General features: G+C 59.4%; 89 protein-coding genes, 1 tRNA gene and 1 pseudogene (1 of these 91 running past the window's edge). 59 read left to right on the plus strand and 32 right to left on the minus strand.

The window, feature by feature from the left end; translation table 11 throughout:
* Positions 1–204 precede the first annotated feature (204 nt).
* The gene (locus tag AC1RO5_RS14770) at positions 205–1,509 is read right to left on the minus strand and encodes a tyrosine-type recombinase/integrase (RefSeq protein WP_086946350.1); all 1,305 of its coding nucleotides are present in this window, start codon (positions 1,507–1,509) and stop codon (positions 205–207) included.
* Between the two features lie 163 nt (positions 1,510–1,672).
* A tRNA-Leu gene (locus AC1RO5_RS14775) sits at positions 1,673–1,757 on the minus strand.
* A gap of 107 nt (positions 1,758–1,864) precedes the next feature.
* On the opposite strand from AC1RO5_RS14775, the gene queA reads away from it, so the two are divergent.
* From queA to AC1RO5_RS14835, 12 genes are all read left to right on the plus strand, one after another.
* A complete protein-coding gene (gene queA, locus AC1RO5_RS14780) occupies positions 1,865–2,914 on the plus strand; it encodes a tRNA preQ1(34) S-adenosylmethionine ribosyltransferase-isomerase QueA (RefSeq protein WP_493175843.1) in 1,050 nt (349 codons plus the stop codon).
* 14 nt (positions 2,915–2,928) lie between these two features.
* The gene (gene tgt, locus AC1RO5_RS14785; protein WP_019651852.1) at positions 2,929–4,044 is read left to right on the plus strand and encodes a tRNA guanosine(34) transglycosylase Tgt; all 1,116 of its coding nucleotides are present in this window, start codon (positions 2,929–2,931) and stop codon (positions 4,042–4,044) included.
* A 43-nt stretch (positions 4,045–4,087) separates the two neighbouring features.
* The gene (yajC, locus tag AC1RO5_RS14790) at positions 4,088–4,423 is read left to right on the plus strand and encodes a preprotein translocase subunit YajC (RefSeq protein ID WP_007934009.1); all 336 of its coding nucleotides are present in this window, start codon (positions 4,088–4,090) and stop codon (positions 4,421–4,423) included.
* A 63-nt stretch (positions 4,424–4,486) separates the two neighbouring features.
* Positions 4,487–6,355, plus strand: a complete 1,869-nt coding sequence (secD, locus tag AC1RO5_RS14795) for a protein translocase subunit SecD (RefSeq protein WP_493175845.1) — start codon at positions 4,487–4,489, stop codon at positions 6,353–6,355.
* Positions 6,356–6,364: 9 nt separating this feature from the next.
* The gene (gene secF, locus AC1RO5_RS14800) at positions 6,365–7,279 is read left to right on the plus strand and encodes a protein translocase subunit SecF (RefSeq protein WP_493175846.1); all 915 of its coding nucleotides are present in this window, start codon (positions 6,365–6,367) and stop codon (positions 7,277–7,279) included.
* 119 nt (positions 7,280–7,398) lie between these two features.
* A complete protein-coding gene (locus AC1RO5_RS14805) occupies positions 7,399–7,947 on the plus strand; it encodes a glycine zipper 2TM domain-containing protein (RefSeq protein WP_019651850.1) in 549 nt (182 codons plus the stop codon).
* Positions 7,948–8,083: 136 nt separating this feature from the next.
* Entirely contained in the window at positions 8,084–8,980 is an 897-nt protein-coding gene (gene xerD / locus AC1RO5_RS14810) for a site-specific tyrosine recombinase XerD (RefSeq protein ID WP_493175848.1), read from the plus strand.
* Between the two features lie 276 nt (positions 8,981–9,256).
* Positions 9,257–9,988 carry a thioredoxin fold domain-containing protein gene (locus AC1RO5_RS14815; RefSeq protein WP_493175850.1) on the plus strand — a complete coding sequence of 244 codons (732 nt, stop codon included), beginning with the start codon at positions 9,257–9,259 and terminating at the stop codon, positions 9,986–9,988.
* Positions 9,989–10,122: 134 nt separating this feature from the next.
* Positions 10,123–11,427 carry a homoserine dehydrogenase gene (locus tag AC1RO5_RS14820; RefSeq protein ID WP_018926703.1) on the plus strand — a complete coding sequence of 435 codons (1,305 nt, stop codon included), beginning with the start codon at positions 10,123–10,125 and terminating at the stop codon, positions 11,425–11,427.
* 66 nt (positions 11,428–11,493) lie between these two features.
* Complete coding sequence (gene thrC, locus AC1RO5_RS14825) at positions 11,494–12,903, plus strand: threonine synthase (protein WP_493175852.1); 1,410 nt, start codon at positions 11,494–11,496, stop codon at positions 12,901–12,903.
* A gap of 133 nt (positions 12,904–13,036) precedes the next feature.
* Complete coding sequence (locus AC1RO5_RS14830) at positions 13,037–14,392, plus strand: transporter substrate-binding domain-containing protein (RefSeq protein ID WP_493175854.1); 1,356 nt, start codon at positions 13,037–13,039, stop codon at positions 14,390–14,392.
* A 176-nt stretch (positions 14,393–14,568) separates the two neighbouring features.
* Positions 14,569–14,856 carry a DUF3509 domain-containing protein gene (locus AC1RO5_RS14835; protein ID WP_019581629.1) on the plus strand — a complete coding sequence of 96 codons (288 nt, stop codon included), beginning with the start codon at positions 14,569–14,571 and terminating at the stop codon, positions 14,854–14,856.
* A gap of 171 nt (positions 14,857–15,027) precedes the next feature.
* Here the strand turns inward: AC1RO5_RS14835 and AC1RO5_RS14840 are convergent, their stop codons facing one another.
* Both AC1RO5_RS14840 and AC1RO5_RS14845 read right to left on the minus strand, forming a co-directional pair.
* Entirely contained in the window at positions 15,028–15,954 is a 927-nt protein-coding gene (locus AC1RO5_RS14840) for a TIGR02285 family protein (RefSeq protein WP_493175856.1), read from the minus strand.
* Positions 15,935–17,134, minus strand: a complete 1,200-nt coding sequence (locus tag AC1RO5_RS14845; protein ID WP_019651844.1) for a CaiB/BaiF CoA transferase family protein — start codon at positions 17,132–17,134, stop codon at positions 15,935–15,937. The genes AC1RO5_RS14840 and AC1RO5_RS14845 overlap by 20 nt, the downstream gene beginning before the upstream one ends.
* Positions 17,135–17,282: 148 nt before the next feature.
* Here AC1RO5_RS14845 and AC1RO5_RS14850 point away from each other — a divergent pair, with 148 nt between their 5' ends.
* The 3 genes from AC1RO5_RS14850 (at position 17,283) to AC1RO5_RS14860 (ending at position 21,061) form a co-directional block, all read left to right on the plus strand.
* Positions 17,283–17,825, plus strand: coding sequence for a YaeQ family protein (locus tag AC1RO5_RS14850; protein WP_007940622.1), 543 nt, complete (start codon positions 17,283–17,285; stop codon positions 17,823–17,825).
* 66 nt (positions 17,826–17,891) lie between these two features.
* On the plus strand, positions 17,892–19,601 hold the full coding sequence (recJ, locus tag AC1RO5_RS14855; RefSeq protein WP_493175858.1) for a single-stranded-DNA-specific exonuclease RecJ: 1,710 nt from the start codon (positions 17,892–17,894) through the stop codon (positions 19,599–19,601).
* Between the two features lie 353 nt (positions 19,602–19,954).
* Entirely contained in the window at positions 19,955–21,061 is a 1,107-nt protein-coding gene (locus AC1RO5_RS14860) for an NADH:flavin oxidoreductase/NADH oxidase (protein WP_007940618.1), read from the plus strand.
* Between the two features lie 144 nt (positions 21,062–21,205).
* Here AC1RO5_RS14860 and AC1RO5_RS14865 read toward each other — a convergent pair whose 3' ends face one another.
* The gene (locus tag AC1RO5_RS14865) at positions 21,206–22,831 is read right to left on the minus strand and encodes a glucan biosynthesis protein D (RefSeq protein ID WP_493175859.1); all 1,626 of its coding nucleotides are present in this window, start codon (positions 22,829–22,831) and stop codon (positions 21,206–21,208) included.
* Positions 22,832–23,243: 412 nt separating this feature from the next.
* On the opposite strand from AC1RO5_RS14865, the gene AC1RO5_RS14870 reads away from it, so the two are divergent.
* Positions 23,244–23,429: a hypothetical protein gene (locus AC1RO5_RS14870; protein WP_007940616.1), complete on the plus strand. Its 186-nt coding sequence runs from the start codon at positions 23,244–23,246 to the stop codon at positions 23,427–23,429.
* A 65-nt stretch (positions 23,430–23,494) separates the two neighbouring features.
* On the opposite strand, the gene AC1RO5_RS14875 is transcribed toward AC1RO5_RS14870, so the two are convergent.
* Positions 23,495–23,974, minus strand: coding sequence for a BRO-N domain-containing protein (locus AC1RO5_RS14875; protein ID WP_493175861.1), 480 nt, complete (start codon positions 23,972–23,974; stop codon positions 23,495–23,497).
* A gap of 376 nt (positions 23,975–24,350) precedes the next feature.
* On the opposite strand from AC1RO5_RS14875, the gene AC1RO5_RS14880 reads away from it, so the two are divergent.
* Together AC1RO5_RS14880 and AC1RO5_RS14885 are read left to right on the plus strand one after the other, a co-directional pair.
* Positions 24,351–25,604 carry an AAA family ATPase gene (locus tag AC1RO5_RS14880; protein WP_493175863.1) on the plus strand — a complete coding sequence of 418 codons (1,254 nt, stop codon included), beginning with the start codon at positions 24,351–24,353 and terminating at the stop codon, positions 25,602–25,604.
* A gap of 2 nt (positions 25,605–25,606) precedes the next feature.
* On the plus strand, positions 25,607–26,233 hold the full coding sequence (locus AC1RO5_RS14885; RefSeq protein WP_493175865.1) for an RloB family protein: 627 nt from the start codon (positions 25,607–25,609) through the stop codon (positions 26,231–26,233).
* Positions 26,234–26,303: 70 nt separating this feature from the next.
* Here AC1RO5_RS14885 and AC1RO5_RS14890 read toward each other — a convergent pair whose 3' ends face one another.
* The 5 genes from AC1RO5_RS14890 to ydcS form a co-directional block, all read right to left on the minus strand.
* Positions 26,304–27,728, minus strand: a complete 1,425-nt coding sequence (locus AC1RO5_RS14890) for a gamma-aminobutyraldehyde dehydrogenase (RefSeq protein ID WP_493175867.1) — start codon at positions 27,726–27,728, stop codon at positions 26,304–26,306.
* Positions 27,729–27,780: 52 nt separating this feature from the next.
* Positions 27,781–28,605: an ABC transporter permease gene (locus AC1RO5_RS14895; protein ID WP_493175868.1), complete on the minus strand. Its 825-nt coding sequence runs from the start codon at positions 28,603–28,605 to the stop codon at positions 27,781–27,783.
* On the minus strand, positions 28,595–29,539 hold the full coding sequence (locus AC1RO5_RS14900; protein ID WP_493175870.1) for an ABC transporter permease: 945 nt from the start codon (positions 29,537–29,539) through the stop codon (positions 28,595–28,597). The genes AC1RO5_RS14895 and AC1RO5_RS14900 overlap by 11 nt, the downstream gene beginning before the upstream one ends.
* 1 nt (position 29,540) lies before the next feature.
* A complete protein-coding gene (locus tag AC1RO5_RS14905; RefSeq protein WP_493175872.1) occupies positions 29,541–30,578 on the minus strand; it encodes an ABC transporter ATP-binding protein in 1,038 nt (345 codons plus the stop codon).
* A gap of 259 nt (positions 30,579–30,837) precedes the next feature.
* Entirely contained in the window at positions 30,838–31,989 is a 1,152-nt protein-coding gene (gene ydcS, locus AC1RO5_RS14910; RefSeq protein ID WP_493175877.1) for a putative ABC transporter substrate-binding protein YdcS, read from the minus strand.
* Positions 31,990–32,288: 299 nt separating this feature from the next.
* Here ydcS and AC1RO5_RS14915 point away from each other — a divergent pair, with 299 nt between their 5' ends.
* From AC1RO5_RS14915 to AC1RO5_RS14980, 14 genes are all read left to right on the plus strand, one after another.
* Positions 32,289–33,911, plus strand: a complete 1,623-nt coding sequence (locus tag AC1RO5_RS14915; RefSeq protein ID WP_493175880.1) for a methyl-accepting chemotaxis protein — start codon at positions 32,289–32,291, stop codon at positions 33,909–33,911.
* Complete coding sequence (locus tag AC1RO5_RS14920) at positions 33,911–34,447, plus strand: chemotaxis protein CheW (RefSeq protein WP_493175882.1); 537 nt, start codon at positions 33,911–33,913, stop codon at positions 34,445–34,447. The genes AC1RO5_RS14915 and AC1RO5_RS14920 overlap by 1 nt, the downstream gene beginning before the upstream one ends.
* A complete protein-coding gene (locus AC1RO5_RS14925) occupies positions 34,444–35,739 on the plus strand; it encodes a CheR family methyltransferase (RefSeq protein WP_493175884.1) in 1,296 nt (431 codons plus the stop codon). Before AC1RO5_RS14920 ends, AC1RO5_RS14925 begins: the two co-directional genes overlap by 4 nt.
* Complete coding sequence (locus AC1RO5_RS14930; protein ID WP_493175886.1) at positions 35,736–36,419, plus strand: chemotaxis protein CheW; 684 nt, start codon at positions 35,736–35,738, stop codon at positions 36,417–36,419. Before AC1RO5_RS14925 ends, AC1RO5_RS14930 begins: the two co-directional genes overlap by 4 nt.
* Positions 36,416–38,722 carry a hybrid sensor histidine kinase/response regulator gene (locus AC1RO5_RS14935; protein WP_493175888.1) on the plus strand — a complete coding sequence of 769 codons (2,307 nt, stop codon included), beginning with the start codon at positions 36,416–36,418 and terminating at the stop codon, positions 38,720–38,722. The genes AC1RO5_RS14930 and AC1RO5_RS14935 overlap by 4 nt, the downstream gene beginning before the upstream one ends.
* Positions 38,719–39,729, plus strand: a complete 1,011-nt coding sequence (locus tag AC1RO5_RS14940) for a chemotaxis response regulator protein-glutamate methylesterase (protein WP_493175890.1) — start codon at positions 38,719–38,721, stop codon at positions 39,727–39,729. Before AC1RO5_RS14935 ends, AC1RO5_RS14940 begins: the two co-directional genes overlap by 4 nt.
* Before the next feature lie 48 nt (positions 39,730–39,777).
* The gene (locus AC1RO5_RS14945; RefSeq protein WP_493175892.1) at positions 39,778–40,779 is read left to right on the plus strand and encodes a diguanylate cyclase domain-containing protein; all 1,002 of its coding nucleotides are present in this window, start codon (positions 39,778–39,780) and stop codon (positions 40,777–40,779) included.
* A 106-nt stretch (positions 40,780–40,885) separates the two neighbouring features.
* A protein-coding gene (prfB, locus tag AC1RO5_RS14950) for a peptide chain release factor 2 (protein ID WP_096481021.1) occupies positions 40,886–41,981 on the plus strand; the annotation gives its coding sequence in 2 pieces (ribosomal slippage) (positions 40,886–40,957 and positions 40,959–41,981; 1,095 coding nt in all).
* A gap of 103 nt (positions 41,982–42,084) precedes the next feature.
* Complete coding sequence (gene lysS / locus AC1RO5_RS14955; RefSeq protein WP_007940175.1) at positions 42,085–43,587, plus strand: lysine--tRNA ligase; 1,503 nt, start codon at positions 42,085–42,087, stop codon at positions 43,585–43,587.
* 102 nt (positions 43,588–43,689) lie between these two features.
* Positions 43,690–44,406 (plus strand): TetR/AcrR family transcriptional regulator, encoded by a 717-nt coding sequence (locus tag AC1RO5_RS14960; protein WP_019651827.1) that lies wholly within the window; start codon positions 43,690–43,692, stop codon positions 44,404–44,406.
* 89 nt (positions 44,407–44,495) lie between these two features.
* Complete coding sequence (locus AC1RO5_RS14965; RefSeq protein WP_493175894.1) at positions 44,496–45,050, plus strand: hypothetical protein; 555 nt, start codon at positions 44,496–44,498, stop codon at positions 45,048–45,050.
* A 63-nt stretch (positions 45,051–45,113) separates the two neighbouring features.
* The gene (locus AC1RO5_RS14970) at positions 45,114–46,364 is read left to right on the plus strand and encodes a flavohemoglobin expression-modulating QEGLA motif protein (RefSeq protein ID WP_172901247.1); all 1,251 of its coding nucleotides are present in this window, start codon (positions 45,114–45,116) and stop codon (positions 46,362–46,364) included.
* 57 nt (positions 46,365–46,421) lie between these two features.
* On the plus strand, positions 46,422–47,336 hold the full coding sequence (locus AC1RO5_RS14975; RefSeq protein ID WP_493175896.1) for an alpha/beta hydrolase: 915 nt from the start codon (positions 46,422–46,424) through the stop codon (positions 47,334–47,336).
* Positions 47,333–47,662 carry a PA3694 family proteiin gene (locus tag AC1RO5_RS14980; protein ID WP_019651824.1) on the plus strand — a complete coding sequence of 110 codons (330 nt, stop codon included), beginning with the start codon at positions 47,333–47,335 and terminating at the stop codon, positions 47,660–47,662. Before AC1RO5_RS14975 ends, AC1RO5_RS14980 begins: the two co-directional genes overlap by 4 nt.
* 109 nt (positions 47,663–47,771) lie before the next feature.
* Here the strand turns inward: AC1RO5_RS14980 and AC1RO5_RS14985 are convergent, their stop codons facing one another.
* Positions 47,772–48,116: a hypothetical protein gene (locus AC1RO5_RS14985; RefSeq protein WP_064616254.1), complete on the minus strand. Its 345-nt coding sequence runs from the start codon at positions 48,114–48,116 to the stop codon at positions 47,772–47,774.
* Between the two features lie 195 nt (positions 48,117–48,311).
* On the opposite strand from AC1RO5_RS14985, the gene ppc reads away from it, so the two are divergent.
* From ppc to AC1RO5_RS15015, 6 genes are all read left to right on the plus strand, one after another.
* Positions 48,312–50,942, plus strand: coding sequence for a phosphoenolpyruvate carboxylase (ppc, locus tag AC1RO5_RS14990; RefSeq protein ID WP_493175899.1), 2,631 nt, complete (start codon positions 48,312–48,314; stop codon positions 50,940–50,942).
* A 303-nt stretch (positions 50,943–51,245) separates the two neighbouring features.
* On the plus strand, positions 51,246–51,893 hold the full coding sequence (gene adk / locus AC1RO5_RS14995) for an adenylate kinase (protein ID WP_007940185.1): 648 nt from the start codon (positions 51,246–51,248) through the stop codon (positions 51,891–51,893).
* 93 nt (positions 51,894–51,986) lie between these two features.
* A complete protein-coding gene (tsaB, locus tag AC1RO5_RS15000; protein ID WP_493175901.1) occupies positions 51,987–52,661 on the plus strand; it encodes a tRNA (adenosine(37)-N6)-threonylcarbamoyltransferase complex dimerization subunit type 1 TsaB in 675 nt (224 codons plus the stop codon).
* Positions 52,662–52,939: 278 nt separating this feature from the next.
* Entirely contained in the window at positions 52,940–53,245 is a 306-nt protein-coding gene (locus AC1RO5_RS15005; RefSeq protein ID WP_493175902.1) for a hypothetical protein, read from the plus strand.
* Positions 53,242–54,102, plus strand: a complete 861-nt coding sequence (locus AC1RO5_RS15010) for a DUF72 domain-containing protein (RefSeq protein WP_493176053.1) — start codon at positions 53,242–53,244, stop codon at positions 54,100–54,102. The genes AC1RO5_RS15005 and AC1RO5_RS15010 overlap by 4 nt, the downstream gene beginning before the upstream one ends.
* A 31-nt stretch (positions 54,103–54,133) precedes the next feature.
* Entirely contained in the window at positions 54,134–54,955 is an 822-nt protein-coding gene (locus tag AC1RO5_RS15015; protein WP_493175904.1) for an isocitrate lyase/PEP mutase family protein, read from the plus strand.
* Positions 54,956–54,990: 35 nt separating this feature from the next.
* Here AC1RO5_RS15015 and AC1RO5_RS15020 read toward each other — a convergent pair whose 3' ends face one another.
* Positions 54,991–55,611 (minus strand): energy transducer TonB, encoded by a 621-nt coding sequence (locus AC1RO5_RS15020; RefSeq protein WP_493175906.1) that lies wholly within the window; start codon positions 55,609–55,611, stop codon positions 54,991–54,993.
* Between the two features lie 93 nt (positions 55,612–55,704).
* Between AC1RO5_RS15020 and AC1RO5_RS15025 the strand changes: the two genes are divergently transcribed.
* The gene (locus AC1RO5_RS15025) at positions 55,705–56,487 is read left to right on the plus strand and encodes a class I SAM-dependent methyltransferase (RefSeq protein WP_018926668.1); all 783 of its coding nucleotides are present in this window, start codon (positions 55,705–55,707) and stop codon (positions 56,485–56,487) included.
* A gap of 36 nt (positions 56,488–56,523) precedes the next feature.
* Here the strand turns inward: AC1RO5_RS15025 and AC1RO5_RS15030 are convergent, their stop codons facing one another.
* The gene (locus AC1RO5_RS15030; RefSeq protein WP_493175908.1) at positions 56,524–57,168 is read right to left on the minus strand and encodes a TetR/AcrR family transcriptional regulator; all 645 of its coding nucleotides are present in this window, start codon (positions 57,166–57,168) and stop codon (positions 56,524–56,526) included.
* A 93-nt stretch (positions 57,169–57,261) separates the two neighbouring features.
* Between AC1RO5_RS15030 and AC1RO5_RS15035 the strand changes: the two genes are divergently transcribed.
* The 3 genes from AC1RO5_RS15035 (at position 57,262) to AC1RO5_RS15045 (ending at position 62,943) form a co-directional block, all read left to right on the plus strand.
* Positions 57,262–58,362 carry an efflux RND transporter periplasmic adaptor subunit gene (locus AC1RO5_RS15035; protein WP_493175910.1) on the plus strand — a complete coding sequence of 367 codons (1,101 nt, stop codon included), beginning with the start codon at positions 57,262–57,264 and terminating at the stop codon, positions 58,360–58,362.
* Between the two features lie 6 nt (positions 58,363–58,368).
* Complete coding sequence (locus tag AC1RO5_RS15040) at positions 58,369–61,440, plus strand: efflux RND transporter permease subunit (protein ID WP_493175912.1); 3,072 nt, start codon at positions 58,369–58,371, stop codon at positions 61,438–61,440.
* Positions 61,441–61,599: 159 nt separating this feature from the next.
* A complete protein-coding gene (locus tag AC1RO5_RS15045; protein WP_493176055.1) occupies positions 61,600–62,943 on the plus strand; it encodes a Fic family protein in 1,344 nt (447 codons plus the stop codon).
* Between the two features lie 93 nt (positions 62,944–63,036).
* Here AC1RO5_RS15045 and lon read toward each other — a convergent pair whose 3' ends face one another.
* The 5 genes and pseudogenes from lon to AC1RO5_RS15070 all read right to left on the minus strand — a co-directional run bounded on the left by lon (position 63,037) and on the right by AC1RO5_RS15070 (position 72,558).
* On the minus strand, positions 63,037–65,454 hold the full coding sequence (gene lon, locus AC1RO5_RS15050; RefSeq protein WP_493175913.1) for an endopeptidase La: 2,418 nt from the start codon (positions 65,452–65,454) through the stop codon (positions 63,037–63,039).
* Between the two features lie 335 nt (positions 65,455–65,789).
* Positions 65,790–68,198 carry a glucose/quinate/shikimate family membrane-bound PQQ-dependent dehydrogenase gene (locus tag AC1RO5_RS15055; RefSeq protein WP_493175915.1) on the minus strand — a complete coding sequence of 803 codons (2,409 nt, stop codon included), beginning with the start codon at positions 68,196–68,198 and terminating at the stop codon, positions 65,790–65,792.
* 152 nt (positions 68,199–68,350) lie between these two features.
* A complete protein-coding gene (locus AC1RO5_RS15060; protein WP_493175916.1) occupies positions 68,351–69,733 on the minus strand; it encodes a carbohydrate porin in 1,383 nt (460 codons plus the stop codon).
* 241 nt (positions 69,734–69,974) lie between these two features.
* Positions 69,975–71,212, minus strand: a pseudogene (gene glyA, locus AC1RO5_RS15065) (serine hydroxymethyltransferase).
* Between the two features lie 140 nt (positions 71,213–71,352).
* Positions 71,353–72,558 carry a benzoate/H(+) symporter BenE family transporter gene (locus AC1RO5_RS15070; RefSeq protein WP_493175918.1) on the minus strand — a complete coding sequence of 402 codons (1,206 nt, stop codon included), beginning with the start codon at positions 72,556–72,558 and terminating at the stop codon, positions 71,353–71,355.
* Between the two features lie 349 nt (positions 72,559–72,907).
* Between AC1RO5_RS15070 and AC1RO5_RS15075 the strand changes: the two genes are divergently transcribed.
* From AC1RO5_RS15075 to AC1RO5_RS15085, 3 genes are all read left to right on the plus strand, one after another.
* Positions 72,908–74,296: an aminotransferase-like domain-containing protein gene (locus AC1RO5_RS15075; protein WP_493175921.1), complete on the plus strand. Its 1,389-nt coding sequence runs from the start codon at positions 72,908–72,910 to the stop codon at positions 74,294–74,296.
* A 161-nt stretch (positions 74,297–74,457) separates the two neighbouring features.
* The gene (locus AC1RO5_RS15080; protein ID WP_007941719.1) at positions 74,458–74,688 is read left to right on the plus strand and encodes a VF530 family protein; all 231 of its coding nucleotides are present in this window, start codon (positions 74,458–74,460) and stop codon (positions 74,686–74,688) included.
* Between the two features lie 2 nt (positions 74,689–74,690).
* Complete coding sequence (locus AC1RO5_RS15085; RefSeq protein ID WP_493175923.1) at positions 74,691–75,335, plus strand: Pr6Pr family membrane protein; 645 nt, start codon at positions 74,691–74,693, stop codon at positions 75,333–75,335.
* Between the two features lie 165 nt (positions 75,336–75,500).
* Here AC1RO5_RS15085 and AC1RO5_RS15090 read toward each other — a convergent pair whose 3' ends face one another.
* Positions 75,501–76,292 (minus strand): siderophore-interacting protein, encoded by a 792-nt coding sequence (locus AC1RO5_RS15090; RefSeq protein WP_493175925.1) that lies wholly within the window; start codon positions 76,290–76,292, stop codon positions 75,501–75,503.
* Positions 76,289–76,870 (minus strand): PadR family transcriptional regulator, encoded by a 582-nt coding sequence (locus AC1RO5_RS15095; RefSeq protein ID WP_019651322.1) that lies wholly within the window; start codon positions 76,868–76,870, stop codon positions 76,289–76,291. Before AC1RO5_RS15095 ends, AC1RO5_RS15090 begins: the two co-directional genes overlap by 4 nt.
* Positions 76,871–77,379: 509 nt before the next feature.
* Here AC1RO5_RS15095 and AC1RO5_RS15100 point away from each other — a divergent pair.
* From AC1RO5_RS15100 to AC1RO5_RS15125, 6 genes are all read left to right on the plus strand, one after another.
* Positions 77,380–77,865, plus strand: coding sequence for a CS1 type fimbrial major subunit (locus AC1RO5_RS15100; RefSeq protein ID WP_493175927.1), 486 nt, complete (start codon positions 77,380–77,382; stop codon positions 77,863–77,865).
* Between the two features lie 109 nt (positions 77,866–77,974).
* Positions 77,975–80,497 carry a TcfC E-set like domain-containing protein gene (locus AC1RO5_RS15105; RefSeq protein ID WP_493175928.1) on the plus strand — a complete coding sequence of 841 codons (2,523 nt, stop codon included), beginning with the start codon at positions 77,975–77,977 and terminating at the stop codon, positions 80,495–80,497.
* 34 nt (positions 80,498–80,531) lie between these two features.
* Positions 80,532–81,797: a hypothetical protein gene (locus AC1RO5_RS15110; RefSeq protein ID WP_493175930.1), complete on the plus strand. Its 1,266-nt coding sequence runs from the start codon at positions 80,532–80,534 to the stop codon at positions 81,795–81,797.
* A gap of 43 nt (positions 81,798–81,840) precedes the next feature.
* Complete coding sequence (locus AC1RO5_RS15115) at positions 81,841–82,581, plus strand: molecular chaperone (RefSeq protein WP_493175932.1); 741 nt, start codon at positions 81,841–81,843, stop codon at positions 82,579–82,581.
* A gap of 15 nt (positions 82,582–82,596) precedes the next feature.
* Complete coding sequence (locus AC1RO5_RS15120) at positions 82,597–83,097, plus strand: CS1 type fimbrial major subunit (RefSeq protein WP_493175934.1); 501 nt, start codon at positions 82,597–82,599, stop codon at positions 83,095–83,097.
* A 24-nt stretch (positions 83,098–83,121) separates the two neighbouring features.
* Positions 83,122–84,372, plus strand: a complete 1,251-nt coding sequence (locus tag AC1RO5_RS15125; RefSeq protein ID WP_493175936.1) for a hypothetical protein — start codon at positions 83,122–83,124, stop codon at positions 84,370–84,372.
* 46 nt (positions 84,373–84,418) lie between these two features.
* Here AC1RO5_RS15125 and AC1RO5_RS15130 read toward each other — a convergent pair whose 3' ends face one another.
* From AC1RO5_RS15130 to AC1RO5_RS15140, 3 genes are all read right to left on the minus strand, one after another.
* Complete coding sequence (locus AC1RO5_RS15130; RefSeq protein ID WP_493175938.1) at positions 84,419–89,236, minus strand: NEL-type E3 ubiquitin ligase domain-containing protein; 4,818 nt, start codon at positions 89,234–89,236, stop codon at positions 84,419–84,421.
* Positions 89,237–89,630: 394 nt separating this feature from the next.
* Positions 89,631–92,741, minus strand: a complete 3,111-nt coding sequence (locus tag AC1RO5_RS15135; RefSeq protein ID WP_493175940.1) for a transglycosylase domain-containing protein — start codon at positions 92,739–92,741, stop codon at positions 89,631–89,633.
* 282 nt (positions 92,742–93,023) lie between these two features.
* Positions 93,024–93,482: an REP-associated tyrosine transposase gene (locus tag AC1RO5_RS15140; protein ID WP_493175941.1), complete on the minus strand. Its 459-nt coding sequence runs from the start codon at positions 93,480–93,482 to the stop codon at positions 93,024–93,026.
* Positions 93,483–94,096: 614 nt separating this feature from the next.
* Between AC1RO5_RS15140 and AC1RO5_RS15145 the strand changes: the two genes are divergently transcribed.
* Positions 94,097–95,515 (plus strand): amino acid permease, encoded by a 1,419-nt coding sequence (locus AC1RO5_RS15145; RefSeq protein ID WP_493175943.1) that lies wholly within the window; start codon positions 94,097–94,099, stop codon positions 95,513–95,515.
* A 149-nt stretch (positions 95,516–95,664) separates the two neighbouring features.
* On the opposite strand, the gene AC1RO5_RS15150 is transcribed toward AC1RO5_RS15145, so the two are convergent.
* On the minus strand, positions 95,665–96,786 hold the full coding sequence (locus AC1RO5_RS15150) for an OpgC family protein (protein ID WP_493175945.1): 1,122 nt from the start codon (positions 96,784–96,786) through the stop codon (positions 95,665–95,667).
* 426 nt (positions 96,787–97,212) lie between these two features.
* On the opposite strand from AC1RO5_RS15150, the gene AC1RO5_RS15155 reads away from it, so the two are divergent.
* Genes AC1RO5_RS15155 through AC1RO5_RS15165 form a run of 3 tightly spaced genes read left to right on the plus strand, consistent with a single transcriptional unit; the run spans position 97,213 to position 101,250 of the window.
* On the plus strand, positions 97,213–98,154 hold the full coding sequence (locus AC1RO5_RS15155; RefSeq protein WP_493175947.1) for a glycosyltransferase family 2 protein: 942 nt from the start codon (positions 97,213–97,215) through the stop codon (positions 98,152–98,154).
* Position 98,155: 1 nt separating this feature from the next.
* A complete protein-coding gene (locus AC1RO5_RS15160) occupies positions 98,156–99,664 on the plus strand; it encodes a glucosyltransferase domain-containing protein (protein ID WP_493175948.1) in 1,509 nt (502 codons plus the stop codon).
* On the plus strand, positions 99,661–101,250 hold the full coding sequence (locus AC1RO5_RS15165; protein ID WP_493175950.1) for a glycosyltransferase family 39 protein: 1,590 nt from the start codon (positions 99,661–99,663) through the stop codon (positions 101,248–101,250). The genes AC1RO5_RS15160 and AC1RO5_RS15165 overlap by 4 nt, the downstream gene beginning before the upstream one ends.
* Here the strand turns inward: AC1RO5_RS15165 and AC1RO5_RS15170 are convergent.
* The 6 genes from AC1RO5_RS15170 to AC1RO5_RS15195 all read right to left on the minus strand — a co-directional run bounded on the left by AC1RO5_RS15170 (position 101,228) and on the right by AC1RO5_RS15195 (position 111,468).
* Entirely contained in the window at positions 101,228–102,847 is a 1,620-nt protein-coding gene (locus tag AC1RO5_RS15170) for an FMN-binding glutamate synthase family protein (protein WP_493175952.1), read from the minus strand. The genes AC1RO5_RS15165 and AC1RO5_RS15170 overlap by 23 nt on opposite strands.
* Positions 102,848–103,096: 249 nt before the next feature.
* On the minus strand, positions 103,097–104,494 hold the full coding sequence (locus tag AC1RO5_RS15175; RefSeq protein ID WP_493175953.1) for an ATP-binding protein: 1,398 nt from the start codon (positions 104,492–104,494) through the stop codon (positions 103,097–103,099).
* Positions 104,491–106,302 carry a DAHL domain-containing protein gene (locus AC1RO5_RS15180; RefSeq protein WP_493175954.1) on the minus strand — a complete coding sequence of 604 codons (1,812 nt, stop codon included), beginning with the start codon at positions 106,300–106,302 and terminating at the stop codon, positions 104,491–104,493. Before AC1RO5_RS15180 ends, AC1RO5_RS15175 begins: the two co-directional genes overlap by 4 nt.
* On the minus strand, positions 106,299–107,258 hold the full coding sequence (locus AC1RO5_RS15185) for a cytochrome-c peroxidase (protein WP_493175956.1): 960 nt from the start codon (positions 107,256–107,258) through the stop codon (positions 106,299–106,301). Before AC1RO5_RS15185 ends, AC1RO5_RS15180 begins: the two co-directional genes overlap by 4 nt.
* A 44-nt stretch (positions 107,259–107,302) precedes the next feature.
* Positions 107,303–109,165: a putative bifunctional diguanylate cyclase/phosphodiesterase gene (locus tag AC1RO5_RS15190; RefSeq protein WP_493175958.1), complete on the minus strand. Its 1,863-nt coding sequence runs from the start codon at positions 109,163–109,165 to the stop codon at positions 107,303–107,305.
* Positions 109,162–111,468 carry a GGDEF/EAL domain-containing response regulator gene (locus tag AC1RO5_RS15195; protein WP_493175960.1) on the minus strand — a complete coding sequence of 769 codons (2,307 nt, stop codon included), beginning with the start codon at positions 111,466–111,468 and terminating at the stop codon, positions 109,162–109,164. The genes AC1RO5_RS15190 and AC1RO5_RS15195 overlap by 4 nt, the downstream gene beginning before the upstream one ends.
* Positions 111,469–111,726: 258 nt before the next feature.
* On the opposite strand from AC1RO5_RS15195, the gene nosR reads away from it, so the two are divergent.
* The 4 genes from nosR to AC1RO5_RS15215 all read left to right on the plus strand — a co-directional run bounded on the left by nosR (position 111,727) and on the right by AC1RO5_RS15215 (position 115,098).
* Entirely contained in the window at positions 111,727–113,079 is a 1,353-nt protein-coding gene (gene nosR, locus AC1RO5_RS15200) for a response regulator c-di-GMP phosphodiesterase, NosR family (protein ID WP_493175962.1), read from the plus strand.
* Between the two features lie 397 nt (positions 113,080–113,476).
* Positions 113,477–113,911 carry an NUDIX hydrolase gene (locus AC1RO5_RS15205; RefSeq protein WP_493175963.1) on the plus strand — a complete coding sequence of 145 codons (435 nt, stop codon included), beginning with the start codon at positions 113,477–113,479 and terminating at the stop codon, positions 113,909–113,911.
* Between the two features lie 36 nt (positions 113,912–113,947).
* Positions 113,948–114,586 carry a LysE family translocator gene (locus AC1RO5_RS15210; RefSeq protein WP_019581569.1) on the plus strand — a complete coding sequence of 213 codons (639 nt, stop codon included), beginning with the start codon at positions 113,948–113,950 and terminating at the stop codon, positions 114,584–114,586.
* 2 nt (positions 114,587–114,588) lie between these two features.
* Positions 114,589–115,098 carry a GNAT family N-acetyltransferase gene (locus AC1RO5_RS15215; protein WP_493175965.1) on the plus strand — a complete coding sequence of 170 codons (510 nt, stop codon included), beginning with the start codon at positions 114,589–114,591 and terminating at the stop codon, positions 115,096–115,098.
* A 121-nt stretch (positions 115,099–115,219) separates the two neighbouring features.
* On the opposite strand, the gene metR is transcribed toward AC1RO5_RS15215, so the two are convergent.
* On the minus strand, positions 115,220–115,343 hold the 3' end of the coding sequence (gene metR, locus AC1RO5_RS15220) for a transcriptional regulator MetR (RefSeq protein WP_018926627.1). It continues 794 nt past the right edge of the window; only the last 124 of its 918 coding nucleotides appear in the window; its start codon lies beyond the right edge, outside the window; the stop codon is at positions 115,220–115,222.

Genomic DNA, 115,343 nt, shown 5'->3' on the forward strand with positions numbered 1-115,343 from the left:
TGGGCTTTAGATTTTTTAAGTGAGGTCCATCCAAGCAGGGCGGCTTTGCAGCCCTGCTTGGATGGACCCGCGTGGAAAGCTGGGCTACGGAGATCTAACAGGCTTAAGCAGTGTTGAAATGCGCCACGGTTGTTTTACAAGGCGATGATGTTGACGCCGACCGGGTCGAATTCGTGAGGCATCGCGTGATCGCGGTATCGCAGCTTAGTCTGTTTCGATAGAAAACTTATCATCTATGCGTGCGTGGGATGTTGTTAGAGGCGATGCAGAAGGGCGTGCGAGAAACTGATTAACGCGAGTATCAAATTGATCGCGAAGGCTGGCTGTAATGCCTAGTTTGAGGGCGTCGAGATAGTCCGCATACCACTGCATCATGATCCGACGTTGCGGCAAGTATAGGGCTTGATTGTACTCACCAGAGATGCCGCCCTCGACGTGAGCCAGCTGGCTTTCGACATGGTCCTTCAGCCAGCCATGTTCGCGCAGTAGCGTGCTTGCGGTATGACGAGTGCCATGGCTGACGAGTCGTCCTTTATAGCCGATCTTGGCGAACACCAGGTTGATCGTGTTTTCACTGATGACTGGCTGCTTTTCACCATTGCCTGGGAATAGATACCGACTGCGGCCAGTGCTTTGGTTCAGTTTGGTAAGCATGGCGATCAATTGATGAGGTAGAGGGCTAACGTAGTCTCTGCGCATCTTCATGCGGGCGGCCGGGATGGTCCAAATCCCTTCCTCAAAATCGATTTCCTCCCATTTTGCGTAGCGAACCATGCCGGGGCGGCTCGCCGTCAGAATTGTCATCCATGATGCAATCCTCGCTGGTAGCCGGCTGGTGGTCTTGCTTAAGGCCCGGAGAAACTCAGGTAGTTCGTGTTCGTGCAGATGTGGATAGTGTTGAGTGGGCGGTGGGGCTATCGCAATCGCGTGGAGTTCGGAGGCTGGATTGTGTTCGCACAGGCCGCGTGCAATGGCTTGACTGAAAATCTGTTTCAGCCAGGTCCGGGTCTTGTCCGCAACATTGAAGGCGCCTCGTTTTTCGATGCAGGCCTGCAGTTTTGCGCAGTCGCTTCGAGTGATGAGCTCCAGTTGCTTCTCGCCGAGAGCGGGCAGTAGATCCTTATCGAGATAGTCGCGGATCTTCTTCAGCGTCGCGCTGCTGCGGCCGGAGTCCGCTTTGAATTGGTACCAGTACTCCGCGGCTCGCCTGAAAGTGTTGAGCCCGGCCTCCTGCTGTCGCAGCTTGTCATCGCGACGTTTGGCGCCGGGGTTGGTGCCTTGCTTGAGTAGGTTGCGGCATTCTGCAGCTCGTTCACGGGCTTCCTGCAAGGAGATATGCGGATACACGCCCAGTGACATGCGCGCCGCCCGACCCTGATACGTGTACCGGAAGTGCCAATACTTGCTACCGTTGGGTTTCACCAGCAGGGCAAGACCCGAACTATCACTCAACGTGAACGGTCTGTCGGCAGGCTTGGACGCTTTGATTTGCAAGGCGGTCAATGGCATTGCTGTACACCTCCGGTTCTCGAACTGGAATATGTACAGAAAATGTACCAAAAAGAGGCTGGCTTGCAAGAGATGGGGGTGGAACCCCAGAGACCAAAAAGCCCGCAGTTAGCGGGCTCTAGGGGTGTTGCGTAGACGCTGGTAGTCGTCTATGTACTGCAAATGGTGCCCCGAGGGAGACTCGAACTCCCACTCCTTTCGAAAACGGATTTTGAATCCGCCGCGTCTACCAATTCCGCCATCAGGGCTCAATGGCGGCGAAGTATAGAGAGGTGAATACCGCTGGTCAATCAGGTACATGGAGAATTTTTGATATTTCCGCTAGACTTCCCGGCCCTGCTAGACGAACCCCATCATGCGCGTTGCTGACTTTACCTTCGAGCTCCCTGATTCGCTGATTGCTCGCCATCCTTTGGCCGAGCGTCGCGGTAGTCGCCTGTTGACCCTGGATGGGGTCAGCGGCGCCCTGGCACACCGTCAATTCACTGATTTGCTTGAGCATTTGCGCCCGGGCGATTTGATGGTGTTCAACAATACCCGGGTGATTCCGGCGCGGCTGTTTGGCCAGAAAGCTTCCGGCGGCAAGCTGGAAATTCTGGTGGAGCGGGTGCTCGACAGTCATCGCGTGCTGGCGCATGTGCGCTCCAGCAAGTCGCCAAAGCCTGGGTCGAAGATCCTTATCGACGGCGGTGGCGAGGCCGAGATGTTGGCGCGTCACGATGCGTTGTTCGAACTGGGGTTTGCCGAAGAGGTATTGCCGCTGCTCGACCGCGTCGGGCACATGCCGTTGCCTCCTTATATAGACCGCCCGGATGAAGGCTCGGACCGCGAGCGTTATCAGACGGTGTACGCCGAGCGCCTGGGCGCGGTGGCGGCGCCGACGGCGGGGCTGCATTTCGATCAGTCGCTGATGGAGGCGATTGCCGCCAAGGGCGTCGAGACCGCGTTCGTGACCTTGCATGTCGGCGCTGGCACTTTCCAGCCGGTGCGCGTCGAGAAGATTGAAGATCACCACATGCACAGCGAATGGCTGGAAGTCGGCCAGGACGTGGTCGATGCAGTCGAAGCCTGCCGCGCTCGCGGCGGCCGTGTGGTGGCCGTGGGGACCACCAGCGTGCGTTCCCTGGAAAGCGCCGCGCGCGATGGCGTGCTCAAGCCGTTCAGTGGCGACACCGATATCTTTATCTACCCGGGCCGGCCGTTTCATGTGGTCGATGCCCTGGTTACCAACTTCCATTTGCCCGAATCCACGCTGTTGATGCTGGTTTCGGCGTTCGCCGGTTATCCCGAGACCATGGCCGCCTATAAAGCCGCTGTCGACAACGAATACCGCTTTTTCAGCTACGGTGATGCGATGTTTATCACCCGTAATCCCGCACCACGTGGCCCCGAGGACAAAGAATGAGTCGCCAAAGTCGTATGTCGTTTGAGTTGCTTGCTACTGACGGCAAGGCGCGTCGTGGTCGCCTGACCTTCCCACGCGGTACCGTCGAGACCCCGGCCTTCATGCCGGTGGGCACGTACGGCACGGTCAAGGGCATGCTGCCGCGGGATATCGTCGCCACCGGCGCGGAAATCATTCTGGGCAACACCTTTCACTTGTGGCTGCGTCCTGGCACCGAAGTGATCAAGAAGCACGGCGACCTGCACGATTTCATGCAGTGGAAAGGCCCGATTCTGACCGACTCCGGCGGTTTCCAGGTGTTCAGCCTAGGCGCCATGCGCAAGATCAAGGAGGAGGGCGTGACCTTCGCCTCTCCGGTCGACGGCGCCAAAGTGTTCATGGGGCCGGAAGAGTCGATGCAGGTCCAGCGTGATCTGGGCTCGGACATCGTGATGATCTTCGACGAATGCACCCCGTACCCGGCCGACGAAGACGTCGCTCGCGTATCGATGGAGCTGTCGTTGCGCTGGGCTCAGCGTTCGAAAAACGCCCATGGCGACAACACTGCCGCGTTGTTCGGCATCGTCCAGGGCGGCATGCACCAGGATTTGCGCATGCGCTCCCTGGAAGGCCTCGACAAGATCGGCTTTGACGGCCTGGCCATCGGCGGTCTGTCGGTGGGCGAGCCCAAGCACGAGATGATCAAGGTGCTCGATTACCTGCCGGGCCAGATGCCGGCTGACAAACCTCGTTACCTTATGGGCGTTGGCAAACCGGAAGATCTGGTTGAGGGTGTGCGCCGCGGTGTGGACATGTTCGATTGCGTGATGCCAACCCGTAATGCCCGCAACGGGCATCTGTTCATTGATACAGGCGTGCTGAAGATCCGTAACGCGTTCCATCGCCATGATGATTCGCCGCTGGATCCGACCTGCGATTGCTACACCTGCCAGAACTTCTCCCGTGCTTATCTGCACCATCTGGACAAGTGCGGCGAAATGCTGGGTAGCATGTTGAATACCATCCACAATTTGCGCCATTACCAGGTGCTTATGGCTGGTTTGCGCGAGGCTATTCAACAGGGTACATTGGCCGCCTTTGTCGATGCCTTCTACGCCAAACGCGGGTTACCCGTTCCGCCTTTGGACTGAGTTTTCTGACCCCAAGATTCAACATTTGCAACTGGAGTGCTAAATGAGCTTTTTTATCTCTAATGCCATGGCTGACGCTGCTGCACCTGCGGCAGGCCCGATGGGCGGCGGCTTTGAGTGGATTTTCCTGGTCGGTTTCCTGGTCATCTTCTACCTGATGATCTGGCGTCCACAGGCCAAGCGCGCCAAAGAGCAGAAGAACCTGCTGAGCAGCCTGCAAAAAGGTGACGAAGTTGTGACCACCGGTGGTATCGCCGGCAAAATCACCAAAGTGTCCGACGACTTCGTGGTTCTGGAAGTTTCCGACACTGTTGAAATGAAGTTCCAGAAAGGCGCCATCGCCGCCACGCTGCCAAAAGGCACGCTCAAAGCGATCTAAGTTACAACTTCTACTCAATCGACGGGGCGCGCAAGGCGCCCCGCGTCATAAGCGGGCGGCGTGATGCTGAACAAATACCCTCTGTGGAAATACATTCTGATCCTGGCGGTGCTGGCGATCGGTCTGATTTATTCCGCTCCCAATCTATATCCTGACGACCCGGCCATTCAGGTCAGCGGTGCAAGCACTGCGCTGCAAGTCAATCAGGCTGATCTGGACCGTGTGAGCACCGCGCTCAAGGAATCCGGGATCAACGTCAAGGCGGCCACGCTGGCGGCAAACGGCAAGGGCGGTCTGATCCGTCTGGCCAAGGCTGAAGACCAGCTGCCAGCCAAAGACGTCGTGCGCAAGGCATTGGGTGATGACTACGTCGTTGCACTGAACCTGGCGCAAACCACCCCGCAATGGCTGCGCAGCCTGGGCGCGCACCCGATGAAGCTGGGCCTGGACTTGTCCGGTGGTGTGCACTTCCTGCTGGAAGTGGACATGGACAAAGCCCTCGACGCACGCCTGAAAGTATACGAAGGCGACGTCAAGAGCCTGTTGCGTAAAGAGAAACTGCGCTATCGCAGCCTGCCGCAACTGGGCGGTGCCATTCAGCTGGGCTTCACTGATGAAGACTCCCGCGAACAGGCCCGTGCGCTGATCCGCAAGAACTTCAACGATTTCGACATTGTTCCGGCCGACCTCAATGGCCAACCGGTACTGCGTCTGGCGATGACCCCGGCCAAGCTGGCGGAAATCCGCGAATACTCCATCAAGCAGAACTTGACCACGGTACGTAACCGCGTCAACGAGCTGGGTGTTGCCGAACCTATCGTTCAGCGCCAGGGCGCCAACCGCATCGTGGTTGAGCTGCCGGGTGTGCAAGACACCGCAGAAGCCAAGCGTATCCTCGGCAAGACGGCCAACCTGGAGTTCCGTCTGGCGGCTGAGCCTGGCGCTTCGAAAGCCACTTCCGAGGAGTTCGAGTTCCGTGAAGGCAAGCGTCCTCCAGCGCTCATCGAGCGTGGCCTGATCATCACCGGTGACCAGGTGACTGACGCCAAGGCGGGCTTCGGCGAGCACGGTACGCCAGAAGTGAACATCCGTCTGGATGGCCACGGTGGCGAGCTGATGAGTCGTGCGACTCGCAGCAACGTCGGCCGCAGCATGGCGGTGATCTTCATCGAACAGCGTCCAGTCACCACTTACGTCAAGCAAGTGGTCAACGGCGTCGAGAAAGACGTGCCGGTTCAGACGTTCAAGGAAGAGAAGAAGATCATCAGCCTGGCGACCATCCAGTCGCCGCTGGGTGCCCAGTTCCGCATCACTGGCCTGAACGGCCAGGGCGAATCGTCCGAGCTGGCGCTGTTGCTGCGTGCCGGTGGTCTGGCGGCGCCGATGTACTTCGCTGAAGAGCGCACCATTGGCCCAAGCCTGGGTGCCGACAACATCACCAAAGGTATCGATGCATCGTTGTGGGGCATGCTGTTTGTCTCGCTGTTCATCATGGCCATCTATCGCTTCTTCGGCCTCATCGCCACCGTTGCGCTGGCAGTGAACATGGTGATGCTGCTGGCCTTGATGTCGCTGCTGGGTGCAACGCTGACCCTGCCGGGTATCGCCGGTATCGTATTGACCATGGGTATGGCGGTCGACGCCAACGTCCTGATCTTCTCGCGGATACGTGAAGAGATCGCGGCCGGCATGACCGTACAGCGGGCAATCAACGAAGGCTTCGGCCGGGCATTCACCGCGATTCTCGACGCCAACCTGACAACCTTGTTGGTGGGCGGGATTCTCTTTGCCATGGGCACCGGCCCGGTCAAGGGTTTCGCCGTGACCATGTCCCTCGGGATCTTTACCTCGATGTTCACGGCCATCATGGTGACCCGCGCGATGGTCAACCTGATCTTCGGCGGTCGTGACTTCAAGAAGTTGTGGATTTAAGGGGCTGCCATGTTACGTACAATCAACTTCATGGGCGTTCGCAACTTTGCGTTCGGCGTCACATTGTTCCTTACCGCGCTGGCAATGTTCAGTGTCTTTCATAAGGGCATGAACTGGGGCCTGGACTTCACCGGTGGTACGCTCATCGAGCTGACCTACGAGCGTCCGGCCGATGTCACCAAGGTGCGTGAGCAACTGGTTACAGCCGGTTATCACGAAGCCATCGTGCAGAACTTCGGTGCGACTACCGATCTTCTGGTGCGCATGCCTGGCGAAGACCCGCAACTGGGTCACCAGGTGGCTGACGCACTGCAGAAAGTCGGCGGCGACAACCCGGCTCAGGTCAAGCGTGTCGAGTTCGTCGGCCCGCAGGTCGGTGAAGAGCTGCGCGACCAGGGCGGCCTCGGCATGCTGATGGCGCTGGGCGGCATCCTGATCTACCTGGCTTTCCGCTTTCAGTGGAAGTTTGCGGTCGGCGCGATCGTGTCCTTGATCCACGACGTGATCGTGACCATCGGTATCCTGTCGTTCTTCCAGATCACCTTCGACCTGACGGTACTGGCGGCGGTGCTGGCGATCATCGGTTACTCGCTCAACGACACCATCGTGGTATTCGACCGGGTTCGCGAGAACTTCCGCGTCCTGCGCAAGGCCAACCTGATCGAGAACATCAACATCTCGACCACGCAAACCCTGCTGCGGACCATGGCGACGTCGATCTCCACCTTGCTGGCGATCGCGGCCCTGCTGTTCTTCGGTGGCGACAACCTGTTCGGTTTCTCCATTGCCCTGTTTATCGGTGTTCTGGCGGGTACTTACTCCTCGATCTACATCGCGAACGTGGTGCTGATCTGGCTGAACCTGAACAGCGAAGACCTGATTCCTGTGGCGACGAGCGAGAAGGAAGTCGACGACCGTCCATAACGGTTATCTTTTCCTGCTGAAAGCCAAGAAGGCGCGAGTGTTGAACTCGCGCCTTTTTTTATGCTCCAAGGCTGGGAGAAGCGCGGGTTTGTCCCGTCTGTTATAGCCAGGAGGTTCATGTGAACAAGTCGTTGCTGGTTGGTGCGGTATTGGGTGCTGTCGGTGTGACTGCCGGTGGCGCTGTTGCCACCTACAAACTGGTTAAAAGCGGCCCTGAGTATGCGCAAGTGCTGGCCGTTGAACCGGTCAAGACACAAATCAAAACTCCACGTGAAGTGTGCAAGGACGTTACGGTGACCCGGCAAGCACCGGTGAAAGATCAACACCAGATCGCCGGTACGGTGGTCGGCGCCTTGGCTGGCGGCCTGTTGGGCAATCAGATCGGCGGCGGTACAGGCAAGAAAATCGCCACAGTGGCCGGTGCGGTCGGCGGCGGTTATGCGGGTAACAAGGTGCAGGAAGGCATGCAGGAGCGTGACACCTACACCACGACTCAGACTCGCTGCAACACGGTCAATGACATCAGCGACAAGGTCGTAGGCTACGACGTTCGTTATTCGCTGGACGGCAAGGAAGGCAAAGTGCGGATGGATCGCGATCCGGGCAACCAGATTCCGGTCGACAAGGAAGGCAGGCTGATCCTGGGGCAGAACGAACCGGCCAAATAGTGAGCTGAGCGTCCCACACAAAAAGAAGCATCCCGTAAGGGATGCTTTTTTTGTGCCTGAATTTTATGTTCACCATCAACGAGCTATGAAAGACTCTTCATTTTTGCGGCCTTTTGCCCGCCAGTCCTGAGCCCCCATGCCTGCCATCGATCATCCCCTGATAGACCAGTTCCTCGACGCCCTGTGGCTGGAGAAAGGCCTTTCCGATAACACCCGCGATGCCTATCGCAGCGACCTGGCCTTGTTCAACGGCTGGTTGCAGGAGAAGGGCCTGGAGCTGATCAACGCCGGGCGCGAGTTGATCCTCGATCACCTGGCCTGGCGCCTGGAGCAAAACTACAAACCCCGTTCTACGGCGCGATTTCTCTCCGGCGTGCGTGGTTTCTATCGCTATTTGTTGCGGGAAAAGCTGATTGCCGTGGATCCGACCCTGCGCGTGGATATGCCGCAGCTGGGTAGGCCATTGCCCAAATCCTTGTCGGAAGCCAATGTGGAAGCCTTGCTGGCCGCGCCGGACCTGAGCGAGGCCATCGGTCAGCGTGATCGCGCCATGCTTGAGGTGCTTTACGCGTGTGGCTTGCGGGTGACGGAGCTGATCAGCCTGACGCTGGAGCAGGTCAACCTGCGCCAAGGTGTGCTGCGGGTGATGGGCAAGGGCAGCAAGGAGCGGCTGGTGCCGATGGGCGAGGAGGCGATTGTCTGGGTCGAGCGCTACATGCGCGATGCCCGTGGCGAGCTGCTGGGTGGGCGTCCCAGCGATGTGCTGTTCCCCAGCCTGCGCGGTGAGCAAATGACCCGCCAGACCTTCTGGCATCGCATCAAGCACCAGGCCAAGGTCGCCGGGATCGGCAAATCGCTGTCGCCGCATACCTTGCGTCATGCCTTCGCCACGCACCTGCTCAACCACGGCGCCGACCTTCGGGTAGTGCAAATGCTGCTCGGCCACAGCGATCTCTCCACCACCCAGATCTATACTCACGTCGCCCGCGCGCGCTTGCAGGACCTGCATGCCAAGCATCACCCCAGAGGCTGACCGATGCGGGATAGGCCTTGGAGAACTATTACAACCCTGTGGCGAGGGGGCTTGCCCCCGTTCGGCTGCGCAGCAGTCGTCAAGCCTCACGCCTCGGTCCATATGTCGGATAGAGATCGCCAAAGAGGGGCTGCTTCGCAACCCAACGGGGGCAAGCCCCCTCGCCACAGGGGCCTTATGTGGTAGGCTTTGCCGGTTTGCACGATGGGCGGTTATGACCCGGTGTTTCGGCACGGGCGTTCTGATCGTCCCATTTGTCCGCCTTCAGGAGTTCTCATGCGTCTGACCCAGATTTTCGCCGCCGCAGCCATTGCGTTGGTCAGCACCTTTGCCGTCGCCGATGACACGGCCGACAAAGCCATTCGTAAAAGCCTGGAAAACCTCCAGCTCGACGTGCCGGTCGAAACCATCACCGCCAGCCCGCTGCCAGGTCTGTACGAAGTCAAGCTCAAGGGCAGCCGCGTGCTTTACGCCAGCGCCGACGGCCAATACGTCGTTCAGGGCTACCTGTTCCAGCTCAAGGACGGTAAACCGGTCAACCTGACCGAGAAGACCGAACGCCTGGGCATTGCCAAGCTGATCAACGACATTCCAGTGGCGGAAACCGTGGTCTATCCGGCCATCGGCGAAACCAAGTCGCACATCACCGTGTTCACCGACACCACTTGCCCGTATTGCCACAAGCTGCACGCCGAAGTGCCTGAGCTGAACAAACGCGGTATCGAAGTGCGTTATGTTGCCTTCCCGCGCCAGGGCCTGGGCTCGCCGGGTGACGAGCAACTGCAAGCCGTGTGGTGCTCGAAAGACAAGAAAGCCGCCATGGACAAAATGGTCGATGGCAAGGAAATCAAGGCCGCCAAGTGCGATAACCCGGTTTCCAGGCAGTTTGCCCTCGGTCAGTCGATTGGCGTGAACGGTACACCGGCCATCGTTTTGGCTGACGGTCAGGTCATTCCGGGCTACCAGCCTGCGCCACAAGTCGCCAAACTGGCACTGGGCGCGAAGTAAATTCGCATCGTCACGGCCAGCCTTTGACGAGCGTGGTCCGGCGGCAGCATTTGCCGGGCCATCAATAGAGAGCCGCGAACCTGCGGCTGTTTTCACGGCCGGCCTTGAGTCGGCCGTTTTATGGGGAGTTCACAGTGAAACCGGTCAAAGTAGGCATCTGTGGGTTAGGGACCGTCGGTGGCGGTACCTTCAACGTACTTCAGCGCAACGCCGAGGAAATTGCTCGTCGTGCCGGGCGTGGAATCGAAGTGGCACAAATTGCCATGCGCACGCCAAAGCCTCAGTTCCAGACGACCGGTATTGCGATTACCAACGATGTCTTCGAAGTGGCCACGAACCCTGAGATCGACATCGTTATAGAGCTGATGGGCGGCTATACCGTTGCCCGCGAGCTGGTACTCAAGGCCATCGAGAATGGCAAGCATGTGGTCACCGCGAACAAGGCACTGATTGCCGTTCACGGTAATGAAATTTTCGCCAAGGCTCGCGAGAAGGGCGTGATCGTTGCGTTCGAAGCGGCCGTGGCCGGCGGCATCCCGGTGATCAAGGCGATCCGTGAAGGCCTGTCCGCCAACCGTATCAACTGGGTGGCCGGCATCATCAACGGCACCGGTAACTTCATCCTTACCGAAATGCGTGAAAAAGGCCGGACCTTCGAAGACGTGCTGGCCGAAGCGCAAGCCCTGGGTTACGCCGAAGCCGACCCGACGTTCGACGTTGAAGGCATCGACGCAGCCCACAAGCTGACGATCCTGGCGTCCATCGCGTTCGGCATTCCGTTGCAATTCGACAAGGCCTACACCGAAGGCATCACCAAGCTGACCACCGCTGACGTGAACTACGCCGAAGCGCTGGGTTATCGCATCAAGCACCTGGGCGTGGCGCGCAGCACCGCGGCCGGTATCGAGTTGCGCGTGCACCCGACGCTGATCCCGGCCGATCGCCTGATCGCCAACGTCAACGGCGTGATGAACGCAGTGATGGTCAACGGTGACGCTGCCGGTTCGACCCTGTTCTACGGTGCTGGCGCCGGCATGGAGCCGACCGCTTCGTCGGTAATCGCCGACCTGGTGGACGTGGTGCGTGCCATGACCTCCGACCCGGAAAACCGTGTACCGCATCTGGCCTTCCAGCCGGATTCGCTGTCGGCCCACCCGATCCTGCCGATCGAAGCCTGCGAAAGCGCTTACTACCTGCGCATTCAGGCCAAGGACCATCCAGGCGTGTTGGCTCAGGTGGCGAGCATCCTGTCGGAGCGCGGCATCAACATCGAGTCGATCATGCAGAAGGAAGTCGAGGAACACGACGGCCTGGTGCCGATGATCCTGCTGACCCATCGCGTGCTGGAACAGCACATCAACGATGCGATCGCTGCCCTGGAAGCCCTGGCGGGCGTGGTCGGTCCGGTTGTACGGATCCGCGTCGAGCACCTGAACTAAGCCGTTATCGTTCACCGGGCCCGCGTGCGGGCCCGGGTTTGCGAACACTGTCTATTGGAGCCAGTCATGCGTTATATCAGTACCCGCGGCCAGGCACCGGCCCTGAATTTCGAAGACGTCCTGCTGGCCGGTCTAGCCACCGACGGCGGTCTGTACGTCCCGGAAAACCTGCCACGTTTCACTCAGGAAGAAATCGCTTCCTGGGCCGGCCTGCCGTATCACGAGCTGGCCTTCCGGGTGATGCGCCCGTTCGTCACCGGCAGCATTCCGGATGCCGATTTCAAAAAGATTCTTGAAGAAACGTACGGCGTGTTTTCCCACAACGCCGTGGCACCGTTGCGTCAACTGAACGGTAACGAATGGGTGCTGGAGCTGTTCCACGGCCCGACCCTGGCGTTCAAGGACTTCGCTCTGCAACTGCTCGGTCGCCTGCTCGACTACGTGCTGGAAAAACGCGGTGAGCGCGTGGTGATCGTCGGTGCTACCTCTGGCGACACCGGTTCGGCGGCCATCGAAGGCTGCAAGCACTGCGAAAACGTCGACATCTTCATCCTGCACCCGCACAACCGTGTGTCCGAAGTGCAGCGTCGCCAGATGACCACTATCTTCGGCGAGAACATCCATAACATCGCCATCGAAGGCAACTTCGATGACTGCCAGGAAATGGTCAAGGCGAGCTTCGCCGACCAGAGCTTCCTCAAGGGCACACGCCTGGTGGCGGTGAACTCGATCAACTGGGCGCGGATCATGGCCCAGATCGTTTACTACTTCCACGCAGCCCTGCAGTTGGGCGGCCCGGCGCGTTCGGTGTCGTTCTCGGTGCCGACCGGCAACTTTGGCGATATCTTCGCCGGTTACCTGGCGCGCAACATGGGTCTGCCGATCAATCAGTTGATCGTCGCCACCAACCGCAACGACATCCTGCACCGCTTCATGAGCGGCAATCAGTACGTCAAGGAAACCCTGCACGCCACGCTGTCGCCGTCGATGGACATCATGGTCTCGTCGAACTTCGAACGCCTGCTGTTCGACCTGCACAGTCGCAATGGCGCGGCGATTGCCGGTTTGATGGACACCTTCAAGCAGGGCGGCGGTTTCAGCGTCGAACAGGAACGCTGGACCGAAGCACGCAAACTGTTCGATTCGCTGGCCGTGGACGACGCCCAAACCTGCGAAACCATTGCCGAAGTCTTCGAGCAAACCGGCGAGCTGCTGGACCCGCACACCGCCATCGGCGTGAAGGCCGCGCGTGAATGCCGTCGCAGCCTGGATATCCCGATGGTGATCCTGGGCACGGCTCATCCGGTCAAATTCCCGGACGCGGTGGAAAAAGCTGGTGTAGGAAAAGCGCTCGAACTACCTGCACATCTTTCTGATTTGTTTGAGCGAGATGAGCGTTGCACCGTGTTGCCAAATGATCTGAAAGCCGTGCAGGCCTTTGTCAGTCAGCATGGCAACCGCGGCAAGCCACTGTAACCGGTAAAAGCTGTCACATTTTGAAGCCCGTCTCCTGACGGGCTTTCTCATTTCTGCATGCCACACTTGTCGGGTTTCGTAAATGAAGAGCCGCCCATGAAGGACGGGCGAGACGATTACCAAGGAAGTGGCAATGCTGTTTTTTAGAGGGTTTAAACCAGCCGCGTGCTGGATATTGTTGGTCGGCGCCATGAGCGTTGCTCAATGGGGGCTGGCGGCGCAATTGGCGGCTTATGAACCCCGGGAGTCAGTCGCCGGGGCCGCGATCGGGCTAGACGCTCAGGAGCTGCAATGGATTGCGGAACATCCGACGGTCATCGTCGCCTCGGCGCAGTACCCGTTGTACCTGTTCAAGGATGAGCATGGACAGTGGAGCGGTTTGAACAACGATGTGCTCAACCGCATCAGCGCCATGACAGGGCTGAAGTTTCTCCATAAAGAGACGTTTTCCACCGACCAATTACTGGAGCGTCTGGAAAACGGCGCGGCAGACATGAGCACCACATTGGCAATGAGCGAGGAGCGCAAGGAGTTTCTGGATTTCAGTCATGCGTTCGGTGGTGCGGGCTGGGTGTTCGTCGGGCGAGTGGGGGCGCCAGCGGTGCAATCCATGCAGCAGCTGTCGAAAAGAGTACTGGTGCTGCCAGCCCGGCATGCGCTGGAGGCCACCATTCGTCGCGACTACCCGGCCATCGAGCTGCATTCGGTCAAAACCTACGCCGAGGCCAGGGCGTTGGTCGAAAGCGGCGAAGCCTACGCCACCATCGAAAACGAAACCGGGGCGCAGCTCTATCCGTCCGGGCAGCTCAAGGTGGGCTCTACGGTAGAGGGTAAATGGGAGGCCGATCATCTGGCGGTACGCAAAGGACAGCCGCAATTGTTGAGCATCCTCAACAAGGCGCTCGAAGCGTTTCCGCCTGCCGAGTTACGCGCCATTCGCTTGAAGTGGCTCGATGGCATTGTTCCTGTACAGACGCCTTCGACCTGGCAGCGAATAACCGAATGGGGCTGTTGGGGCATTTTTTTCGCCAGTGTTTTTGTGCTGCTATCCCTGTTGTGGAACCGACGACTCACGATGTTGATCCAGCAACGTCGGGACGCCGAAAAAGACCTCAATGACCAGCTCGCCTTCCAGCACGCCTTGATAGACGCCATGCCCGATCCGATGTTCGTGCGTGATCTGGAAGGGCGTTTGATCATGTGCAACAAAAGTTATGAGGAGAGTTTGTCGACCCGTTTCGACCATATTCAGGGGCGCCGACTGATCGAACTCGATGTCTTGCCCAAAGAAACCGCCGAGCAACTGCACGCCGAGTTCATGGCCCAACTCGGCACGCGCAAGACCCGCTTCAGCGAACGTCAGTTGATGTTCAAGGACGGCGTCAGGGACATCTATCAGTGGACGGTGCCGTTTTACAGCGCGGACGGTCAATTGCGAGGACTGCTGGGTGGATGGACCGATCTGGCCAAGCGGACAAGGCAGGCGTGAAGCGCAATGCCTGAAGCGGCTGTTTTTTTACTGTCATCTTTTCCGGGCATGCTTTATCCACCAGAGGCGCCGGTGCGCCTGCCGTTGGAATCCAGAACTTTCTTCTCGGGCCTGGGGTCATTTACTGTGGATACGCCCCAGGCACTTTGTTTGCGGACTATTGAGTGGTGATCGAGATGGAAAGTATCAGTCTATTGCTCGGCGAGGCTCTGAGCCCGTACCAAGTCACGTTGACCCCATCGGGTGCCCATGGCGAATGCCTGGTGACGCTCAAGAGTGCGACCGGCGCTATCGTGGTCGAACGGCTGTTCAATCAGGCCCAGTTAACCGATAAACGTCTGCTGACGGATGTCGTCGACGGCTTGCACCGCGACGTGCTGATCGCTGAGGGACGCCTGGAGCCCTGTGTCATCGCGGCATTGCGCAATGCGGCTCAGGACAAGCGCCTGGCCAGCCGAAATTGAAGTGTTTTTTGTGGGAACCTTCCTGCACCAAGGTCAGTCAGACCATGTAACGGCAGGATCAAGCATTGTGCTCCGGTGCTTGTAGCTTGCTGCTACTGGTCTGTAATACAGGCCACGTTTAACCCCGAGTTGTCTCCCCACTTCTCGGGGTTTCTTTTTGCCCGCGATTTGTCATTGCGTGGCTTGATGCTCGAAAAAGGCCCTGGTTTCTTCCAGGTAATCCTTGCGTCTTTTTGGATCGAGCCAGTCGGCATACAGCGGGTCCATGTGATCGCGGGGCAGGGCGCGCAGTAGTCGGTTGATTTCACTGATCGCCTGTCGACCCTGGGGCGTATTCGAGCAACCGATGTACACGGGCATGTAGTTGCCCGTGCCTTTGACCGGGTAGAACTCCAGTTGCTCATCGGCCAGGTTTTCCCGATGGGCCTGATAGCGGATTTCTGGCCAGTAACCCAATACCACCTGCAAACGCCCCAGGCGCTGCATCTGCAACAGGCTGCCGAGGGCGTCATTGCCATAGTGGGGCGTCAGCGCGCCGGCCGGCGCCTGTTGCAGCAGCGTGTCGAGGAACTCACCGTAACGGCGCTCGGCAATTACCCCGATTTTCTGTCGACCGCTGGCCAACAGTGCCGCCAGATCGACTTCACCGTTGGAAAAAAACGGCTCCAGCACCGGCCGATCTTCACGTCGGATCACCAACCCATTGCTGACCACCCGGAAGGCCGGAATGGAATACGCGATCCATTGTTCGCGCTCCTTGCTCCAGACCAGCGAGGGATCGCAGGTGAAGGTTTCTTCGTGAAGCATTTGCATGCCGCGGGCGCGATTGACCCGCATCAGGGTGTGTTCGTATTGCGGCATACCGGCGATCAGCAGGGGCATCAATTGGTCGATAACGCCCTGGCCTTTTTTCGGACCTTCGAAGATTGTCAGTGGCGGCAGGTCGCGCAACAGCCAAAACAAATGCTCCTTAGGGTGCGCCAGGGCCGGGGATATCAGGCCCGACAACAGCCCGAGCGCCGCCAGCAGGCGCCCGATGCCGGCGTAACCGAGGACGGATGAAAGCAGGCGATTCAGCTTAGATGGCCCCGTCTTCACGCAGTCGTGCGATCTGTGCGGGGTCGTAGCCCAGATCGTGGAGGACTTGCGCATTGTGTTCACCCAACTGCGGCCCGACCCATTCCGAGGTGCCGGGTGTCTCAGAGAGTTTTGGCACAATGCCGGGCATCTTGAAGTCCTTGCCGTCGGGCAGCTTGGCTTGCAGGAACATTTCCCGGGCCAGGTACTGCGGATCGCTGAACATGTCTTCGGCGCTGAAGATCCGGCTGGCGGGAACGTCAGCCTGGTTCAATTGCTCGATCACTGCGTCCAGCGGCAGTGAGTTGACCCAGCGGTCGATCACCCCGTAAATCTCGTCGCGACGGCTGTCACGCCCGTCGTTGCTGGCCAGCACTGGGTCGTTGGCCAGGTCCTCGCGGCCGATGATCAGCATGAAACGCTTGAAGATCGCATCGCCGTTGGCGCCGATCTGCACGTGTTTGCCGTCGGCGCTGGTGTGGATGGAGGAGGGCGTGATGCCCGGCATGATGTTGCCGGTGCGTTCGCGGATGAAGCCGAACACGTCGAACTCCGGGACCATGCTTTCCATCATGGCGAAGATCGCTTCATACAGCGCCACGTCCACCACTTGGCCCAAGCCACCGTTGACCTCGCGATGACGCAAGGCCATCAGTGCACCGATCACGCCCCAGAGCGCGGCAATCGAGTCGCCGATGGAAATCCCGGTGCGCACCGGCGGCCGGTCCTCGAACCCGGTGATGTAGCGCAGGCCGCCCATGGACTCACCGACAGCACCGAAGCCCGGCTGATCTTTCATGGGGCCGGTCTGGCCAAAGCCCGAGAGCCGCACCATCACCAGTTTCGGGTTCAGTGCGTGCAGGACTTCCCAGCTCAGGCCGAGCTTTTCCAGCACGCCGGGGCGAAAATTCTCGATCAGGATGTCCGCTTCACTGAGCAGCTGTTTCAGGATCGCCAGGCCATCCGGGTGTTTCAGGTTCAGGGTCAGGGATTTTTTGTTGCGTGCCTGAACGAACCACCACAACGAGGTGCCTTCGTACAACTTGCGCCATTTGCGCAACGGATCACCGCCGTCCGGTGACTCGATCTTGATCACTTCGGCGCCGAATTCGCCGCAAATACGCGAGGCAAACGGCCCGGCAATCAACGTACCCAATTCGATGACTTTCAGACCCGAGAGCGGTTTATTGGAGAACGGCATGCGAAATCCTGTAGGACAAAGGCTGAGCGAATACAGAGTTTTATCATAGGCCGACATTCATCGCCCAAAGTTGATTCGCCTTCAATTCGTTGATTGCCTCTTGCATCGGTTAGACTTGCCGCCTTTCCCCGTATCAAGAAGCCCGTTCATGGCCCAGCCGTCCACGACCTACAAGTTTGAACTGAACCTCACCGACCTCGACCGCAGCGTCTACGAGAACGTGAAGCAGACCATCGCCCGTCACCCTTCGGAAACCGAAGAGCGTATGACCGTGCGGCTGCTGGCCTACGCCTTCTGGTACAACGAGCAGCTGTCTTTTGGCCGCGGTCTGTCAGACGTGGATGAGCCGGCGCTGTGGGAAAAGAGCCTGGACGACCGTGTCCTGCACTGGATCGAAGTCGGCCAGCCAGACGCCGATCGCCTGACCTGGTGCTCGCGCCGCACCGAACGCACCAGCCTGCTGGCCTACGGCAGCCTGCGTGTCTGGGAAGGCAAAGTGATCCCGGCGATCAAGACCCTGAAAAACGTCAACATCGCCGCCGTACCCCAGGAAGTGCTGGAAACCCTGGCCAAGGACATGCCGCGCGTTATCAAGTGGGACGTGATGATCAGCGAAGGAACGATTTTCGTCACCGACGACCGTGGTCAGCACGAAGTCCAGTTGCAATGGCTGGCCGGCGAACGCGGCTGATTATTCGCCGCTTGGCCGCGTCACCCGGTTTTACCCTACGTATTCAAGAGAAGCACCTGTCACCCCATGCGCATCGAACCTCGCCTGTTGCCCGACACCCTGCCATTTCTCGGTGATATTCCACCGCTGCTGACCCGCCTTTACGCGGCGCGGGGCGTGCAGTCCGAGGCTGAACTGGACAAGAGCCTGGCGCGGCTGATTCCGTTCCAGCAGCTCAAGGGCATCGAGGCGGCGGTGGATTTGCTGGTAACGGCGCTGGAGCAGCGTCAGCGGATTCTGATCGTTGGCGACTTCGACGCCGATGGCGCGACGGCCAGTACCGTGGGCATGTTGGGGTTACGCCTGTTGGGCGCGGCGCATGTCGACTATCTGGTGCCGAACCGCTTCGAGTACGGCTACGGCCTGACCCCGGAAATCGTCGAAGTGGCGCTGACCCGCGATCCGCAGTTGCTGATCACTGTGGACAACGGCATTTCCAGCGTCGAAGGCGTGGCGGCGGCGAAAAAGGCCGGGCTCAAGGTGCTGGTCACCGATCACCACTTGCCCGGCGACGAGCTGCCGTTGGCCGATGCCATCGTCAATCCGAATCAGCCGGGTTGCGAATTCCCGAGCAAAGCCCTGGCCGGTGTCGGGGTGATCTTCTATGTGCTGATGGCCCTGCGCGCGCGCCTGCGCAGCCTGGGCTGGTACGAGAGCACGCCGCAGCCGAACATTGGCGAATTGCTCGACCTGGTGGCGCTGGGCAGCGTCGCCGACGTGGTGCCGCTGGATGCCAACAACCGGATTCTGGTGCATCAGGGCCTGGAGCGGATTCGCGCCGGGCGCGCGCGGCCGGGGATCAAGGCGATCCTTGAAGTGGCCAAGCGTGATCATTCGCGCATCACCTCCACTGACTTGGGTTTTATCCTCGGCCCGCGTCTGAACGCGGCAGGACGGCTGGATGACATGAGCCTGGGCATCGAGTGCCTGCTCACCGAAGACGCTGGCGCCGCCCGTGAAATGGCTGCTCAGCTGGATGGCATGAACCAGGACCGTAAATCCATCGAGCAGGGCATGCAGCGCGAGGCGCTGGCCCAACTCAAGGATCTGCCGGTGGAATCGATGCCGTTCGGCCTGTGCCTGTTCGATCCCGAGTGGCACCAGGGCGTCATCGGTATCCTCGCGTCGCGTATGAAAGAGCGCTATTTCCGTCCGACCATTGCCTTTGCCGATGCCGGCGATGGTCTGCTCAAGGGCTCGGGGCGTTCGGTTCAAGGCTTTCACATTCGTGATGCCTTGAGCGTGGTCGCGGCGCAACATCCGAACCTGATCAGCAAATACGGCGGCCATGCCATGGCGGCCGGCCTGACCTTGCCGGAAGCGAATTTTCCGTTGTTCGCCGAAGCCTTCGATGCCGAAGTGCGCAGGCAAATGCGCGAAGAAGACCTGACCGGGCGGCTGCTGTCGGACGGCACTTTGGCGGTCGAGGAGTTTCACCTGGAGCTGGCCCGCGCCCTGCGCCACGCCGGACCTTGGGGGCAGCACTTTCCGGAGCCGCTGTTTCACGGGGTGTTCCAGTTGGTCGAGCAACGGGTGGTTGGCGAACGGCACCTCAAAGTGGTGCTGAAGAGTGAATGCGGCTCGGTGAAGCTGGATGGCATCGCCTTTGGTATTGACCGGGATATCTGGCCGAATCCAACCATCAAGTGGGTTGAATTGGCCTACAAGCTCGACCTCAACGAGTTTCGTGGAAACGAGACTGTGCAGTTGATGATTGCCCACATCGAACCGCGATAACGGCACGATGCTTTTGTGGCGAGGGAGCTTGCTCCCGCTGGGCTGCAAAGCGGCCCTAAACCTTTAAACGCTTTTTCCTGTGGTACCGCGTCGGTTGGTTGACGACTGCTGCGCAGCCGAGCGGGAGCAAGCTCCCTCGCCACAGGTATCGCCTGGACCTCAAATTGGCGGTGTTTCATTTCTTGAACCCTCCCTGATCCCGCGATGTCGACTAGGCTCTAAGCACTGCTTGATTATCCTTGTGACGTCTTGTCGAATTTTTTGCCCGCGGGGGCGGGTGCTGCACCTTCCTGTCACTCGTCGACTATTCAAACAGAACCCTGGAGCCTGCCCACTGATTTGAGAGGTGCCCCATGAGTCTGCTGCTTGAACCCTATACCCTTCGTCAATTGACCCTGCTTAACCGCATCGCGGTGTCACCGATGTGCCAGTACTCCAGCGTCGATGGGCTGGCCAATGACTGGCATCTGGTCCATCTCGGCAGCCGCGCGATCGGCGGCGCCGGTCTGGTATTCACCGAAGCCACGGCGGTCACCGCCGACGGGCGTATCACGGCCCAGGACCTTGGCCTCTGGAATGATCAACAGATCGAACCCTTGCAACGTATTACGCGCTTCATTGCCGCTCAGGGCGCCGTTGCCGGCATCCAGTTGGCCCATGCCGGGCGCAAGGCCAGCACGCATCGGCCGTGGCTGGGCAAGCATGGCAGCGTCAAGCCGGAAGACGGCGGCTGGATCCCGGTCGGCCCTTCGCCGATCGCATTCGACCCCCAGCACACACCACCCAAGCAGCTTAATGAAAGTGAGATCGCTGAGGTCGTCCAGGCTTTCGTCGATTCGGCCAAACGGGCGCTGACCGCCGGTTTCAAAGTGGTCGAAGTGCACGCCGCCCACGGTTACCTGCTGCATCAATTTCTTTCACCCTTGAGCAATCAGCGGCGCGATCAGTACGGCGGTTCGTTCGAGAATCGAATCCGGCTGGTGCTGCAAGTCACCGAAGCGGTGCGGGCCGTGTGGCCTGAAGAGTTACCGGTGTTTGTGCGGGTCTCGGCCACCGACTGGGTGGAAGACGGCTGGAACCCCGACGAAACCGTGGAGCTGGCGCGACGCCTGAAAGACCTGGGTGTGGACCTGATCGACGTTTCGTCGGGCGGTACAGCGGTAAACGCCGAGATTCCTACAGGCCCCGGTTATCAGACCCGTTTCGCCGAGCGGGTACGCAAGGAGTCGGGCATTGCCACCGGCACGGTAGGCATGATCACCGAGCCGGCCCAGGCCGAGCACATTCTGCGTACCTGTCAGGCCGACATCATCTTCCTCGCCCGGGAGTTGTTGCGTGATCCGTATTGGCCGCTGCATGCCGATGACGATCTGGGTGGGCACAAGGCTGTCTGGCCGGCGCAATACCAGCGGGCCACCCATCGTGACCAACCGATTCATGAATCGGATTTGCGTGACTGAAGGCCGCTGTAAAACCAAAAAGCCCCGGTCGGGTTGACGGGGGCTTTTTAACGTCAAAAGATCGCAGGCTTCGCCAGCTTCTACAGGGTGTTCACAATCTAATGTAGGAGCTGCCGGAGGCTGCGATCTTTTGATTTTGCTATATCAGGTGTACTTGCGCTTATCAGGTGCCGGCGGGAAATACTGATACAGCCAGGTTTCACTCAACGTGCGGTCATTGGTACGAATGAACAACCGCAGTTCCACCGGTGCCACGCTGTCATTGGTCGGGTACCAGTCGAAGGTGATTCGGTAGCCCTTGATGTCATCGAGCACCAGCACGTTGAAATCCTTCACCTGACCGTTCGAGCAGGTCACCACCGGTTCGATCCCCGCGCCTTCCGGCAAGCGGTCCAGCCCGCCGCCGGTGAAGTCCACGGCAAAGCGGCGCGCCCAGACTTGCGGGTAATGTTCGCCCGGTGCCCAGCCTTCGACGAAGCCGCCCATGCCCGAACGGGTCGCATTGACCCGTGCCAGCGGCGTACCCACCGGCGGCAAGGCGCTCCAGTAGAGCTTGTAGCCGTAGTTCAGGGAATCACCGGCCGCGACCGGTTTCTTCGGCGTCCAGAACGCGACGATGTTGTCCAGGGTTTCGCCGGTCGTAGGAATTTCCAGCAAATCGATAGAGCCTTCGCCCCACGCGGTTGTAGGTTCTACCCACAGGCTCGGGCGCTTGCTATACCAGTCGACGGTGTCCTGATAACTATCGAATTCATGGTCGGTCTGCACCAGACCAAAGCCTTTCGGGTCGGTGTCGGCGAAGGCGTTGAATTGCAGGGTGGCCGGGTTGTTCAGCGGACGGCAGATCCACTCGCCGTTGCCGCGCCACATGGCCAGGCGATCGGAGTCGTGGATTTGCGGGTGAATGGTGTCGCACATACGGCGCTCGTGAGTGCCGCAGCTGAACATGCTGGTCATCGGTGCGATACCCAGTTGCTCGATGGCGGTGCGGGCATTGACGTGGGCGTCGACTTCCATCACCACGCGCTCGGCCTGGCAATCGATGTCAAAACGATAGGCCCCGGTGGCGCTCGGCGAATCGAGCAGGGCGTACACCACGAAACGGGTGCTGTCCTTGTCCGGTGTCTCGAACCAGAACTTGGTGAAGTCCGGGAATTCTTCACGCTTCTTGGCGTAGGTGTCGATCGCCAGGCCGCGGGCCGACAAACCGTACTGGCCGGTGGCGTCTACCGCACGGAAATAGCTGGCGCCGAGGAACGACAAGACGTCGTGCTGATCCAGCTCCGGGGCCTTGAACAGCTTGAACCCGGAAAACCCCAGGTCGCCCTTGAGCTGTTGGGTGTCGACGGTGGTTTTTTCGTAGTTGAACAGCGACGGGCGGAAATGCACCTCGCGCGCCAGCCGAGTCTTGGGATCGACGCTGTACATGCGCACCGGCTGCTTGAAACCCATGCCGACGTGGAAGAACTGCACGTCCAGCTGACCTTTCAGATCCTTCCACAGCGAGTGATTGCCGTCGTAGCGGATTGCGTTGAAGTTCTGCGGCGTCATGGTCGCCAGCGTCGGCGGTAGCACCTGTTTGGTGTCCTGATACGGCTTGCCGGCGAGCTGTTTGGCCTGGCTCTTCAGCGCTTCGAAGTCGAACGCCTGAGCGTCGCCATCGGCAGTGCCGCTACCGGCCCAGGCGTTTGCGGCCAGCAGGCCGGTGGCCGAGAGACCGGTGTAAGCCGCGATGGCCATGGAGGCTTTGAGCAAATTCCTGCGGTGCATAAGTACAACCTGTCGTGAACAATCCCGCGCCGTTCCTGGCACGTGCTGGATCAGAAATAACGGTTCGGACATGCCTTCGGCCAAACGCTACGGACTTTAGAACAGATGCCAAATAGCTTAAACCGTTCGATTGCAGAGCAAAAATGATTGATAGCACCGCGACAGCGCGGCAATGAAACAAGACATGTCAGGTAACGTTTCTCACAGCGCTTTCTGATTTATAGGGCATATCTGCTTTTTTCGACTAATTACTCTAAAAACTGCTTCTCAGCGCCGATTTAATTTCTATTCTATGGACATGACCGGTTTCGGCCCTTCAGGCCGGTGGGTTCAGTGCACACAAGACGGCCGCTGAAAGTGATAGGGCGATGCGGTTTTGCAGTTTTCTCTGACGTATAGAAGGACATCGTCCATGTCGAAAGTACAAGGCATAACTGAAATGTTAGGACTCTTTCCCTGCCTGGCCACCGGGCGGCGAAGGCGTCGGCTCAGTTCGGAGGAGTTGAAGTTGGTGGAGCGCTATCGCGAGCTGTCGGAGAGCGACCGGATTGCGATGCGCTATCTGGTGGATGCGATGAGGAGTGTTTCGCGGTTTTGAAGGTGGGGAGTAATGCTGGAAAACCAAAGGGACGGACTCAAAAGTCCGTCCCTTTGTGCATCAGATCATCGGCTACCAATCGTGAATGGTCGCTGTGCTTGCATCAGATCAGGCAGGTCGCGCCATTTGATCCAGGACTGATGCTGCCAACGCAGCAGCGGCACCGAGATTCCGGCCCACTGCAACGAACTCAGACTTGGAATGTTCTCCAACGACGCCGCATTCGAATCACGCAGCATTGGCATGACCTCATTGCTCAGCCATTGACGCAGGTTTCGATTTTCCGGGACGAAATGGTGAACGAGCAGGGCGTACATCCCTGATTCACTGACCATCAGTGATTCGACCGTTTTGCCATTCTTCAGCAGCCAGACATATTGGCGTTGATCAGGATCTAGCTTCAGGGTGAGTCTTTGGTCCAGCGGTCGACCCATCAAGCGACCTAAATCCTGAACGCAGAACCAGGCTTGGTTGGCTTGCATGAAGGCGTGGAGGAAGCGGTTGTGGCGGGTGAAGACAGTAGGGGTGAAATGAGGATGGGTCATGGCCTGCCTCCCGCGAAAGTCGGATGGCACTTTGTGAAAACTTCAGGATTTGAGATGTTGTGCTTAAGCATTTTTCGACTCCAGGATGAAAAAAGGGAGCCGCCACTCATATGGGAGCGCGGATGCGCCATGTTGATGATGTACCGGCTTCGACCCCGGGCCGCTGATTTTGCAGCGACGGGATGAAGCCTATCGTTCAGGCGCTCGCGGCGCCAAGTCTACTCTGGCGACGCTTGTTGTAGGAATCGTTGCCTTTGCTGGAAGGCTCCATCTGTAGGAATTTCCTGTTTTTGCACGAAGTGCAGGGAAACAGCGCCAAATGAATGTTTTTTCCTATATTTATTCTGCTCTTGGAAATTAAGTGCAGGATTTCTACATGTTGATCGAATTTTCGGTTTCCAATTATCGCTCCTTCCGCGAGGCGCAAACCCTGTCCATGGTGGCGACCCCGCGTCTGAGTAAAAAACGCAATGTTTTCCAACCTTCAGTGAGTGGCGAAAAGCTTCCTGATTTGTTGAAGGTGGCAGCGATCTACGGGCCGAACGCGTCCGGTAAATCTTCGCTTATCCAGGCGATGGGGATCATGGGACGCCTGCTCGCAACGACACCCTCCTCAAATGACGAACCACTGCCGGTTTCACCGTTTCGCTTTGATCCGCAACTCCAGAACGAACCCAGTTCCTTTGAGTACAACTTCATTCAAAACGGGCTCCGATATCGGTTTGTTCTACGCGTTACTTCGCAACGGATAATCAAGGAGCAGCTGGTCTCCTATCCCAAAGGGAAAGAAACGCTGCTGTATGAGCGTCGTTTTGGTGACGAGGGAGAGCAGTATGTTTTTGGCTCAAGTCTTGAGGGTGGGAAAGATGTCCACAATGCTTGGCGGCGTTTGACGAGCCCGAAGGTTTTGTTTATTTCGCAGGCCGTGGCGAACAGCAGCGAAGAACTGACACAGTTGCGAGCACCGTTTACCTGGTTTCAAACCGGTCTCCTTGTCATTGAACAGAACAACATGATGGGGTTGTCTGAAGCCTCCATCAGGTTTCTACAGGTTGCCTCGGACTACACGGGTGATTTAAAGGAGTTTTTAAGGGAAGTGGATATCCCAGTGTCTGCTATTCAACTCAATACTGAGGATGTGGATGCTGTACCGACCAAGAAAAAGCTCACGTTAAAAGAATTCTTCGCCGCCGCCCAAAAAGACAAGGTGACCCTGACGCATACAAGTCTTTTAGGAACAGCGGAGTTTGATTTCTCAGAGGAGTCTGGCGGCACAAAAAACCTGATTGGTTTCTGGTTGCCCTGGTTCATGATCAATCGCGCAGATGGAAGCGGGATACTGTCTGTCGATGAGTTGGACAGTAGCCTTCATCCAGAAATAGTTGCTGATCTGCTCGGGAAGCATCTTGATAGGGGGTTGGATACTCAGCTGATCTTTACGACTCACGACACTCATCTAATGAACGCAAAAATTCTGCGGCGTGATCAGTTCTGGATCACTGAGCGCGATGCCAATGGTGCAACCAGTATTTTTTCCGTTCACGATTTTGAAGGGCGAGAGGGGGAGGATATTGAGAAGCGCTACTTTGAAGGCCGTTACCGCGGTTTGCCTTTGATCAGGCTGAGGTGACCATGATGCGCTCGACAAAATCATTTGATCGAATGAAGTCGAGACTCAAGCCTCAGCCCAAAGTGTTGGTCCTCTGTGAAGATAGCAAGTCAGGAAAACGGTATCTGGAGGAGGCCGCCTTTCATTTTCGTGCTAAGGCCCAGGTTGAAATTGCCCACTGCGGCGTCACGCACCCAAGCGGCATTGTTGAAAGAGCCATAGCCCGTCAGAAATGTTTCGATAGGGTATTTTGTGCATTGGATCGTGATACACATCTATGTTTTGAGAGGGCGATAGATCTGGCGAAGCCTCATCCGAAAATCAAAGTCATAGCGTCATTTCCCTGTTTTGAGTTTTGGCTTCTTTTGCACTTCGGCTTCAATCGAAAGCCATTTAGAGCTGTCGGGAAAAACTCTCCGGGCGACTTGGTAGCCAAGAGCCTCAGAGAAAAACCGAACATGGATAAGTACGAGAAGGGCAAAGACATCAGCTATTTTGCTCAGCTATTGGGCGAGCCTTTTCAGAAAGCCAGAGCTTTGGCCCCCAAGATTCTCGAGGACGTCGCCATCAGCGGCGAACCTAACCCCAGCACCGAAATCCATCTACTGATGGATGAATTCGAAACCCTCTCCAAGCCTCAGCCGATCTAACTCCATCAACCGTGCCCACAGAGATGAGGGCACGGTTGATTTCGGAGCGAGGCTTACCCACGAAGCATTTTTAATGCTTGAACATCACATGCCTTACAACGGTGTAGTCCTCCAGCCCATACAGGGACATGTCCTTGCCATAACCGGACAATTTCTGACCGCCATGCGGCATTTCGCTGACCAGCATGAAGTGGGTGTTCACCCAGGTGCAGCCATACTGCAGGCGCGCAGACAGGCGATGGGCGCGGCCGACGTCCGAGGTCCAGACCGACGACGCCAGGCCGTAGTCCGAATCGTTGGCCCAGGCCAGGGCCTGCGCTTCATCGGTGAATTTGGTCACCGATACCACCGGCCCGAACACTTCGCGGCGCACGATTTCGTCGTCCTGTTGTGCGTCGGCCAGCACCGTCGGCTCAAAGAAGAAGCCATTGCCTTCCACTGGCTTGCCGCCGGTGATCAAACGAATGTGCGGTTGCGCCATGGCCCGCTCGATAAACCCGGTCACGCGGTCGCGATGTTGCGCGCTGATTAATGGGCCCAGCTCCGTCGATGGATCATCCTGCACGCCGTACTTGAGGCTGCTGACCGCGGCGCCGAGCTTCTCGACGAAGGTGTCGTAGATGCCAGCCTGGGCGTAGATGCGGCAGGCGGCGGTGCAGTCCTGGCCGGCGTTGTAGAAACCGAAGGTGCGAATGCCTTCCACGGCGGCGTCGATGTCGGCATCGTCGAAGATGATCACCGGCGCCTTGCCGCCCAGTTCCATGTGCATGCGTTTGACGCTGCCGGCGGTGCTGGAAATGATATTCGAGCCGGTAGCGATGGAACCGGTCAGCGATACCATGCGCACTTTCGGGTGGGTGACCAGTGGGGTGCCAACGGTAGGACCACGACCGAATACCAGGTTAAGCACGCCCGCCGGGAAAATTTCCGACGCCAGTTCTGCCAGGCGCAGGGCGGTCAGCGGGGTTTGTTCCGACGGTTTGAGCACCACGGTATTACCGGCGGCCAGGGCCGGGGCGACTTTCCAGGCGAGCATCATCAGCGGGTAGTTCCATGGCGCGATGGAGGCAATCACGCCCACCGGGTCGCGGCGGATCATCGAGGTGTGGCCGTGCAAGTATTCACCCCCCAGCGCGCCGCCCATGCAACGGCTGGCCCCGGCGAAGAATCGGAACACGTCGGCAATCGCCGGGATCTCGTCGTTCAGCGCGGCGCTGTAGGGTTTGCCGCAGTTGTCCGACTCCAGTTTGGCCAGCTCTTCGCCATGGGCTTCGATGATGTCGGCGAGTTTGAGCAGCAACAGCGAGCGTTCTTTCGGCGTGGTTTGCGACCAGCCTTCAAAGGCGCTATCGGCGGCGCGCACGGCGGCGTCGACCTGGGCTTCGCTGGCTTCGTTGATTTCCACCAGTACACGACCGAGGGCCGGGTTGAACACGGCTTGGGCGGGGCCGTCGCCGGCGACCAGTTGGCCATTGATCAAGAGTTTGGTTTGCATGGTGTTGTCCTCCGAAGCTGTTGTATTTCCTCTGTGGGAAATGAGTTGTCAGTTATTTCCCGCCACTGCCCGCAACGCTTTCCCCACCACGGGTCAGGTAATACGCGCCGAGAATCGGCAGCATGGTCACCATCATCACCAGCATCGCCACGACGTTGGTCACCGGCACGTCCCGAGGGCGGCTGAGCTGGTTGAGCAGCCACAACGGCAAGGTGCGTTCGTGGCCAGCGGTGAAGGTGGTGACGATGATTTCGTCGAACGACAGGGCAAACGCCAGCATACCGCCGGCCAGCATCGCCGAGCCGAGGTTCGGCAGGACGATGTAGCGGAAGGTCTGCCAGCCGTCGGCGCCGAGGTCCATGGACGCTTCGATCAAGCTGTAGGATGTGCGGCGCAATCGGGCGATGACGTTGTTGTAGACGATCACCACGCAGAAGGTCGCGTGACCGATCACGATGGTGAATACCCCCGGCTCGATCCCCAGCGTCTTGAAGGTCGCCAGCAGCGCGATCCCGGTGATGATCCCCGGCAATGCGATCGGCAGGATCAGCATCAGCGAGATGCCTTGCTTGCCGAAGAAGTCCCGCCGGTACAACGCCGCCGAGGCGAGGGTGCCGAGGATCAGCGCAATCAGCGTGGCGATGGCGGCGATCTGCAGCGACAGCTTGATCGCTTCCAGTACGTCGGGCCGCGAGAACGCCACGCCGATCCACTTCAGGGTGAAGCCCTTGGGCGGAAAGCTGAACGCCGCGTCTTCGGTGTTGAAGGCATAGAGGAGGATGATCAGGATCGGGAAATGCAAGAACAGCAACCCACCCCAGGCGGCGATGCGCAGGCCCAGGGAGGCCCGGTCTTGAGAAGAAGAGTCAGAGCGCATCGAAGGCCCCCAGACGTTTGACGATGGACAGGTAAATGGCGATCAGCACGATCGGCACCAGTGTGAAGGCTGCCGCCATCGGCATGTTGCCGATCGCCCCTTGCTGGGCGTAGACCATGCTGCCGACGAAGTAGCCCGGCGGGCCCACCAGTTGCGGCACGATGAAATCGCCCAGCGTCAGTGAAAAGGTAAAGATCGAACCGGCCGCGATCCCCGGAATCGACAACGGCAGAATCACTTGCATGAAGGTCTGGCGCGGCTTGGCGCCCAGGTCCGCCGAAGCTTGCAGCAAGGAGGGCGGCAGGCGTTCCAGTGACGCCTGGATCGGCAGGATCATGAACGGCAGCCAAATATAGACAAACACCATGAACCGCCCCAGGTGCGAGGTCGACAAGGTGCTGCCACCCACTCCTGGCATCCCGAGCACGAACTGCAACACCGGCTCCAGATTCAAATACTGAACGAACCACTGCGCCACGCCGCCCTTGGCCAGCAGCAAGGTCCAGGCATAGGCCTTGACGATGTAACTGGCCCACATCGGCATCATCACCGCGATGTAGAAAAACGCTTTGGTGTTGCCGCTGGTGTAGCGCGCCATGTAGTAGGCGATCGGGAAGGCCACGATTGCACTGGCGATCGACACGACGATGGCCATGCTCAGGGTGCGCAGGATGATGTCGAAGTTCGACGGCTGGAACAGCGCAGTGAAGTTCGCCAGGGTCAGGTCGGGGGTGACCGTCATGGTGAAATCATCGAATGTGTAGAAGCCTTGCCACAACAACGTCAGCAGCGAGCCGAGGTAGATCGCGCCAAACCACAGCAGCGGCGGCACCAGCAGCAGCGACAGATACAGGTTCGGCCGCCGGTACAGCAGGTTGGAAAACCGGCGCAACGGCGAGCCGCTGGCTGGTGTTCGAGGGATCACGCTGTCCATCTCACACCCCGCCCACAACATTGTCGTGCAGCGGAATCATCGCCTCGCGCGCCCAACGAGCGCTGATGCGTTGCCCAGGCTGATGTTGTGCACTGACGTCCAGCCACTGGACGTTGGCCTTGCTGATGTTCAGGGTCTGGCCGTTTTCCAGTTTCAGTTCATAGCGGGTGGCGCTGCCCTGGTACTGGATGTCGTGCAGCAGGCCGCTGACTTCTATTTCATTGCTGGCCAGCGGGCCTTCGGCGAAACGCACATGTTCGGGGCGGATCGAAAACGGCTGTGGATTGCCGCTCAGTTGCTGCGCCAGATCACCGCGAATCACGTTGGAGGTGCCGACGAATTCGGCAACGAAGGTGGTTGCCGGTTTCATATAGAGGCTGCGCGGCGTGTCGACCTGTTCAATGCGCCCCTTGTTGAACACCGCCACGCGGTCGGACATCGACAACGCTTCGGTCTGATCGTGAGTGACGAAGATAAAGGTGATGCCGAGCTGGCGTTGCAGCTTCTTCAACTCGCCTTGCATTTGCTCGCGCAGCTTCAGGTCGAGGGCGCCCAAGGGTTCGTCGAGCAACAACACGCGAGGGCGATTGACCAACGCGCGAGCCAGGGCCACACGCTGGCGTTGGCCGCCCGAGAGTTGCACGGGTTTGCGCTCGCCGTAGCCGTTGAGGGCGACCATGTCGAGGGCTTCTTCGGCACGTTTGTGGCGTTCGGTCTTGCCGACGCCTTTGACTTTCAAACCATAGGCGACGTTGTCGAGTACGTTCATGTGCGGGAACAGCGCGTAATCCTGGAACACAGTGTTTACGTCGCGCTGATACGGCGGCAGCCCGGCGGCTTCGGCGCCATGAATGCGGATAGAGCCGGTGCTCGGCTGTTCGAAACCGGCGATCAGGCGCAGGCAGGTGGTTTTACCCGAGCCAGAAGGGCCCAGCAGGGAAAAGAACTCGCCGTCCTGGATGTCGATGGAAACCCGGTCAACGGCCTTCACCTCGCCGAACTGACGGGAAACGTTGGTGAACTGGACTGCAAGCGTCATGGATACGGTGCTCCCAAAAAGCGGGGGCCCATCACTGCGGCCCCTGCCTGGACTTCTGAAAAAGCTGAATCGGTGTGCTTTTTTAGCTGGAATGCTCACTGTGGCGAGGGGGCTTGCCCCCGTTGGGCTGCGTAGCAGCCCTGAAAAGGAGAGCGCGGTTTATCTGCTAGACCGCGGTGACTGGTTCCAGGGCGGCTTCGCCACCCAACGGGGGCAAGCCCCCTCGCCACAAAAGCTCCCTCGCCACAAGGTCGGTGTATTACCTGCCTCCCATAATCGCAATGTAATCCTGGGTCCAACGGCTATAAGGTACAAACTTGCCACCCTCAGCCTGCGGGGTTTTCCAGAAGGCGATCTTGTCGAACTGTTCGAAGCCGTTGGTTTTGCAACCCTCGGCCCCCAGCAGTTCACTTGCCTTGCACGCCGCCGGAACCGCCGGCAGCGAGCCGAACCAGGCGGACACATCGCCCTGGACCTTCGGCGTCAACGACCAGTCCATCCACTTATAGGCACAGTTCGGGTGCTTGGCTTCGGCGTGCATCATGGTGGTATCGGCCCATCCGGTGGCGCCTTCTTTGGGGATGGTCGAGGCGATTGGCTGTTTCTCGTTCAGCAGGCCGTTGACCTGATACGGCCAGGAGCTGGAAGCCACCACGCCTTCGTTCTTGAAGTCACTCATCTGCACGGTGGTGTCGTGCCAGTAGCGGTGGATCAGCTTTTGTTGACCGCGCAGTAGATCGAGCACGGCCTTGTACTGTTTTTCGTCGAGCAGGTAAGGGTCTTTGATGCCCAGTTCCGGCTTGACGGTTTTCAGGTACAGCGCCGCGTCCGCGATGTAGATCGGGCCGTCATACGCCTGCACGCGGCCCTTGTTGGATTTACCGTCGGGCAGCTTCTGCTCTTCGAGTATCACGCTCCAACTGGTCGGCGGCTGTTTGAACACGTTGGTGTTATACATGAGCACATTCGGACCCCATTGGTACGGGGTGCCATAGGTTTGCTTGTCGACGACGTACCACGGCCCATCCTTCAGGCGCGGATCGAGATTCTTCCAGTTGGGGATCAATGCGGTGTTGATCGGCTGGACACGCTTGCCGGCAATCAAGCGCAGGGAGGCATCGCCGGACGCCGTCACCAGGTCGTAACCACCCTTGGCCATCAGGCTGACCATTTCATCGGACGTGCCGGCCGTCTTGACGTTGACCTTGCAGCCGGTTTCTTTCTCGAAAGCGCTGACCCAGTCGTAAGCCTTGTCGCTTTCACCCCGTTCGATATAGCCGGGCCAGGCAACGATATCCAGCTGACCTTCGCCGGCACCAACGGCTTTCAGCGGCTCGGCGGCCTGCAGGCTGGCGCTGGCCAGCAGTGCTGTGGTGATTGCACTGAGCAGTGCGGTCTTGTGTTCGAACATGGGGTTTCCCTCTTCTTTAATTAGGGTCGGGACAGCGTTGAACGGGGTAGTTCGCCACGAGTGGCTTGTTATTAGCGTAGTGCGCTTTGTGGGAGGCTGACTGAGGCCGGGCTGTGTCATGGGTTTATCCAGACTAGTGCCCGATGCCACGGTCGACAAATATCCAATGCGGGATGCGATGTTTCTGCCGAATTCCGGCTATTTATTGGCGGGATGAGAAACGATGCTCAGCGTCTTATAAATGAAACATCGCCCTCAGCTATACTCCCCCGCAATTTGACCCGCACCGAGGACTGACTGTGAAGAACTGGACGTTGCGCCAACGCATTTTGGCGAGCTTTGCGGTAATTATCGCGATCATGCTGTTGATGGTCGTGGTGTCTTTTTCTCGGCTGATGAAGATCGACGCCGGCGCAGACAGAGTGCGCACCGATGCGGTGCCCGGGGTGTATTTCAGTTCGATGATCCGTGGTGCCTGGGTCGACAGTTTTAACCTCACCCAGCAGATTGTCGGCCTTTCCGGAGGTCGCGAAATAACCGCTGCCGACCAGACCATGTACAAGAGCTTCGAAGAGCGCGTGGGCGAGCAGATGGCCAACTATCGCAAGACCATTTTCACGCCGGACGATCAGGTTCTATTCGACGAATTCGAAGTGCGTCATCAGCTCTACAACAAGGAAATGGCGAACGTTCTCGACCTCTATCAGCGCAAGGAGTACGAACAGGCACGCCTTGCCCTGGAGCAAAAACTCATGCCGGCCTGGCTCAATGGGCGCAAGCAGTTGAGCGCCCTTCTTGAAAGTAATCACGAGCTGGCAGAGCAAGCCACGCTGGCCATCAGCGACGCGGTGACGGCCGCCAAAATCAGCATGGGCGTCTCTCTGCTGCTGGCGATCATCGTGGCTGGCTTCTGCGGGCTGTTGCTGATGCGCGCGATCATGGCGCCGATGAATCGCATTGTGGATGTCCTCGACGTCATGCGCACTGGCGACCTCAGCAATCGCCTGAATCTTGATCGCAAGGACGAGTTCGGCGCGGTGGAAACCGGCTTCAACGACATGATGACCGAACTCACCTCGCTGGTGTCCCAGGCCCAGCGCTCCTCGGTGCAGGTCACTACGTCAGTCACGGAAATCGCCGCGACCTCCAAGCAGCAACAAGCCACCGCGACCGAAACCGCAGCCACCACCACCGAAATCGGTGCGACCTCGCGGGAAATTGCCGCCACCTCGCGTGACTTGGTGCGCACCATGACCGAAGTCTCCACCGCCGCCGATCAGGCGTCGGTGCTGGCCGGTTCCGGTCAGCAGGGGCTGGCGCGCATGGAAGACACCATGCACTCGGTGATGGGCGCGGCAGATCTGGTGAACGCCAAACTGGCGATCCTCAACGAGAAGGCCGGCAACATCAATCAGGTGGTGGTGACCATCGTCAAAGTCGCCGACCAGACCAACCTGTTGTCCCTGAACGCCGCGATCGAAGCTGAGAAGGCCGGCGAGTATGGTCGCGGGTTTGCCGTGGTCGCCACCGAAGTGCGGCGTCTGGCAGACCAGACCGCTGTGGCCACCTACGACATCGAGCAGATGGTGCGCGAAATCCAGTCGGCGGTGTCGGCTGGGGTCATGGGCATGGACAAGTTCTCTGAGGAAGTGCGCCGCGGCATGTCCGAGGTGCAGCAGGTGGGCGAGCAGCTGTCGCAGATCATTCATCAGGTCCAGGCGCTGGCGCCACGGGTGTTGATGGTCAACGAAGGCATGCAGGCCCAGGCCACTGGCGCCGAGCAGATCAACCACGCGCTGGTGCAGTTGGGCGATGCCAGCAGCCAGACGGTTGAGTCCCTGCGCCAGGCCAGTTTCGCCATCGACGAACTGAGCCAGGTGGCCGTGGGGCTGCGTGGCGGTGTCTCGCGATTCAAAGTCTGATGAGCGAACTTACGGCCAGGCGCGGCGCGGCGATGCCGGCGAAGCAGTCGTTGTTTCTGGTGTTCCGCATCGGCAACGAGCGCTACGCCTTGCAGGCCATCGAGGTGGCCGAAGTGTTGCCGCAACTGCCGTTGAAACCCATTCCCCGGGCGCCGGACTGGGTGGCGGGGGTGTTCGCCTATCGTGGCGCGGTGGTGCCGGTGATCGACCTCAGCGCGCTGACGTTCGGTCAACCGGCCCAGGCTCGCACCAGCACGCGGCTGGTGTTGGTGCATTATCGGCCGGACGCAGCGACGCCTGCGCAATTGCTCGGGCTGATTCTGGAACAGGCCACCGACACGTTGCGCTGCAACCCGGCGGACTTTCAGCCTTATGGCCTGGACAATCGACAGGCGCCGTACCTCGGCCCGGTGCGCGAAGATGCCCAGGGGCTGCTGCAATGGGTGCGGGTTGCCGACTTACTGGATGCACAGGTTCGCGCCTTATTGTTTCCCTCGCCGCCGCTGGACCTGGCGCAGTTTGAGGAGCAGGGATGAGTAGCGATCAACGGTTTTTCGATTTCCTCAAGGAACGTATCGGCCTGGATGTGGGATCGGTCGGCCCGGCGCTCATCGAGCGCGCGGTGCGCCAGCGCATCACGGCGGTTCGGGCGCTGACGGCCGATGAGTATTGGCGCACTTTGTTGGGGTCGCGTGACGAACAGCAGGCGCTGATTGAAGCGGTGATCGTCCCCGAAACCTGGTTTTTCCGTTACCCGGAATCCTTCGCCACGCTGGCGAAGCTGGCGGCCAAGCGGCTGGCGGCGATCAACAACATGCGCGCCCTGCGGATTCTCAGCCTGCCGTGCTCCACCGGCGAAGAACCGTACTCGATCGCCATGGCATTGCTCGATGCCGGGCTGGCACCGCACCAGTTCAAGGTCGACGGCATGGACGTCAGCCCGCTGTCGGTGGAAAAGGCCAGGCTCGCGCTGTACGGCAAAAATTCGTTTCGTGGCCAGGACATCGAGTTTCGCGAGCGCCATTTCACCGCTAAACACGACAACTATCGCCTCAGCGGACGCGTGCTTGAACAGGTGCGTTTACAGGTCGGTAACCTGCTGGATCCGACTTTGCTGGTCAACGAGCCGCCCTATGACTTCGTGTTCTGTCGCAACCTGCTGATCTATTTCGACCAGCCGACCCAGCAGCAAGTGTTCGAAGTGCTCAAGCGCCTGACTCACGTCGACGGCGTGCTGTTTATCGGCCCGGCCGAGGGCAGTCTGCTCGGCCGTTTCGGCATGCGCTCGATCGGTATCCCGCAGTCGTTTGCCTTCAGTCGTCAGAGCGCACCCGAGCCGCTTGCGACCTTCGCGCCGATGCCGATGCCGCTGCCAGCGCAGCAACCGGTGCGCAGCGTGACTCCTCCGCCGGCGCGCAGTCGGCCTTTTGCGACGGTCGTGCCGATGCCTCAGGCTACCGTCACCCCTTCGGTTACCCCTTCAGGCGCCACCTCTTCGGACGCCACCACACTGTTGGCGAATATCGCCGCGCTGGCCAACGAAGGCAAAAGTGCCGAGGCCCGTGCCGCCTGCGAAAGTTATTTACGCAGTCACGAGCCGGTGGCCCAAGTGTTCTATTGGCTGGGGCTGCTCAGCGATGTCGCCGGCAGTGCCCTGGAGGCCCAGGGCTTTTATCGCAAGGCGTTGTACCTCGAACCGCAACACCCCGACGCGTTGATGCACCTGGCGGCCTTGCTGCAATCCCAGGGCGACACGGCGGGTGCCAGAAGATTGCAGGCCCGCGCCGCCCGCAGCGAGCGCGCCGCTGACAGTGAGCGTAAACGATGAACGCCTCCGACACCTTGAACGTCACCCATGAAGATGCCCAGGCCATCGACGACTGTTGGAACCGCATCGGTATCCACGGCGACCAGTCCTGCCCACTGCTGAGCGAGCACATTCATTGCCGCAATTGCGCGGTGTACTCGGCCGCCGCCACGCGCTTGCTCGACCGCTACGCCTTGCAGCAGGACGACCGTGGGCAAATCTCCACGGTGGCCGAGAGCGAGGTGAAAACCCGTTCGCTGCTGATGTTTCGCCTCGGCGAAGAGTGGCTGGGCCTGGCCACCCGCAGCCTGGTCGAAGTGGCGCCGCTGCAAGCGATCCATTCCTTGCCGCACCAGCGCTCCCGGGCGTTGCTCGGCGTAGCGAATGTGCGCGGTGCCTTGGTGGCGTGCCTGTCTTTGGTGGAGCTGTTGGGGCTCGACGACACCAGTGGCGTGGCGCCCGGCGCGCGGGTAACGCCGCGGATGCTGATCATCGCCGCCCACGGTGGGCCGGTAGTGGTGCCGGTGGACGAAGTGGACGGGATTCACGCCATCGACGAGCGCATTCTCGATGCGGCATCTCAGTCCGGCACCCAGGCCAGCGCCAAATACACCCGTGGTGTCTTGCAATTCAAAGGTCGCAGCCTGCGTTGGCTGGATGAAGAGCAGCTGTTGTCTGCCGTGACCCGGAGCCTCACATGACCCCCGACCAAATGCGTGACGCCTCTTTGCTGGAACTGTTCAGCCTGGAAGCCGAGGCCCAGACCCTGGTGCTGAGCGCCGGTCTGCTGGCGCTTGAGCGCGATCCGACCCAGGCCGATTACCTTGAGTCATGCATGCGCGCGGCCCATTCGCTCAAAGGCGCGGCGCGAATTGTCGGCGTCGATGCCGGGGTCAGCGTTGCCCATGTGATGGAAGATTACCTGGTCAGCGCCCAGGAAGGGCGCCTGTACCTGCGGCCCGAACACATCGATGCCCTGTTGCAAGGCACCGATCTGCTGATGCGGATTGCGACGCCGAGCAACGCTCCGGCACCTGCGGATATCGACGCTTATGTCGTCTTGATGGGACGGCTGCTTGAACACATGGCGACTGTCCCCATCGCGCTGCCGATGGCAGAACTTCAACTCGAACCGCCGACACCCAGGGTCGAGCCGCCCGTTCGTGCAGCCGAAACACCCGTCGAAACACTCATTGAAACACCCCAGGCAGAGCCCGCTGAGGCTGCGTCCAAGACCAGGCGCAGCACCGACACTGGCGAGCGCGTATTGCGCGTCACGGCCGAGCGTTTGAACAGCCTGCTCGACCTGTCGAGTAAATCGCTGGTGGAAACCCAGCGGCTCAAGCCGCACCTGGCCACCATGCAGCGCCTTAAACGCATGCAGAGCAATGGCCTGCGGGCGCTGGAAAGCCTCAACGTTCATCTCAAGGACCATGCCTTGAGCCTCGAAGCCCAGGAAGCCTTGGGCGATGCCCGTCGATTGCTGGCCGAGTCCCAGCAATTGCTGGTGGAAAAAAATGCCGAACTGGACGAGTTCGCCTGGCACGCCAGCCAGCGCGCACAGGTGTTGTATGACACCGCGCTGGCCTGTCGCATGCGGCCGTTCGCCGATGTGCTGAGCGGGCAAGTACGCATGGTCCGCGACCTCGGCCGCAATCTGGGCAAACAGGTGCGGCTGGAGATCGAGGGCGAAAAGACTCAAGTCGACCGCGACGTATTGGAAAAACTCGAAGCGCCGCTGACGCACCTGCTGCGCAACGCGGTGGATCACGGCATCGAAACCCCGGAACAGCGGCGCTTGGCCGGCAAGCCGGAGGAAGGCGTGATCCGTTTGCGAGCCTCCCATCAGGCCGGTCTGTTGGTGCTGGAACTGAGCGATGACGGCAATGGCGTCGACCTGGAAAAGGTCCGCCGCACTATCGTCGAGCGGCAGTTATCCCCAGCCGAGACTGCCGCTCAGTTGAGCGAAGAAGAGCTGCTGACGTTCCTGTTCCTGCCGGGTTTCAGCCTGCGCGACACGGTCACCGAAGTGTCCGGGCGCGGTGTCGGGCTGGATGCGGTTCAGCACATGGTCCGGCAGTTGCGCGGTGCCGTAGTGCTGGAGCAGACGGCGGGCGCGGGCAGTCGTTTCCACCTTGAAGTACCGCTGACGCTGTCGGTGGTGCGCAGTCTGGTGGTGGAAGTGGGTGACGAGGCGTACGCCTTCCCGCTGGCGCACATCGAGCGCATGTGCGACCTGGAGCCGGAAGACATCGTGCAGGTCGAAGGCCGGCAGCACTTCTGGTACGAAGGCCGGCATGTCGGGCTGGTCGCCGCCAGTCAGCTGTTGCATCGCCCGGCGAGCCAGAACAGCGCGCAGATCCTCAAAGTCGTGGTCATCCGTGAGCGCGAGGCGATCTACGGGGTGGCGGTCGAGCGGTTTATCGGCGAGCGGACGCTGGTGGTGCTGCCGCTGGACGAGCGTTTGGGCAAGGTGCAGGACATTTCCGCAGGGGCCTTGCTCGACGACGGCTCGGTGGTGCTGATCGTCGACGTCGAGGACATGCTGCGTTCGGTGGACAAACTGCTCAATACCGGGCGTCTGGAGCGCATTGCCCGGCACGCCAATCAGGCCGTTGAAGCCACGCGCAAACGGATTCTGGTGGTGGACGATTCGCTGACCGTTCGTGAGTTGCAGCGTAAGTTGCTGCTCAATCGCGGCTACGACGTCGCCGTGGCGGTGGACGGTATGGATGGCTGGAATGCCCTGCGTTCGGAGGATTTCGATCTGCTGATTACCGACATCGACATGCCGCGCATGGACGGCATCGAGCTGGTGTCTTTATTGCGTCGCGACAATCGCCTGCAATCGCTGCCGGTGATGGTGGTGTCCTACAAGGACCGCGAAGAAGACCGTCGCCGTGGACTGGACGCTGGCGCCGACTATTATCTAGCCAAGGCCAGTTTTCATGATGACGCCTTACTGGATGCAGTCGTTGAGCTCATTGGAGGGGCGCGAGCATGAAAATCGCCATCGTCAACGACATGCCCATGGCGGTAGAGGCTTTGCGCCGCGCCCTGGCATTCGAACCGACGCACGAGGTGGTCTGGGTCGCCAGCAACGGGGCGGAGGCGGTGCAACGTTGCACCGAATACACCCCGGACCTGATCCTGATGGACTTGATCATGCCGTTGATGGACGGCGTGGAAGCGACCCGGCGGATCATGGCCGAGACGCCGTGCGCGATCGTTATCGTCACCGTCGATCGTCAGCAGAATGTACACCGGGTGTTCGAAGCCATGGGCTACGGCGCGCTGGATGTGGTCGATACCCCGGCGCTGGGCGCTGGCAACCCTCAGGAAGCCGCCGCGCCGCTGCTGCGCAAGATTCTCAACATTGGCTGGCTGATCGGTGACCACAGCAATCGGGAGCGATCGGCACCGAGCCCGCACCGCAACTCGGCCTCGCGCCAGCGCCTGGTGGCGATCGGTTCATCCGCCGGCGGGCCGGCGGCGCTGGAAGTGCTGCTCAAGGGCCTGCCCCGGGATTTTTCGGCGGCCATCGTGCTGGTCCAGCATGTGGATCAGGTGTTTGCCGCCGGTATGGCCGAATGGCTTGCCACTGCCAGCGGCCTGGACGTGCGCCTGGCCCAGGAAGGCGAACCGCCACAGAGCGGCACGGTGCTGCTGGCTGGCACCAACCACCATATTCGCCTGCTGAAGAACGGCACGCTGGCCTACACCGCCGAACCGGTCAACGAGATCTATCGGCCTTCGATCGATGTGTTTTTCGAGAGCGTGGCCAGCTACTGGAGCGGTGACGCCGTGGGCGTTCTGCTGACCGGCATGGGGCGTGACGGCGCCCAGGGGCTTAAACTCATGCGCCAACAGGGCTACCTGACCATCGCTCAGGACCAGAACAGCAGTGCCGTGTACGGAATGCCCAAGGCGGCCGCAGCCATCGACGCTGCCATGGAAATCCGCCCACTGGACAAGATAGCGCCACGCTTGCTGGAGATTTTCCAAAAATGACTATCATTAGCAGCAATCGTGGCCCAAGCAGTACTCAGGTGACCGCACATGAATGAATTACAGCTCGACGACTACAAAACCGACGAAAACGCCGCCATGGTGTTGTTGGTGGACGATCAGGCGATGATCGGCGAGGCGGTGCGCCGTGGTCTGTCGAACGAAGAAAACATCGACTTCCACTTCTGTGCCGACCCGCACCAGGCCATCGCCCAGGCGATCCGCATCAAGCCGACGGTGATCCTTCAGGACCTGGTCATGCCCGGCCTCGACGGCCTGAGCCTGGTGCGCGAATACCGTAATCACCCGGCGACCAAGGACATTCCGATCATTGTCCTGTCGACCAAGGAAGACCCGCTGATCAAAAGCGCGGCGTTTGCCGCCGGGGCCAACGATTACCTGGTCAAGCTGCCGGACAACATCGAACTGGTGGCGCGCATCCGCTATCACTCACGCTCCTACATGACCCTGCTGCAGCGTGACGCGGCGTACCGCGCGTTGCGGGTCAGCCAGCAGCAGTTGCTCGACACCAACCTGGTGCTGCAACGCTTGATGAACTCCGACGGCCTGACCGGGCTGTCGAACCGCCGGCACTTCGACGAATACCTGGAGCTGGAGTGGCGGCGCTCATTGCGAGACCAGACGCAATTGTCGCTGTTGATGATCGATGTCGACTATTTCAAGTCCTACAACGACAGTTTTGGCCACCTCGAAGGCGATGAAGCCCTGCGCAAAGTCGCCACGGCAATTCGTGACGCCAGCGCCAGGCCATCGGACCTGCCGGCCCGTTACGGCGGCGAAGAGTTCGTCCTGGTCTTGCCCAATACCTCGCCGGGCGGTGCGCGGATGGTGGCGGAAAAATTGCGCCAGACCGTGGTCGGGTTGAAGATCCCGCACATTTTCCCGACCGAAGGTTCGTGCCTGACCATCAGCATCGGCCTGTCGACCGTGATCCCGCAGCCGGGCAGCGACTGCCGGCAATTGATCTCGGCGGCGGACAAGGGGTTGTACCTGGCGAAGAACAATGGGCGCAATCAGGTGGGGATTGAATGAACCAGCAGGTTCATTTACCCCTAAAGCCGCCAGGCGGGCTGCCTTGACAGCGTGATTACGTTATACTCGCCGGCTTTCAAAAGTTCGCCAACGAGTGCTGCCCGCCATGGAAATCAACCCGATCCTTAACAGTATCAAGGACCTGTCCGAGCGCTCCGAAACTATTCGGGGGTATCTTTGACTACGATCAAAAGCATGAGCGTCTGACCGAAGTCAATCGCGAGCTTGAAGATCCGAGTGTCTGGAACAACCCTGAGTACGCTCAGAACCTGGGTCGCGAGCGCTCTGCGCTGGCCCAGATCGTAGAAACCCTCGATGAAATGTCCAGCGGTCTGGCCGATGCCAAGGACCTGCTGTTGATGTCTGCCGAGGAAGAAGACCAGGCCGCCGTCGACGACGTAGCCCTTGAAGTGGAACGCCTGCGCGAAGCCCTCGAGAAGCTCGAATTCCGTCGTATGTTCAGCGGCGAGATGGACCAGAACAACGCCTACCTGGACATCCAGGCCGGCTCCGGCGGTACCGAAGCCCAGGACTGGGCCAACATCCTGCTGCGCATGTACCTGCGCTGGGCGGATAAACGCGGTTTCGACGCGACCATCATGGAATTGTCGGCCGGTGAAGTCGCCGGTATCAAAGGCGCGACCGTGCACATCAAGGGCGAATACGCCTTTGGCTGGCTGCGTACCGAAATCGGTGTGCACCGTCTGGTGCGCAAGAGCCCGTTCGACTCCGGCAACCGTCGTCACACCTCGTTCTCGGCCGTGTTCGTGTCGCCGGAAATCGATGACAACATCGAAATCGACATCAACCCGTCGGACCTGCGCATCGACACCTACCGCTCCTCCGGTGCCGGTGGTCAGCACGTAAACACCACCGACTCGGCTGTACGGATTACTCACGTACCGACCAACACCGTGGTCAGCTGCCAGAACGAACGCTCCCAGCACGCCAACAAAGACACCGCGATGAAAATGTTGCGGGCGCGCTTGTACGAGCAGGAAGTGCAGAAACGCAACGCCGCCTCCCAGGCCCTGGAAGACACCAAGTCGGACATCGGCTGGGGTCACCAGATCCGTTCGTACGTGCTCGATGCCTCGCGGATCAAGGATCTGCGCACCAACATCGAACGCAGCGACTGCGACAAGGTGCTCGACGGCGACATCGACGAATACTTGGTGGCGAGCCTGAAACAAGGGCTTTAAGGCCCGCGCTACAGGGTCACCACGACCCTGTAGGCGCTTGGCTTGCCCGCGAACCCCGGCTGAAATCCGGGGGCAACGAACCTGTGATGGAATTTTTAAAGACATGAGCGACCTACAACTCGACCCGCAAGCCCTGCAACAGGAAGAAAACTCCCTGATCGCCCTGCGCAAGGAAAAGCTTGCTGCCGAGCGCGCCAAGGGCCAGGCCTTCCCCAACGACTTCCGCCGCGACGCCTACTGCGAAGACTTGCAGAAGAAGTACGCGGACAAGACCAAGGAAGAGCTGGCAGAGGCTGCGATCCCGGTCAAGGTTGCCGGTCGTCTCATGCTCAACCGAGGCTCGTTCATGGTGATTCAGGACATGTCCGGGCGCATCCAGGTTTACGTCAACCGTAAAACCCTGTCCGAAGAAACCCTGGCCGCGGTGAAAACCTGGGACCTGGGCGACATCATTGCCGCCGAAGGCACCCTGGCCCGTTCCGGCAAGGGCGACCTGTACGTTGAAATGACCAACGTGCGCCTGCTGACCAAATCCCTGCGCCCGCTGCCGGACAAGCACCACGGCCTGTCCGACACCGAGCAGCGCTACCGCCAGCGTTACGTCGACCTGATCGTCAACGAAGACGTGCGCCAGACCTTCCGCGTGCGTTCGCAAGTGATTGCGCACATTCGCAGCTTCCTGATGAAGCGTGACTTCCTGGAAGTCGAAACGCCGATGCTGCAAACCATTCCGGGTGGTGCGGCGGCCAAGCCGTTCGAAACTCACCACAACGCGCTGGATATGCAGATGTTCTTGCGCATTGCGCCGGAGCTGTACCTCAAGCGTCTGGTTGTCGGTGGCTTCGAGAAAGTCTTCGAAATCAACCGCAACTTCCGTAACGAAGGCGTTTCGACCCGGCACAACCCCGAGTTCACCATGCTCGAGTTCTACCAGGCCCACGCTGACTACGAAGACAACATGGACCTGACCGAGGAACTGTTCCGCGAACTGGCACAACTGGTTCTGGGCAGCACCGACGTGCCTTACGGCGACAAGGTGTTCCACTTCGGCGAGCCGTTCGTGCGTCTGTCGGTGTTCGACTCGATCCTCAAGTACAACCCGGACCTGACGGCCGATGACCTGAACGACATCGACAAGGCCCGCGCCATCGCCAAGAAGGCCGGCGCCAAGGTGCTCGGCTTCGAAGGTCTGGGCAAACTGCAGGTGATGATTTTCGAAGAACTGGTCGAGCACAAGCTGGAACAGCCGCACTTCATTACCCAGTACCCGTTCGAAGTCTCGCCGCTGGCCCGTCGCAACGACGAGAACCCGAACGTCACCGACCGTTTTGAACTGTTCATCGGCGGCCGTGAAATCGCCAACGCCTACTCCGAGTTGAACGACGCGGAAGACCAGGCAGAGCGCTTCATGGCACAGGTGGCCGACAAGGACGCTGGCGACGACGAAGCCATGCACTACGACGCCGACTTCGTTCGTGCGCTGGAGTACGGCATGCCGCCGACCGCCGGTGAAGGGATCGGCATCGACCGTCTGGTGATGTTGCTGACCAACTCACCGTCGATCCGCGACGTGATCCTGTTCCCGCACATGCGTCCGCAAGCGTAAATGTTTCAATTAAAAAGCCGCCTAAAACAGGCGGCTTTTTATTGCCTGTCTGGTACAAACGTATCAATTGGTTACTTTTGACGTTAGAGAGGAATACCTGTCGTGAATCGTGCAATTGCTCAAGAAGGTGCAGCGGGTATCGCCACTGCGGTCGCTGAAAGTGTTCAGTACCAGGGTCGCAAGGCCAGCCGACAGGGCAGCGAACAGCGTCGACAGGACATTCTCGACGCGGCGATGCGCATTGTCGTGCGCGATGGCGTGCGGGCCGTGCGGCACCGTGCGGTGGCCGCCGAGGCCTGTGTGCCGCTGTCGGCCACCACCTACTACTTCAAGGACATCGATGACCTGCTCACCGATACCTTTGCCCAATACGTGGAACGCAGCGCGGCATACATGGCCCGGTTGTGGGCCAGCAACGAAGGCCTGTTGCGCGAGATGGTTGTCAGCGGTGATGGCACCGCCGAGTCCCGCTCACAGCTGGCGGACGATATCGCACGGCTGATGGCTGACTATGTTCATCGGCAATTGATCAATCGCCGCGAGCACTTGATGGCCGAGCAAGCCTTCCGCCAGGAAGCGTTGCTCAACCCGCGTCTGGCGTTGTTGGTGCGTTCCCATCAGCAAATTCTCTTGCAGGGCACTTGCCAACTTTTCGAAGTATTGGGTTCCCGCGAGCCACAACAAGATGCCAAAGTGTTGACGGCGATTGTCGGACGGATGGAATATCAGGGCCTGCTCAACGATGCCGAGCCTGTTGCCGAAGAGGAAATGCTCGGCATCCTGACCCGCTACATGCACTTGGTACTGGCGTCGGTGTAATCCCGCAGGGTTGATCGTTTGATCGTTCCCACGCAGAGCGTGGGAACGATCAACGCGCAAAGTCATCCTGTGTCGATAGGGAGTGTTGAATGAAAGCCTGGCGTGTCGTTGTGATCGCCTTGTCGTTCCTGCTGCTCAGTGGCTGTCTGGTGACCTTCAAGGAGCCGCTGCCCGCCAGCGAGCCCGCGCCCAAAGGGCTGCTCGGCAAATGGGCCAGCACCAACGCCTGGGGCGAGCCGATGAACCTGGAACTGACACGCGTCGGTGACAATCACTACCAGGCGGTCAGCTACTTCAAGGCCAAACCCCATGAGCGCGAAGCCTATCCCTTCACGGTGTCGCGTCATGGCAATCGCTGGTACCTGTCGGCGAAGGTGCCGGCGCAGTTCGGTGGGCATTTCACCATCGCCGGGTTCGAACTCAACGATAAGCACGAATTGGTGGTCTACAACCTCGACCTCGAGCAGATCAGACAGGCCATGGGGCAAGAAGCCCTCAGTGGCGAAGGCTTTCAGACTGAAGATGGCGACGGGGTGTTGATCAACAACAACCTGGATCAGGTGTTCGCCTACCTCGACGACCCGGCCAATTCCGATGTCTTCGTCGAAGCGGTGCGCTATCAGCGCCTGGCCAAAACCAAATAGACTCAGCACGTAACGGTTTTTACACAGGAGTTTCGGGTGGACGAATACCAGCAGACGATACGCATGTTGTCCGATCGCATAGTGCTGGCGCAGACGCCGATTCGCATTCTGGATGCGGTCAAGTGGGATGACAGCATTCGCAAGGGGTTCCTCAAGGGCAAGGGCAAGGAAATGCCGGCCGTGGACCGCGATTACTACCTCAATCGACCGCTGTCGTTCGACTCCAGCAAAGTGAAGCTGGAATTCCAGAACATCGAGCGCGATATCACCCGCCAGCTCGGCCAGTTCAACCCGGTCGGGCAGATCATGCGCCGCATGTGCAAGGAATACCGCATGGTGGTGCGCATGCTTGAAGCGCGCGGCACCGAGGATTTCGGGCTGATTTCCCAGGAATTGTACGGCGCGGCGTCCGATGCGTTTCACGCCGGCGACCCGACCCTGGCTGACCTGGGGCTGATGCTCTCCGATTACCTGAACAACATCGACGGCCGTGGCGACCTCAAGGACGAACCGAAAGTCCTCACCGCCAAGGAAGCCGTCGACCTGCTGCAACATCGGTTGAACAAGGTGTTTGGCGAAAACGAGGAAACCATCCGGGTGTTCGAGTCCGACGGGATCGTCGCCGACGCGGCGGCCGGCGCCGACTACATCAAGATCCGCACCGACGCGATGTTCAACAATCGCGACGTGCGCGCGCTGGAAGTCCATGAAGGGCTGGTGCATGTGGGCACCACCCTCAACGGCCTGAATCAGCCGATCTGTACGTTCCTGTCCAAGGGCCCGCCGTCGTCCACCGTGACTCAGGAAGGCCTGGCGATCCTGATGGAAATCATCACCTTCGCCTCCTACCCGAGCCGCTTGCGCAAACTCACCAACCGCACCCGCGCCATTCATATGGTGGAGGAGGGCGCGGACTTCTTGCAGATCTTTGAGTTCTTCCGGGCTCAGGGCTTTGAAATGGCCGAAAGCTACGGCAATGCCAGTCGGGTGTTCCGCGGCTCGGTGCCGAATGGTCTGCCATTTACCAAAGACTTGTCCTACCTCAAGGGCTTTATCATGATTTACAACTACATTCAGTTGGCTGTGCGCAAAGGCAAGCTGGAGCAGATACCGCTGTTGTTCTGCGGCAAGACTACGCTGGAGGACATGCGGACCTTGCGCCAATTGGTGGACGAAGGCCTGGTGGTGCCGCCCAAGTACCTACCCGAGCAGTTCCGCGACATGAACGCGCTGTCGGCGTGGATGTGCTTCTCCAACTTCCTCAACCACCTGAGCCTGGACCGGATCGAAGCGGATTACTCCAATATCCTTTGATTCGGATCGTTCCCACGCGGAGCATGGGAACGATTACCCACATTGAGGCTTCACCGGATGAGAATCCTCGGCATCTTCTGCCTGCTTCTGGCCCTCGGTGGTTGCGACTCTTTGCTGTTCTACCCCGAGCCCGGCCAGCCGTTCACCCCGGAAAAAGCCAAACTCGACTATCGCGACGTCACCCTGACCACCGCCGACGGCCTCAAGTTGCATGGCTGGTGGCTGCCGGCGAAAAAAGGCGTCGAAGTCAAAGGCACCGTGCTGCATCTGCACGGTAACGGCGGCAACCTGGCGTGGCATCTGGGGGCGAGCTGGTGGTTGCCGAAGCAGGGCTATCAGGTGTTGCTGGTGGACTATCGCGGGTACGGGTTGTCCGAAGGTAAGCCGGCGTTGCCGGCGATATATCAGGACATCGACGCCGCCTTCGCATGGCTTGACCAAGCGCCGGAGGTCAAGGGCAAGCCGTTGATCCTCCTCGGTCAGAGCCTTGGCGGTTCGATGGCCGTGCATTACCTGGCCCAGCATCCCGAGCGCCAGCGGCAACTCAAGGCCTTTGTGCTTGATGGCGTGCCTGCCAGCTACCGCGATGTCGGGCGTTTTGCCCTGAGCACGTCATGGATGACCTGGCCGTTCCAGGTGCCGTTGTCGTGGTTGGTGCCGGACGGCGACAGCGCGATCCGTTCCATGACGCAGCTCAATGGCGTACCGAAACTGATCTATCACAGTATCGATGATCAGCTGGTGCCCCTTTCCAACGGCATCCGTCTGTATCAAGCTGCGCCGCCGCCGCGAGTGCTGCAACTGACCCGGGGTGGTCATGTGCAAACCTTCGCCGACCCGGTCTGGCGCAAAGTCATGCTGCGCTATCTCGAAGACCCGCAGCATTTCAACGGCCTGCGCCGCCTGGGTGAAGTCCCGAATTACCCGGCACCCCCGAATTCTGAAGATGAACCACCAGAGAGTCCGCAATGAGTGAAGAACGTAACGCCATCCCGCTGATCATCACCGGTATTTGCAGCATCCTCGGCACCGTCGGGGCCCTGTGGTGGTACGGCTACCTGCACTTCGCCAAACCCGAGGATGCGTTGCTGCTCAGCGACTTCACCATGCTCAAGACCGTGCCGGGCGAAGACTACAAAATCTCCCTGGAACCGGCCGCGCAAGTGGCGCAGTGCATCGATGGCGTGCTGGTGATGTTTGATACCGAACAGAAAGGCCTGACCGGCGTACTGGTCAACAACAAGAAAAAAGCCGTGCGCTGCATGGGCCAGGAAACCCCGCAAAAACTGCAACCATAGCCTGCCCGAAAAGATCGCAGCCTTCGGCAGCTCCTACAGGTGCACGCATAACCCCGCGTAGGAGCTGCCGAAGGCTGCGATCTTTTGATCTTATAAACGAAAGCCCCGCCTAGTGTTTTGGCTTGTCGTTTTCGGTCGACAAATCGTGCAAATGACGACGGGACAAGGCGAGAAAACGCGGAGTCGGACCGACGTCTTCGTACAGCGGATCGCCTTCTTCATCGGTGGCGACCACCGTTGACCCTTTCACATATGGAAAGCTCGCTTCGAGCTCTTCCAGGGCGGCGCCGATCAATTCTCCGAGCAGTTCTTCGGGGTGCCGTTTGGGGTACATGTCGATAATCGCCGCCAGCCGTGCGGCGGCTTCCACGTCCAGACGAATCGTATAGCCAGAGTCGGTCAGGCGACCCTTGGCGTTTTCTTCCCAGTGCTTGGCGAGCTCGCGGATTTTCATAATGACCTCATTACGCACCTGCTCATGGCAGGCCGGGTGAGTGGCCGGTGGTAAGCCGTTGTACGGCTTGTGTTGAGACTAGCTGCAAGGCTTGAAGTTTGACGTCTCCTTGCCGTCTGCTTGTAAGAACCGCTTTACAACGGCACTCTCTTATATCAAAGCATAGCCGCCCGGATTTTCGCTGGAGAACTGCTGATGACCGATATTGATGCACGCTTGCGCGAGGACGTTCACCTGCTGGGTGAGCTGTTGGGCAACACCATTCGTGAGCAGTACGGGGATGGCTTTATCGACAAGATCGAGCAAATCCGCAAAGGCGCCAAGGCCGACCGTCGCGGTTCGATGGATGCCGAACTCAGTGCCAGCCTCAACCAGTTGAGCGAAGATGAATTGCTGCCGGTGGCGCGGGCGTTCAACCAGTTTCTCAACCTGGCCAATATCGCCGAGCAATATCAGCTGATTCACCGCCGCGAAGAGTCACAACCCGCGCCATTCGAGGCCCGGGTGTTGCCGGAGCTGCTCGCTCGCCTGCTGACTGCCGGCCATGACGCCGAATCCCTGGCCCGGCAATTGGGTCGGGTGGAAATCGAGTTGGTGTTGACCGCGCACCCCACCGAAGTGGCGCGTCGCACACTGATCCAGAAGTACGATGCGATCGCCGCGCAATTGGCGGCCCAGGATCATCGCGACCTGACCAGCGCCGAGCGCGAGCAGATCACGACGAAGCTGCAGCGGTTGATTGCCGAAGCCTGGCACACCGAAGAAATCCGCCGCACCCGCCCGACACCTGTAGATGAAGCCAAGTGGGGCTTTGCGGTGATCGAGCATTCGCTGTGGCAGGCGATTCCCAACTATTTGCGCAAGGCCGATCAGGCCCTGCATGCCGCCACTGGCCTGCACCTGCCGCTGGAGGCTGCACCGATTCGCTTTGCCTCGTGGATGGGCGGCGACCGCGACGGCAACCCGAATGTCACCGCCGCCGTGACCCGCGAAGTTTTGCTGCTGGCGCGCTGGATGGCTGCCGATTTGTACGTGCGCGATGTTGATCACCTCGCCGCCGAATTGTCGATGCAACAGGCCAGTGACGCCCTGAAAGCCAAGGCTGGCGACAGCGCCGAGCCTTACCGTGCAGTGCTCAAACAATTGCGTGAACGCTTGCGCGCGACCCGTAACTGGGCCCACGCCTCCCTGACGGCCACCACGCCGGCGTCCGCCGATGTGCTGCAAAACAACCGCGACCTGCTGGCCCCGCTGGAGCTGTGCTACCACTCGCTGCATGAATGCGGCATGGGCGTCATCGCCGACGGCCCGTTGCTCGACTGCCTGCGCCGTGCGGTGACGTTCGGGCTGTTTCTGGTGCGCCTCGATGTGCGACAGGACTCATCGCGCCACTCCGCGGCCATGACCGAAATCACCGATTACCTTGGTCTGGGCCGTTATGAGGACTGGAGCGAAGAGGAACGCATCGCTTTCCTGATGCGTGAGCTGAACAATCGCCGGCCGTTGCTGCCGGCGTATTTCAAACCGTCTGCCGACACCGCCGAAGTGTTGGCGACGTGCCGGGAAATCGCTGCCGCGCCGGGGGCTTCCCTCGGCTCGTATGTGATTTCCATGGCGGGCGCCGCTTCCGACGTGCTGGCGGTGCAGTTGCTGCTCAAGGAATCCGGCGTATTGCGACCGATGCGCGTGGTGCCGCTGTTCGAAACCCTTGCCGACCTCGACAACGCGGGCCCGGTGATCGAAAAACTGTTGCTGCTGCCGGGCTATCGCTCGCGCCTGCAAGGGCCACAGGAAGTGATGATCGGTTATTCCGACTCGGCCAAGGACGCCGGCACTACGGCGGCGGCCTGGGCGCAGTATCGGGCGCAGGAGCGATTGGTAGACATTTGCCGGGAGCAACAAGTGGAACTGCTGTTGTTCCACGGTCGCGGCGGCACCGTGGGCCGTGGCGGCGGCCCGGCGCACGCGGCGATTCTGTCGCAGCCGCCGGGGTCGGTGGCGGGGCGCTTTCGCACCACCGAGCAGGGGGAAATGATTCGTTTCAAATTCGGCCTGCCGGACATCGCCGAGCAAAACCTTAATCTGTACCTGGCGGCGGTGCTGGAAGCGACCTTGCTGCCACCGCCACCTCCAGAGCCTGCCTGGCGCCACTTGATGGACGAATTGGCCGCCGATGGGGTCAAGGCTTACCGTGCCGTGGTGCGGGAAAATCCGCAGTTCGTCGAGTATTTCCGCCAGTCCACCCCGGAACAGGAGTTGGGGCGTTTGCCGTTGGGTAGCCGCCCGGCCAAGCGCCGCGCCGGCGGCATCGAAAGCCTGCGGGCCATTCCGTGGATCTTCGGCTGGACCCAGACGCGCCTGATGCTGCCAGCCTGGCTTGGCTGGGAAGCGGCATTGAGCAAGGCGCTGGAGCGCGGCGAAGGGGCGTTGTTGGGGCAGATGCGCGAGCAATGGCCGTTCTTCCGCACCCGCATCGATATGCTGGAAATGGTGCTGGCCAAGGCCGACGCCGATATCGCCCAGTCTTACGACGAGCGCCTGGTCGAGCCGGATCTGCTCCCTTTGGGTGCGCATTTACGCGACCTATTGTCGCAGGCCTGTTCGGTGGTCCTGGGGCTGACTGGTCAGTCCCAGCTACTGGCACATAGCCCAGACACCCTTGAATTCATCCGCCTGCGCAACACCTACCTCGACCCGCTGCATCTATTGCAGGCCGAACTGTTGGCCCGTTCGCGGCAACAGGATGAAGCGCAGGGCAGCCCGGTAGAACAGGCGTTGCTGGTGTCTGTGGCGGGGATTGCCGCCGGTTTGCGAAATACCGGCTAAGGTTTTCGTCATAGGGAACAGGCACCTGGCGCGAGCGTCGAGTGCCTGCCGGCGAGCGGTCGAAAAGGTCTGCCACGCGACAGTTAATGATGGGGTTGCGACTTGGGGTACCCCTTCGAAAGGGCACGTCCTGCGCAGGTTTCTCCGACTTTCGGCGGCTTGTGTGGGCAGGGCCTGCTGTGTATCTTGATCAGCCTTTGGCCGTTTGGGCGGTCACGACCCTATTTTTTGAGATTGGCCCTACGAGGCGAATCCTTTGTTTTGTTTAAGTAATTCTAAATAAAAAATTGAGGAGCACATCTAATGCGCGTCATTCTGCTGGGAGCTCCCGGGGCCGGTAAAGGTACTCAGGCTAAGTTCATCACCGAAAAATTCGGCATTCCGCAAATCTCTACCGGCGACATGCTGCGTGCTGCTGTAAAAGCCGGTACCGAGCTGGGTGTTAAAGCCAAGAGCATCATGGACGCCGGTGGTCTGGTCTCCGACGATCTGATCATCGCCCTGGTCAAGGACCGTATCGCGCAGCCTGACTGTGCCAACGGTTTCCTGTTCGACGGTTTCCCGCGCACCATTCCGCAAGCTGAAGCGTTGGTAGAAGCTGGCGTGGAACTGGACAACGTGGTCGAAATCGCCGTCGATGACGAAGAAATCGTTCAGCGTATCGCCGGTCGTCGCGTTCACGAGGCCAGCGGTCGCGTGTACCACACCGTCTACAACCCGCCGAAAATCGCCGGTAAAGACGACATCACCGGTGAAGAGCTGGTGCAGCGCAAGGACGACACCGAAGAAACCGTGCGTCATCGCCTGTCGGTCTACCACTCCCAGACCAAACCTCTGGTGGAGTTCTACCAGGGCCTGGCCGCTGCTCAGGGCAAGCCGAAGTACAGCCATATTCCTGGCGTCGGCTCGGTTGAGACGATTACCGGCAAGGTGCTTGAAGCACTGAGCTGAAAAGTCTGATCGGCTTCATCTTCTACGGCCCGCTTGCGGGCCGTAGTTGTTTATACTGGCGCACTTTTTCTGACCTCTCTTACGGATACATCGATGAGCACCTTGCTGGCCCTGGACACCGCGACTGAAGCTTGCTCCGTTGCCTTGCTGCATGACGGCAAGGTCACGAGCCATTACGAGGTGATCCCGCGCCTGCATGCGCAGAAGCTGCTGCCGATGATTCAGCAACTGCTGGCCGATGCCGGGACCACGCTGCAAGCGGTCGACGCCATCGCATTCGGCCGCGGGCCGGGCGCGTTCACCGGTGTGCGGATTGCCATCGGCGTGGTCCAAGGGCTGGCGTTTGCGCTGGACCGTCCGGTGTTGCCGGTCTCCAATCTCGCCGTGCTCGCCCAGCGGGCTTATCGCGAACATGGCATCAGCCAGGTCGCGGCGGCCATCGATGCGCGCATGGATGAGGTGTATTGGGGCTGCTACCGCGAAACGGCGGGGGAGATGCGGCTGGTGGGCAACGAAGCGGTATTGCCACCGGAAGCCGCCGCGTTGCCGGTCGATGCCAGCGGCGAGTGGTTCGGCGCGGGCACCGGTTGGGGTTATGCCGAGCGCATTGCGGTGAACCTGAGCGGCCAGGACGCGGGCATGCTGCCTCACGCCGAAGATTTGCTGACCCTGGCGCGTTTCGCCTGGGAACGCGGTGAGGCGATCGTGGCCGATCAGGCGCAGCCGGTGTATCTGCGCGATAAAGTCGCGACGCCGAAAGCGCGTTGATCCCGGTTGTCCTGTGGCGAGGGAGCTTGCTCCCGTTCGGCTGCGGAGCAGCCGTAGAACCTGACGGCGCGATGTATCTGACTGCGCGTGGGGGGCAGCTTCGCAGCCCAGCGGGAGCAAGCTCCCTCGCCACAAAGTGTTCCAACCGCAGCCAATCATCAGTTTCTGCCCGCCGTTTTTAAACCTTTTCGTTTTTCTGTGTTCTAGTTATCACTCGGCGGTTTGCGAAGTGGGCTATGCGCCACTAAACTGCCATCATCGATACCGAGCATACACTTATGCGTATAGACGGCGTTTCCTCCCAGTCCTACCCGATCAAGCGCAAGCCTCGTAAAGGCCATGTGTCTGAGGATGACTCCGTCGATATCGACGGCGAGCTGGAATTCCCTACCGAAGAGCAATTGGCCGCCCGTGCCGCCAAAGCCTCCGCGCAACGCCTGAGCAATCTCCCCGCTCGTCAACAAGACATGATTTATCACCGCGCGATGAGTAAAAGCGTGGCGATGGCACTGGCCAGTTACCTGAGCACCGCCACTTTTGTCGATTGGGATGCGGATGTAATGGGTCTCGACCTGTACATCTGATGCTGCCTTATTACCTCGGCTGCCCGTCCTGGAGCGAAAACGCCTGGCGCGACTACTTGTATCCACAAGACGCCAAACCCGCCGAGTTTCTTAATCTTTATTCCCAAGTGTTCAACGCCGTGGAAGGCAATACGACCTTCTACGCGAGCCCGGCTGCCGCTACCGTGCAGCGCTGGGCCGAGACCATGCCCGAACACTTTCGCTTCACTGCCAAGTTTCCCGGCGACATCAGCCACAGCGGTGACCTGCGCGACCAACTGACCGCCGTCGAAACCTTCCTGCAATTGCTCAACCCTCTGGGGCAGCGGGTTTCGCCGCTGTGGTTGCAATTGTCCAAAAGCTTCAGCCCGCAACGACTGTCGGAGCTGGCCGGTTTTATTGATGCTGTGGACCGGCCCTTGGCGGTCGAAGTGCGGCATGACGAGTTCTTTGCCAAGGGCGATGCCGAGCGAATGCTCAATCGCCTGTTACTGGACCGTGGTGTCGAGCGCATCTGCCTCGATCCGCGAGCGCTGTTCAGCTGCACCTCGACCGATCCTTCGGTGCTTCACGCCCAATCGAAAAAGCCCAGGGTGCCGCCTCGCCCTGCGGCGTTCACTCAGTTTCCACAGGTGCGTTTCATCGGCCATCCGGAGCTTGAAGCCAACGATCCGTTCCTGGTGCCATGGGTCGAGAAAATCGCCGTCTGGATCGAAGAGGGCCGCACGCCGTATATCTTCCTGCATACCGCCGATAACCTGCTGGCGGCGAAACTGGCACAACGTTTTCACGCACAACTGATGCTGCGTTTGCCTGGCTTGCCGCCGCTGCCTGAGCTATACAGAGAACCCGCCGCCGAGCAACTTGGTTTGCTCTGAAGCGGGTTTTCCCTTTTTCAGGAGTCTGCCAATGGATGCGCAAACCCTTCGAGCCCAGGCGTTCAAAGCACTGCACGAACGCGAGGGCGCCTTTGTCATTCCCAACCCCTGGGACGCCGGCTCGGCGAAAATGCTCGCCAGCCTTGGCTTCGAGGCACTGGCAACCACCAGCGCAGGTTATGCCTTTTCCCGGGGCCGCCCTGATGGTGGGCTGACGCTCGACGATACCTTGGCAAACGTTGAGGCGATTGTCGCGGCCACTGATTTGCCGGTCGCGGTGGATCTCGAAAACGGCTTTGCCGACGCTCCTGCCGAGTGCGCCCAAAGTATTTTGCGGGCCGCCCAGGCCGGTGCGGTTGGCGGTTCGATCGAAGATGCCACGGGGCGTGAGGACGGTCCGATCTACTGCTTCGAACATGCCGTGGCGCGTATCGAAGTCGCCGTCGCAGCAGCGCGCAGTTTGCCTTTCCCCTTCACGTTGACGGCGCGTGCCGAGAACTATTTGCACGGCAATCCCGACCTCGACGATACCATTCGCCGCTTGCAGGCATTCGCCGAGGCCGGCGCGGACGTGCTTTACGCCCCGGGCCTGCGCAATGCTGAAGAGGTCTTGGCGGTGGTTCGCGCCGTGGCACCGAAACCGGTGAATGTGTTGATGTCCGGCGGGCTCAAGCTGACGGTGGCGCAATTGAGCGAAATGGGCGTCAAACGCATCAGCGTCGGTTCGGCCCTGGCTTTGGCTGCGTATGGCGAGTTCTTGCGCGCGGCCGAGGAAATTCAGCAACACGGGACCTTCGGCTTCACTTCCCGGTCGATGCCGTTCCAGAAGGCCAATCAATTCTTCAAAGGCTGACGAGGTCGGGCCGTGGTGGCTGGGCCGCTGAGGGGTTATGCGGCGATGCGCAGGTTCTGCAGAACGATCGGGCGCGCCCAGCCGTTATCGAAATCGAGTTGTTTCTGTTGTTCCACCAGTTCTTGCGGTGAGAACGGCGGGAACGGCTTGTCCAGCAGGTCGAGTTCGAACTCGGCGATCGGCAAGTGCAGCGGACGCGGTTGCGGTGCGGCGCCAGGCTCGGGCAGCGGTTGACCGGCGGTGAGCACGATCGGGCGAACCCAGCCGCTATCGAAGTCCTGCTGTTTCTGTTGCGCGACGATTTCTTCCGGCGGGAACGGTGGGAGCGGTTTATCGGCCAGGTCCATTTCGAACTCGGCAATCGGCAGGAACAGCGGCTCTGGTGGACGGACCGGGGTTTCTGTGACGTTGCATTCACGCTGGGAAATGATGTGCGCCAGCAGCTCGCTGCCGACGGTCGGTTCGACCGGGCTGTCGAGATCGACCGGCGGGAAGTCCAGAGACGCCGGCACGACATCGCCCGACTGATCGGCCAGGGCCCGGGCAAAAAAATCCTGCCACAGGTGACTGACGCCGCTCAGTGCTTGGGAATTTCGCAGGCCAAAATCGCCGTGGGGCGAGATGTAGCCTATCGATGTGCGTTGAATGTCTGACATTTCTCTCGGTCGACGCTCAGCTCTGGCAAAATGCTCGATAGTTTGGTTATCGGCCGTTTTTGCCGATCATTAATTTTTTGAGCGTGTTTTCCCATGATTGAGCAACCTGCGGCCTGCCGCATCCATGTCGAGGCCTTGGGCGCGACCTTCCAGCCACAGGCCGAGCAATGGGCCGAGCGCCTGGGTTTGCCGTTGCAGGTGGATGATGGCGAGTTTGCCTTGCAGGTAGGCGAGCAGGGGTTGCAGCTGCAACAACTGGGGCCGGACGCACCGGGGCCGGTGCGGGTCGACTTCGTCGAGGGTGGCGCGGCCCATCGTCGGTTGTACGGCGGTGGCAGCGGTCAGATGATCGCCAAAGCGGTTGGCATCGCCCAAGGCGTGCGCCCGCGGGTGCTGGACGCCACGGCTGGGTTGGGCAAGGACGCCTTCGTGCTGGCCAGCCTGGGCTGCGAGATGAGCCTGATCGAGCGTCAGCCGCTGATCGGCGCCTTACTTGAAGATGGCCTGGCGCGCGGCGCGGAAGACTTCGACGTGGCGCCGATCGTGGCGCGGATGCGTTTGCTCAAGGGCAATTCGATCGAGGTGATGCGCAACTGGGAAGGCGAGCCGCCGCAGGTGATCTACCTCGACCCGATGTTTCCCCATCGTGAGAAAACCGCGTTGGTGAAGAAGGAAATGCGCCTGTTCCGGCCGCTGGTCGGCGATGACCCGGATGCGCCGGCCCTGCTCGAAGCGGCGTTGGCCCTGGCCAGTCACCGGGTGGTGGTCAAACGCCCGCGCAAGGCGCCGTGCATCGATGGGCCGAAGCCGAGCCATGCGCTGGATGGCAAGTCCAGCCGGTATGACATTTATCCGAAGAAAGCGCTCAAGCCCTGACTCGATACTGATCGTTCCCACGCGTGGGAACGATCATCAGGCCGACTCCGGCCGATACGCCCGCATAAACAACCCCACCACTTCCTGCACATGGGCTTCGGCCGCATCCCCGGTTACCGGTTCGCCGCAGCCATACAGCAAGCGGAAATTCCCCGCGCCCTTCAGCAGGCAGAAAAAGTGCTCGGCGGCATTGCGTGGTTTATCGATGCTTAGCACGCCACTCTGATCGATCTTGCTCAGCAACCGCTCCATGCCGTGCAGCATGCGCTCTGGCCCGGCTTCGAAGAAGATCTGCGAAAGTTTCGGGTCCTGGCTGCCCAGCGTCATCATCAGCCGGTGCAGGTTCACCGATTCATCGCTGTTGATCAGTTGATGAAAGCCGCGTGCGATGTTCAGCAGCACGGTTTCCACCGCTATGCCGTCCGGCAATTCAAAAAACAGCGGTGGCAGTTGCTCTTCGCATTTGGCCATCACGGCGGCGGAGAACAGCGTCTCTTTGTCGTTGAAGTGGCTGTAGACAGTCAGCTTCGACACGCCGGCCTCAGTTGCCACGGCATCCATGCTGGTGTTGGCGTAGCCCTTACTCAGAAACAGGATTTTCGCCGCGTCGAGGATTGCCTGGCGCTTGGCCAGATCCTTGGGGCGGCCCGGACCACTGGGTGTTGAAAGATTGTCAGACATTCTTCGCTTTAATACTGGACTGGTGAGTTTGCTATTAATAACATACTGGTCAGTATAATTATTCCAAGCACCATTAGCGAAAGGTCCTTCACCATGTTCCGCTATGTCCTGCCCCTCGCGTTGCCGGTCAGTCTGGCTTTTTTACTGTCTGCATGTGGCCACGAAGAGGCGCCTCAAGTCACTGTGCGCCCGGCCATGGTCGTGCAGCCAGAGCCTTCGGCGCAGGCAATGGAAAGTTATCCTGGTGAAGTCCGCGCGCGGTATGAACCGGACCTGGCCTTCCGTATTGGCGGCAAAGTCAGCCGACGACTGGTCGAAGAAGGGCAGCGGGTCAAGGCTGACCAACCCCTGGCGGAACTCGATCCTCAGGACGTGCGCCTGCAACTGGAAGCCACCCGTGCCCAGGTCGCGGCCGCCGAGGCCAATCTGAGCATGGTTCGCGCCGAGCGTGATCGCTACAAAACCCTGATGGAGCGGCAGATGGTCAGCCGTTCGCAGTACGACAACGCCGAAAACCTCTACCGCTCCGGCGAGGCACGCCTCAAGCAAATCAAAGCCGAATTCAATGTTTCGACCAATCAGGCCAGCTACGCGGTGCTGCGTGCGCCGCAGGATGGCGTGGTGGCCAAACGTGCGGTTGAAGTCGGGCAAGTGGTGGCGGCGGGGCAAACCGTGTTTACCCTCGCCACCGATGGCGAGCGCGAAGTGTTGATCAGTCTGCCGGAGCAGAGCTTCGGCCGTTTCAAGGTTGGTCAGCCGGTCTCGGTGGAACTCTGGACCCAACCCGATCAGCGTTTCCCCGGGCACATCCGTGAGTTGTCGCCTGCCGCCGACCCCAAATCCCGCACCTTTGCCGCCCGTATCGCTTTTACCGCCGGCAAGGTTCCCGCCGAACTCGGCCAGAGCGCCCGGGTGTTCATTCAGACCGCCGAAGTGGTGCCGTTGTCGGTGCCGCTGTCGGCCCTCACCGCAGAAAACGGTGCCACTTACGTGTGGGTGGTCGGTGCCAACAACACCTTGAAAAAAGCCCCGGTGCGGGTCGGTGCATTCGGCGAGAAAACCGTGCCGGTGCTCGAAGGCCTGAATGCCAGCGACTGGGTGGTGGCGGCCGGTGTCCATGTGCTTCACGACGGGCAGCAAGTGCGCCCGGTGGATCGCTCCAATCGCGTGGTCAATCTGGCGCACAAGGAGTAATCCCCGATGGGTTTCAATCTATCCGAATGGGCGCTGCGTAACCGCCAGATCGTACTGTTCCTGATGCTCTTGCTGGCTGTAGTCGGCGCGTTGTCCTACACCAAGCTCGGCCAAAGTGAAGACCCGCCGTTCACCTTCAAGGCCATGGTGATTCGCACCAACTGGCCGGGGGCCACGGCCGAGGAAGTGTCGCGCCAGGTCACCGAGCGTATTGAAAAGAAACTGATGGAAACCGGCGAGTACGAACGGATCGCCTCGTTCTCCCGCCCGGGCGAGTCCCAGGTGACGTTCGTCGCGCGGGATTCGATGCACTCGGTGGAAATCCCGGACCTCTGGTATCAGGTCCGCAAAAAAATCGGCGACATCCGCCAGACCCTGCCACCGGGCATCCAGGGGCCGTTTTTCAACGATGAATTCGGCACCACCTTCGGCAATATCTACGCCCTGACCGGCGACGGATTTGATTACGCGGTGCTCAAGGATTACGCCGACCGCATCCAGATTCAGCTGCAACGGGTCAAGGATGTGGGCAAGGTCGACCTGCTCGGATTGCAGGACGAGAAGATCTGGATCGAATTGTCCAACGTCAAACTGGCCACCCTCGGGTTGCCGTTGGCGGTGGTGCAGCAGGCCCTTGAAGAACAGAACGCGATGTCTACCGCGGGCTTCTTCGAAACCACCAGCGAGCGTTTGCAGCTACGGGTCTCGGGGAATTTTCAGACAGTCGACGAGATCAAGAACTTCCCGATCCGCGTCGCTGATCGTACGTTCCGCATCGGCGATGTGGCGAACGTGCGTCGTGGCTTCAACGATCCACCGGCGCCGCGCATGCGCTTCATGGCTGAAGATGCCATTGGTCTGGCGGTAGCCATGAAGGACGGTGGCGATATTCTGGTATTGGGCAAGGCGCTGGAAATAGAGTTCGCCCGGATCCAGCAGAACCTCCCGGCCGGCATGCAGTTGCGCAAAGTCTCCGATCAACCTGCCGCGGTGAAAACCGGTGTCGGCGAGTTCGTTCAGGTGCTGGTGGAGGCCCTGGCGATTGTGTTGCTGGTGAGCTTCTTCTCCCTCGGCGTGCGCACCGGCATGGTCGTGGCGCTGGCGATTCCACTGGTGCTGGCGATGACCTTCGCCTGCATGTATTACCTCGGGATCGGCCTGCACAAGATTTCCCTCGGCGCGCTGGTGCTGGCGCTGGGCTTGCTGGTGGATGACGCGATCATCGCCGTGGAAATGATGGCGATCAAAATGGAGCAGGGCTTCGACCGGATCAAGGCTGCCAGCTATGCCTGGACCAGCACCGCGTTCCCGATGCTCACCGGTACGTTGATCACCGCTGCCGGTTTCCTGCCGATTGCCACCGCGCAATCGGGCACCGGTGAATACACTCGCTCGATCTTCCAGGTGGTGACCATCGCGCTGCTGGCGTCGTGGGTGGCCGCCGTGGTCTTTGTGCCTTATCTGGGGGAAAAACTCCTGCCGGACCTGGCGAAAATTCACGCCGCCAAACACGGCACCGGCGACGGCCATCCCGACCCTTACGGCACGCCGTTCTATCAGCGCGTCAGACGGCTGGTGGAGTGGTGCGTGCGCCGGCGCAAAACGGTGATCGTGCTGACCATCGTGATGTTCGTCGCGTCCGTGGTGCTGTTCCGTTTCGTGCCGCAGCAGTTCTTCCCGGCTTCGGGGCGGCTGGAACTGATGGTTGATCTGAAACTGGCCGAAGGTGCCTCCCTGAGCAACACCGCAGAAGAGGTCAAGCGTCTCGAAGGCCTGCTCAAGGATCACGTCGGGATCGACAACTATGTGGCTTATGTTGGCACCGGTTCGCCGCGCTTCTACCTGCCGCTGGATCAGCAACTTCCGGCCGCCAGCTTTGCGCAGTTTGTGGTGCTGGCCAAGACCATCGAAGACCGCGAAACCCTGCGCACCTGGCTGATCGAAACCCTCAACGAACAATTCCCGGCCCTGCGCTCGCGGGTCACGCGGCTGGAGAACGGCCCGCCGGTTGGTTATCCGGTGCAGTTCCGGGTCACCGGTGAACACATTGCGGACGTCCGCGCCTTGGCGCGTAAAGTCGCGGCCAAGGTTCGTGAGAATCCACACGTGGCCAACGTGCATCTGGACTGGGAAGAACCGAGCAAAGTCGTGTACCTGAACGTCGATCAGGACCGCGCGCGAGCGCTGGGCGTGAGCACGGCGAACCTCTCGACTTTCCTGCGAGGCTCGCTGACCGGTGCCAGTGTCAGTCAGTACCGCGAAGACAACGAGTTGATCGAGATCCTGCTGCGCGGCACGGTGCATGAGCGCACCGAACTGGCGTTGCTGCCGAGCCTGGCCGTGCCGACCGACAACGGTCGCAGCGTGGCGCTGTCGCAGATTGCCACGCTGGAATACGGCTTCGAAGAAGGCATCATCTGGCACCGTAACCGCCTGCCCAACGTGACGGTTCGCGCCGACATCTACGGCAAGGAACAACCGGCGACACTGGTGCAGCAAATCATGCCGACCCTCGATCCGATCCGCGCCGAACTGCCGGACGGCTATTTGCTGGAAGTCGGCGGTACGGTGGAAGACTCGGCCCGAGGGCAGAACTCGGTGAAGGCCGGCGTGCCGCTGTTCATCGTGGTGGTGCTGACGTTGCTGATGCTGCAACTGCGCAGTTTCTCACGCACGGTCATGGTGTTTCTGACGGCGCCGCTGGGGTTGATCGGGGTGACGTTGTTTCTGATGGTGTTCCGTCAGCCATTCGGTTTTGTCGCCATGCTAGGGACCATCGCCTTGTCCGGGATGATCATGCGTAACTCGGTGATTCTGGTGGATCAGATCGAGCAGGACATCGCTGCCGGGCTCAAACCGTGGCAGGCGATCATCGAGGCGACGGTGCGACGTTTCCGGCCGATTGTGTTGACCGCGCTGGCGGCGGTGCTGGCGATGATTCCATTGTCGCGCAGTGTGTTTTTCGGGCCGATGGCGGTGGCGATCATGGGCGGGCTGATTGTGGCGACGGCGTTGACGCTGCTGTTCTTGCCGGCGTTGTATGCGGCTTGGTTCAGGGTCAAGAAAGAGCCCGTTTGATCTTGGCGGCCTCGACCTCGTGGTTTGGCTCGCCGCCTTCCCTTGTAGGAGCATCCTGCGGTAGCTCCTACATGTATTTCAGATCCGTCTGATATTGAGTCAGAGCAAGGGCGGTGTTGTACTCGAGACTCGGTTTCGTGAGTTTTTGAGACAGCAATGATGAAAAAGCCGCCCATGCTGAAGGGCAGATCCGACCCGGTGTTCGATCGGTTGGGGCAATCGCCCAATAAGGAACGCCTCTCGGACTACCTCGCACTGCTCAAGCCTCTGGACGATCAGGGGCGTTACCTTCCGTTCGATGACTTACGCTACCGCTGGGCGCCGGGGCTGGACTCTAATCTGTGCTGGGCCTTGGTCAAAAAAGCCCGAACCGCCCAGTACTCAACCCTTCTGCCATTGGGCGAGCCTGTCCAATGGGGTCGCTTCGTGCTCACGCCGCTGGCGCAGAAAGCGGTTTCTGCCGTCGATCGGCAAGCGACAACGGCAGCGCTGGAACACATGACCAGCCAGATCGGCGAGCATGCGCATTTCAGCTATCTGCTTAACGATCTGATCGAAGATGAAGCAATCAGCAGCAGCCAACTCGAAGGTGCAGCGACCACTACCCGAGTGGCAAAAGATATGCTCAAGCGCAAGCGGCTGCCGCGTACGCCGGATGAGCGAATGGTCATCGGCAACTACAAAATGATGAACTTCGCCTGGGAAAAGCGTTATGAACCCTTGAGTGTCGAGCTGATTACGGCGATGCATCGTGTCGGCGTCGAGGGCATCGATGACACTCAATATTCACCCGGGGCTTTCAGGGCCAACGATGATGTGGTGGTGCAGGATGGCGAGGGCAATACCGTTCATACACCGCCGCCCGCAGCAGGGCTGGTGTCACGGCTGCAGGTGTTGTCGAACTGGATCAATCAATCCCACAACGACCCCTATCAAGTGGATTATCTTCATCCGTTGATAAAAGGCATCGCCCTGCATTTTGCTTTGGGCTATGAGCATCCTTTTCGCGACGGCAACGGCCGGGTCGCGCGGGCGCTGTTTTACTGGTTCATGTTCAAGAATGACTTCTCGGCCTTTCGCTATATAGCGATCAGCATTTTGTTGCGCAATGCGCCGGTGAAATATGGCCGCTCGTATCTGAATACGGAAGCTGATGAGCTGGACCTGACTTATTTCATCGATTTCCAGTGTTCGGTAATTCTGCGTGCTGTCAGTGGTTTTACTGAGGCCTATCGGAAAAGTCTGGCTTATGCCGAGAACTTTGATCGATGGTTGTTGGAGTCCGGCTTTTTTGACCAATTGACCGAGAGACAGCGCGCGGTATACCAAGTGGCCAAGAGTGGAATGGCCAAGGAATTTACGGCGGTCAATGTGAAGGAGAATCTGGACTGCTCTTACAACACCGCGTCGGCGACCTTGAATGGGTTGGTTGGGTTGAACGTGTTCGAGAAGAGGAAAATGGGCAGGGAGTGGGTGTTCTTCTTGCGCGGAGCAGGCCTGTGACATAAATGAAAAGCCCGCTGACCCCTTAAAAGGTCAGCGGGCTTTTTGTTGAGTCTGATTATTCCCAACACATGGAAACGATCAGGTTACGGCTCAGAACAATATCTTCGCCACATCCGCAAAACGCTTGGCAAAGTGCACGGTAATGCCTTCCTTCAGGTATTCCGGCAACTCTTCGAAGTTACCCCGGTTCGGCTCCGGCAAAATCAGTTCATTGATCTTCTGCCGACGCGCCGCGATGACTTTTTCGCGCACGCCGCCAATCGGCAGTACGTGCCCGGTCAGCGTCAGTTCACCGGTCATGGCCACGCCTTTTTTCGGTGGCTGGTTGCGGGCCAGCGAAAGCAGGGCGCTGGCCATGGTCACGCCGGCGCTCGGGCCGTCTTTCGGCGTTGCGCCTTCCGGTACGTGGAGGTGGACGAAGGCTTCATCGAAGAATGTCGGGTCACCGCCGAATTGCTTCAGATGGGAGCTGACGTAGCTGTAGGCAATTTCTGCCGACTCTTTCATCACGTCCCCCAGTTGCCCGGTAAGCTTAAAGCCTCGGTTGAGGGTGTGAATGCGCGTGGCTTCGATCGGCAGGGTCGCGCCGCCCATGCTGGTCCAGGCTAGCCCTGTGATCACACCGACGCCGGACAGCACTTGCTCGTTGCGGAACACCGGTCGGCCGAGTGAGGCTTCCAGGTCTTTGGGGCCGAGTTTGATCACGGCTTTCGGTTCGTCGAGCAGCTTCATCACCGCTTTGCGCACCAGTTTTCCGAGGTTTTTCTCCAGCTGACGGACTCCGGCCTCACGGGCATAGCCGTCGATCAGCGATCTGAGGGCGTTGTCGCTGATGGTCAGGCTGTTTTTGGACACACCAGCCTTTTCCAGTTGTTTCGGCCACAGGTGACGCTTGGCGATGGCGACTTTTTCTTCGGTGATGTAACCCGACAGGCGAATCACTTCCATCCGGTCCAGCAGCGGGCCGGGGATCGAGTCCAGGGTGTTGGCGGTGCAGACGAATAGCACTTTCGACAGGTCCAGGCGCAAATCCAGGTAGTGGTCGAGGAATTCGACGTTCTGTTCCGGGTCGAGGGTTTCCAGCAGCGCCGAGGCCGGGTCGCCCTGGTAGCTCTGGCCCATCTTGTCGATCTCGTCGAGCATGATCACCGGGTTCATCACTTCGACGTCTTTCAACGCCTGGACGAGTTTGCCCGGTTGCGCGCCGATGTAGGTGCGGCGATGGCCCTTGATCTCGGCTTCGTCGCGCATGCCGCCGAGGCTGAAGCGATAGAACGGCCGCCCCAGGGATTCGGCGATGGATTTACCGACGCTGGTCTTGCCCACGCCTGGCGGGCCGACCAGCAACACGATGGAGCCGCTGATTTCGCCTTTGTAGGCGCCGACCGCGAGGAACTCGAGGATACGGTCCTTGATGTCGTCGAGGCCTGCGTGGTGTTTATCCAGCACCTTGCGCGCGTGCTTGAGGTCGAGTTTGTCCTCGCCGTACACGCCCCACGGCACCGAGGTCGCCCAGTCGAGGTAGTTGCGGGTCACCGCGTATTCCGGCGATCCGGTTTCGAGGACCGACAGTTTGTTCATTTCCTCAACGATGCGTTTCTGCGCCTGGGGCGACAACACCTTGCCCGTCAGGCGTTGCTCGAACTGCTCGATGTCGGAGCTGCGATCGTCCTTGGTCAGCCCCAGCTCTTGCTGGATGACCTTGAGTTGTTCCTTGAGGAAGAACTCGCGCTGATGCTCGCCGATCTTGCGGTTAACTTCGGCGGAAATCTCTTTCTGCAAGCGCGCGACTTCGACTTCCTTGCGCAGCATCGGCAGGACTTTTTCCATGCGCTTGAGCATCGGCACGCAGTCGAGCACTTCTTGCAGTTCGCTGCCCGTGGCCGAGGTCAGGGCGGCGGCGAAGTCGGTCAGGGGCGACGGGTCGTTGGGGCTGAAGCGGTTGAGGTAGTTTTTCAACTCTTCGCTGTACAGCGGGTTCAGCGGCAGCAGTTCCTTGATCGCATTGATCAGCGCCATGCCGTAGGCCTTGACCTCATCGGTCGGCTCAGTGGGCTGGTGCGGGTATTCGACTTCCACCAGATACGGCGGGCGATGGTGCTTGAGCCAGGTTTTGATGCGCACCCGGGTCAGGCCCTGGGCGACGAATTGCAGTTTGCCGTTTTCGCGGCTGGCGTGATGGACTTTGACCAGCGTGCCGTATTCCGGCAGGGCCGAGGTGTCGAAGTGGCGCGGATCTTCCTGGGGGGCGTCCATGAAGAACAGCGCCAGAGAATGGTGGTCGGACTGGCTCACCAGTTCGAGGGTTTCGGCCCAAGGCTCTTCATTGACGATCACCGGCAATACTTGCGCCGGGAAGAAAGGCCGGTTGTGGATCGGGATGATGTAGACCTTGTCCGGCAGGTTCTGGCCAGGCAGGGTGAGGCCTTTGCCGGTTGAATGGTGTTCGTTTTTGTCTGTTTCGGCGTATTCGCTCGGGTCTTCGGGGAATTCTTGCTGGTCGGTCATGGGGCACCTGCGCAATAGGGTATGGATCTTAGATGGGGCAGGTGGGGGGTGGTTTCAATGGCCCTGGCTATTTCAGAGTGTGTGTTCAGGGTTTTGACAGGTGCGGGTGGATCAAGGTTAAAAGCCAGATCAAAAGATGCACGCCGCCCTACTGTAGGAGCGAGGCTTGCCCGCGAAGGTGGTGTATCAGGCGACTTCGATGTTGAATGTGAAATCGCCTTCGCGGGCAAGCCTCGCTCCTACAGGGATTTTGGGGATGGCGGGGATTGCAGTGCGCACAAAAAAAGGCGACGCCCCTCACAGGGTGTCGCCTTTGTTTTAACTGCCGCTACCGCTTATTCCGACAGTTTGTACGCAATCACATAGTCACCTTGCTTGGTGCCCAGCGAGCCGTGACCACCCGCAACGACGAGCACGTATTGCTTGCCGTCCTTGCCGGTGTAGGTCATTGGTGTGGTTTGCGCGCCGGCTGGCAGGCGGCCTTCCCACAGCTGCTTGCCGTTTTTCACGTCGTAGGCGCGCAGGTACTGGTCGAGGGTGCCGCTCAGGAAGGCCACGCCACCGGCAGTGGTGAAGGTCCCGCCCAGGCTCGGTACGCCCATGCTCAGAGGGATCGGAACCGGCGAGCTGTCGCGCACGGTGCCGTTCTTGTGCTTCCAGATGGTTTTGTGGGTGGTCAGATCGACCGCGGCCACGTAGCCCCACGCCGGTGCCTGGCACGGCAGGCCCATCGGCGACAGCAGCGCTTCGAGGATCACGCCGTATGGCGCGCCTTTGTTGGGCTGCACGCCTTCGGTTTCGCTGACGCGCGGGCCTTGTTTGGCGATTTCCGCGGCCGGGATCAGTTTCGATTTGAACGCCATGTAGCTCGGGTTCACGAAAGCAATCTGACGCACCGGGTCAACCGACATACCGCCCCAGTCGAACACACCGAAGTTACCCGGATAAACGATCGAGCCTTGCAGCGATGGCGGGGTGAACATGCCGTCGTAACGCAGGGATTTGAAGTCGATCCGGCACAGCATCTGATCGAACGGGGTCACGCCCCACATGTCGCGTTCCTTGAGGGTCGGCGGCACGAAGTTCAGGTCGGACATCGGTTGGGTCGGCGACGTGTGGTCGCCTTCCACCGCGCCTTGCGGCACCGGGATTTCATTGATCGGCACGATCGGTTTGCCGTTGCTGCGATCCAGCACGTAGATGCTGCCTTGCTTGGTGGACGCGAGCACCGCCGGTTTCACACCGTCTGCGGTTTTCAGGTCCATCAGGGTTGGCTGGCCACCGACGTCCATGTCCCACAGGTCATGGTGCGTGAACTGGAAGTGCCAGCGCACTTTGCCGGTGGCGATGTCCAGCGCGGTCAACCCGGCGGAGTGCAGTTCCGATTCAGGGGTACGCGCGCCACCGAACTGGTCCGGGGTCTGGTTGCCCATCGGCAGGTACAGCATGCCGAGTTTTTCGTCGACGGCGAACATGGACCACATGTTCGGCGAGTTGCGGGTGTAGACCTTGCCTTCGGCAATCGGCGTGGTGTCGTCCGGGTTGCCGCTGTCCCAGTTCCACACCAGTTTGCCGGTATGCACGTCGAACGCGCGGATCACGCCGCTTGGCTCGTCGGTGGAAACGTTGTCGGTGACGTGGCCGCCAATCACCACCAGGTCTTTGGTGACCGCCGGTGGTGAAGTGGAGTAGTAACCACCAGGGGTGAAGCCGCCGATGTTGGCGGTCAGGTCGACCTGACCACCGTTACCGAAGTCTTCGCACATTTTGCCGGTGTCGGCGTTCAGGGCGATCAGGCGGGTGTCGGCGGTCGGCAGGAAGATCCGGCGCGGGCAGACGCTGGTCACTGGCGCGTTGGCAGTGCCGGTCGGGCTCTGCTCTGACGCGTAGGTGGCATCATCGTGATAGGTCACGCCACGGCAGGTCATGTGCGCCCAACCCTTGAAGTTCGCCGCCTTCTGCGTGGAGAGCTTCGGATCGAAACGCCAGATTTCCTTACCGGTGTCCGGGTCCAGTGCGATCACCTGGCTGTGCGGCGTGCAGACATAGAGCATGCCGTTGGCTTTGAGCGGGGTGTTTTCGGCGGTGGTTTCACCCGGATCGTTTGGCCCCGGCAGGTCGCCGGTGCGGTAGGTCCAGGCGGGAACCAGTTTGCTGACGTTCTGCGGGGTGATTTGCGCCAGTGGCGAGTAGCGATCGCCATGGGCACTGCGGCCGTAGGAGTTCCAGTCGCCATCCGGCATGGCCGGGGCGGTGTTGCTCATGCCAGGCACGGCATCACGATCCAGTTGACCTTTGATTTCACCCGGGTTGGTGAACAGGCTGGCCAGCGCGGCGATACCGGCGATGACCACGGCGGCGCTCAGTGCGCCGGTGCCGATCGGGTTGAACTCACCGCGATGCAACGGGCGGCGGACCCACGGCAGCAGCAGGACGATACCGAGGGCAAAGAACAGCGCCAGGCGCGGCACCAATTGCCACCAGTCGAGGGCGACTTCCCACAGCGCCCAGACGGTGCTGGCGAACAACACGGCTGCATACATGCCCAGTGCCGAGCGGCGGGCAGCGATCAGCAGACCCCCGGTCACCGCCAGGCCGATACCGGCCAGCACGTAATACAGCGAGCCGCCGAGCATGCTCAGCTTGATCCCCCCGGCCAGCAAGGCCAGGCCCATTAGTAGAAGCAGAATGCCGAGCAGGGTCGGCAATAGACGGCTTCGACTCAAAGCACCATCAGTGCTCATAGTGTGGTTCTCCGTGACGTTTTAAGTAGTCCCGCGCAGTAGTCACTGTAGATGACGATCTGGTGTGGGCATGGTTCAGCTAAAAAAGTGTTCGGTTGATGCGGTCCCTGTGGGAGCTGGCTTGCCTGCTCCCACCAGTTTTATGCGTTTAATTAGAACGATGACTGGATCTTGATCCCGCCAATCAGCGCGTCGTCGACCTTGTCCACGCCACCGGGGTGGCGGATGTATTGCAGGTTCGGACGCACGGTCAGCCAGTTAGTGACGTGCACGCCGTAATAGAGTTCGCTGCTGTATTCGGTGTCTTGCAGTGGCAGGAACGACGGGTCGTCGAAGTCCTGGACGGCGCGGGCCTGATTGGTCGCCTCGGCGTTCTTGCGGTAAGCCGGGTTGACGTGGACACGGGCCAGCGCGAAGCCGATATCGTCTTTGGCGCGGGCATCGAACAGGCCTTTGTAGACGACGCCAGCCTGGACATAGTTGTCGATGGCGTTGGTCTTCTTGTCGTGCATCGTGGCGTTGGCGAACACACTCAGGCCGCGAGCGTTATCGCTGGCGCGGCTGGTCAGCTGCTGCTGAATACCGAGCCACACGCCATGCTTGCTCGATGCACTGCGGTAAGCCTCGCCGCTCAGGGCGGCCGGCTGGCCATCGCTGTCCTTGTAGACGTCGCTGGCCTTGGCGCTGCTGTAGTAGTAACCGGCGCGGTATTCACCCGGCAGGCCATTGAGTTTCGGGGCCCAGACCAGTTCCACCGGCAGGATTGCGCCCTGAGTGCCGCTGCCGCTGAGCTTGAAACCGTTGTCGCGATCCAGGTTGGACGGGTTTTGCTCGTAAGCCCCGACTTGCGCGTAGAGCTCCGGCGTCAGGTGATATTTGACGCGCATTGCCCACTGGCTGACCGGCCAGTTGTACCAGATGCCACCGACCCAGTTACCAACCTGGGAGCCGCAGAACGCCAGGTTCTGGAAGTCGCAGGGGAAGCTGTTGAAGTCTTCGCCTTCGCCGAAGCGGCCGACCTTGATGTCGAGCTTCTGGTCGAAGAATTTCTGCTGATACCACATCTGCGTCAGGCGCCAGGTCTGGCCGCGACCCCAGACTTCCTGAGCCGAAGTGAAACCACCGACACGCGGGTCGTTGATCCGGTCGTTGCTGATGTTGTTGCCGTTGCGTTCAGTGATGGTCAGCTGAAATTCAGCGTCGTCCCAACCCAGAATCTTCTGCAAATCCAGGTGATTGCCAAAGGCAAACTGGTCGCTGTAGCGAGCGGTGCGGTCATGGTCGTAACCGCCGTGCAGGTTGCTGCCCATTTCACCGGTGTAATCGACTTTGAAGTCGTAGCCTTTTTCCGAAAGTTCGGTGCGAGTGCCATTCCAGTCACCCAGCATCCATGGCGAGTCGCTATCGAAGGCTGGCGCGGCCTGGGTGCAGGTGGCAAGGCCCAACGCGGTGAACCCGCCGATCAGGTTCAGGGCTTTTCGATTGGCCACAGGGAGAAAGACAGCGCTGTCTCGCGAAGTTTGAACATCAGGCATAGAGAAGGAATTCTTGGTTTTTTAAAGGGGGTGAACTGAACGCAGCAGGAATGCAGCAGGGGGGAGAAGCGTTTCAGCTGGACGGGCGCAAGGATAATGTTCTGTAACACATAGAGAAAGGGCTTTTACTGACATGGATCCTTTCGGATTTCGTAACAGTCGGCTGCGACCGGTCGCCGCAGTGCCAGGTGGCGCAAAAAAAGGCGGACTGAATAGTCCGCCTCGCTATGTTTCAGAGCCGTTAATTCAACAGATAGACGGGGAAGCATTCACACAAATGCATCACCCGTCGACGGACATTGTCCAGCAGCGCCGCATTGGTCGGTTGCTCAAGCAGGTCGGCAATCAGGTTGGCCACTTCGGCGCATTCAGCTTCGCCGAAGCCGCGCGTGGTCAGGGCGGGTGTGCCAATGCGAATGCCGCTGGTGATCGCAGGTTTTTGCGGATCGTCGGGGATCGCGTTCTTGTTCAAGGTGATGTGGGCGCTCTCGAGCAATGCCTCGGCATCTTTTCCGGTGATGTTCTTCGCGCGCAGGTCGAGCAGGAACATGTGGCAGTCGGTGCCACCTGACACCACCCGCAGGCCCCGTCGAGTAAGGATGTTCGCCATGGTCCTGGCGTTGTCGATGACGCGTTGCTGATAGTGCTTGAAGTCATCACCGAGGGCTTCATTGAACGCCACGGCTTTGGCGGCGATGACGTGCATCAGAGGTCCACCCTGATAGACCGGGAATATCGTCTTGTCGAGCAACGCCGCATGTTCGCGTTTAGCCAGGATCAGACCGCCCCGTGGGCCGCGCAGCGTTTTATGAGTGGTCGAGGTGACGAAGTCGGCAATGCCGACCGGCGAGGGGTACAGGCCGGCTGCGATCAGTCCGGCGTAGTGCGCCATGTCGACCATCAGGTACGCGCCGATTTCATCGCAGATGTTGCGAAAACGCTGGAAGTCGATGGTCCTGGAATACGCCGAGGCACCGGCAATGATCATTTTCGGCCGGTGTTCCCGGGCCAGGGCTTCCATCTCGGCGTAGTCGAGGGTTTCGCTGTGTTTTTCCAGGCCGTAAGAGTACGCGGTGTAGAACTTGCCGGAGAAGTTTACCGAGGCGCCATGGGTCAAGTGGCCGCCATCGCCAGGGACATTCCCAGAATCGTGTCGCCAGGGTTGAGCACCGCGAGGAACACGGCCTGGTTGGCCTGGGAGCCGGAGTGCGGCTGGACGTTGGCATATTCGCAACCAAACAGTTTGCAGGCACGTTCGATGGCGAGACTTTCAATTTCGTCGACCACTTTACAGCCACCGTAATAGCGCTTGCCCGGGTAGCCTTCGGCGTACTTGTTGGTCAGCACCGAACCTTGGGCTTCCAGTACTTCTTCGCTGACGTAGTTTTCCGAGGCGATCAGCTCCAGGTGGGTTTCCTGGCGGTTGCGTTCGCGGCTGATCAGGCGAGCGAGGGTGGGGTCTAGATTCAGCAGGCTCATGGAAGGCATTCCTTTAAATAAGTGTTTCGGCCAAGGGCGCTGGCGCGTGATGCGGCAACGCCTGTGACTGGCTTTTGCTGGTGTGGATAAGAAAAGTGGAGGTGTCTTTCAGGCCCTGCCCGTGAAGTCGTAACGAGCGGTCATGGTCGGCTGCCCTCGGTGACGGCGCCGGCTTTGCTTTCCCGGGTGTAGGTCAGTACGAAATGTGCCACGAGCCCGAAGATCAGCCCCCAGAATGCAGCGGCCAGCCCCAGGAAACTCATGCCCGAGGCGGTGACCAGGAAGGTGATCAGCGCCGCTTCACGTTGTTTCTCGTCAGCCATGGCGCCGGTCAGCCCGGCGCTGATCGCCCCGAACAGGGCCAGGCCGGCGAGGGAGGCGATCAGCTCTTTGGGCAAGGCAGAAAACACCGAAGCGAGGGTCGCGCCAAAGATGCCCATCAGAATGTAGAACACCCCGCAGGCGATCCCGGCGATGTAGCGCTTGTCGCGATCCTCATGGGCTTCGCGGCCGGTGCAGATAGCGGCGGTGATGGCCGCCAGGTTTAAGCCATGGGAGCCGAATGGCGCCATCAAAATCGAGCCGATGGCCGTGACCGAAATGATCGAGCGCGCAGGCGTGTTGTAGCCCGAGGTGCGCAACACCGCCATGCCCGGCACGTACTGCCCGGTCAGGGTGACGAGGGCTAGCGGCAGGCCGATATTGATGATCGCGTGCCAGCTCCACTGCGGGGCGATGAAGATCGGGTGAGCGACATCGATGGTGATCGAACCGGTGTTGAGTGCACCGAACGAGGCGGCCACGGCGCAGCCGACAATCAATACCGACAGGATGGCGTAGCGCGGTGAAAAGCGTTTGAAGATCAGGTACGCCGCGATCATTGACAGCACCAGGCTTGGCTGCAGCTTGATCGAGGTGAAGAGTTCGGCGCCGAAACGAAACAGGATACCGGCGAGCATGGCGGCGGCGATGGCTTTTGGCAGGCGATTCATCAGCTTGTCGAACGCACCGGACAGGCCGACCACCGCAATAATCACCGAAGCCACCACATAGGCTCCGATGGCCTCGGGCAGGGAGACCGTGGGCAGCATCGACACCAGCAACGCCGCACCCGGTGTCGACCAGGCCGTAATCACCGGAATCCTCAAGCGCCAGCTCAATAACAGACCGGTAATGCCGCTGCCGATGGAAATAGCCCAGATCCAGGACGACACTTGATCATTGGGCAGGTGCGCCTCCCGGGCTGCCTGAAACACGATGATCAGCGGGCCGGCATAGGAAATGATCACGGCGATGAAGCCTGCAATGACCGCTGACAGGGATAGATCCTTTCTGAGTGTGTCCATGATGTCTCGACTTGGCGTGGCGGGCACGCGGTGATTCAGAATTGAGATTGAGTCGATTGATTCGATTCTAGATGAGTGTATTTGAATGAATTGAGTTGGTTCAATGGTTGGAGAGGTTGTTACGAGGTGTTTTTTTGCTATCAAGGTATTCTTGTTAGATTTTTTTCAAATAACTATTTGATTTATAAGTAAATATTGTTGTTGAAAAATATTCTGCATGAAAAATGATTTTCGATTCAATCGTCGCATCAATCGACTCAATTTGCGGATTGAGGCCATTTATTAGTTGCCCAACCACCCTGTGATATGCTCGGATATTCATCATTTCTACGATGGGTAGCGATCATTCATGTGGGTTCCTCAGCTAAGCGAGTTCGGCCAGCCGATGTATTTGTCGATTGCCGACGCGTTGGCGCGCGATATCAGCAACGGCGTGTTGAACGAAGGTGATCGTCTGCCGACCCTGCGGGAGCTGGCTACCACGCTGAATGTCACGCCCGGTACCATCAGCCGTGCCTATAGCGAAGCCCATCGGCGGCGTCTGGTGCAGGGGGAAGTGGGGCGCGGCACTTATGTGCTCAACCAGAAGCAGTTGGAACTGCCGGCCAGCAACAGTGCCGCCTCGCTGAATCTGGGCCAGTCTGAATTACTGGACCTTTCGATCATCAAGCCTTACAGCGAAACCCTGGAATACTGGTTGCGCGGAGCCTTGGTGGGCATGGCCAACAGCACGGATTTTGCCCAGGCCCTCGATTACGCCCCCGATGGCGGTCATCCGGCTCATCGCGAGGCGGGCGCGCAATGGCTGCGCCATTCATTGCCCGATGCGCAATGGCAGCAAGTGGTGATCACCGCCGGCGCACAGCATGGTTTGATGGTCGCGATGAGTGCGCTGACCAACGCCGGTGATCTGGTGCTCTGCGAGGAGCTCTGCTACCCCGGCATCATTTCCCTTGCCCATGGACTGGAACGACGCCTGCGTGGCGTGCCAATGGACGATGAAGGGATCATTCCCGAAGCGCTACGCGAACTGTGCCAGCGTGAGAAACCGGCGATGCTTGTCTGTGTGGCGACCTGTCAGAACCCGACGGCCGCGATCATGTCGCAAAAACGTCGGGCGCAAATCGCGGCGTTGGCCGAGGAGTTCGACTTCATCATCCTGGACGATGACATCTACGGTTTTCTGGCCACCGACCCGTCGATCAAACCGCTGTCGGCGTTTGCCCCGGATCGTTCGGTGTACCTGACCAGCCTGTCGAAGTCGGTCATGCCGGCCTTGCGGATTGGCTATCTCTATAGCCCGCCGAAACTGCTGTCGCGTCTGACCTCCATGGTGCGCAGCAGCGTCTGGATGCCGTCGCCATTGACCGCTCAGTTGGCCAGCAATGTGATCACCGAGGGGTTGGATAAAAAGCTGATCCGTATTCAGCGCAACGAAGCCGCCGGGCGGCAGGCGATCGCTCAGGAAATCTTCGCCAATTTCGAGCTCAAGACCCAGCCGTATGCCTACCACGTCTGGTTGACGTTGCCCGAACCCTGGACCAGCGACGAGTTCACCATGCTGGCCCGTGCCAACGGCGTACTGGTCCTCAGTGGCACCCAGTTCCAGGCCGAACGTAGCGGCATGACCCGCTGCGTGCGATTGGTGTTGATGTCGCCCACCAGCCAGGACGAATTGCGGTTTGCCCTGACCAAGCTGGCCAGTCTGATCGATTCGGACCCGCGTCGTTATTACTGAGCCCAGGCGCTATCCCCTGACGTTTGTCCCTCAGATGATGGCCAACTCGCCTACAGTTAATTCAGCATCTGACGAATGCCTTCGGCCGGAGCCCTTCCACCGGACGAAAGCCTCCGCTAAGGTGCGCGGCTTCTCATCCTTTCATCGCTCAAAGGCCCGGCATGACCGAACAGAACACCAACCCCCTGCACGGCGTGACGCTGGAGCAAATCCTCAACGCCCTGGTTGAGCACTACGAATGGTCAGGGCTGGCCGAGCGTATCGATATCCGCTGCTTCAAGAGCGACCCGAGCATCAAGTCGAGCCTGACATTCCTGCGCAAAACCCCGTGGGCGCGGGAGAAGGTCGAACGCCTGTACGTGAAGCTGATGCGCACCAAGCGCCCGGTCTGAGCATGGTCATACCCTCGACCGCGAGGCGTCGTTGTGTTGCCGTGGCGGCGATTCTGGGCTGGGCGGGCTTAAGCATTCAGATGTACCTGATTCTCTATGCCCGCTGGAGTATCGCGGCCAGTCTGATGGGCGGGCTGGTGAGTTTCTTCAGCTTTTTCACGGTGCTGACCAACACGCTGGTGGCGGTGGTGCTGACCTGTGAACTGACGTCCCGCGAGTCGGCGGCGCGACGCTGGTTTTTGCAGCCGTGGGTGAGCAGCGCCATTGCGGTGAGTATCGCGGTGGTCGGCGTGGCGTACAGCCTGTTGTTGCGCCATTTATGGCATCCCGAAGGCTGGCAATGGCTGGCCGATGAGTTGATGCATGACGTCATGCCGCTGCTGTTCCTGGTTTATTGGTGGTTCTGTGTACCCAAGGGGACGTTACGGCTGCGGCACATTGCGTTGTGGGTGATCTATCCGCTGGTGTACTTCGGCTATTCGCTATGGCGTGGGCATCTGCTGGCGGTTTATCCCTATCCGTTCATTGATGTCGACAAGCTGGGTTATCCACAGGTGTTCGTGAATGCCGGGGGATTGTTGGCGGGGTTTGTGCTGATTTCACTGCTGGTGATCGGGTTGGATCGGTGGCACACGTATCGCAAGTGAACACTGACTGTGGCGAGGGAGCTTGCTCCTGCTGGGCTGCGAAGCAGCCCTGAACCTGCAACCAGGTATCCTCTGACACACCGTGTTGTCCGGTTAACGACTGCTTCGCAGCCGAACGGGAGCAAGCTCCCTCGCCACAAAAAGCATGCAGCCACAGCGTGGCGGTTATTCCTCGTCACTGCCCTCCAGCCGCCAGTAGCCAACGGCCTTCACAAACTGCTCGTCCAGCCCGTGCTCATCGAGCAATACCCGGCGGATCTGCCGCGACACTTTGGTTTCGGTCGCCACCCACGCATACAGATTGCCAGCGGGCGCCTTGATCTGTTGCACGGTGGTCAGCAGGTTGTTTTTGCCGCCTTCACGCAGCACCCAGATCACATCGACTTGCGCGGCGCTTTCCAGGCGTTGTTGTTCGGCGCCGTTTTCCACTTCCACGATCACCAGTGCACGTCGATTGGCGGCCAGGCCTTCGAGACGGCGGGCGATGGCGGGCAGGGCGGTTTCGTCGCCGATCAGCAAGTAACTGTCGAAGATATCCGGCACGATCATCGAGCCCCGTGGCCCGCCGATGTGCAGGAACTGGCCGGGTTCGGCCTGCTCGGCCCAGGTCGAGGCAGGGCCATCGCCGTGCAGCACGAAGTCGATGTCCAGCTCCAGCGTGTCCAGGTCGTAACGACGGGGTGTGTAGTCGCGCATCGCGGGCATCGGCCCGTTGTCCTTGCCGGCACCCAGTACCAGGGTTTCCAGCGCCGCTTGTTCCGCAGCGTTTTGCGGGAACAGCAGTTTGACGTGGTCATCCGTGCCGAGGCTGACGAAGCCCGCGAGTTCTGGACCACCGAGGGTAATCCTGCGCATGCGCGGGGTCAGGTCGACCACCCGCAACACTTGCAGACGCCGACGTTTGATCTCGTGGCTGACACGGTGAATGGTTTGGGATGGCATGATCACATCGATCATTCGACTTTCTCCGAAACAGGTTGAACGGCGGGGCCGTCGACGATGGCTTTGGCCGTGTTGTTGAGCAGGTCGCGTACCCGCAGGATTTCTTCCGGGCTCCAGCGACCATGGTGCATTTGCAAGGCGTGACGCAGGTTGTGCACCGCTTCATGGATCTCGGCCGGGCGGTCCTGGCCGCGCAATGAGCGTTTGCTGACTTCGATGCGCATGCGCACGCCGTCCAGGGCAATCGCCTGCTCGCTTAATGACAGACGTCCGGCATCGGTGATGCTGTAGCGTTTTTTTCCGCCCTCGGCGTCGCCCAGGATCATTTCGCTTTCTTCAAGAAAGGTCAGGGTCGGGTAGATCACGCCGGGGCTGGGGCTGTAGGCGCCGTCGAACATGCTTTCGATCTGGCGGATCAGGTCATAGCCGTGGCACGGCTGCTCGGCGATCAGCGCCAGTAGCAGCAATTTCAGGTCGCCAGGGGCGAATACGCGTGGTCCGCGTCCACCGCGCTCGCGGCCGGGGCCCGGGCGTTTCTCGAAGCCGTCGCGGCCGTCGCCGTGTTCGCGGTGGGGGGAATGATGGTCTCTCATTTTTTGTCTTCTCTCGTCGTGTTTAGATACAACTTAAGATATATCTTATGGAAAGAGCAAGCCAACAGGACCAACGGTCGTTGCCCGAGGGGGCATCGCGGCGGGGTTTCAGTGCGGCGTGGGATATGCCGTTTTGTGGCTTGCTGTTTTAGAGTGATTGGTCTAATTATGCGTAACTAACAGCGAATGATTTTTAATAGTTACGCCTAAGTAGTCCTTCTCTTACAGGGATTGTATTTAATTAATCTGTGTGCTTTTTCTATTAAAACTGTTTGTAGTATGTTTCTGTCGGTTGGACGTTTTAATTATTGATTTTGCGGGTTTTTTCTACTGGGTCGCGGGCGGTTGTTACTACATGTTCTTCGGAAGTTACGTACTTACTTTCTCAGCGGATTGGCCGATCATTCTCTTCGTCGAAAGTTGAGCCAGATTGCCTCTATTCAAGACGGTAATACGGGCGACTCATGCTTTCCACGGACCAATCCTTTGAAATTGACAGGTACTTAATAATGTTCAAGAAGCTTGCAATCGCCGTTCCGATGACCCTCCTGGCCCTGAGTTCTTCAATGGCGTTCGCTGCGGAAGAAGCGCGTTCGTCCATCAACATCAGCGCAAATATCCCCACCGAAGTATTCCACGCCCAACCGGTGAATCCTGACTTCGGTAAAGATGAAAAAATGGCCTACAACGTGATAACCGAGAGCTTGAACCCGCTGCGTGCGACTTACGATATCCGCCACACTAACGGTTCGGTCAATGCTTATGTGGAAGGTGGCCCGCAACCCCTGGCCAACGGCAACAACATCATCCCGATGAGCTACGTCTTCAACGGCGTAGTCTTGGGCGGTATTTCTAAAGAAGTGGTCGGCGATACCGAATCCAACGGGGGCATGCGGGCTGATCTGGTGATTACCGCCGCCCTGCCGCTTCCCCATCAGACAGGTCTTTACACGGCCAATCCAGTCGTGATCTTCGATGCCGTTCCGCGCATCTAAGTCAGCCATGACTTAAGGCTCGGCCTTATTCGTTAACACTTACCGGTCGATGGGTAATCACTGCCTGTCGATCGGGTTTCAACGCACTTATCTTCAGAGTATCCCGTTCATGTTCCCGATGACTCCCATCGCGACGGCGCTTGCCCTTTGTTTTTGTGCAACCGTCCTGGCCGCGCCAGCGGACAACGGCCACACACCTCGAAGTTTGCTTGCGCAAGCCAAGGGGTTACCGAGCGACTTCGAAGAGCACTTCTTTGATGTACCGCTGGCGGTGCGCGTGGAACTTGATCAACAGTTTCTCGGTGAGGCGATGGTCGTGTTGACCCGCGACGATCGGATCACCTTAGTTGACTTCAATGATGTCGGCGACAGCACCATCAAAGCCAGTGAGCGCGACACCTGGTCGAACTATTTGAAACAAGGTGTGCCGCTGGGCACGTGCAAGAACGCTTGCCCTGAGCAACTGCTGGCCGTGCACTACAGCCTGGAAAACTCGCTGGTGTCGATTCTCACGGAAAACGCCGAGCGGGACGATCAGGTGCAGCAGTATTACAACCTGCCCGAAGGCGGCAGCACCGGCCTGATCGTGCGCAACCAGTTGAACCTCAATGGCGGCCAGAACCAGGACCTCGGTGGTCGTTACGGTCTGGAAGCCAGTAGCAGCCTGGGCAACTGGACCCAAGCGGTCAATATGCAGCTGTCCCGCCTGGGCGGTGTGGACAACCAGATCTATCACGCCGTGCATGAGCTTTTTACCCAGCGTGAATTACAAGGCAACTTTCTGCGCCTGGGCTATTTCACGCCCACATCCGAAGGCCTGACCCGTCAGCCGCGTAATTTTGGCGCAACGCCTGACACCGCGTTGGGCGTCATGTATGGCAGCTCCGACAGCCTGGCCATCAACAATCCGAAACCGGCGGTTTATCCGATCTACGTCACGGCCAATCGACAAGGCTCGGTGGAGATTTACCGCGACGGTTTGCTGATCAACACTCAGGCCGTTCCGGCAGGGTTGCAGACCCTCGATACGCGTCCGCTGCCCGGCGGTATTTATGAAGTGGAAGTGCGTCTGATCGAAGACGGCCAAATCACCTCCAGCACGCTGGAGCTGGTCTACAAACCCAACAATTGGCGCAATCATGACGAGCGCTGGCGCTACAACCTGTTCGCCGGCCGCGAATCCAAATTGCTCAGCAACTGGGAACAGCAGGCCGATGGCGACATAGCCGCCGGCGCGGCGTTCAACTTCCTGTGGCACCCGCGCGTGATCCTCGGCCTGACAGGGCGGCAGGTGCGCGACTCGCTGCAATACGGCACGTCGGTTGACTGGGCAATCGTCAACAACGCCAGCCTTTTTGCCAACGTCTACAAAACTGAAGACTACGGCACCGGCCTCGATGTGCAGGGCCTGTATTCCTATGGCAGCGGCAGCCTCGTCGCCAGCCATAACCGCAGCTGGCTCGACACCACTCGACTGTACGACACCTTGCCGGACGGCACGCGCGTGCGTCAGCGCAACGTATTTATCGGTCAGACCAGCAACTCTTCCTTATCGGTGAATCATCGACTCACCGGCAGAAGTTCGGTCAATGCCCGGGTGTCCCACAGCGAGGGCAACACAGAAGGCGTCGGCCTCGATCTGGGATGGACCCAACGCACGGAACTGTTCGGCAGCGACGCCAACTGGCGGCTGTCGCTGTTCGACCGCCCTGGCAGCTTCAGCTCGGGGAATGATCGCAATCGTGGCGTCGACCTGAGCATAAACATCGCGCTGGGCGGCCCGGGAGAGCAGGTGTCCGGCAGCATCGGCACCCGCACCGATCGCGACGGCGGGCGCGATAACAATGCCTCGCTCACCTACCGCAAAACCTTGCAGGATCACGTGCTGCAAAGCGTCTCGGCCACGGCCATCACCGACACCTACGGCATCGGTTTGAACGCGATGGCGTCGATGCAATCGGACCTGGTCAACGGTGACGGGTTTATCCAGCGCTCATCGTTCAACAACGACCTGACCGGCGGTTTGAACCTGGACAGCACCGTGGTCGTCGGCGGGCAAAAAATGGTCATGACCAGCCAATACCACCGCAACGGTGCGGGCATGATTATCGATGTCGAATCGGACATCGACGCCATTACCCTGCGTGCCGACGATTTGAGCGGTGGCAGCGCAGTGCTCAAACCCGGGCGCAATTTTGTGCCGATCACGGCTTACAAAAGCAGCTCGGTCAGTTTCGATTTCGAGGGCACCGACGTCCCCGCCGCGACCATTCAGCCATCCCGTTCCAGCTATCACCTGAACAAGGGCGGTGTGGACTATCGCCAGATCCGCGTGATGCGCACCCTCACCGTACTCGGTCGTCTGATCGATCCCCAGGGCAACCCGCTCAAGGGCCACCACATCATCAACCACGCCAGTCGCGGGGTGAGCGAGGTGGACGGGTTCTTCTCCATGGAAATGAACGCCGGGTCACCGACCCTGGAAGTGCGTCATGGCAATCAGTTGCTGTGCCAGTTCCGCCTGGACCCGAGCCAGGGGCGAACTGAAAACAATGTGCTGATGATCGGGGATTTGCGTTGCACGCCAGACACGCTGGCAAACGTTGGCGATGCCGTGCAGAGCGCCGGTTGATGTGTGCTGCTCAAGCTCTGGAGTTCATAAAACGATGAAGGTTTCGACTGTTATCCGATGGCGCACCGTAGGGGCTCTTTTTTTGGGTGCCTGTCTGGTTGTGCCAAGCCTGCAGGCCGTCGCGGTGGTGCTGCCGATCACGGCCACGTTTCAGCCTGACCCGAGCAACCCTCAGAAAAACGAGTTCAGTAATACCACGCCCGTCAGAGGGTTTTGTCTGGATCATCCGGCCATCTGTAAGACTCACAACATATTCAGCTTGCGCTCTCATCAGCTGATTGCACTCAACGGCCCGATCCAGCCTGACCACGAAAACGCACGACAAGGTGCAATGATCAAGGCGCCATCCGCCTGGCGAGCGTTGACGGTGTTGAACCGCGAGACCGGTGAGTCGGCCACCGTCGAGGTGCGTATAGCCGGGGTGGGCGGTGTTTACAGGCTCAGCCATTCCGCGACGGAGCTTACAGGGGAGCCGTATAATCACTGGGCGCATCAAGCATTGTGGGGACGCGACTGGCAGATTGCGCCGAGCCCGTGCGTGGCGATAGGCCCTCCAGTCTATTCCGGTAATACCGGTTTTAAATTCTTCTGGTTGACCCCTGAAGAAGCGGTGTGTGGTAAGCAGGCGAAGTTCCTGATTCCCGCTTTTGGCTACCAATATCTGGACTTTACCTACGTACTACGTACGCCGGATCCGCTGAAGATGTCCACGGGCGTCTACGTGGGAACGCAAGTCTATTCGATCGGCCCTGGCGGCGACTTTGACCTGGGCGACATCGTCGTGCCCGCGGATGCAGTCATTCAGCTCGACTTCACCCTGACCGTCGAGCACACCCTCAAAGTCGAGATTCCACCGGGTGGCAATCGGGTCGAGCTGTTGCCACAAGGCGGCTGGCAAGCCTGGTTGCAGCAGGGCCGCAAACCCACGCGCCTGTTCCGCGACCAGAGCTTCAATCTCTCTGCCAGTTCGCGCTTCAAGATGAACCTGGAGTGTGAATACAGCCAGGACGGCAAGACCTGCTCGTTGCGCGAGCCGGTGTCCGGCCATGTCGTGCCCCTGAACGTCAGCGTCAGCCTGCCTCGCGGTTTGAGTGACGCCAATGGCCTCGCTGTCGAGCGACGTCCCGTATTGCGTGACGGCAGCGGAACCGAATTATTCCAGCCGGCTTTTTATGTGGAACGCAGAACGGGAACGCTGCACTTCGAGATTCCTTCCGACGAGGTCGCGGAAATGATTCGCCCCGAGCGACAACGGCAATATTCCGGGAATGTGACGGTGATCTGGGATTCAGACGTTTAGCGGGCCGCACTTTGCAGCATTCAATTCAACGAGGTTCAGTACGATGAAACACCTGTTGGCACTGTTTGGTTTTTATCTTTTCACCCAGATCGCTCACGCCGCGCCGAGCATCAATATCGGAACGGTTTACGACTATCTGGACGGCGACAAAAGTACCTATTTGAAACGTGTATTCAATGGCGGCGACAGCACGGCGTTCGTCAAGGTCAACATCCTTGAAATCCTCTATGAGGCCGATGGCACCTCGCGCGAAGTGCCGCTCAAGACTCAGGCCGACGGCAATGCCCGGGATGGTTTGATGGCAAGTCCCGCACGGCTGATCGTGCCGGCCAATGGCATGCAGGGCACCCGGTTGCTGTTCATGGGTGAACGTGACAGGGAGCGCTATTTCCGGGTGCGTTTCGTTCCGGTCGTACCGGAGAAGGAAGACGAATTCGCCGTCTCCAGCGAAGACCGCGAAGACTACAAAAAGTCCCTGTCGGCAGGGGTCACGGTGCTGGCGGGTTACGGCGCGGTGTTTTTCGTGCGGCCTAAAGAAACGCGTTTCGACAGCGCAATCGAGAACGAGGCAGGCAACTACCGGATCCGCAACAAAGGCAACACCGTGGTGGTGATCGACGAGTTCAAGGATTGCGCGGTCAAGAACGAGCAGGACTGCCAGCCGACGACCAAGCATCACATTCTGGCCGGCCGCACGTTTCAGTTTGAGAAGCAGGCCGGTCGCGAATACCGCTTCACCTTGGTCGAAGGTGAGCGCAGCAAAAAAATCGACGTGAAGGGCTGACCCCGGGTGATGACCATGTTCAATAAACTGACTGTCATGCACCTGTGGGTGGCGGCCCTGCTGGCCAGCCCTTGGGCTTATGCCGCCAAGGAAACGCACGTGTTTGAGGTGTACGTGACGATTCCGACCCAGGCGTTCTATGTGATTCCCGCCGACCCTGGCTGGATTCATCGCGAGCAGCGCCTGCCGTGGAACCTTACGGCGTCGACACTGGGCAGCCTGCGCAAATATTTCGATGTGAGAAACCAGACGGGGTCGATCGAAGCGCGGCTCGAGGGACGACCGTATCTCTCCAATGGCATCGACGCCCATGACATTGGTTTGCGGGTGCTGTTCAACGACAAGGTGTTGAGTGAGCTCGAGAGCAGCGAAGTGGTCTCCATGACCGACGCGGCCCCCGGCAAACGGGTGTTGCTGGAAATCGTCCCGGTGCCACCCGCCGGCGGGGTGTACCAGCCCGGCAATTATTCTGGCAGCGTCAACATGATCTTCAACGCAGTGATGCCAGGTGCTTGATTCCGACTTTACGAGGTTGAAGGGATGAACCGTTTCCAGGTATTCAAACGATGTGCAGGTGCGGGTCTTTTCCTGTCGATGTGGTTGTCATCGGCCTGGGCTGAGGAGGTGTCGATTCAGGCCTCGTTCAAGCCGGATTCGGCGAATCCGCAGCGCAATAATTTCAACAACGATACGCCGCCCAGTGGGTATTGCGCCGCTTACCCTCAGCAATGCGTTGACAACGCAATGTTCAGCTTGCGAGTACCGATTCGGTTCGACTCCATTGCACCGATTCTGGCCAATCATCCATCTGAACGTCAGGGCGCTATGTTCAACGTCTCGGCGCAATGGCGGGATCTGACGGTTTTTCATGAGAGTACCGGTGAAAGTGAAACGCTGAAAGTCCGGATTGCCGGACTCGGGTCGAAGTATGTGACCGAAGACATTATGAAGTTGGTCGGCCCTACTGCTACTCCCCGGGATGCGCATTGGAAGCTGTGGGACGGCACATGGGTTAACACACCACCGCCCTGTACATATAGCGGCGTGGGGTTAGTCTGGCCAAACGCCTACGGTTTTTTCTGGAAGACGCCCACGGATGGGGTGTGCTCAAGGCAGGCGAAGTTTGATATCCCGTGGCTGCAATATGAGTACCTCGACTTTGCCTATGAACTGGTCACCCCCAACCCGCTGGGCATGTCCTCGGGAAAGTACTCCGGAAAACTGACCTACACCCTGGGCCCCGGGATGGACTTCGACTTGGGCGACATCATGCAGCCCAGCAGTTCGACCCTGGACTTGAGCTTCGTTCTGGACGTTCAACACACGCTAAAAGTCGATGTACCGCCGGGCGGCAATCGCATTGAACTGATACCCCAGGGCGGCTGGCAATCGTGGCTGACGCAGGGGCGAAAACCGACGCGGCTGTTCCGCGACCAGACCTTCAATATATCCGCCAGTTCGCGTTTCAAAATGCAGATGGAGTGCCAATACAGTCAAGACAGCCAAACGTGCTCATTACACGACGCGGTGTCTGGCCATGCTGTACCGCTGAACGTCAGCGTCAGCCTGCCCCACGGGTTGACGACCGCCAGCGGACAGCCTGTCAATCGCATGCCCTTATTGCAGGGTGATGGTATCGGACCAATCTTGCCCGGTTTTTATGTGGATCGAAAACCGGGAAGCCTGCATTTCGAGATTCCATCATCGAGTATGGAGTCGATGATTCGGCCTGGGCGACAACGGCAGTATTCGGGAAGCGTGACCGTCATCTGGGATTCGGAAGTCGGGTAAGCGCGGTGTGCCCTGGAGGCGCTGTTTGCCTTCAGGGCACTGGCGGCTACCCGGCGTTATGCAACGCCTGGCGGGTCAGACGCCTGCCCAGCTGTTTTTCCTCGTAGCCAAGGTCATTCAGCAATCCGTCGTAGACTTCGTCGCTCATTTCTTCATCGGTAAGCACAAGGCTCTCCTGGACGTTCAGTTGCCGGGCCAGTCCCAACAGTCGCTGTCTGAGCGCCTGTCTCTGTGCAATCAGCCGTCCTTTGGAGTTCGCCCACGAGCGTTGGGCTTCGCGCAATTCTTCCACTAGCTCGGTCCTGAGTTCGTACGTGCGGGCATTGCGCCTGAATTCGGCGGGATAGCTGTCGTGCAGGTATTTTTCCCAGAATGACTGTTCGAGCATGTGGTTGATCAGGCCATCGCCGTTTTCCATCGACATCACGGTGTCGAACGCCGTATCGAGGGTGTTGGCGCTCACGCCGGCAATCGGTCGATAGAGCATGCTCTGCGACTGCCAGGGTAAACCGAGACGCTGGGCAAGGCCGGTCTCGTAAGCGAGGAACACTTCGACTTCATCAGGATCACCTTCCCGGCTGGCGAAATCGGCCCGGGCGATGTCATCCACCCGTTCGAGACGGGCGGCGCCTTTTGCCAGGGTTACCAAAGTTCTTTCAAGGGTCGCGTTCGATGTCGACTGGGCGTAGGCCTCGCTGACCATTACTTTGATGCCCATGTTGTTGAAGACCTGGGCGCCGGCGTCAGCACATGTGGTTGGCGCGGTCGCCATTTCGAACAGCTCCTTGCGCAATGCCTTGTCCAGGTCGATGGCTTCGATCATTCGCCATACGCGGTCACTCAGTTGTTTGCGCCGCTCGCCACCGGCGCGGTAGTCGGCAGACTCGGTCTGCTTCTGGATCAAGCGAAAGAACCCCTGGGAGTGTGGCTCGGTCATCAGGTCGTGCCAGGCTTCTACCCTGAAGATGCCCACGCCTGCGGCCTTGTCGCTCCACCATCGCGAGTCGTCAGCCATGGGCCACTGATTGATCGCCCGGTCCGCAAGGGCGGAGTAAGGGTGTTCAGGGCTGATGCCCACTGAGCGTCGGTAGTCTTTGTAGACAATCAGATGGGCGTCCGAAAGGTCTGTCGGAAACAGTCGCGTACGTGCCACGAGGCGCGCGTCCTCTGAACCGGGAACGACCAGGGGGATGTTGCGCAACGGGTTTTGCATCAGGTCCAGATAAAATCCGCGCGGGCGGCGCCTTGTGAACAGGCCTTCAGGCCAGGCAGTTGCGCCGGTGTTGCTCAAGCTCAAAATCTTCAGTTTCGGCATCCGTTCGACGCTCGGCAGTAGACCCAACTGCGGGTTGTCATCGAGCCTGAGCGTTTCCATATGCGTCAAATGCCGCAATTGCTCGACCGACGACCGGGTCAACCGGATACGGTTGTTTATCAAGCGCAGCGTGCGCAGGAAATGCAGATTGCCAATGGTTACCGGCAGCTTTTCCAATCCGCAGCCTCGGGCACTCAGTTGCCGAAGATTGGGGAAGTCCTTCAACACCCCCGTGGCGCTGCCGGAGAAGAGGGTGCGGTCCAGATTGAGCGTACTGACCTGGTCGAGGTAATGCTTGAGATCAGGCAGTTCACGCCACCACAGCTCAAGATCAAGCGTGTTGAACTCCGTTGACAGGTCCAGTACATACCCACCTTCGAGTGTGGGACTGCGCTCGCCAAAGGCCGTCGATTTTCTTTGAAAGCAGGCGATGAGCCGCTCGGAAATATGCAACCCGCCGCCATTCACAAACCCGTTACGATCCGGGCCCCAGGTTCCAGGTTGCTGATACCGCCATTTGTTGAGCTTGACTTGAAGATCGTCCAGTTCGCGGTCAAGTCGATCGAGGGTCTTGCGTGCCTGAGGTTCTTCGCCCAGCGATCGGACAAAGGTGCTGACCTCCCGCTCGTTCAAGTGCGGGTAAATGTCCTGCACCCGTTCCGACAGGGTAGCCTGTTGTATGGAAAACCCCGGGCCACGCAACAGTCGCAGGGTCTCGGGGTCGGCGATCAGGCGAATCGGCGGCGCTGCCAGCGCGGTCCGACGCTCGGCGGGTGCTTCGGTTTTGACCATCACCCATTGTCTGAACCAGGTTCCCTGGCCAGGTCGATAACCCAGTTGCGTGCGTTTACTGGCTGGCAGAGCATTGAGCACCGATTCGTAAAAGTCGTCGGCTTCATGCAATTTTTGGTTGTCGGCATCCCACACTTCGTACCGTGCCCCGTCATCCTTGATCAATATCCGGATGACCGAAGCGTCTTCTGCACCCACGCTGCATCGTAAGGGCCCGATGTCGGAACCCTGCCGAACGTCGATACGCAAATCGCCGAACGCGTCGGTGTGAATTCTGAGCGCGTTCAGCACCAGTCGCTCCGTCTCTGGAACCCAACGGGCAGCATCGCTGAAACCTTCATAGGCGTGGTTGGCCCGGGTTTCGAAGGCCGCTTCACGGGCCTGGTTTTTCAGGTCCAGCGGCAGGCGTTTGTCCCGGGCCATGCGTTCGAGTTCAGCACTGCCGGCCTTGTTGAGCAGTACCGTCGCCGCGTGGGTCGGCAGCTCTGGAGCCACGTCGCGCAGCTGTTGAACCTGCGGGTTGGCGCTCGCTTGTGCGGCCTGATAGCGCTGATTGAAGATGTCGGGCCGGAGGCGGTCTGCCTCGTCAGCCAGTTGATTGCGCAGCGCCTGGACCTGTTCTCCCCTGGCGACGCCCGGGCCGATCAGCACTTGAAGTTCTTCCTCGCTCAGGAACTCGAGGAGCTGCTCTGGCAGATCCCCCTGCATGAGCTGGGGGAGACTGGTGTCGAGCGTGTGTTCGTCGCTCGCCTGGGCATTACCGTAGGTGCGAAACCGGCCCGTCAGGTCGGTGTTTTCGTAAACTCTCAGGGCCTTGTCCGAGGGCCAGCCTTCAAGGTAAGTCGGCAGTGGCTCGAACCAGTAAGAAGTGGGATCGAGAGGCAGTCCGGAGCGAATGTTATGAATAGCCTGCTCGGTTTGCTGCTGAATGCCTGCGCGATCAAGGCCATCGGTGAGCAACGGCGGCGGGGCGGTGTTTTCGACGTACATTCGGCGTAACGCCCCCGCTTCGGTGCCGCTGGCAATGCGAATTTGTTCCAGCTGGGCATCGTTGAAACCGTCGACGGAGTGACCGAGACGCCGCATCAGCCTGGGGCTGTCCCAGTCTCGCGGGTTCTCCGCTTCATGTGTCCAGGCGCCGTAGCCGTTGTGTTTCAGCTCAGGTAAATAGGCCTCACCGCGATGGGGGTGCTTGACACGATAGGTGCCCGTTCTCGGGTCTTTCTGCACGGCGTACTGTTTTTCATCCAGCGGCAGAATCTTTTGACCTTCGTGGGTATGCAAACCCAATGCGTCAGGCGTGGAGTCGGCCGGTAACTCGACGTTCGGCTGCTCGTAGGGCTTGAGGTCGGGATACCACAGGCGTTGCTGGCCGTTGGGCAGTTCCACCGGTTTCATGCCTTCGATCAGTGGTGAGAGTTTGAGGCGTGCGAGCTGGCCGATCTGCGCACCGGCGGCGAAAGCGGCCAACTGAACGACGTCCGTCACGACCCCGATAATATGTTCGGCGGCTTCAATCCACCGGGCTTGCGCCAGGTCCACGACGAATTCGACCACGTCGGTAGTGATCTGGTAAGCGGTGTACGCCATCATCAATTCACCCAGCCCCGGGACGAACGGGGTGGCGACCATCAGCGCGGCATTGAAGATGTCCGAGACAATTTTTTTGAAGTTCTCCCACCAGGCCCATCGGGCATTGCGATCGGTATCGGCGGTGGACACGGCAATGTGTCGCGCGTCATTGAGGATCTTGTTCAGCTTTTGCTGATAGAGGTACTCCCACAATTCACCGCTGAACGGTGTGGCGTTGAAGTACAGGTAGGGGTTGTCGACCGGTTCTTCCCGCCAGCTGGGGCGTTGGTCCAGCGGTTCCTTTTGATGCCATTTAACCTCGAACAGGCGTTGCTCCAACCCGCCGAAAAAATGTCCGCGCTCGGGTTGGTTTACGAACCGGCTGAAGTACTGGCGATAGGTCACTCCGGTAGACGATAGGGTGTTGTTATCGCGTAACTGGCGAGTCAGCTCATTCATGAACGCGGTGGTTGACGGGTACTCTTTCAGTGGATGCTCCGGGTCTTGCGGGACGTAAGCAAATATCGGTACTACGTCGCGGGTTCGTTCCAGGTCCGGTGTAATCAACACGATCCCGGTCAACGGGCTGTCCATAATGGACAATTCAGCGAAGTGCATCACCCGGCCTTTACGGGTGAGGTTGCGCTGACCATCAAGCATCTTCAGGATCAAATCGCGGGCGTCGGCGTCAATGTCATCGGTCATCACGGCCTGTTGGGCAGCCGCTTTGAACGCGGTTTTCTCGTAATTGACGATGTTGAGTTTCAACATGAGCTGTGCGAGGCCGTCACTGGGCAGCAACTGTTCTTCGAGGTATCGGGTGTAGCGGGCGCCGATGTCCAACTCGCGACATAAGGTCTGGAACTGTGCGATGGACATTTTGCGTTTGATCGGCCGAATGTCGAAGTGCCCGCGCGCATCGGGCTGACTGATAAAGTCCGAGCCCGATTCGCAGGTTTCGGTCAGCGCGAAGTTGTGCAAGGCAGCGTCCAGCAGTGAGACCGTACGGGTCACCACGCCGCCGGAGAGGTCAACGACATACCAAGGGCGCTCTTTGGGTAAGTAAAGATGCAGGCAGGTTGTCTTTACATCAACGTCGACACCGTACTGTTTCAACAACGCGTCGGTCAGCAGCGGCTCGGCAAACTTATATATATTTTGTAACTCTTCAAGAATGCGGTCCACTCTGTTCTGAGCGGACCAGAGTTTGATATTGGATTCTTGTAACCGGGTGTGATCGATGTCTGCGGCGGTCTTTATCCATTGCCCGATTGCCGTTTGAGTGAGGCTTAGCTCCTGAACCCTTTGCAAAGAGGCGCTTTTGAAGATGGGGGGGATCCGGTTCTGGATAAAATCGTAATGGCGGCCTTTTAAATCGGCAGTTTCTGGTAATGAACTACCCAATATACTTCCTTGTATTTCAGACATGTTTTTATAAGGCCTTGAATATTTATGAGAGTCACCAGCCTAACTCCCAAGGCTCAAAGTAAAAGTCTGAATTACTGTTCTTGAATACGTGTGGATACTTGCCGACGCATTGAGATTATCAATGCCGAAAATAATTAATTACCACCCGCGATCAGTGTCGGGCGACTTCAACAGGCAGACATCCCGTATGACTCCCCGGTTGCAGGTAAGGCATCAGAATCGGTGCCATGCCCTTGAGCACTTGCACCGGCAACGCCGAGGTAAATTTGAAGGCTTCGGCCGTGCGCCCCGGCACGTAGGCGGTCAAGGTGCCGAAATGGCTATCGCCGATGTAGAACACGAATGTTGCGGTGCGATTGATCGATTTCGAGCTCAGAATTCGGCCACCTGGACCGATGGCTTCGATGCGGTTGTCGCCTGTCCCGGTTTTGCCACCCATGGCCAACGGGGTGCCGTTGGCCAGTTTGAAACTGCCTGCCACGCGTTTGGCCGTACCGGCATCCACCACTTGCGACAAGGCCTCGCGCATGGCGGTTGCCACCTCGGAAGGCATCACGCGCTTGCCGACGACCGGATTGTTGAACAGTTGGGTTTCATAGGGCGTACCGGCCGCGAAGTGCAGGCTGTCGATACGCAGCGTCGGCAGGCGTACACCGTCGTTCAGAATGGTGCCGATCAGCTCTGCCAACGCAGCGGGGCGGTCACCGGAGCTACCGATGGCGGTGGCCAGCGAGGGCACCAGGTGATCGAACGGATAGCCGACTTTCTGCCAGCGCTGGTGAATATCAAGGAATGCTTCGATCTCCAGCATCGTGCGGATGCGGCTGTCACGGGCGCCCTTGTGGCGGCTTTTGAACAGCCAGCTGTAAACCTCCTGGCGTTCGAATTCGCTGGCTTTGACGATCTGGCTGAACTTGGCGTCGGGGTTGTTCAGCAAGTAGCCCATCAGCCACAGATCCAGCGGGTGGACCTTGGCGATGAAGCCCTGATCCGGCAGGTCGTAGCTGCCCGGGCCGTAACTCAGGTACAGCCGTTCAAGGCGTTCGTCGGTGAGTTTTTCCGTGAGCTTGGCACCCTTGAGGTGCGAACGCACGAAGGTGTTGAAGCTCTCCTGGTCGGCCTGCGGGAATAGATAACGATGCACGGCAGCCATGCGGATCGGCGTCGGGTGCATGCTGTCGAGGAAGGTCTCGAGGCGCGTCTGGGTGTCCTTGTTCTGGTACTTCTTCCAGAACCGCAACAGGAATGCGGTGCCTTCGCGGTCGGCGAACTGGGCCAGGTATTCCTGACGCCGCGGGTCGCGGTCGTCCTTGAGCAATTCGGCGCTGCTGTTGGGGCCTGCGTAAGTGCTGTAGCGCACCAAATCACGCATCAGCCGGATGAACGGCAGGTTGATCGACTCACGAATGGCATCGCGCAGGGTCGGCATGCGGCCGTTGTCTTCCTTGCGGAAGTTAACGAACGTGTGCAACCCGCCACCGGTGAAAAAGGCCTCGCCAGGGCTGGCGGAATATTTGCGATCCAGTGCGGCGCCGAGCATTTTTGGCAGGCTGCGGTCGGTGTTTTGAATCATGTAATCGACGGCCCAGCTGCTCAGGCGATCCTGTTCGGCGACTTCGGTTTTCTTCAGTTCGGCAACGGTCATGGCTGCGTAGCGATCGTGCAATTCGGAGATGATCTGCAGGTAAGTGGTGAGCACACGCATTTTTGCGGTGGAGCCCAGTTCCAGCTTGCTGCCTTCATTGATGTCGAACGGTTGGTCGGTGCTGTCGGTCTGCACCCGTACCCGCGAGCCGTCCGGGGTCAGTTCGAACAGGGTGAAGCTGTAGCGCACCTGCGTGGTGCTGGTGGGGGTGAGCAGGCGTTCGCCGATCAGGCCGATTTCCGCTGCATAGGCTGGGTCGGCCAGATGTTTGAGGTACGCGGTGGCCTGGGTTTGCAGCTCGCCTTGCAGGGTGCTGGTGGCGGAAAGGTCGAGGCGGTCGAGGTCATACAGCGGACGATTGAGCAAACTGCCCAGGCGACTGCGCGCAACACTGATGCCTTTGTTGGTTTCGATCGGTTGAATGGTGGGCTGCGTCTGCCAGTCGCGATAGGTCACTTGGCTGGCCAGTGCCGCCGCCGCGAGCGGCGCATCGATCACGCCATTTTGTGACAGCAGGCGAATATGGCTGTCGGTCAGACTGGCCAATTCATCGCGGCCCTTGGTCAAGTAATGGGAAGGGCGGCGCTGAGCAATCATCAGCGACAGCATTTCACGCAGGGCCAGGCCTTTTTCCGCCAGGCTTTTCTGATCGGTGTCGGTGCTGGCCAGCCGTTCGTTGGCCTTGTTGAAGTCGGCGCCGTACCACACACGCAAACCTTCGGCCATGCCGTGTACTTCACCGTGGCCCGGTACCGCGGACAGCGGAACACTGTTGAGGTAATCGCGAATCACATTTTGCCGTACCTGAAGGGTTTCCGGCCCCGGTTGATAGGCCCGCACGCTGGCGGAAATCATTTGGCGGATTTTTTCCGCGCCCGACACGGTCAAGCCATCGGGCGAGTGTCGATATTTCTCAAGCTGCGTCGCCAGCGTACTGCCGCCCGCCGACTGGCCGGGCAGGCGCAACAGCTTGGCCACCTGGGACCAGGCCGCCATGCCGAACCGTGGCCAGTCCACGGCGGGATTGGCCAGGGGCTGGCGCGGATCGAGCAGAAAGCGGTTTTCGATGAACAGCAAGCTGTTGACCACCACCGGCGGGATCGAGGCAAAGCTTGAATAAAGTTGTTGTGGATATTTGAACTGGTACAGCGGGGCCGCGCGGCAATCGGTGATCGACAGCCCAGCCTGGATTTTCTCTGTATAGGGAATGAAAAAGCCCTTGTCGCTGTACTTCAGCAGTGCAGGCGAAAAACGGGTTTGTGCCGCCACCACGTAATCGCGCTTGAGCAGGCGCGGTAGAAACTCATCCAGGGCGCTGTAACCCAGACGCTGATCGAACGGGCCTTCGCCAGGGTAGCGAATTGCGTCGCTGGGGCCGGGTTGCAGTTCATATTTCAGCGAGGCGGCATATTTGCTGATTTCCCGGGCTTGAAACTTGGAGGTGCGCATTTCCTTGGCCGCGGCCAGGCCCAGGACAATCAGGATAATCAGCAGCAGCAGCCAGAACGCCCCCCAGCCGTGCCTTGAACGACGGGGTTTTTCAGGTAAAGGCGCTTCATCCTCACGTTCAGTCGGAACCACAGTGTCACTCGAATCGGTTTGCCACAAAGCGCCCATAGTCGACTGATCCATTCACGCAGATTGATCGGACTTGTTTGAAGCTTAGACGGTGGTTGGCGTTGGTGAAAAAATTGTGAACAACCAAATATCAGATGCGCACGATTACCTATGGAGAAGGGCTGTTGTGGCGAGGGAGCTTGCTCCCGTTGGACTGCGCAGCAGTCCCAAAAACCACCAACACCGGATTTTTTCAGACACACCGCATTTACGGGATTCACGACTGCTTCGCAGCCGAACGGGAGCAAGCTCCCTCGCCACAGGGTTATGGTGCTGCTGGGTTCATAGCCAACAGGCATCCCATAGTGGGTAATCGCCAATTTTACTGACCAACCCTGCGCGCAATGGATTGGCAACAATGTAACGAGCGAACGGCAGGAGTCCTTCTCCATCGCGGATTGCCCGGTCGTGGTAGCCGCTTTGCCAAAAAGCCCCTTCATTGTTTGACGCTCGGTTGATGGAGAGTGTGCTGCGAGATTTGGTGGCTTGCATGAGTTGCGCCAGGGAGTGTTGTTCGAGTTGTACCAACCAATGGAAGTGATCTGGCATGACGACCCACGCTATTGAGTTGACCCATTTCTGGTCGTGGGCCCGCTTGAGTTCGGCAACTAACAGACGTCCCAACCGCCAATCAGTGAATATTCGGCGGCGTTGGTGCACAACCGCTGTGATGAGATAGGCCCGCCCCTGTTCTGAACATCGTCCATGGCGTAGCAGATGTGAGTTTGGTTGTGGATGCATTCCTTGCGCCCTTTTGAAGTTCCCCCTTTGACCCTAGTCCCTATCTCCAAGCCTGAATCTGCAACACTTGACTGAAATTTCCGAAAACCATGCAGGATCCAATTGGGAATAGCGCTTTTGTGGCGAGGGAGCTTGCTCCCGCTGGGCTGCGCAGCGGCCCCAATTCCTGACTTGTCTGATAAATACGATTCACCGGGTTTGCGACTGCTGTGCAGTCGAGCGGGAGCAAGCTCCCTCGCCACAAGGGGGTATCGTCTGAAAGGGTTGAGCTAGACGCATCAACGAGGTAAATGCTGCCTAGGTAGGGGCATGACGATGCACCATTGCTGTGCAATACTCCGTGCGGTTTCAGTGGCGAAAAAACCTGCATAAGCCAGGTAATGCCACTCCGTTTTGCGCGAATTACCCGTTAGCTATCGCTGAATATTGTGTTTTATATAGTGAAAACACCTGTCGTTAGCTTTTTATACTGCACGCCCCGCTGATCTTGGAGGTTTTGTCCTACAAGACGTGTCTGTCCACAAGACAGGCCCGGTTTCACCAGGCACTGGCTTATCGGTCGGCGCTTCGACACTCGGTGGTCATATCCAATAACAAGACGAGGTTGCACCCCTATGCCAGTCGGCAATCACCTGCCTCACGGCGAGACCGCTCAGGGCGGCCCGCTTAAACGCGAACTGGGCGAACGGCATATTCGCCTGATGGCACTCGGTGCCTGCATCGGCGTCGGCCTGTTCCTGGGTTCGGCCAAGGCCATCGAAATGGCCGGCCCGGCCATCATGCTTTCCTACATCATCGGCGGTCTGGCGATCCTGGTGATCATGCGCGCCCTCGGCGAGATGGCCGTGCACAACCCGGTCGCCGGCTCGTTCAGCCGTTATGCCCAGGATTACCTCGGACCTTTGGCGGGTTTTCTGACCGGCTGGAATTACTGGTTCCTGTGGCTGGTGACCTGCGTCGCGGAAATCACCGCGGTGGCGGTGTACATGGGCGTCTGGTTCCCCGACGTGCCGCGTTGGATCTGGGCACTCGCCGCGTTGGTCAGCATGGGCTCGATCAACCTGATCGCGGTGAAAGCCTTCGGTGAGTTCGAATTCTGGTTCGCCCTGATCAAGATCGTCACCATCATTGCGATGGTGGTCGGCGGTATCGGCGTGATCGCGTTCGGCTTCGGTAACGACGGCGTCGCCTTGGGGATTTCCAATCTGTGGGCCCACGGCGGTTTCATGCCCAACGGCGTACAAGGCGTGTTGATGTCCCTGCAAATGGTGATGTTCGCCTACCTCGGCGTCGAGATGATCGGCCTGACTGCCGGTGAAGCGAAGAACCCGCAGAAGACCATCCCCAACGCGATCGGCTCGGTGTTCTGGCGGATTCTGCTGTTCTACGTCGGCGCCCTGTTCGTGATTCTGTCGATCTACCCGTGGAACGAAATCGGCACTCAAGGCAGCCCGTTCGTAATGACCTTCGAGCGTCTGGGCATCAAGACCGCCGCCGGCATCATCAACTTCGTGGTGATCACCGCCGCGTTGTCGTCTTGCAACGGCGGCATTTTCAGCACCGGGCGCATGCTCTACAGCCTGGCGCAGAACGGCCAGGCCCCGGCCGGTTTTGCCAAGACCTCGAACGGTGTGCCGCGTCGCGCGTTGCTGCTGTCGATTGGCGCGTTGTTGCTGGGCGTGCTGCTCAACTACCTGGTGCCTGAGAAAGTGTTTGTCTGGGTGACGGCGATTGCCACCTTCGGTGCGATCTGGACCTGGGTGATGATCCTGCTGGCCCAGCTCAAGTTCCGCAAAGGCCTGAGCGCCAGCGAACGTGCCGGCCTGAAATACCGCATGTGGCTGTACCCGGTCAGTTCCTATCTGGCGCTGGCCTTCCTGGTGCTGGTGGTCGGCCTGATGGCGTACTTCCCGGACACCCGCGTGGCGCTGTATGTGGGCCCGGCGTTCCTGGTACTGCTGACGGTGTTGTTCTACGTGTTCAAGCTGCAGCCGACCCATGTGCCGCAAGGCGCGGTGCGTTCGGCGTCTTGAACCTGTAACGCCAGCCATACAAAAGCCCCGGTCAGAATGATCGGGGCTTTTGCATTTGGAAGATCAAAAGATCGCAGCCTTCGGCAGCTCCTACGGGTGAAACGCGATCTGCTTTTGTAGGAGCTGCCGAAGGCTGCGATCTTTTGCTTTTAAGCTGCCACCACAATCGCGCGATTCAACCGCTTATTGAAATCCAGCCAAGCCCCCAGCAATGCCATCAACCCGACCCCCAGCATCGCGCTGAATAGCTGCATCGCCAATACGTTCCCGCCCAAGGCATTGAGCATGTCCGCCAACGGCGCCAGCAGCACGCCAAAACAAAACACTTCCAGAGAATATCGGCCCATGCGACAGCTTTGTCGCGCCAGCCAGTGTTGCGTCCAGCCCGTGTCCGGCAACAACCTGGCGGTGACGTAGGCGAGGGCGAGGAAGTGCAGCAGGCGCGCCGGCGAGAGGTTGGTCTTGCTGATCGGATAGAGCCATTCGCCGAGCCATTGGGGCATGAACGCGTCATGCACGGTTGGCCATTTCCACGACAGCGCGATCAGCCCGGTCATCAGCAGATAGGTCAGAGCTGCGATGAAAACCGGCTGCCGAGTCAGCGGTCGGGGTTGCGGCGCCCGAGGCCTTTGCCGGTGAATCGCCGCCGCGCCCCCGAGAATGAACAGCAGCTGCCAGGCCATCGGATTGAAAAACCACACGCCCCCGTCGGTACCCGCCAGGTTCCACTGCAGCCATGGCGCCAGCAGGTACAACACCACCGACAGCCCCACCACGTATTCAGCCTTGCGCAGCAACATCGGCAGCACCAGCGGCAGGCCGAGCAGCAACAGAATGTACAGTGGCAACGGGTCCATCAGGTTCGGCTTGAAGCGCAGCAGCAACTGATCCATCAACGCCTGCTGCGGATGGCTCAGGAAATACTGCAAGCCCATCTCCTGCACCAGATCGCGGGTTTCCACGTGGCTGTTGGCGAAAAACACGATGCCCATCAGCAGCGCCAGCAAAAAGATATGCACCACATAGAGCACCCAGGCTCGTCGCAGGATCTTCACCGTGGCGACCATGAACCCGTCGCGCCGGGCAATCTTGCCGTAGGCCAGCACGGCCGCGTAACCGGCCAGGAACACGAAAATCTCCGCCGCATCGCTGAAGCCGAAGTTACGCACCGTGAACGACGCGAGCGGGTTCTGCGGCACGTGGTCCCAGAAGATGAAAATCAGGGCCAGGCCGCGGAAAAAGTCGATGCGATTATCGCGTCCAAACGTCATGACGGCGGGCTCTTGAACGCAATGCTGTTCACTTAAATGCACTCTCACTTATGCCTACCTTTGTGGCGAGCGAGCTTGCTCGCGCTGGGCTGCGTAGCGGCCCCAAAAATCTGACGGCCATTGCCGATTTTTGTGAGTGCTACGCACTCAATCGGGAGCAAGCTCCCTCGCCACAGGTTTCTCTGACTCAAGACTCCCTTAATTGAACGGCATTGGGCTCTTGAACGGGCTCGCTCCTACAGCGGCGCGCAGGGTGCCGTGATTCACTGGTAATTGCAAAAGGCTGGATATTACCTAATGTCTCAGTTGCCTGAAGCGAGTGAGTTGAGCGGCGTGGCCGTTGGTCTGCTGGGCCGTTCGCGCACCCGAACTCCCCATGATGGCATCTGGCGAGCATCTACACTTCGGTTCTCAGGAGTGTGAAACGTGAAGGTTTCGTTAATTGTCCCGGTATTCAACGAAGAGCAGGCGATCAGTCTGTTCCACCAAGAGGTGCGCCGTGAGTTGAAACTTGACCCTTATGAAGTCGAGATCGTGTTCATCAACGACGGCAGTACCGACCAGACGGCTGAGCAGGCCAAGGCACTGGCCCAGGCCGATGAGCAGGTATTGCTGATCAATTTCTCGCGCAACTTCGGCAAGGAGCCGGCGTTGTTTGCCGGGCTGGAATACGCCACCGGCGATGCGGTGATCCCCATGGACGTGGACCTGCAGGACCCGATCAGCGTCATCCCGCGGTTGATTGCCGAGTGGCAGAAGGGCGCCGACGTGGTGCTCGCCAAACGCCGGGATCGGGCCAGCGACAGCTATCTGAAACGCCACAGCGCGGCAATGTTCTACCACCTGCTGAACAGGATTTCCTACACCCGGATCGAAGAAAACGTCGGGGACTTCCGGCTTATGGATCGCAAGGTGGTCAATGTGATTCGCGCACTCCCGGAGCATCAGTTGTTCATGAAAGGCGTTCTGTCGTGGGCCGGTTTCACCACCGTCGTGGTGGAATACGAACGGGCCCGGCGAGTGGCGGGAAGCAGCAAATTCAATGGCTGGCGGCTGTGGAACCTGGCGCTGGAAGGCATTACCTCGTTCAGCACCGTGCCGTTGCGGTTGTGGACTTACATCGGTGGCGGCATTTCGATCTTCGCGGTGTTGTACGCGGTGTACATGGTGCTGGACAAGATTTTCTACGGCAACAGCGTACCCGGTTACCCCTCGTTGATGACGGCCATTCTGTTTCTCGGCGGTGTACAGCTGATCGGCATCGGCATCCTCGGTGAGTATGTCGGGCGCATCTACATCGAAGCCAAGCATCGGCCCCGTTATGTGATCAAAGACGTCGTTGGCGGCAAAGACCGGATCGGGCTTTAACATGGGCAGACTGAGCGATTTGTTCAGCAGCGAACTCGGCCGTCGTCGGGTCTGGTTGTTCTTTCAAGTCGCGACCCTGATTTATGTCATTCCGCTGATCCTCGCGGACTATCCCTACATCGATGACAACTGGCGCTCGCTGTCGGCCGGTACGGCCTGGGCGGGGCAGGGGCGGATGTTCACCGAGCTGTTCTACAACGCGCTGACCTTCAGCGATGCCGCGCCGAACATCTTTCCGTTGCCGCTGTTGATCGCCTCCCTGGCCATGACTTTTGCGTTGACCAGTCTGACGTTTCATTACTACCCGCAGCCGACGCTATCCTGCTGCCTGGTGGTGTTGCCGCTCTGGTACAACCCGTTCTTTCTGCAGAATCTGTCGTATCAATACGACGGACCGGCCAATGCCTTGAGCCTGGTGGCGGTGATCTATGCGATCACGTTTCGTCATCCTTCGCGCATCCTGCAATGGCTGGTGCCGGCCTTCCTGATTGCCCTGGGACTGGGGCTCTATCAGGTGAGTATTAATGTGTTTCTGGGCCTGTGTTGCCTCGAACTGCTCAGGGGCGCGAACGATAAATGGGCCTGGCCGCAATGGTGCGAGTTGATCGGTTGGAAAATCGCGCAGGTGGTGCTCGGCGGGTTGATCTACAGCGTCACGGCTTATCCGTACATGAATCAGGACCGCGCCTTGTTCCTGAACTGGGCGGCGGCACCCTGGCTACAACTGGAAATCAACATCGGCCGCGTGCTGGAAAAAGTCGTGCTGCTGTTTCACGGTGGATTCACCTGGGGGTTCGCCGTGCTGCTGTTGTGTGCCATCGCGGGCTGCGTACCGCTGGCCAGGAACGTGGCGGCAGGCCAGGACACGGCGTTGAGAAAAGTGCTGATGGGCCTGGTGTGTGTGCTGACCGTGCCGGCGGTCATCTTGCTGGTGTCGGGGTGCGTGCTGTTTTTCCGGGATTTCAATGAAGGCGCCAGAACCTTGATGGGGTTCGCGGTGCTGTTGGTGCTGCTGTTCTACTTAAGCCATCTGGCACTGGCACGCATCCATGAGCGGCTGACGCTGCTGTTAGTGGTTCCTCTGTTGGCCATGCTTTCGCTGTCCTACGCCTATGGTCGGGTGCTGGCGGTGCAGAACACCTTTGCCTCCAGTGCGTTGTTTTCCCTCGGGCATGACATTGCATCCTATCGGCAACTGCACGAGGCCAAGCGCATTTACATGTCGGTGAGTTATTCCGATCACTGGCTGGTGGAGGCTGCGGGTTCGTTCAAGCAGATGCCGGTTTTGCATTATCTGCTGAACATCAACTTCTACATGCTGGCGGAAAACCTGCCGAAGGCGGGCATCACCAATGTGGTCGCGGAGAGGGAGCGGCGCAACGCGACGATGGTGGGTTATCAGGGTTATCCACCGCTGGTGGAGAGCAAGTTCTACAACCTCTATCTGTTGGGTGACTACGGTTTCATCGTGATGAAAGAGCCAACGCCGATCGCCGCGCTTCAGTGGTGAAAACGGTGAGCGCTCTTGCGATCTATCTCAAACGCTTGCCATCCGGGGTTGCCGACGGTGCGGGTTTACTGGTGGTGCTGGCGATCGCACTGTTCGCCAGGTTTCACTCCATCACCGTGCCGGTCATCTGGTACGACGAGGCTTACAGCATATTGTTGGCCGAGGGCTCGCCTGCGTACATTTGGGTCACGACGGCTCGGGATGTTCATCCGCCGCTTTACTATGTCTTGCTGCATTACTGGATGGTGCTGTTCGGTCATGGCGTGTTGTCTGCGCGATCCCTGAGTGCATTGGCCGATGTCGGCACGCTGTTGCTGGGCATTAAATTGATGAGCTTGCTGGCGACGCGAAGGGCGATCTGGATCGCCGCAGTGTTGTTGGCGTTGCTGCCGATATCGGTGCGCTACAGCCAGGAAGTGCGAATGTACACCCTGCTGGGTTTCTGGCTGATGGGCGCGACCGTGGCGCTGGTTTGCTGGGTCAAGGCGCCGGATCAACAGCGTTACCCGGTCGTTTACGTGCTGCTGATGACGGCGGCTTTCTACACGCACTACTTCGCCGCATTGTGCGTGTTGGTGCATTGGCTTTTTTGGTGGCGAGTGCGCAAGGTCCAGGACACGGTACCCGTACGTGCGTGGATACTGGCCAACAGTGCAATCGTCGTGTTGTACCTGCCGTGGGCACCGCCTCTCATCAGTCAATTGTTGCGAATGGACGGGCTCGAATGGATACCGCCGCTCACCTGGCCGACGGTGCTGACCTTCGTTTGGCAACTGGTGGTGATGGAGGGTTCGACCAGTGACTTATGGCGCGTGACACCCTTGGTTTTGATCATGGTTTGCGCCGCTGCCGTACTGTTCAAGGCACGCAACGAGCGACCCTTCAGTGTTTTGCTGGTCGGCTATTTTTTTGTGCCGGCACTGACCGTGTTTCTGGTGTCGCTGATCGTTCCGGTTTTCAATGCCCGGTACCTGGTGTTCGCCGCCGCTGCGTTGCCCCTTATCGTTGCGCTCGCGCTGGACGCATTGAGCCAACGCCACGCTGTCCTTGCTGCTGTCGCCATGGTTTTTATTGTGTTGGTGGAAGTGCACGGGCTGTCGGCGATTTACGCACAAACGGATGAGATGAACGGCACCAGTATTCGCAGAGACGCGAAGCTGGATGCCATCGTCGCCGATCTCGGCCGTGAAGCCTATTCGGGTGACGAAATCGTTGTGGATAACCTGTATTGGTACTTACCGTTCACGTACTACAACTCGACAGGCATTCAGCCACGGCTATACGTCTTCAAAACAGCGACCGGCACCCTGTGGGGAACCGCCGAATACGGTGGTTGGGCACTTGTTCCCCGCCACCTGCACTGGATTTTCTTCAATGACTTTTCGACCCTGAAACTCAATGCCAGGAGAGTCTGGTGGGTGACGGGCATTGCTCGTCCTGAGCATGACGCCCTGTTTCCGAAACATTGGAAACAGGTGCTGACGCTAAGGGAAGGGGGCAGTGAGGCTCGTTTGTTCATCGTGGAGGACGCGCCAATCCCTGAGGTTGGCGCGCAAACACACTCTATGCGGCAGCCGCATCATTAGGTTCAAAACTATCCGCCCGCGCCATCTGCCACATCCGCGAGTAAAACTCGCCGTTCACCTCGCCAGTGAGCAATTCGCCTGGCTTGAGGAACACATGCAACTGCGAGAACAGCTTGATCTCGGTCGCTGACATGCGTCGCACCAGATGCTTGGCCGACAGCTGTGAAGGATGATCGAGCCCCGCAGCGGCGAGCATTTCGGCCAGGGCTTTCAGCGTATTGCGATGGAAGTTGAACACGCGCTGGGCCTTGTCCGGAACGACGAGCGCGCGCTGGCGCAGGGTGTCCTGGGTGGCGACGCCGGTCGGGCATTTGTTGGTGTGGCAGCTTTGCGACTGGATGCAGCCGATGGCGAACATGAAGCCGCGCGCCGAGTTGGCCCAGTCGGCGCCGATGGCCAGGACGCTGGCGATGTCGAAGGCACTGACGATTTTGCCGCTGGCGCCGAGTTTGATCTTGTCCCGCAGGTTCAGGCCCACCAAGGTGTTGTGCACGAACAACAGGCCTTCGCGCATCGGTACGCCGATGTGGTCGGTGAATTCCACGGGCGCGGCGCCGGTGCCACCTTCTTTGCCGTCGACCACGATGAAGTCCGGGAGGATGCCGGTTTCCAGCATGGCCTTGGCGATGCCCATGAATTCCCACGGGTGGCCCAGGCAGAACTTGAAGCCCACGGGTTTGCCGCCGGACAGTTCACGCAGTTGCGCGATGAAGTGCATCATTTCGATCGGCGTGGAAAACGCGCTGTGACGCGACGGCGAAATGCAGTCTTCGCCCATCGGGATGCCACGGGTTTCGGCGATTTCCTGGGTGACTTTGTGCTTGGGCAAAATCCCGCCATGGCCGGGTTTTGCGCCTTGGCTCATTTTGATTTCGATCATCCGCACTTGCGGGTTCTGTGCCTGGGCGGCGAAGCGTTCCGGGTCGAAGCGGCCATCGGCGGTGCGGCAGCCGAAGTAGCCGCTGCCCAGTTCCCAGGTCAGGTCGCCGCCGTTTTCCCGGTGATAGGGGCTGATGCTGCCTTCGCCGGTGTCATGGGCGAAGTTGCCGAGTTTGGCGCCTTGGTTCAACGCGCGAATGGCGTTGGCGCTGAGGGAGCCGAAGCTCATGGCCGAGATGTTGAACACTGACGCCGAGTACGGCTGGGTGCACTGCGGGCCGCCGACCATCACCCGGAAACTGCTCGGGTCGCTCAACGGCGCCGGGCGCATCGAGTGGCCGATGAATTCGAAACCCGACTGATACACGTCGATCAGCGTGCCGAAAGGTTTGTCGGCGCTCTCGTTCTTGGCCCGCGAATACACCAGCGAACGCTGGGCCCGGGAGAAGGGCAGGGCATCGCTGTCGGATTCGAGCAGGTACTGGCGGATTTCCGGGCGAATGCCCTCCACCAGATAACGGATATTGCCCAGGATCGGGTAATTGCGGCGCACTGCATGAGGACTTTGCAGCAGGTCGAACAGACCCACCAGGCTGAGGAGGCCGGTGACGGCGGCGATCGGCCAGAGCCAGTCGTATGCCAGGAAGGGCAGGCTGGCGAGGGTGAATATCACACAGACGGCAAAGAAGGCGTAGCGGCTCAGGAGTGACAGGCTCATACGGTTTCCTTGGGTTCGGACTCGGTTGTGTCACGGATACATCAATCCCTGTAGGAGCGAAGCTTGCTCGCGAAAGCGGTGTGTCGGCCAGCATCAATGTTGAAGGTAATGGCCTCTTCGCGAGCAAGCTTCGCTCCTACAGAAAACGTCAGGCATTCTGCGCCTGGAGAATAATCGAAAACAGCTCGGCGTTCAGCGGAGATGGACTTCCAGGAAGCTACCTGAGGTATATCCTACGGGGTTATGTCGTCAGGCTGATTGGCGCACCGGCAGCTCGACCCGAAACGTGGTACCCACGCCGACTTCGCTGCGTACCGAAATATCGCCCCGGTGTTTTTTCACGATGCCATAGGACAGGGACAACCCGAGCCCTGTCCCCTGGCCCACCGGTTTGGTGGTGTAGAACGGGTCGAATATTCTTTGCAGGCATTCCGGTTCGATGCCTGATCCGGTGTCCGCGACTTCGATCGACACCGTTTCACCTTCTAGCCCGGTACGCAGGGTGATGGTGCCCCGTTCCGGCCCCATGGCCTGAGACGCGTTGACGATCAGGTTCATGATCACCTGATTGATCTGCGATGGCAGGCATTCGATGTCAGGCAGCGTTTGATACTCCTTCACCACATCGGCCTTGTACTTGAGTTCATTGGCGACGATGTTCAGCGTCGACTCGATGCCCTGCTGCAGGTTGGCCCACTGCCATTCCTGATTGGAGTCGACGCGGGAGAAGTCCTTCAGGTCTTTGACGATCTGCCCGACCCGGTTGATGCCTTCCTTGGATTCCTTGATCAGCAGCGGAATGTCTTCGCGCAGAAACTCCAGCTCGACTTTTTCACGGAGCTGGCCGAGACGTTCGAGGACGTCGCTTGAGGTAATGGCCGCCTCTGCTTCCCGATAGGCATCGAGCATGGCCTGCAGTTGTTTGAAGTAGCCATCGAGGGCGCCGAGGTTGGAGGAAATGAAGCCGATGGGGTTATTGATTTCATGGGCGACACCCGCCGCCAGTTGCCCCAGCGAGGCGAGTTTTTCCGATTGCACCAGTTGGCTTTCCAGTTGTTTGCGCTCGTCGATTTCCCGCTGCAATGCTTCGCTGGCCTGCTTGAACTGGGTCGTGCGCTGATCCACCAGATGCTCCAGGTGGCTCATCTGGACAGACGCCCGTTCGGTCATGTCCCATTTGGTGAGCAGGGTGTTGGCCATTTGCTGGACTTCAATGTTGTCGAACGGCTTTTTCAGAATCAGCAGGCGGTCGTGGGCGTGCAGGCGTTCCAGCAGTTCATCCCACGAATAGTCGGAGTAGGCGGTACACACCACCACTTGCAGGTTCGGGTCTTCCTGCCACAGGTGTTCGATCGTTTGCGCACCGTCCCAGCCCTCGGGCATGCGCATGTCGACGAAGGCCAGGGCGTAGGGACGGTTTTCCTGTAAGGCCTGGACGAGTTTGCCCAGGCCCTCCTGACCGCCATAGGCTGAGTCCAGCTCGAACAGAAGCTGGGTGGATTTCACTTCGCTGCCGAACAGTGCGGCCTCCATTTCGTCCAGTTCCACATGTTTGGCCGAGGTTGGGGTGAGGATTTTGCGAAAGTCATCATGGATCGACGGCGTGTCGTCGATCAGCAGAATGCGGCGGTTCGAAAGGTCGCTCATGCTTCCTCCATGACGGGGTTCAACGGGATCTGCAAGGTGAACACTGCACCCTTGCCTGGTCCGTCACTGTGGGCGGTGAGATGGCCGTTCATTTCGATCGCGGCCAGCGCGCAGCTGTGCAGGCCGAAGCCGTGGCCTTCCTTGCGGGTGGTGAAACCGTGGGCAAAGATCCGCGTCATGTTCTCCGGCGCAATGCCTTCGCCGTCGTCCTTGACGCTGATTTGCAGGATCGTGTCCTCGACGACTTTTATCCCGAGGGTGATGTGTCGCGCTCGGTTGCTGAGGTCGGACATGGCGTATTTGGCGTTGCTGATCAGGTTGATCAGGATCAGCAACAAGCGGTGCTTGTCGCCCATCACTTGCGGTACGTCGCCGTACTCCTTGACCACCGTGACGTGATGTCGGGTCAAGGCGCCGGCGTTCATGCGCAGGGCGTCCTCAAGCAGTTCGCTGATGTACAGCGGTTCCACCAGGTTGTTGGCCCCCGCGTAGGACTGCTGGGTGGCGACGATGTCTTTGATGTGGTCGACGCTTTTGCTCAGTTGCGCGAGTTCGTCGGTCATGCCTTGCTGTTCGAGGGCAATGGCTTCCACCAGTTGATTCAAATAGCCGGGCAGCAGTTTTCCTTTCTCGTTCTGGGTCAGAAAAGTGCCGAGGTCGCTTTGATGTTCGTTGATCAGCTGCATCGCCTTGCCCAGCCCCTGGGCCTTGCTGCTACGCAGTCGGCGGCTGACCAGGTCGGCCGAGATGTTCACGCTGTTGAGCACGTTGCCGACGTTGTGCAGCACGTTGGTGGCGATTTCGGCCATGCCGGCCTGGCGCGCGGTGTCGAGCAATTCGCTCTGGGTATCCTTGAGTTCGCGGGTGCGCTCTTCGACCCGTTGTTCGAGGACTTCATTGGCGGTTTGCAGTTCCTTGTTGACCCGCTGGATCTCCCCGAAGCTGCGCATCAGGCGTATCGCCAGGTACACCAGCACCAGTACCAGCAGCGTCGAAAACACCAGCATGTAGAAGTGGTAGCGCTGGTCGATGGCATCGGTTTGCTGCTGGTCCTTGTTCAGCAGGCCGGTAATGTCGTCCAGCCGTTCGGCCACCGCAATGGCTTCGATGTTTTCCAGTAACCGATTGACCACCGGTTGCTCACGCAGGATCAGCGCGATGTGGTTGCTCAAAATATCGATCGGGCCGTGGAACTGCTCCGGTAATCGCTGCTTGTTCACCCCCAGCTTGTTCAACCCCAGCAGAATATCCGCCGCTCTATCGTCGGAGGTGACCTGGGCGAACTCCAGGCTGCTGAGCAGCAAGTCGTAGGTGTCGGTGGCAATGTTCTGCAGTTGCAGTTTGTCTTCATCGGGCAGTTGGGTAAGCGGTTGCTGGATGTCGTCTTCGGCAGTGGGCAGGAACGCCAGTGAGTTGCGCAGCACCGCGTTGTGGGATTTGAACTGCTCCACCAACCGGGTTTTTTCCTGGATGGCGGCAAGGTACGCATCATGGCTGGCACGCCAGATCGGCGAGTTGTTGCGGCCGTGATTGGACTCCATGCTCTCGAACCGCTGCCACAGGCGCGTCATCTCGCTCAGCGGTGCCACCAGCGGATCGTAGTTGTGACTGATGGCGATCCTGGCCTTGAGAATCTCGGTTTCCCACTGCGCGTTCAACTGTTTGATCCGGCCGATCAAATCCCGGGATTCGGCATAGGTCGATGTCTCGTTCGAGCTGGATTTGAGGTACAGGAACAACAGCGTCGAGGCCAGCAGCACGGCCACGGCAGCGAGCAGTGCCAGGTTGCGACGGGGGAACGTTTTCATAAAGGTTTTCCTCCCCACTCTCCGGTCAGGGTCTTGAGGAATTTGATGATCAGGTCCTTGTCCTTGTCGGAGGGCACACGACCGAGCTGGAACTTGAACATCACATCTACCGCCTCTTCGAGGGTTTTAGCCGAGCCGTCGTGAAAGTACGGCGCGGTCACGGCAACATTGCGCAGGCTCGGCACCTTGAACACGTTGCGGTCCTCTTCAGCCTTGGTGACCAGGTAGCGGCCCAGATCGGCTTCGGTGGGATTGCCACGAGCCTGAAAGTAATCACCCATCACCCCGAATTTCTGGAACATGTTGCCGCCGATGTTCACACCCTGATGGCAGGCAATGCAGCCGTAATCCTTGAAGCGTTGGTAACCGTACTTCTCGTCAGTCGTGAGAATCTCGGTATTGCCTGACAGGTATTGGTCGAAACGCGAGTTGGCGCTGATCAGCGTGCGCTCATAGGTGGCCAGGGCACTTTGCACATTGGTCATGGTGACGCCGTCCGGATAGGCCTTGGTGAAAGCGCTTTTGTAATCCGGGTCGGCGGACAGCAACTGGACCACATGCTCCCAATGACTGCCCATTTCGCTGGGACTCTGCACCACTTCGTGGGCTTGTGTTTCCAGAGAGTCGGCGCGGCCATTCCAGAATTGCCGGAAGTTCAGGCTCGCGTTGAACACGCTCGGGGTATTGATCGTCAAGGGATCGCCCTTGAAGCCAGTGGACAACGCTTTGTCGTCGGCGCCACCTATTTCCAGACGATGGCAACTGGCGCAGGACAGGCTGTTGTTGACCGACAGCCGTGGTTCGTTGAACAACCGGCGCCCGAGTTCGACTTGCAAGGGATTCTGCTCGGGCACCGCGGGCAAGGGTTTGAGCGGTTCGTCCAGCGGTGCGCCGCTGGCTATCAGACAACAGCCGAGTAGAGGCGCAAGGAGCAAGTAGCAGAAGGAGCGCGACATCTTGTGATTCCTTGGCACAGGGCCTGTGTGTCGTTGCACATCGTTCAGGAGGTGGGCTTTACGGATGTCAGGTATTGCACGAAGGCGTCCGGCTCCACGGCTTTGCTGAAGTAGTAACCCTGGCCTTCTTCGCAATGGAGGGCCTTGAGGAAATTCAGTTGCTCGAGGGTTTCCACCCCTTCGGCAATCACGGTCAGTTTGAGGCTCTTGCCCAGGCTGATGATGGCGCCGACCAGGGCGGCATCATTGCTGTCACGGCCCAGGCCACGAATGAACGACTGGTCGATTTTCAGTACATCGATGGGAAACCGTTGCAAGTAACTCAGGCTGGAATAGCCGGTGCCGAAGTCATCGATGGCCAGCCGAACTCCCAACGCCTTGAGCCGATTCAGCGCGACCATCGTGGCATCGACGTTCTGCATCAATACGCCTTCGGTGATTTCCAGCTCCAGCAAGGCGGGGTCCATACCGGTTTGCTGGAGAATCTGTTCGATGCCTTCGACAAAATCCCGCTGACGGAAATCGATGGCCGACACGTTCACCGACATGCACAGATCCGGCAGGCCATTCGCCTGCCAGGTACGGGCTTGTCGACAGGCCTGGGCCAGCACCCATTTGCTCAACGGCACGATCAAGCCGCTGTCTTCGGCCACGCCGATGAAGTCTGTCGGGTAGATCCAGCCTTGCCCCGGTTTTTGCCAGCGGATCAACGCCTCGGCACCGACCACCTTACCGCTGCCCAGGTCGAGTTTCGGTTGGTAGTGCAGGACAAACTCGTTCCGCTCCAGTGCCAGGCGAATCCCCGACTCAATGGTTTGTTGTTCCCGGGCGCGCTGGTTCATCTCATCGATGAAAAAGCTGAAATCGTTGGGGCCGCTTTCCTTGACGTTGCGCATCGCGGTTTCGGCTTTCTTGATCAGTGCGATGGCATCGAAACCGTCATCGGGATAGATGCTGATGCCCAGGCTGGCCGTCACGCTCAGGTCATGTCCGGCGACGTGCTGGGGCGCACGTATGGCGTTCAACAGTTTTTCGGCGATGCCCTTGGTCTGTTGTGGGTGGTGGATGTCGGCCAGGATCACCACAAACTCATCGGAGCCGTAGCGAAACACCGAGTCGGAGGCGCGCACGCAGGCCACCAGGCTTTGCCCGACACGCTTGAGCATCTCGTCACCGGTCGGGTGACCCAATGCATTGTTGATGCGCTTGAAGCGATCGAGCCCCAGAAACATCACCGCCAGTTGTTTGTCATGGCGCCTGGACAGGGCCAGGGACTGGTTCAGCCGGTCACCCAGCAAAGTGCTGTTGGGCAGTTCGGTCAACACGTCGTACTGCAACAGATGAGACACCTTGAGCAGTTCGTGGACCCGGGCTTCGATGGTTTGCTCCAGGCTCAGCACTTTCATCGCCGCGTCCTGCGCCATCTGCCACTTCCAGGTCAGGGCGCTGGCCATCTGGCGGATTTCCAGGCTGTCGAAGGGTTTTTTCAATACCAGCAACTGATCGCCGAATTCCAGCCGTTCGGCCATGGCTTCCCAGGTGTAATCGGAGAACGCCGTGCACAGCGCGATTTGCAGGTTAGGATCAGCTTTCCAGAGCCGTTCGATGGTTTCCAGGCCATCCCAGCCAGGCGGCATGCGCATGTCGGTGAACGCCATGGCGTAAGGGCGACCTTCTGCCTGGGCCAGCTTGACCAGTTTGAGTGCTTCCTGGCCTTGATAGGCGGAGTCGAGCTGGAAGACCAACCGAGTCGCTTGCGGGGTGTCGAACAGCGCGGCTTCAGTGCCGGCGAGGGTTAGTTCATCGTCGGTATCGGCGCCCAGAATCTTGCGGAAGTCCTCATGGATCGAGGGCGTGTCATCGATGATCAGAATGCGCCGGTTGGCCTGGATGAACGAAGTTTTCATTCCTTGTCCTCCGTGGCACGTTGCGAATCGCCCGGCCTTGCTCCGGGATTGTGATTCGCGTGCACGATGCTCCCTGCCTTCAACAGTTCGGCGGCCTGCTGGCTGCTGACCGCTTTGCTGAAGTAGTAGCCCTGGGCGTTCATCGGTGAACCGGTGGCCATCAGCGAAGTGCGTTGCTCCTGGGTTTCGACACCTTCGGCGATGATGCCGATCCCGACTTCGCGGGCGAAATTGATAATGGCCCGCAAGGTGGTGGCGCTGGCCGCGTCGTGGGCGGCGGTGTCGATGAACGCCTGAGCGAGCTTCAGATGATTGACCTGGTAAGTCTTGAGGTAGTCGAACGAAGAGTATTCGGTGCCGAAGTCATCGATGGCGATCTTCACCCCCAGCTCATGCAGGCGCGGCAGGATATCGTTGTGCGTCCACTTGGTCTGGGCCAGGGTCGCTTCGGTGACGTCGAAACGCAGGTCCCACGGGCACAGATCCCAGCGGGCGGTGGTGCGCAACACGTCATAGATCAGCTCGGGACCACTCTTGAGCTGGGCCAGGGACAGTTTTATCGCCACCACCGGTGGCGCCATGCCTTCGTCGCGCCACTGGTGCATTTGCCGACAGGCGCGCTCCAGCACCCAGTGACCGAGGGCAATGATGATGCCGGTCTTTTCCGCCGTGGGCAGAAATGCCGGGGCTTCCAGTAAACCGCGTATGGGGTGATTCCAGCTGACCTGCGCTTCCATGCCGAGGATCCTGCCACTGCTCAGGTCTACTTCCGGCCAGTAACGCAGTTCGAGTTCGTCGCGTTCGATGGCGGTTTTCAAGTCGTTGGCGATGGTCATGCGCTCGACCACTTCCTGATTGATTTCCTCGGAGTGGAAGTGATACTGGTTGCGGCCCTTTTCCTTGGAGCGATAGAGCGCCATGTCGGCCTGGGTCAACAGGCTGTCGGCGCTGAGGCTGACTTGGGTGTAGCTGCTGATGCCGATGCTGACCGAGACCCGCACAGCATTGCCGGCCAGGGAGTAGGGCAGCACCAGTGCATCGCGGACCTTGGCGGCCAGGGCCGCTGATTGGGTCGGATCGCCGACGTCCAGTTGCAGGATCGCGAACTCGTCGCCGCCCAGGCGGGCGACCACGTCGTTTTCCCGCACGCAGGTTTTGATCCGTCGAGCGACCTCCTGCAACAACAGGTCACCCACCGGGTGGCCCAGGGTGTCGTTGATGCGTTTGAAGTGATCCAGGTCCAGGTAAAACATGGCGAACGGGGTGGCCCCTCGCCGGGCGGCGGCGAACGCCTGGTGCAGGCGCTCGATCAGCGTCGCGCGGTTGGCCAGCCCGGTCAGCCCGTCGGTGCGGGCCAGCAGGGCGATCTTTTCCTCGGCCAGTTTGCGTTCGGTGATGTCGATGATGATGCCTTCGACTTCCAGCAAGCGGCCTTCATCGTCGCGCACCGGGATGTAGCGGTTTTCGACCCAGCGCCAGTCACCGTCGCCGGTACGCATACGGAACTCGATGGATGCACCGGCTGCATGGCGGTCCAGCACCCGTGCCATGGCGGTGTCGACTTTCTCTTGATCTTCGGGATGGATCAGCTCCTGAGCCCAGTTGGAGGAAGCCACCAGGGCCGCCGCGATGTGGCCGTATTTGGTGATGTTGTGGGAGATGTACATCAACGGAAACGACGGTTCGCCCCGCAGCCGATACAAAATGGTCGGGCTGTTCTGCACGATGATGTTGGCGTCGGACAGCTCCCGGGTGCGCTCCTCGACCGCTTGCTCCAGCAGGGACATCTTCAGCGCCGCGTCTTCGGTCATTTGCCACTTGGCGGTCAATGCGCTGGCCATCTGGCGGATTTCGATGGCATCGAAGGGTTTTTTCAGGATCAGCAGGCGATCGCCCAGTTCCAGGCGCTCGTCGATGTCTTCCCAGGAATAGTCGGAATACGCGGTGCAGAGCGCCACTTGCAGCTTGGGATCGACCTGCCACAGGCGTTCGATGGTTTCCAGGCCGTCCCAGCCCGGCGGCATGCGCATGTCGATGAAGGCCATCGCGTAGGGCGAGTCATTCGCCAGTGCGGTCTCGACCTTGTCCAGCGCCTCACGGCCCTGAAACGCGGATTCGATGACAAAACCTTGCGACGATACCGTCACCGAGGTGCCGAACAGGGCGTTTTCGGCGCTGGCCAGGCTGTCGTCTTCGATCGATGACGGGCTGAGAATCTTGGCGAAATCCTCATGGATCGACGCGGTGTCGTCGACGATGAGAATCCGACGATTAGTCCGCGCAAGCAGCGTATTCACTGACATGCGCCTGTACCGGCAGCAGTTTGGTGCGATGAGCTCATAGAGGGTATCCCTTCCCTGATCGCTGGACGGAGCGGGCATCGTTTTGGATCCGAGTGACCTGAGCATAGTCGTCCGCTCAGATATTCGCCCGATTGACTGAAACGAATCATTTGCGGAGTCGGTCTGAAAATCATCTAGCCTGTAGCTCAGGCTCGGGAAAGTCAGAGGATGTTCTTCCGCGCCTGACATAAAGAGGCTCGTTTCACTTGAGGTATCGCCATGGAAGAGCAGCTCCCCACGACTGTGAACGATAAACCCACGTTACTGCTGGTCGACGATGAGGAGTCGATTCTCAACAGCCTGCGCCGCCTGCTACGCAGCCAGCCCTACGAGGTGCTGCTGGCCACTAGCGGTGCCCAGGCCCTGGAAATCATGGCGCAGCGGCCGGTCGATCTGGTGATGAGTGACGCGCGCATGCCCAATATGGACGGCGCCACGCTGCTGGCCCACGTCCATCAGCGCTACCCCGACACCACCCGGATCATGCTGACCGGTTATGCCGACCCCTCGGCCATTATCAAAGCCATCAATGAAGGGCAGATCCATCGTTACATCAGCAAGCCCTGGCACGACGAGGAAATGCTGCTGACGTTGCGACAATCGCTGGCCTATCAGTATTCCGAGCGTGAGCGGTTGCGTCTGGTGCAGGAAACGTGGGACCAGAACGAAAAACTGAAGCTGCTCAACACCACCCTGGAAAAACACGTCGCGGCCCGCACCTCTGAGCTTCAGCAAACCGCTGACATGCTGGACCTGGCTTACGAAGAGCTCAAACGCAGCTATGTCACCGGCACGGAAGTGTTTTCGTTGCTGGCCAACCTGCGCCTGCCACCCGCCAAACAGACCAACCGGCAGATCATTGAACTGGTGCGGGTGTACTGCAAACTCCATCGTCTGGACGAAGGCACCAGTCGTGATCTGACCATGGCGGCGGCGCTCTACAACATCGGTAAGTTGAGCTGGACCGACAGCATGATGGGCACGCCTTCGGATCTGCTGCATCACAATGACCGCGAGCGCTATCGGGGGTATCCGAAGCAGAGTGAGTCGCTGCTGATGACGCTCGACCCCATGAAGGATGCCGCGCGGCTGATCCTGCACCACCAGGAGCGTTGGGACGGCAGCGGTTTTCCCGATCGGCTCAAGGGCGAGGCCATTCCGCTCGGTTCGCGGTTGCTGAAACTGGCGGTGGATTTCATCGAGTTGCAGCGCGGGCTGATCCTTGAACGGCAGATGAACAGCGATGAAGCCCTGGTGTATATCCGCCAGTACGCCGGTCGGCTCTATGACCCGGAACTGGTGGAGGATTTCATTCAGGTCTGTGCGGCTTACCTGAGCGATGTGACGCTGTCCGACCCGACGGTCAAGGTGCTGACCACCCGGGATCTGGCGGCGGGCATGATCCTGGCGCGCAACCTGAATGCCGACAACGGCATGCTGCTGCTCAATGCCGGCAAGGTGTTGAACGGGCCGCTGGTGGAGAAACTGATCGCGTTCGAGGCGATGGAAGGTGCCAAGTACAGCATTTTTGTGAAAGTGCCGGAGGAAGTGGCGATTCTCGAGACGAGTTAAGACGCATAACCTGTAGGAGCGAGGCTTGCCCGCGAAGAACGATGACGCGTAGTACCTGAAAAACCGCGGTGCATTCTTCGCGGGCAAGCCTCGCTCCTACAGGGCAATGCTGTTCACTTAAGAGAGTCTTGAATCAGAGAACCCTGTGGCGAGGGAGCTTGCTCCCGCTTGAGTGCGTAGCACTCACAAAAATCGGTATGGTTGTCAGATTTTTGGGGCCGCTACGCAGCCCAGCGCGAGCAAGCTCGCTCGCCACAAAGGTAGGCATGACTGAAGAGTGTGTTTAAGTGAACAGCATTGCGCTCCTACAGGGAGGGCTGCGGAGATTTTTTCGGCGTGACGAAAAGCCGGCGCTCATGTGATCCTTGCGCCTTTTACCCAAGGCCAATCCTGATCCATGACGCTTTCATCCACCGCTTCACCCCGCATCATCCGCATTGCCGCTGCCCTGCTGATCGGCCCCGACGGTCGCACTTTGCTGGTGCGCAAGCGCGGCACCCAGGCGTTCATGCAGCCGGGGGGCAAGATCGAGGCTCATGAGCAACCGGTCCACGCCCTCGCCCGTGAGCTGGAAGAGGAACTGGGACTGGTCATCGATCCGGCGCACGCCACCTACCTGGGGCCATTCTCGGCACCGGCCGCCAACGAGCCGGGCTTTGTCGTACAGGCCGAACTGTTTCAGCTGACCATCGATTCGCACGTTTGCCCGGCGGCGGAAATCGAAGAGGTGCGCTGGATCGACCCGGCCACCGACGGCGATCTCACGCTGGCGCCATTGACACGGGACCTGATCTTGCCGTTTTATCGAGCTTCACTGATCGAAACCGCCTGATCACCCAGGCCCTCTGACTTCAAGGACAGGATGCCCATGATTCCACTTCAAGACTTGCTGATTTTTGCCGCCGCGGCGTTGCTGATGGTACTCACACCCGGGCCGAACATGATCTACCTGATCTCCCGTTCCATCTGCCAGGGGCGCAAGGCCGGGGTGACTTCGTTGCTGGGCGTGGTCGCGGGATTTCTAGTGCACCTGTTCGCTGCCGCAGCGGGTTTGACCGCGGTGTTCATGGCCGTGCCAGTGGCTTACGAAGTGCTGAAGTGGGCCGGTGCATTGTACCTGCTGTGGCTGGCCTGGCAGGCGGTCAAGCCCGGTGCGCGTTCGCCGTTCGAGGCGCAGCAGTTGCCAGCGGACTCGTCACGCAAATTGATCACGATGGGTTTTCTCACCAGCGCTCTGAACCCGAAGATCGCGGTGTTTTATCTGTCGGTGTTTCCGCAGTTCATTTCCCCTGAGCACGGTTCGGTGTTCAACCAGAGCATCATCCTCGGCCTGACCCAGATCAGCGTGAGCTTCAGCGTCAACCTGCTGATCGCGCTGTTCGCCGCAGGCATCGCGTCCTGGTTCGTCAACAACCCGAACTGGCTGGCGATGCAGCGTTACTTCATGGGCTTCGTATTGTCCGGGCTGGCGGTGCGCTTGATGTTTGAGCAGCGGCGAGTGGCCTGAACATGTGGATTCAGCGGCTTGATGCCAGTCATGCCCTGGATTATCGGGCGCTGATGCTCGAAGCCTACGACTCGCATCCCCAGGCGTTCACTTCCAGCGTGCGCGAGCGCGCCACGATGCCGCTGGGGTGGTGGGAATCGCGCCTGACCAGCAAGCTGGACCGGGTGCTCGGGGCGTTCGAGGAAGGGGAACTGGCAGGCATCGTCGGCCTGGCCTTCGAGTCTCGGGAAAAGGCCCGGCACAAGGCGACGCTATTTGGCATGTACGTGACCGGCAAAGTGCGCCAGCGCGGGCTCGGTTATCAACTGTTACAGGCCGCGTTGGCTGAAGCGCAGAGTCATCAGGGCCTGAGGTTGATCCAACTGACCGTCACCGCCGGCAACGAAGCCGCCTTCAGGTTGTATCAGCGCTGCGGCTTCGTGCAGTTTGGCCTGGAACCGTTGGCGGTGCGGGTCGGCGAAGACTACTTCGACAAGATCCACATGTGGCGCGAGCTCACCGTTGAGCCTTGATCGTTCCCACGCTCCCGCGTGGGAATGCAGCCCGGGACGCTCCGCGTCCCTTCCAGAGCCGAACGCAGAGCGTCCGTTGAGGCATTCCCACGCAGAGCGTGGGAACGATCAATCGGTCGCTCTATCGCACCGCACTAACCCCATCCAGCGTCGAAAACGACGTGTCCTTGGCCGTCAGCAAAAAGTCGCGCATGTACGGCGCATCCAGCATGTCGGCGCGAATTCCGGCATACAACGTCGCAAAC

This window comes from Pseudomonas sp. GW822-FHT02G04 (assembly GCF_058802085.1).

What these genes read in the sequence shown, in the direction of transcription:
- AC1RO5_RS14830 (WP_493175854.1), top strand. Translation starts at nt 13,037, where the DNA reads ATGCTGTTTTTTAGAGGGTTTAAACCAGCCGCGTGCTGGATATTGTTG.
- AC1RO5_RS15170 (WP_493175952.1), bottom strand. Translation starts at nt 102,847, where the DNA reads ATGAGCCTGTCACTCCTGAGCCGCTACGCCTTCTTTGCCGTCTGTGTG.
- AC1RO5_RS14975 (WP_493175896.1), top strand. Translation starts at nt 46,422, where the DNA reads ATGAGAATCCTCGGCATCTTCTGCCTGCTTCTGGCCCTCGGTGGTTGC.
- AC1RO5_RS15150 (WP_493175945.1), bottom strand. Translation starts at nt 96,786, where the DNA reads ATGACGTTTGGACGCGATAATCGCATCGACTTTTTCCGCGGCCTGGCC.
- AC1RO5_RS15005 (WP_493175902.1), top strand. Translation starts at nt 52,940, where the DNA reads ATGCGTATAGACGGCGTTTCCTCCCAGTCCTACCCGATCAAGCGCAAG.
- AC1RO5_RS14835 (WP_019581629.1), top strand. Translation starts at nt 14,569, where the DNA reads ATGGAAAGTATCAGTCTATTGCTCGGCGAGGCTCTGAGCCCGTACCAA.
- AC1RO5_RS15055 (WP_493175915.1), bottom strand. Translation starts at nt 68,198, where the DNA reads ATGAGCACTGATGGTGCTTTGAGTCGAAGCCGTCTATTGCCGACCCTG.
- AC1RO5_RS15035 (WP_493175910.1), top strand. Translation starts at nt 57,262, where the DNA reads ATGTTCCGCTATGTCCTGCCCCTCGCGTTGCCGGTCAGTCTGGCTTTT.
- AC1RO5_RS14875 (WP_493175861.1), bottom strand. Translation starts at nt 23,974, where the DNA reads ATGACCCATCCTCATTTCACCCCTACTGTCTTCACCCGCCACAACCGC.
- AC1RO5_RS15105 (WP_493175928.1), top strand. Translation starts at nt 77,975, where the DNA reads ATGTTCCCGATGACTCCCATCGCGACGGCGCTTGCCCTTTGTTTTTGT.
- AC1RO5_RS15190 (WP_493175958.1), bottom strand. Translation starts at nt 109,165, where the DNA reads ATGAAAACTTCGTTCATCCAGGCCAACCGGCGCATTCTGATCATCGAT.
- AC1RO5_RS15115 (WP_493175932.1), top strand. Translation starts at nt 81,841, where the DNA reads ATGAAACACCTGTTGGCACTGTTTGGTTTTTATCTTTTCACCCAGATC.
- AC1RO5_RS15025 (WP_018926668.1), top strand. Translation starts at nt 55,705, where the DNA reads ATGATTGAGCAACCTGCGGCCTGCCGCATCCATGTCGAGGCCTTGGGC.
- AC1RO5_RS15060 (WP_493175916.1), bottom strand. Translation starts at nt 69,733, where the DNA reads ATGCCTGATGTTCAAACTTCGCGAGACAGCGCTGTCTTTCTCCCTGTG.
- AC1RO5_RS15175 (WP_493175953.1), bottom strand. Translation starts at nt 104,494, where the DNA reads ATGAGCGACCTTTCGAACCGCCGCATTCTGCTGATCGACGACACGCCG.
- AC1RO5_RS15080 (WP_007941719.1), top strand. Translation starts at nt 74,458, where the DNA reads ATGACCGAACAGAACACCAACCCCCTGCACGGCGTGACGCTGGAGCAA.
- AC1RO5_RS14930 (WP_493175886.1), top strand. Translation starts at nt 35,736, where the DNA reads ATGAACGCCTCCGACACCTTGAACGTCACCCATGAAGATGCCCAGGCC.
- AC1RO5_RS14935 (WP_493175888.1), top strand. Translation starts at nt 36,416, where the DNA reads ATGACCCCCGACCAAATGCGTGACGCCTCTTTGCTGGAACTGTTCAGC.
- AC1RO5_RS15160 (WP_493175948.1), top strand. Translation starts at nt 98,156, where the DNA reads ATGGGCAGACTGAGCGATTTGTTCAGCAGCGAACTCGGCCGTCGTCGG.
- AC1RO5_RS14770 (WP_086946350.1), bottom strand. Translation starts at nt 1,509, where the DNA reads ATGCCATTGACCGCCTTGCAAATCAAAGCGTCCAAGCCTGCCGACAGA.
- lysS (WP_007940175.1), top strand. Translation starts at nt 42,085, where the DNA reads ATGAGCGACCTACAACTCGACCCGCAAGCCCTGCAACAGGAAGAAAAC.
- AC1RO5_RS14920 (WP_493175882.1), top strand. Translation starts at nt 33,911, where the DNA reads ATGAGCGAACTTACGGCCAGGCGCGGCGCGGCGATGCCGGCGAAGCAG.
- AC1RO5_RS14945 (WP_493175892.1), top strand. Translation starts at nt 39,778, where the DNA reads ATGAATGAATTACAGCTCGACGACTACAAAACCGACGAAAACGCCGCC.
- yajC (WP_007934009.1), top strand. Translation starts at nt 4,088, where the DNA reads ATGAGCTTTTTTATCTCTAATGCCATGGCTGACGCTGCTGCACCTGCG.
- AC1RO5_RS14865 (WP_493175859.1), bottom strand. Translation starts at nt 22,831, where the DNA reads ATGCACCGCAGGAATTTGCTCAAAGCCTCCATGGCCATCGCGGCTTAC.
- AC1RO5_RS14965 (WP_493175894.1), top strand. Translation starts at nt 44,496, where the DNA reads ATGAAAGCCTGGCGTGTCGTTGTGATCGCCTTGTCGTTCCTGCTGCTC.
- AC1RO5_RS15020 (WP_493175906.1), bottom strand. Translation starts at nt 55,611, where the DNA reads ATGTCAGACATTCAACGCACATCGATAGGCTACATCTCGCCCCACGGC.
- xerD (WP_493175848.1), top strand. Translation starts at nt 8,084, where the DNA reads ATGCCTGCCATCGATCATCCCCTGATAGACCAGTTCCTCGACGCCCTG.
- AC1RO5_RS15070 (WP_493175918.1), bottom strand. Translation starts at nt 72,558, where the DNA reads ATGGACACACTCAGAAAGGATCTATCCCTGTCAGCGGTCATTGCAGGC.
- AC1RO5_RS15120 (WP_493175934.1), top strand. Translation starts at nt 82,597, where the DNA reads ATGTTCAATAAACTGACTGTCATGCACCTGTGGGTGGCGGCCCTGCTG.
- AC1RO5_RS14905 (WP_493175872.1), bottom strand. Translation starts at nt 30,578, where the DNA reads ATGACGCTTGCAGTCCAGTTCACCAACGTTTCCCGTCAGTTCGGCGAG.
- nosR (WP_493175962.1), top strand. Translation starts at nt 111,727, where the DNA reads ATGGAAGAGCAGCTCCCCACGACTGTGAACGATAAACCCACGTTACTG.
- AC1RO5_RS14815 (WP_493175850.1), top strand. Translation starts at nt 9,257, where the DNA reads ATGCGTCTGACCCAGATTTTCGCCGCCGCAGCCATTGCGTTGGTCAGC.
- AC1RO5_RS15075 (WP_493175921.1), top strand. Translation starts at nt 72,908, where the DNA reads ATGTGGGTTCCTCAGCTAAGCGAGTTCGGCCAGCCGATGTATTTGTCG.
- AC1RO5_RS14985 (WP_064616254.1), bottom strand. Translation starts at nt 48,116, where the DNA reads ATGAAAATCCGCGAGCTCGCCAAGCACTGGGAAGAAAACGCCAAGGGT.
- secF (WP_493175846.1), top strand. Translation starts at nt 6,365, where the DNA reads ATGTTACGTACAATCAACTTCATGGGCGTTCGCAACTTTGCGTTCGGC.
- AC1RO5_RS15195 (WP_493175960.1), bottom strand. Translation starts at nt 111,468, where the DNA reads ATGTCAGTGAATACGCTGCTTGCGCGGACTAATCGTCGGATTCTCATC.
- AC1RO5_RS15095 (WP_019651322.1), bottom strand. Translation starts at nt 76,870, where the DNA reads ATGAGAGACCATCATTCCCCCCACCGCGAACACGGCGACGGCCGCGAC.
- AC1RO5_RS14870 (WP_007940616.1), top strand. Translation starts at nt 23,244, where the DNA reads ATGTCGAAAGTACAAGGCATAACTGAAATGTTAGGACTCTTTCCCTGC.
- AC1RO5_RS15100 (WP_493175927.1), top strand. Translation starts at nt 77,380, where the DNA reads ATGTTCAAGAAGCTTGCAATCGCCGTTCCGATGACCCTCCTGGCCCTG.
- AC1RO5_RS14860 (WP_007940618.1), top strand. Translation starts at nt 19,955, where the DNA reads ATGAGTCTGCTGCTTGAACCCTATACCCTTCGTCAATTGACCCTGCTT.
- AC1RO5_RS14980 (WP_019651824.1), top strand. Translation starts at nt 47,333, where the DNA reads ATGAGTGAAGAACGTAACGCCATCCCGCTGATCATCACCGGTATTTGC.
- AC1RO5_RS15090 (WP_493175925.1), bottom strand. Translation starts at nt 76,292, where the DNA reads ATGATCGATGTGATCATGCCATCCCAAACCATTCACCGTGTCAGCCAC.
- AC1RO5_RS14970 (WP_172901247.1), top strand. Translation starts at nt 45,114, where the DNA reads ATGTTGTCCGATCGCATAGTGCTGGCGCAGACGCCGATTCGCATTCTG.
- AC1RO5_RS14900 (WP_493175870.1), bottom strand. Translation starts at nt 29,539, where the DNA reads ATGGACAGCGTGATCCCTCGAACACCAGCCAGCGGCTCGCCGTTGCGC.
- AC1RO5_RS14885 (WP_493175865.1), top strand. Translation starts at nt 25,607, where the DNA reads ATGATGCGCTCGACAAAATCATTTGATCGAATGAAGTCGAGACTCAAG.
- tsaB (WP_493175901.1), top strand. Translation starts at nt 51,987, where the DNA reads ATGAGCACCTTGCTGGCCCTGGACACCGCGACTGAAGCTTGCTCCGTT.
- AC1RO5_RS14925 (WP_493175884.1), top strand. Translation starts at nt 34,444, where the DNA reads ATGAGTAGCGATCAACGGTTTTTCGATTTCCTCAAGGAACGTATCGGC.
- AC1RO5_RS15205 (WP_493175963.1), top strand. Translation starts at nt 113,477, where the DNA reads ATGACGCTTTCATCCACCGCTTCACCCCGCATCATCCGCATTGCCGCT.
- AC1RO5_RS15215 (WP_493175965.1), top strand. Translation starts at nt 114,589, where the DNA reads ATGTGGATTCAGCGGCTTGATGCCAGTCATGCCCTGGATTATCGGGCG.
- lon (WP_493175913.1), bottom strand. Translation starts at nt 65,454, where the DNA reads ATGACCGACCAGCAAGAATTCCCCGAAGACCCGAGCGAATACGCCGAA.
- AC1RO5_RS15040 (WP_493175912.1), top strand. Translation starts at nt 58,369, where the DNA reads ATGGGTTTCAATCTATCCGAATGGGCGCTGCGTAACCGCCAGATCGTA.
- secD (WP_493175845.1), top strand. Translation starts at nt 4,487, where the DNA reads ATGCTGAACAAATACCCTCTGTGGAAATACATTCTGATCCTGGCGGTG.
- recJ (WP_493175858.1), top strand. Translation starts at nt 17,892, where the DNA reads ATGCGCATCGAACCTCGCCTGTTGCCCGACACCCTGCCATTTCTCGGT.
- adk (WP_007940185.1), top strand. Translation starts at nt 51,246, where the DNA reads ATGCGCGTCATTCTGCTGGGAGCTCCCGGGGCCGGTAAAGGTACTCAG.
- AC1RO5_RS14940 (WP_493175890.1), top strand. Translation starts at nt 38,719, where the DNA reads ATGAAAATCGCCATCGTCAACGACATGCCCATGGCGGTAGAGGCTTTG.
- AC1RO5_RS15180 (WP_493175954.1), bottom strand. Translation starts at nt 106,302, where the DNA reads ATGAAAACGTTCCCCCGTCGCAACCTGGCACTGCTCGCTGCCGTGGCC.
- AC1RO5_RS15085 (WP_493175923.1), top strand. Translation starts at nt 74,691, where the DNA reads ATGGTCATACCCTCGACCGCGAGGCGTCGTTGTGTTGCCGTGGCGGCG.
- AC1RO5_RS15045 (WP_493176055.1), top strand. Translation starts at nt 61,600, where the DNA reads ATGAAAAAGCCGCCCATGCTGAAGGGCAGATCCGACCCGGTGTTCGAT.
- ydcS (WP_493175877.1), bottom strand. Translation starts at nt 31,989, where the DNA reads ATGTTCGAACACAAGACCGCACTGCTCAGTGCAATCACCACAGCACTG.
- AC1RO5_RS15110 (WP_493175930.1), top strand. Translation starts at nt 80,532, where the DNA reads ATGAAGGTTTCGACTGTTATCCGATGGCGCACCGTAGGGGCTCTTTTT.
- AC1RO5_RS14845 (WP_019651844.1), bottom strand. Translation starts at nt 17,134, where the DNA reads ATGCCGTTCTCCAATAAACCGCTCTCGGGTCTGAAAGTCATCGAATTG.
- queA (WP_493175843.1), top strand. Translation starts at nt 1,865, where the DNA reads ATGCGCGTTGCTGACTTTACCTTCGAGCTCCCTGATTCGCTGATTGCT.
- ppc (WP_493175899.1), top strand. Translation starts at nt 48,312, where the DNA reads ATGACCGATATTGATGCACGCTTGCGCGAGGACGTTCACCTGCTGGGT.
- AC1RO5_RS14890 (WP_493175867.1), bottom strand. Translation starts at nt 27,728, where the DNA reads ATGCAAACCAAACTCTTGATCAATGGCCAACTGGTCGCCGGCGACGGC.
- AC1RO5_RS15145 (WP_493175943.1), top strand. Translation starts at nt 94,097, where the DNA reads ATGCCAGTCGGCAATCACCTGCCTCACGGCGAGACCGCTCAGGGCGGC.
- tgt (WP_019651852.1), top strand. Translation starts at nt 2,929, where the DNA reads ATGTCGTTTGAGTTGCTTGCTACTGACGGCAAGGCGCGTCGTGGTCGC.
- AC1RO5_RS15185 (WP_493175956.1), bottom strand. Translation starts at nt 107,258, where the DNA reads ATGTCGCGCTCCTTCTGCTACTTGCTCCTTGCGCCTCTACTCGGCTGT.
- AC1RO5_RS14850 (WP_007940622.1), top strand. Translation starts at nt 17,283, where the DNA reads ATGGCCCAGCCGTCCACGACCTACAAGTTTGAACTGAACCTCACCGAC.
- AC1RO5_RS15135 (WP_493175940.1), bottom strand. Translation starts at nt 92,741, where the DNA reads ATGGGCGCTTTGTGGCAAACCGATTCGAGTGACACTGTGGTTCCGACT.
- AC1RO5_RS14895 (WP_493175868.1), bottom strand. Translation starts at nt 28,605, where the DNA reads ATGCGCTCTGACTCTTCTTCTCAAGACCGGGCCTCCCTGGGCCTGCGC.
- AC1RO5_RS14880 (WP_493175863.1), top strand. Translation starts at nt 24,351, where the DNA reads ATGTTGATCGAATTTTCGGTTTCCAATTATCGCTCCTTCCGCGAGGCG.
- AC1RO5_RS15140 (WP_493175941.1), bottom strand. Translation starts at nt 93,482, where the DNA reads ATGCATCCACAACCAAACTCACATCTGCTACGCCATGGACGATGTTCA.
- AC1RO5_RS15125 (WP_493175936.1), top strand. Translation starts at nt 83,122, where the DNA reads ATGAACCGTTTCCAGGTATTCAAACGATGTGCAGGTGCGGGTCTTTTC.
- AC1RO5_RS15210 (WP_019581569.1), top strand. Translation starts at nt 113,948, where the DNA reads ATGATTCCACTTCAAGACTTGCTGATTTTTGCCGCCGCGGCGTTGCTG.
- thrC (WP_493175852.1), top strand. Translation starts at nt 11,494, where the DNA reads ATGCGTTATATCAGTACCCGCGGCCAGGCACCGGCCCTGAATTTCGAA.
- AC1RO5_RS15015 (WP_493175904.1), top strand. Translation starts at nt 54,134, where the DNA reads ATGGATGCGCAAACCCTTCGAGCCCAGGCGTTCAAAGCACTGCACGAA.
- AC1RO5_RS15030 (WP_493175908.1), bottom strand. Translation starts at nt 57,168, where the DNA reads ATGTCTGACAATCTTTCAACACCCAGTGGTCCGGGCCGCCCCAAGGAT.